This is a genomic window from Geomonas silvestris (assembly GCF_014193515.1).
In the GTDB taxonomy this organism is placed as follows: domain Bacteria; phylum Desulfobacterota; class Desulfuromonadia; order Geobacterales; family Geobacteraceae; genus Geomonas; species Geomonas silvestris.
This window is the reverse complement of the sequence record NZ_BLXX01000006.1, coordinates 115,344-230,686: the sequence shown is the minus strand read 5'-3', so window position 1 is coordinate 230,686 and position 115,343 is coordinate 115,344. Positions and strand designations below refer to the sequence as shown.

The following is a 115,343-nucleotide window of genomic DNA, read 5'->3' as shown; positions in this document are numbered from 1 at the left end:
GGTAATCGTGAAGCGGCTCGCCGCAATCCACAACCTCGGAAGCATGGATGTCTTCTGTACCGACAAGACCGGCACCCTGACCGAGGCGCGCATCCACTTGGAGCGCCACCTGACCCCTCTGGGCCAAGAGAGCCGCCGGGTCCTGGAATTGGCCTACGTTAATAGTTACTTCGAAACCGGACTGAAAAGTACCCTGGACGACGCCATTCTGGAGCACACCGAGGTTGACGTCAGCGGCTGGCTGAAGATCGACGAGGTGCAGTTCGACTTCGAGCGGCGCAGAATATCGGTACTCCTTGAAAGGGGGGAAGAACGGGTGTTGGTGGTGAAGGGCGCCCCGGAGGATATTCTGCGGCTCTCCACGAGCTTTGAGACGGACGGGACGCAAGCCCCCCTGGACGAAAAGGCACGCCTGAACATCAACGCGCAGTTCGAATCTCTTAGCCGTGCCGGCTTCCGGGTGTTGGGGATTGCCTCGCGTCAGGTGGGGAAAGAGCACCCCCATGCGGTGGTGGGGGACGAATCCGAGCTGGTCCTGGCGGGCTTTGCCGCGTTCCTGGACCCGCCCAAAAAAAGCGCGGCGGCATCCCTTGCAGGCTTTGCCGCCGACCGGGTGGCGGTCAAGATCCTCACCGGGGACAACGAACTGGTAACCCAACACATCTTTGCCGAACTGGGGCTTCCGGTCACTGGGGTCCTGACCGGCAGCCAGATCCAGGAAATGGACGACGCTGCGCTCGCCGCGCGAGTTGAGCAGGTGAACCTGTTCTGCCGGGTCACCCCAGTCCAGAAAAACCGCATCATCCTCGCGCTCAAAAAGCGCGGCCACGTGGTCGGGTACCTGGGTGACGGGATCAACGACGCCCCCTCGCTGCATTCGGCAGACGTGGGGATCTCGGTAGACAGCGCGGTAGACGTTGCCAAGGCGGCCGCCGACATGATCCTTCTGGAACAGGACCTGGGAGTGCTGCATTCAGGTGTCCTGGAGGGGCGACGCACCTTCGGAAACATCATGAAATACATCATGATGGGGACCAGTTCCAACTTCGGCAACATGTTTTCCATGGCGGGGGCCTCGCTCGTGCTCCCCTTTCTCCCCATGTTGCCGGTGCAGATCCTGCTCAACAACCTGCTCTACGATGTCTCGGAGCTTCCCATTCCCCTGGACCGGGTGGATGACGATTACCTGAGCCGGCCCAGGCGCTGGGACATGAAATTCATCCGCAACTTCATGCTGATCATCGGTACTGTCAGCTCGGCCTTCGACTTTCTCACCTTCTACCTCATGCTGGCGCTCTTCCATGCCGGCGAGGCGCTGTTCCACACCGGCTGGTTCATCGAATCCATGGCGACCCAGGTGCTGGTCATCTTCGTGATCCGTACCAGGAAGGGGCTCCTTAAAAGCCGCCCCAACCCCTGGCTCGTTGCCTGCTCGCTTACCGTGGTGGCGGTAGCCGCGCTGTTGCCGTGCACGGGCGCCGGCACGGCACTTGGCTTCGTGATGCCGCCCGCCAGGTTTTTCCTGGTCCTGGCCGTCCTCCTCGTCGCGTATCTCCTCGCTGTGGACCTAATCAAGCGCTGGTTTTTTCGCCGTTTCGCCCCCGAGTAGCGTAACCTGAGCCAGCCAAAACACACCTAGGATATCGTGTCCCCATCGCAAAAACGGTGGCAGCGCAGCAGCATCGAGACGACCGGCCGGGTGGGTTTCATCGGTGACTGCCCCCGAAGCTATCCAACTCGGCAACGGTGCCGGCGGCAGGGAAGGCTCGCCTGGGATGGCGGAAGTGATGCTGTCTATCTTGGGAGGGGAGGCTTCTCTTTTATCCCGCGTCTTTCTTAGGCTTTCTTGCGACTTTATCGAGGTACATCCGCTCGTCGCTCCGTCTTAAAGCGGCCCCCACCTGATTCTTTCCTTTCGCGCAAGCCACACCGAATGCAATGCTGAGCGCCCCCCCCCCGGTCAGTTCGGGTGAGAGCCGTATCCTTTCTACCGCCGCTTCAGTTCCTGCCAAGCCTGCTCCCGGCAGCAGGGTGGCGAATTCGTCCACGCCGATCCGCGCTACGATCTCGTCTGACCGGAAGGCCCGCTGGATGACACGGGCCGCCAGTCGAATCAGTTCGTCTCCCGCCTGGTGCCCCTGGGTGTCGTTCACCCTCCTCCTCCTAAGCCCGTTAACGTCCGCCATCACGATGCAAACCGGCAACTTCCTGCCCTGGGTCAGGTGCTCCACTTGCGCTTCGAAGAAGGCTCGGTTGTAAAGGCCGGTCAGTCTGTCGTGGGTGCTGTCATGGCGCAGGGTAACCTCGATTTCCTTGCGGGAGGTGAAATCATGAGCGATGCCGATGATGCAGATGCTGCTGCCGTCTCCGTCGAATATGGGGGTCTCGACCTTCTCGAGGTAACGGGTTTTCCCCGCCCTGTCCACCACCGTTTCCTCGAAATGGCGTCGGCTTCCTGCCGCCATGACCTCCCGGGAGTCCTTCTCGCATTGCGCAGCCCGCCCAGGGGGTAGATGTCGCGGTCGCTTTTGCCGATCATCTCCTCGGGCGTCACCTGGAAGGCGCGGGAAAACGGTTGGTTCACCGCGACATACCTGCCGTCCCGATCCTTGAGCCAGGCAATGTTGGGGATGTTGTCGAGGATTGCCTGCTGCTGCCCGATCACCTCGCTCACGCGCTCCTCAGCCAGCTTGCACTGGGATATATCCTCCGTGGCCAAGAGGATGATGTGCAAGCCTATGATGGTATCTCGCCTTTGTCTGGCCGGCTTTTGGCGACCTCCCGCGTTTATAGATAAGGAACGTACGCGCCCAAGTCGCCCAGGTCGTCCAGGCAGTGTTTCGATTAGATCCAGCAGATTGCCAGCGTTACTGAGCCACGAATCGCAGACATCCTTGCTCTGCCCGCCATATATGAAAGTTTTGTCAAACCCGGCGGCTTCCCCACTCGTCTCATCTGGCTTGGCTGTCTCGCGAACTTGATATCCCATTTAGTAACAGGTCTATAGCCGTTTAGAGGGGCGGGGCTCCGGACGGCACACAAGTTGCGTATCCGGAATGAAGGGATCACCAGGAGGAGAAAATCCATGGAGCTAGCGGCCAGAGTTTTCAAGTGTGGGAGGTTCAGCAGAGAGGAGAGGTTCCGCCACATCACATTATCTCGGTTCAGTGTAATGGAAGGACGCTGATATCAAACGTTTTTACTTGCTTTGTTGCCCCCCGTAGCGCCCCCCAGGCTCTCTCCCCTGAAACCCGACACGGCTTGGTGCAGAGCCCTTCCCTCCGGTAAGGGGCGGCACCGCTGTCGGCGTTAGCAGTAATGCAACTCCTCTCTAAAGGAACATCTACGTGAGCCTCGCCACCCTTATCGCCTATTATTCGAATAAAGAAGAAGCCCGAAGCGCTTTCCAGGCCGCAGCCAGCCCCGGCTGTCATCGAGCCGCCCTGCTGCACAAAGGGCTCGACGGAACCGTATCGAACGTCGATCCCTTGCGCTGGCGGCATACCCTGGAGATGCTCCTGGTCGCCGGCATATGCGCTGAGGGGGCAGGGCTTTCGCTGCTCATGCTTAGGTGGCTTGTGCCGTTTCCGGGGCTGTCCCTGCCGGTACCGCTCGGCCTTGCCCTCGCAGCCCCGGCCGTGGCTGCGTTGACCCTGCAACTCGTGCTGCGGCGCTTGCGCTGCCACGTCGACCCCAGGGTCCTAAGCGAGTATGCCCGCAGGCTGCTCCCCGGCGAGACCCTCCTGATGCTGCAGGCTGCGGTCGATGCACTGCCGCTTCCCATGGCCCTTTTGCGTGCACAGCGCGAGGCGCCGGCGCTCTTCGTCCTGCATCCCCAGCGCGAGCGCCGTGCCGAATCGCGGGTCCCCGAGGTGAAGCTGTCCCCCGCCCAGATTAAGGAACATGCCGAGCGCCATGCCAAGGAGCAGCGGATGGACAGCCGGATCGGGCCTCGCGTCGCACTCATCCAAAGGCTAAGGGAGTCCCGGCACTGGGTGCGCCGGATCTGCGCGGACCTGGGCGCCGCCAGCCGCCTTGAACAGAAGGCCACGCCGGCGGCTGACTGGATCCTCGATAACGAGCACGTCCTGGAAGGGAACGTCCGCGACGTCCTTTTGAACCTGCCCGGCAGTTTTTACCGGCAGCTGCCGACCCTGGCCTCGGATCCTTACCGTGGGCTTCCCTGTATCTACGGCCTGGCCAAGGACCTGATTTTTCACAGCGAGCTGCACCTGGACCGCGAGGCGATGATCTCCTTCATCGAGACCTACCAGTCGGTGCGGCCGCTTACGATCTGCGAGCTCTGGGCCATTCCCCAGATGCTGCGCATAGCGCTCGTGGAAAGTATCCAGAGCCTGGCAATCGCTGCCCTTGCCAACCTGCGTGAACGCCAGTTGGCTGATTTCTGGGCCAGTCGTCTGGTTGCTGCCAACCGCCGCGATGCCAACCTGCTCTTCGGGGTGCTGGCGGAACTTGCCGGTGCAGAACCGAGTCCTAGCCCCTACTTCGCCGCGCAACTGGTGGGGCTGCTCTATGACGAGGGTGCCGCCCTTGCGCCGGTGCAGAACTGGCTCGAGCGGACACACAAAGGCACCCTGCATGAACTCACCTCCCGCGAACAGCACCGGCAGACCAGGGAGCAGATCTCCTGCGGCAACGCCTTCACGAGCCTCAGGCAGCTGGCGCTTTTGGACTGGCGCGAGGTTTTCGAACGGCTGAGCCGGGTGGAGCAGGTGCTACGCCGCGACCCTTCCGGCAGCTACGCCGGGATGGATTTCGCAACCAGGAACCGCTGCCGCAGTGCCATAGAGGAGCTTGCCCGGGGCAGCGCCGAGCAGGAGCTGGAACTTGCCCTGCGAACCATCGCCCTGGCAAGCGACGCCCGGCGCCAGCCCGGGAGCGACGAGCAGCTGCACTACGTGGGGAGCTGGCTCGAAGGGAAGGGGCGCGCCGAGCTGGTGCGCCAGACCGGCGCCCATGAAAAGCGGCGTTACCGGATCCTTTCCTGGATCTACCGGTACCACGCACCGATCTACGGGATTGCCATCGGCACGAACTGTACCGTGCTTCTTACCCTGTTCTCCCTTTTGGCGCAGCCGTCCGGTCTGCCGGACACGCCCTGGCTGCGCCCGGGACTGCTCCTGGTGGCACTGATCCCGGTGAGCCAGCTGGCGATCGAACTGGTCAACTACCTGGTTACCCGGTTCCTGCCGCCACGCCCGCTCCCCAAGATGGATTTCGAGGTGTCCGGCATCCCCGACTCCTTCCGCACCCTGGTCGTCGTGCCGATGCTCCTGGTGAACGAGGCTACGCTCGCCGCCGAAGTGGAGCGGCTCGAGATCCGCTACCTGGCCAACAAAGACGACAACCTCCTCTTCGCCCTTTTTTCCGACTACACCGATTCGGTCTCGCTCTCCCGCGAGGACGACGCCAGCCTGGTCGGCTGCGCGGTGGCGGGCCTTACCGAGCTCAACGCCCGCTACCCGGGGGAGCGCTTCTTCCTGTTCCACCGGGAGCGCACCTGGAGCGAGTCGGAGCAGAAATTCATCGGCTGGGAACGCAAGCGCGGCAAGCTGGAGGAGTTAAACGGTCTCATCGACGGCACCCGGGGCGAGGGGGCGGCCCGACTGGTGTACCTGGGCAACCCCGATCGACTGGCGGACGTGCGCTTTGTCATCACCCTGGACAGCGACACCCAGTTGCCGCACGGCACGGCGCGCCGGATGGTGGAGACCCTGTCGCACCCCCTGAACCTGCCGCGCTTCAACCCGGCCGGCGAGCTCACGCAAGGCTACAGCATCATCCAGCCCCGGGTGAGCCCGACGCTCACCTCGACCAGCGTCTCGGTCTTCAGTCGGCTCTTCTCTGACGCGGTGGGGATCGACCCCTACACCCAGGCGGTTTCTGACGTCTACCAGGATCTAAGCGGCGAGGGGTCCTACCACGGCAAGGGGATCTACGACGTGCGCGCCTTTAACAGGCTTTTGTCGGGGCGCTTCCCGGAGGCCTGGGTGCTGAGCCACGACCTGATCGAGGGGGCCCACGTCCGGGTGGGGCTGGCCAGCGACATCGAGCTCTACGACGAGTTTCCCCAGGGCTACCAGGGCTACGCGAGTCGCGCCCACCGCTGGATCCGGGGCGACTGGCAGATAGCGGGGTGGATCCTGCCGAGCGTGCCGCAGGCCCTGGGCGGGCGCGGCAGCAACCGGCTCTCCTTCCTGAACCGCTGGAAGATTCTCGACAACCTGCGCCGCAGCCTGTTGCCCGCCACAAGCCTTGCCCTGCTGATCGCCTGCTGGTTCGCCTCCCCCCGAGCCGGGATGCTGGCTGCCCTGGTGGTCGGCATGCAGCTCCTCTTCCACCCGCTGGCCCAGCCCTTCACCATGGCGACCACCCGCAAGGGTCTTAACTACTTCTCGCTTGCCAAGCTAAGGCACGACCTGCTGCGCGCCCTGGCCGACGCGTCGCTCTTGCCCCACCAGGCTGCGGTGGCGCTCGACGCCATCGCCCGGGTCGGGTACCGTCGCTTGATCTCCGGCCGCGACCTTTTGGAGTGGACCGCCCAGGCAAGCCAGGCACACGCCGCGCGCCGTCAGCCGCTCTTCGTGGCGGGCCTCGCCTTGGGGAGCCTCTTCAGCGTCCTGGCGGGCGGCGCCCTCTGGTACTGCCGGTCGGCGAGCCTGCCCCACGCCTTTCCCTGGCTCGCGCTCTGGTTCTCTTCACCGCTTCTGGGCTGGCTTTTGAACCTGCGTCCCGACGCGGGGCCGGCGGCGGGGCCGCTGGCCCCGGCGGACCAGTGTTTTTTGCGCGAGATCGCCCGCAGGACCTGGCGCTACTTCTCGGTCTTCGTCGGCCCCGACACTTCCTGGCTGCCGCCGGACAACTACCAGCAGGCCCACCAGAAACGCGCGGCCCTGCGCACATCCCCCACCAACATCGGTCTTTGGCTGACCAGTGCCCTGGGGGCACACGATATGGGGTACCTGACCCTGGACCAGTTGCTTGACCGGCTGACCCGCTCCCTGGCTACCATCGGCAAACTGGAGCTCAACCGGGGCAACCTGCTGAACTGGTACGATATCCGGACCCTGACCCCACTGGAGCCCCGGTACGTGTCCGGCGTGGACAGCGGCAACCTGCTGGGCGCTTTGGTGGCCCTGGAGCAGGGGCTTGGCGAACTGAGAAACGTTCGGCTCCTGGACGAAAAGGCCTTCGCCGGCCTCCTGGACACCGGTCTTATCCTGAAGCAGATGATGGGGCAGGAGCGCCTTGGGGGCTTCGACCCCGGCATGCTGGACCAGCTTTTGGGCCAGTGGACCGCCCCACCGGCACGCCTTATCGACAAGCTGCGCCTTCTGGAGCAGATGCGGGTCAACTTCCGGGTCCCTCTGGTCCCCGGCGGTGCGGCCTCCTGGGCCGGCGAGATGGAGGACCAGGTGGCGGGCTGTCTGGAAAACGCGCAGCGCTACCTTGGCTGGGTCCGCGTCCTTGCCGAAAAAAACGAGCTGGAAATCACTCCGCTTGGTACTGCGGTCCTGGACGCCGTGCGCGGGGACCTGGCGCGCGCGCCCTCGCTTGCCGAACTGGCCGGGGGGCGGGTCGCCTCGATGCGCCTTCTTGAGGCCTGTCGGGAGGCGCCGCCGGCAGGCGGTCTGCCGCTCACCGACTGGATCGACCGGGTCCTGGCCGCCTTCGCCACCGCACGCTGGCTGGCTGGTGAAACCTTGGGCGTCCTGGAGCGGTTGAGCGCCGAGGTGCGCAAGCTTGCCTGCGGGATGGACCTGAACTTTCTCTACGACCCGAAGCAGAAGCTCTTCGCCATTGGCTACAATGTGACTAGCGGCCGGCTTGATCTCTCAAGCTACGATCTTTTGGCCAGCGAGGCCCGTCTGGCGAGCTTCCTCGCCATCGCCCGGGGCGAGGCGCCCATGGAGCACTGGTTTTCGCTTGGGCGCCCCTACGGCGCTGTCGGCCAGAAACGGGTGCTCTTGAGCTGGACCGGCACCATGTTCGAATACCTGATGCCGCTGCTCTTCCAAAAGAGCTACGCCAACTCGCTCCTGGACCGGGCGGCCCGGGAGGCGGTTAACGTCCAGATCGACTACGGCCGCAGGCTCGGGGTGCCCTGGGGCGTCTCGGAGTCCGCCTTCGCGGACCTGGATCTGGAAAAAACCTACCAGTACCATGCCTTCGGGGTGCCGGCACTGGGGCTTAAACGCGCGGTGGACGAGAAGCTCGTGGTGGCGCCCTATGCGACGCTTCTGGCGCTTAGCCTTGCGCCGCAGGCAACCGTGCGGAACTTGAGGCGGCTCGCGGGACTTGGCATGCTCGGGGACTTCGGCTACTACGAATCGGTTGACTTCAGCCGTCAGACCCAGCGGCAGGGGGGGCACGGTGTGATCGTCGAGGCCTACATGGCCCACCACCAGGGGATGGCGTTTCTCTCCCTGGTGAACTTCCTGAACGCCGCCCCCTTCCCGCGCCGCTTTCATGCCGACCCGCGGGTGTGCGCCTTCGAGGCGCTGCTGCAGGAACGCATCCCGACCCTGCCGCCTTTGCAGCTGACCTCCGCCCGTCCCACCGAGCCCCAACTTTTGGCGGCGGAGCAGGCGGCACCGGCGGCCAGTTCCTTCACCACCCCCCACAGCGTTACACCCCGAACCCTGCTGCTTAGTAACGGCCGCTACGGGGTGATGGTGACCAACTCCGGGGCGGGTTACAGCCAGTGGGGCGGCCTGGAGATCACCCGCTGGCGCTCGGACCCGACCCTGGACCTGGGCGGCATCTTCTGTTATCTCCACGAGGTCGGCACGGATCGCATCTGGTCCAGCACCTACCAGCCGGTCGGCGGAGGGGTCGAGGGCTACGGCGTCCATTTCAACCTGGACCGGGCCGTGTTCCGCCGCGCGGACCATGGCATAGACACCGAGACCGAGATCATCGTCTCGCCCGAGGACGACGTGGAGCTGCGCCGGGTAACCCTGGTCAACCGCTCCTCCCGCACCCGCCGTCTCGACCTCACCAGCTATGTGGAGCTCTCCATGGCACCGCACAACGCGGACCGCCAGCACCCCGCCTTCAACAAGCTCTTCATCGAGACCGAGGCGCTTTCCGGGCAGCGGGCGCTGGTGGCCCATCGACGCGTGCGCAGTGGCGCGGAGGCGCCGTTTTACGTGGCCCACGCCCTGATGCTGGAGCGCAGCGGCTCTGATCCCGCACCGTTACAGGACTGGCAGTTCGAAACGGACCGGGGGCGATTCATCGGCCGGGGGCGCACCCTGGCAAATCCCATGGGGGCCGCAGGCGAGCTGGGCAACAGCCAGGGGTTCGTGCTGGACCCGATGCTGGGGATGCGCCACGGCATCACCCTGGAACCGGGCCAGAGTGTCCGGGTCTCCCTGGTACTGTGCGCCGGGGAGACCCGTGCCGAGGTGCTGCTCCTTTTGGACAAGTATTCCGATCCCCATGCGGGCGAGCGGGCCCAGGACTTCGCCTGGAGAGCGGCCCAGCAGCAGCTGCAGGTGCTGCGCGTCCAGCCCGACGAGGCGCGCCGCTTCCAACAGCTGGCCAGCCACCTGCTCTTCCCCAACCGCGCCCTGCGCGCTCCCGCCGAACGGCTGGAGGAAAACCGCCTGGGACAGGCCGGGCTTTGGCCCTACGCCATTTCGGGGGACTTCCCCTTGACGCTGGTCACCGTGGGCGAGGTACGGGAGCTGAGCCTGGTGCGCCAGATGCTCCAGGCCCATACCTACTGGCGCCTGCACGGTCTGGCAACCGACCTGGTGATCCTCAACGAGGAGGCGGCCAGCTACCAGCGCCCGCTCAAGGAGCGCTTGGAGCAGCTGATCCAGACCCATGCCCTCTCCCGGGCCTCCGACCTGCCGGGGAGAATCTTCCTGGTCTGTGCGGCGCAGATCCCCGAACAGGACCTGAAGCTCTTCAAGGCCGCGGCCAGCATCGTCCTGGTGGCGGCCCGCGGCACGCTCCCCCAGCAGCTGGGGGCGCCAGCGGAGGCAGTAGAGGCGCCCCAGACGTTAAGCAAAAGACGCGTCCCCACCGATCCCTCGGGGCCCTTACCCTTCCTGGAGCTCGACTACTTCAACAGCCTGGGGGGCTTTACCCCGGACGGGCGCGAATACGCCATCTACCTGGGCCCTGGCACCAACACCCCGGCACCCTGGGTGAACGTGATCGCCAACCCGAACTTCGGCACCCTGGTGAGCGAAACCGGCTCCGGTTTCACCTGGTTCGGCAACTCCCAGCGCAATCGGCTCACCGGCTGGTCCAACGACCCGGTGCTGGATCCCGCGAGCGAAGCGCTCTACCTGCGCGACGAGGAAAGCGGCGCGGTCTGGTCGCCCACCGCGGCGCCGATCCGCGAGGCCAGCGCCTACCGGGCGCGGCACGGGGCGGGCTATTCGGTATTCGAGCACAACAGTGACGGGATCGACCAGGAGTTGACCATCTGCGTCCCGGTGGACGGGGAGGGGGGGCAGCCCGTCAAGCTGCAGCGCCTGCGGCTCGCCAACACCACCGCACGCAAGCGCCGGATCTCCCTCACCTATTACGTGGAACTCACCCTGGGCGAGAACCGCGAGACTAGCCAGATGCACCTGGTCACCAGCTGGGACGAGGAGGCCGGGGCGCTCTTGGCGCGCAACCGCTACCATCCCGAGTACGCCGAGCGGGTCGCCTTCGTGGCGCTGACTCCCCGCCCCGAAAGCTACGGCGGCGACCGGGCCGCCTTCGTCGGGCGCAACCGCACCCTTTCCGACCCGGCAGGCATGGAGCTGGTCTCCCTCTCCGGGCGGGTCGGGGCGGGGTTCGACCCCTGTGCGGTGCTGAGACTGACCCTGGAGCTGGACCCCGGCGAGGTGCGTGCAGTTACCTGCCTCCTGGGCCAGGCGGCGACGGCGCATGAAGCACGGCAGCTGGTGCTGTGCTATCGTGAGGAGGCCTCCTTCGAGGAGGCCTATGAGGCGACCAGGACCTGGTGGGACGAACTTTTGGGGACGGTCCAGGTGGAGACCCCGGAGCGCGCCACCGACCTTCTGGTGAACCGCTGGCTGCAGTACCAGTCCTTGAGCTGCCGCATCTGGGGGCGCTCGGCACTGTACCAGTCGGGAGGCGCCTTCGGGTTCCGCGACCAGTTGCAGGACGTCATGGCCTTCCTGCAGGCACGCCCCGAACTGGCACGCCGGCAGATCCTCCTGGCAGCCAGCCGGCAGTTCAAGGAGGGGGATGTCCAGCACTGGTGGCACGAGCCAGCCGGTGCTGGGATCCGCTCCCGCATCTCGGACGACCTGCTCTGGCTCCCCTACGTGACCGCACAGTACGTGCGAGCCACCGGGGACCGAGCGATCCTGACGGAAGAGGTCCCCTCCCTGAACGCGCCGCCCCTTGCGGACAACCAGCACGAGGTATTCTCCTCGCCCGAGGTCACTTTCGAGCGCGCCACCATCTTCGAGCACTGCCGGCGAGCGCTGACCCGCGGACTCACGACAGGCCCACATGGCCTCCCCCTGATGGGGACCGGGGACTGGAACGACGGGATGAACCAGGTGGGCGCCGAGGGAAGAGGCGAAAGCGTCTGGCTTGCCTGGTTTTTATGCGACTGCCTCAAGGGGATGGCGGAATTAGCGGAGCTTTTGGACGAACCCGAGTTGGGCCGGGCCTACCTTGAAAACCGCTATGCCCTGGTCCAGCGGGTGGAAGCGGCCGGCTGGGACGGGGATTGGTATCTGCGCGGGACCTTCGACGACGGCTCGTTGCTGGGATCGGCACAAAACCGCGAGGCGCGCATCGATTCCCTGCCGCAGTCCTGGGCCTGGCTTTCGGGGGCCGCGGACCCGCAGCGCGCCGAGCGCGCCCTGGAATCGGCCTGGCAGCACCTGGTGCGTGCGGACCAAGGGCTGGTGCTGCTTTTCGAGCCCCCCTTCGACACCTCAATCCCCTCCCCGGGATACATCAAGGGGTACCCGCCGGGGGTCAGGGAAAACGGCGGTCAGTACACCCATGCCGCCCTCTGGATGGCCATGGCCCTGGCACGCATGGGGGACGGCGACCGGTCGGCGCAGCTCCTGCGCATCCTGAACCCGATAGAGCACGCCCGCGACGCGGATGGCGCCTGGCTCTACGGTGTCGAGCCCTACGTCGTGGCGGCCGACGTGTACCGACTGCCCGGCAGGATAGGGCAGGGTGGTTGGTCCTGGTATACCGGTGCGGCGGCCTGGATGTACCGGGCCTGGGTCGAGGAAGTGCTGGGCCTTGAGGTACGGGGCGAGGAGTTCCGGGTAAACCCCGTCATCCCTGCTGCATGGCCGGGCTTCACCATGCGTTACCGGCATGGCGAGGCGCTCTACGTGATACGGGTGGAAAACCCCGACGGCTGTCAGCGCGGGATGGCATGGGTAGAACTGGATGGAAGACGGCTGACCGGCGGGACGATTCCCCTGGAACGTGGTCTGGTGCAGCATCAGGTAGTGCTCCGTATGGGAGAGTGCGGACGGCGGGCATCATGAGTCTATTGATGCTGAAGAGGCAAGAAGTGCAACCCACATCTGCGGAGTAGATCTGCTGATAATGGTATTTTTTTAAAATATCTAAACCGTGCGGGAGGTAGCCGTGAAGAAAAGGCCGCTGGGGGGGGCTAAACCGGAGGGAGGGGGCAAACGCAGATTTTGACGGAGGTGGGGTAGGGCGGGTGGGAATCGGGGCTTTAAATGGCTTTATGGGGCTACTGCTGTTTAATCGACGTACGAGACAATCGTCGACGCGGCCAGGCGGATGTCGCTGTCCGAGTACGGAAGCCAGTGCTATACATGTAGTGGCTAACCAGCGACAGTAGAGGAGACCAGACCAGCAGCCCCCCACATGAGGGTAGGGGGCTGCATCTTCGGGAAGAATGATACTCAGGTGGCATCGAACTGTGGCATTGTTTACAAGAGTTCGAGTTCCGGTTGTTACTTCACATTCTTCCTGTGAACCCGCCCCCAGACAAGATCTCCGTTTTGGGGGCTTTTTGGGGGGGCTTCGAAAGGAAACCCTCTAAAAAAACCTGCGAATATAGCATGTTGTGGCGCACACGCGGTACCGGCCTCCGGTACCACCACCAAGTTTTTAGAAGTGCTACATACGTTTGAGAAACAGAAAAGGCCCTGAGAAAATGAGGGCCTTTTCTGTTTGCCAGTCCACCGAGGTCTCAGGAGATACAATAAAAGCTGACCTGCCGGACCGGATTGCCTTTGCAACGTCGAGCATCCTTTCCATTGATTGGTCTGGCATCTCAACCCGGTGCCGGCGCCTCGGTGGTCGTTGAGCTCGGAGGTACAGGGTGGCAGGTATGACTCTGACTCAGGCTGACCTAGACGGTATTTGGACGGCGTCGCTGCCAGTTACTGGGGTGCGTTTTCTGTGACGACCGGTTTGAGATTCTGTTTTTCCAAAATGACGGCGCTGGCCATGGCTTCCTCGCGGCTTGCGAAGCTGCCTGCGGTGAGGACCAGCGTCGGCAGGGATACCTGCGCCGGTTTAAGACTGGTGTGTATCCCGCGGAGTGCCAAACGAGTCTGCTCTTGTACGGCGGACTTGCGGTCGAGGTGGGCGCCCGCGTAGACGACGTACCTTTGCTCCTTGCTCTTGAGGACAAAGCCTTTGATCTTGTTATTTTGCAACCGTTCCAGTTCCCTTGCAGCTTTTTCCCGGTCGGTAAATTCAGTCAGGTAAAGGCGAAACGAGGTGGTCGTTTTCAGTGGCCCCGGTTTGACGGCCTCCCTGAGACCTGCCCCCTTTATGGTCTTGATGGCTTCGACCATCTCCGACTTCGCGAAGTACTCCCCGATTTTAAGTGTGAAGGCGCCGCTGGCAGCAGGCGGTTTCCTGCTCCCCTCGGTCGTCGAGGCCGTGCCGGCGTGGGGCGCGATCGAACTCGATGTGGAAGCCGGTGCCTGCTTCGAGCCCGCGACTACTGGAGCCTCTCTCCGGGCCTCCGGTAGTTGCGGGGCGCCGGCGCCGGCCGGGATCGGGTCCTTTTCTTGGGCGATGGTGGTAATCGAGCTGTCGGTCAGAGGAAGTCTCGGTCCGGGTGCGTCGGGCTGCTTGCGTTGCGTGATGGTCTCCGGCACCGAGGCGTCCACATTGACACGGTTGCGGTCTAGCAGTTGGCCCGTGTCTCTCCACAGCTTGATCACTGCGCCAGCAAAGTTTTCCAGCGCTTCCAGGTGTGCGTTGTCGGCGACATTCTTGTCGTTTTCCGCATTTATGACATCCTGAACCGAGGCGGTCCCAACTGCGTTGTTCTTGCGGTAGGCATCGAGGCGCTGCTCGGAAAGACCGCGCGACTTGTCGGCCAGTTGCAACTGCAGTCGTGCCGAAATGAGAGCCCGGAAGTCCGACTCCACATCGATCCGGATCTTCCATTGGAGTGCCTTTATCTGGTCTTCCAACTGTTCTGTTTTAATTTTGCTCTTGAGGTATTCGTTCCTCAATGCGGTATTGCCTAGGGGGACGCTGAACTGTAACCCGGCAGTCCAGTAGTTTCCCGGACTGTTCCAGAGGTTGTTGTAGCTGCTGCTCATACTCGTGCCGTTGCCGGTGAACCCGCCGGTGGCGTTCAAGGAAAGATCCGGCAGTGACTGGTGCCGTGCAATTCTCTCCTGCAGTTGAGACGACTTAAGGCCGATCTGCATCTGTTTCAAATCAGGACGGATTGCCAAGGCGGCCAGCACGGCCTGTTCCTCGGTTAAGGGCGGCTCTTCAGTGGCCGGCGGGTCGATCGGGATGATCTCCGTCTTGGACTCCAGGCCGATTAGGTAGCGCAGGCTTACCTCCTGGTCCCTCACATTGCGCGAGGCTTCGACAACATCCTTGCGGCGCTGTGCCGTAGCGAATTCGGCGTTGGCGACGTCCATGCCCTGGACAGGCGCCTGCTGCGTCTTCTTGCCAACGGCATCGAGCAGCAACTGGGCCGATTTTAGACTGGCCATCCGCGTTTCCAGAATTCTTCGTAAAACGTAGAGGTGGTTATAGCTGGTGATGACATTGGCGACGGTTTCGGTGGTGCTGCTGCGGAACCGCTCCAGTGATTCCTGAAGAGCATACTCGCTTATGGTTATGTTCTGGCGGGTATTTTCCAAGCCGAAGCTCCTCAGAAGCGGCTGGGTATAGGTAAGGCCGGCGGTCGACTGCCAGTCCTGTACGGATGTCCCTGGGTTGAAGCTGAAAAAACCGGTCTGGGTCGACAGGGCGATTGAGCCCCCGAGGGGCAGATTCTGTGTCAGGCCCAGGGTGGTTGTGGCGAACCTGGTCGAGAAAAACGGATCGCCGGGGACCGCAGTGACTCCTCCATTTCCCGAGGCGTTGAGGACCGGATTATAAATCCCCCAACTCTTCTCCAGTTCCTTCCGGGCCATCTCCGAATTGTACGCCTCTACCTTCAGGTCGAGGTTTCTGTAGACCGCCATGGCAATCGCGATCTGACGGGGGAGGCGTATCTCGTTGGGCGGACCCTCGCAAAAGCCGTTATCAACCAGGGCGAGTAAGATTAGCGGCAGTATAAAGACTGTTTTTTTCATGCGTGTAGTATAACTAAAACGGTCCTGCAGGCAAGAGGCGGCCTGGTCCCTGGTTCGGAGAGAGGGATCATAGGCACAGGGTCGTCGATTCTCAGGCATAAGGCCACAGGTCCGCTTCGGTTGCCTCTTTGCAATGCAAAGGTTTTTTTCCTTGCTGAGTGTGAGCGGATCACGAGGTAGTGAGATTTTAAAAGTGTATCCTTGGCACCGACGTGCCTGTAATCTGGGCGAACACTGCTTAACTTCAAATAACAAAAAAGAGATTGTTTCCTGCGGAAGTCGCTGATACGCTTACCGGCAATCGGCGCAGGGGCAGATACACGCTGCACTTAACCATTCGCGAGGATGGAGGCGAATACTTCTTGGAAGACAGCCGGGACGCCGAATAGCGATCCAGGTGTGCGGCGCCATTTTTTGTCTCCCCGATCCCGGCGGGGAGCGGCTCGGAAAGCGACAGGGATCAAGAATACAAAAAAAGGTTGACTTTATTTTTTAAGTTTTGGTATAGTCCGCTCAGACCAGACAAAAAACACTTTGCATCAGATACACGACAATACTAAACCATCCGTGAGGGTGGGGCGGAAAGCCTAGGATCTTCTTGAAAGACAGCCGGGATGCCGAAATATCAATCGAGATATGCGGCTTCCCGGCTTTTTTGTATTGTAGTCAAGATTAGCTCAGTACCAAATCCAAATAACCAGTAGAAACGATACACGACAATACTAAACCATCCGCGAGGGTGGGGCGGAAAGCCTAGGATCTTCTTGGAAGACAGCCGGGATGCCGAAATATCATATTCCAGATATGGCGGCCCCGGCTATTTTTATGTCCACATACGCCGAGGCCCGCAAACACCCACGGGGAGGACCTGCCAAAAACCAGCGTTCAACGTCTTACAGTAGCAGCAAGATGTAACGATAACGACAATACTAAACCATTCGCGAGGATGGGGCGGAAAGCCTAGGGTCTTCTTGAAGACAGCCGGGATGCCGAATATCAGACCTGATACGAGGCCCCGGCTATTTTTGTATCCAAATTCCGGATTTACTGCCCGGAAGGCCTCGAGCCAAGCAAAGGAGGTGATCGAAACCTGCGCTATCCGGTAGGCGGCGAAACGTGATGCTGTCCTGCGGGAATCCCAGATTGCCAGGTGCACTTCACAAGATCGCGTTACCGTGTCACGAACCCGCTGTTCAACTCATCATCCAAACTAAGGAGATCCAACGTATGAAATCCAAAAAAGCTCTCATTTTCCTCGTAGCAGTCAGCATGATTTCCGCAGGCTTCGCAGCAACCGGCTATGGCGACGACTCGAGCGAGCGTTCCCACACCGGTTATAGCCGCAGGGGCGATGATGACAGGCGCACTCCCCGGCCGACTCCGACCCCCCGGCCGACTCCCCGCCCGACCCCGGCTCCGACCCCCAAGCCGACCCCCAAGCCGACCCCGGCACCGACTCCGGCACCGACTCCCAAGCCGACCCCGGCACCGACCCCGGCACCGACTCCCAAGCCGACCCCGACTCCGGCACCGACTCCGGCACCGACTCCGGCACCGACTCCGACTCCGGCCCCTGTTAAAACCTGGGCACTCTACAACTCGTACTGCTCCGGCTGCCACGGATCTTCTAAGCAGGGTGCCACGGCGTCCACTATCCAGGCAGCCATCAGTGCAAACAGGGGGGGCATGGGCTCCATAACCCTGAGTGCAGCTCAGCTCAGCGCTCTTGCCGCCGGTCAGTAATGCTCGGTAACGCCGGTTGCCCCGGTTTGCCATGAAAAGATGCGACGCATCCGGGAGAGCCACCAGGCTCTCCCGGACTTTTTCCGGGGCACACCGTGCAGTTGCCTTAGCACCCGACCGGTGCCCTGTGTCCTCCCAAGGATGCCACCTCATGTCCGTACTAAAACGAGCCGTTCTTATAGCTGTGCTACTTGTGTCCACGTCGGCGGGAGACTGCCTGGCAGCGGCCGCCAGCGTCGGGAGCGCTGCCTGGACGAAGTACGACTGGAATGCCTCCGCCGGGAAGGGCTCATCACTCTTTAAGGAACAGGGGGGCGTACTGTGCATCAGTTCGCAGGTCCCCAACGACGCCCGCTATGTGCGTCGAATGCAGGTGGAACCTGAGAAGGTGTACCGTTTATCCTGCCGGTTGCGCACGGAGCAGGTTGGCGTCCAGGAGCGGGGCGCGGGCATCTCGGTTTCAGGTATCCTGGCGGGTTCTCGCAGCGTGACAGGAACCGGTGGGTGGCAGTCCGTGGAGTTCTACGGGCAAACCGGGAAGAATCAGTCCACCCTCGAGGTCACCGTGGGACTCGGCGGGTACGGCAGTATGAACAGCGGTACGGCCTGGTTTAAGGATGTGGAGGTCCAAAAGATGGATCTCGCGCCGCCAGGGGTCGCGGTAGCAGCGCTTCGGCCCGAGTCGGTTGGGGCAGCGCCGGTCGGCGGCACCGGTCGTTCGGCGGGAGGTCTGGATCTGGTCGCCTGCGCAGCGTTCGGGCTGGTACTGCTCCTTTTAGGGGGGTATCTTCGCAGCAAAGGTCCCGGCAGGTGCAAGGAGGCACCGACCGCTTGCACTGTCGCGCCGTCGGGTGCGGGACTGGACCGGGTCGATGCCGGTATACTGTTGGCCCTGAGCGCTGTATGTCTGGCCGTGTCTCTGTTCCACCTGGGGGGGCACCATGCCCCGGAATCTGGCTGGCAAAGCGCCGTAGCCGGCAACTCGGTGACCATCGAACTGGGCCGGGAGGCCGAGTTGTCCCGGATCTATTACTTCAGCGGCATCGACAGCGGCGCCCCCGACCTGGGGCGGTTCACCGTGTCCGCTCGAGGGCCCGGAGGAGATTTTGTAGACCTGGCCAGCTTTGCCAAGGATCAGGTCGGTGCCTGGAAGTATCTGGAGGTTGCAGTGCGTACCAGCGCCGTGCGCCTCAGGGCCGATGTTCCCGGAGGTCGGCTCAACGAGATCGCCCTGGTCGAGAAGGGGAGCACCGCGCCGCTACCCGGCCTGCGCATCGGATCCAGTAACCTCTCGGCCGCCGATCGGGGCAAGCCGGAAAACCTCATCGACGAGCAGGACTGCTTCGAATATGCCCCGTCCTTTTGGACCGGGTTCTACTTCGATGAAATCTACCACGCCCGCAGCGCCTGGGAGATGCTCAACGGTGTCGAACCTTACGAAACGACCCATCCGCCCCTGGGAAAACTCCTGATCGCCTCGGGTATCGCCCTGTTCGGCATGAACCCTTTCGGCTGGCGCATCGCCGGCGTGCTCTTCGGGGTCGCGCTGGTGCCGCTTGTCTACCTCTTCGGGCTGAAACTCTTCCGGGACCGCTTCTACGCTTTCTGCGCCGCGTTTCTCATGCTGGCCGATTTCATGCGTTTCACCCAGACCCGGGTGGCAGTGATCGACGTGTTTGGCGTCTTCTTCATCCTGGTTTTGTACTACTTCGTGCTCGACCTCTTTCCCCGCGAGGGCGAACTGCCGCCCCGCAGCACCAATGCCACCCTGTTTTTGGCGGGCACGGCCTTCGGCATCGGGGCGGCATGCAAGTGGATCGTGCTCTACGCCGGCGGCGGCATGCTCCTGCTGGTGATCCTGAAGACCCTCGCCGAGTTGGTGTCAGGGGCCTTCCCGGGCGTTTGGCTTCGGTTCGTGCTGCGGCGGGTCGGTGTCTGCCTTGTCGCTTTCGGGGCAATTCCAGCGGCGATCTACCTGTTGGCCTACCTCCCTTTTCTTGCGCTGCCGGGGCCGGGGCACGGACTTGCCGATGTGGTGCGCCTTCAGGAACATATGCTCAACTATCACCGTACCCTTAAAGCGGTGCACCCCTTCTCCTCTGCCTGGTGGACCTGGCCGCTGGACCTGCGCCCCGTGTGGATGTTCACCGGTCCGGGCAATGCGGCGGGGACCGTTTCCACCATCGCCTGCTTCGGCAATCCCGCGATATTCTGGCTCTCGCTCCCGGCGGTAGCCGGTGCCGGCATCCTAGCTTTCCGTAGGCGCGACGCGCGGCTGGGTATCGTTTTGGTCGCACTTTTGTTCCAGTACCTCCCCTGGGTTGGCATCAACCGGCTCGCCTTCATCTACCACTTTTTTTCCAGCGTGCCGTTCGTGATCATGTGTCTGGTGGCGACGTTAAAGGCAGTGGAGCTCCCCGGAAGAGGAGCGCGCCTGGTTGCCTGCGGCTACCTCGCCCTTGCGACCGGGTTCTTCTTGTGCTTCTTTCCGGTCCTGTCCGGCCTGCCGGTGCAGGAACAGTACCTGGCCCAGCTCAGATGGCTGCCGAGCTGGCTTTTCTAAGCGGTACCCACGGCGCCTGGTGCGCCCCAAAGCTTGCCAACTAAGCCGCGGCGACAAAGCGCGGACACGAGGTGAAACGTATGAATAAAACGATTATTTCCGTTGTAGTTCCGGTGTATAACGAGGAAGCGGTCCTCCACGAGTCGTACCGCAGGCTGAAGGAGGTGATGGAGCGGCAGGGCGAGGGCTATGAGCTCATCTTCGTGAACGACGGCAGCCGCGACGCCACCTGCGCCATACTTAAAACTATCTGTGCAGCAGACCCTCGCGCCCGCCTCATCGACTTCTCTCGAAACTTCGGCCACCAAACGGCTATAACGGCCGGCATGAACTTCGCCGGCGGCGACGCGGTGGTGGTCATCGATGCCGACCTACAGGACCCGCCGGAGGTAATCCCCGCCATGATCGCCAAGTGGCGCGAGGGCTTCGACGTGGTCTACGGCAGGCGCGCCGCGCGCAAGGGCGAGACCCTCTTCAAGCGCTTCACGTCGGCTGCCTTTTACCGGGTGCTGCAGAAACTCACCGATGTCGACATCCCGGTGGATACCGGAGATTTCCGCCTCATCGACCGCAAGGTGTGCGACGCGCTGAAAAATGTGAAGGAGCGCAACCGCTATGTACGGGGGATCATCAGCTGGCTCGGATTCAGGCAAGCCGCCGTAGAGTTCGTGCGCGAAGAGCGCTTCGCCGGGGAGACCAAGTACCCGCTGAAAAAGATGCTCCGGTTCGCCTTCGACGCAATCACCTCGTTTTCCTACAAGCCGCTCAAGCTCGCCTCGTACTTCGGCGGGGCTGTTTCGCTGGCCGGATTCATCTACATGATGGTAGTGCTCTATCTGAAGCTCTTTACCAACGGGACGGTGACCGGCTGGGCCTCGATGATTGCGGTGAGTCTCTTCTTCAACGGCGTGGTCTTGATGATGCTGGGGATCATTGGCGAGTACATCGGCCGCATCTATGACGAGGCGAAGGGACGACCGCTCTACGTGGTGCGGGAGGCGCTGAACTTCTCCCGCCAGGGGGCGCCCGGACAGGCTCCTCTCGACGAGTGGAAACAGGCAGACCCCTATTCCATGGTGGCCTGAGGCGCGCCGGGGCCGATCGGCGTTTCATCGAACGTCAGGCGAGGTAGCGCCGGAAACCGAACCAGGCCAGCCACAGCCAGCAGAGCACGTTTGCCAGTGACACCGCCAGCAAAAGCGGGTCGTGGGGAGGAACCGCATAGATCGCGCGGTGACTCAGTGCGAGTACCTGTTGGGCGTTAAGGTACTGGGTCACGCTGAACCCGGCAAACACCAGCAGCACCCGGCGGTCCTTGCTGGCCAGGTATAATCCGAGCGCCAGTGCGAGGGCGGGAAACAGGTAGCGCTCGTGCATCTTGGCGGCCAGCACGAAGACCGAAGCGTTCAGGAAGAGCGGCAGGTACCAAAAACGGTCGCTCTCCCTGCCGCGCAACGCCACCAATGCCGTGAAAAACACGGTTAAGACGATGAACAGGTTGCTCCAGGTGGCATAGGACAGCACGAGGAACGGCTGGTCCGCGGGCGCCAGGTTGGCCCCAGTCAGAGCGAAGAGGTTGAAGGCGTTCAGGGTTGCATAGGGGTACGAGGCGAGGGTTGCACCGTACTTGCTCAGGATCCAGCCGGGAGGCTGGGTTCCCGCAAAGGGGAGGCAGGCCAGGCTGAAGAGCAGGGTCGCGGTGCCCGTGTACACCAGCAGGTCCGACCAGGCGTGCCGTTGCCGGCGCGCGATCCCGAGCGCGAAAAAGAGCATCGGCAGCGGGGCGAAAATGAGGGCCTGGGGCTTGATCAAGAGCGCCACCGCGCAGCAGGCTCCTGATACGGCTGGACTCAGTTCCAGGAAAAAGACCCCCAGAAGGATGAAAAGAGTGAGCACTCCGTCCACTTGTCCCCATATCGATGAATCAAGTATGACCGCGGGGTTGAAGGCGTAGAGCGCCGCCAGTACAAGTGGGGGGACAGCGCTTTCCTGGCGCTGCGCCAGGCGATAGAAAAGCCACACTGTGATAGTGTCCGCAAGGATCGCCGGGAACTTCAGGAGAGTCAGGAAATAAGGTCCGTCGAAGGGGAGGTCCAAGGCTGATCGCAGCTTTCCGACCAACCACAGCACATAGATGTACCCCGGGGGATAATCGGCAAAATAACCCGGCGCGTAGAACGAGGTGAGTCCGTCGGCGGCGTGCACCGCCCAGGCACTGAAGGTTACGATGTCGGTCTGGTAGCCCCTGGTAGTCGCAGCCAGCACCACCCGCACCAGAACCGCCGTTGCCATTAGAAACCACAACAGGCAGTTGGTGTCCCGACCCGCCGCAAGCCGGGGGGCGCAGTAAGCGGCGACCCAGGTTCCCAAGAGAAAGAGGCCGCAGAAAACAGCCGAGATGCCCCACTGTATTCCCGTCATCGTGCACCCCGCCTATCGAAAGACCCAGAGCTTGTTGCCCAGGAAATTTGCAGCCAGTGCGCCTGCCGTAGCCCCCCCTTTTGCTGCCGCCAGTCCCAAACCGACCTGATCGTGGAGCAGTGCAAGCAGGACAATCGATATCCCCAGTGACACCAGGTTGACCACGGCAAAGCGCAGCATCTCCCGGTAGGAGAGCCCGCAAGAGCGGAAGGTCCAGGCCTTGTTGAGTAGATAGCTGTTGGCAGCACCGCAGGTGTAGGAGACAAGCTGAGCCGCAAGGTACGCGCATCCCAGCCAGACCAACAGTGAAAACAGGGCAACGTCGACGCCCGTATTGAGCAGGCCGACCAAGGCGAACTTGAAAAATTCTCTGAGCGAATGGTGGTGCTGTCTTAAAAAATGCCTCATAGGACTGCATATTCTCAAAAGCCGGGGAGCGCACTTTCATTGAGTCCACTGGCCGCGCAGAGGACAAGTACGAGACCGCCGAGTTCAGCACCGTACGCTGGGGATTATAGGCCTGGCCGGAATTTATGTCAAAGCGTGAGAGGTGGGATCTGACAGGACTGCTACCTGTAACTCTCTGGAGCGGCCCCGCCTACTCGATAAACACCTGGAGCGAGCGATCCAGGCAGTCTCCTTTTCGCTCACCTGCGCTCTGGATGCAAACTCCGGCCACGCCTTCACCGCCTCGGCCACCGCCTTAAGAACCTTGGGCGCCGTAACGATTCCGAGCCCTTCGGCAGCGGCCTATTGAGGGAGTTTGCTGCCTACCTAAAAAAACATCTTGTCTGCCAATCCATAGGTAGAGCAGGGCCATCTTTTTTTGGGGGGGCTTTTGGGGATGGGCTATATTTGGGGGGGAAAGATCGGTAATTAGGTAGTTGCGGCTTCTTGCGGTGTTTAGATGACCCGGGCCTCCGGTACCACTTTTCGATTGAAGCGCTCAAGCCACCAGCTTGGGCCCTTTTGCTTTTTCAGAACCGGTAGCCGAGGCCACCCAACAGCACGTCGGTGTCCCGGGCGTAACTGGTCACGATCCTGCTCCAGGTCGCCCGCACCGACCAGTGCTCGGTGACCCGGTAGCTTCCGGTAAGACCTACGACCCCCGAAAGGAAATGCCTGGCCCCGGTCCCCTGGAAGGGGCTGTGATAATGCCCCAGGTTGAAGTAGAGTCCCGCCCCCGCCCCCACACTCAAGGCGTCATCCAGAAGCTCCTGCGCCACCCACAGCTGCGTCAAGAGCCCGTCCCGCCGCACCAACCGGTTATCCCCCTCGTAGAGCCCTGCTGCCGTCCACTCCAGATGCCGCGTCAGGCGGCGCCGGTATTCAAGCTCGGCTGCTATGGAACGCGGAGAATCGAAGCTGTTCACGATGGTCTGCCCGAACAACAGGGTGACCTCGTTGTCCAGGCGCTGCTCGTTTTTGCGGTCCAGCGGCTCGAGGGCGGGCTCGAAGTGGTAGCCGATACCTGCCAATGCCGACACCGTGTTGAAGCCGCTATGTCCTTTCACCCAGTTGCTGCGCACCTCGAGAAGCAGGTTGTTATCCAGGTGCCAGGTGGCGGCTCCGCTGAACATTGCCTTCCATCCGTGGTCGTCGGTGAAGCCGCTGGGCGAGGTATTGGTGGTGGTGTCGAGGAAAAAGTACGGCCCGATGCCGGCAGCCACGGTAAGCCGGTAGTCGAACAGTTCGGCCCTGGTCCAAAGCTGCGCGGTGTAGCCGTCGCGGTGATGCCCCTTGAAGTGCCCCTCGTTGAGGTACGACACCCCGGCAGCGAAGTGCCTGTGGAGGTCCTGTCGGTACTCGAGCTGCCAGGAGTAGGAGAGGTCGTCGGGGTCAACCGAGTGCACCACCCCGCCCAAGCCGTAGATTTCGCTCGCCGGTGCAGCGTGCGCGTAAAGGAGCAGGAAGGTGAGAAGGAGAAGGGCTGCCGGCCGTTTCATGGCGTCACGTCCTGGTTGGGGCGGGTGATGGGAGACCATGCATCTCCCGAAGGTGGGATAAGGAGGAACCCCGCCGGGAAGGGGGGCTCGTGGTGGGGCCTGGTTAGCGCCGGGCTTGGGCGAGGCGCCCTTGCGCCATTTCCCAGTTGATGTTCTGGAAGTAGGCGCTGATATAGTCGGCACGCTTCAAGCCGTAGTCGGTTAAAAAGGCGTGCTCGAAGACGTCGAGAACCAGTATCGGCTGGCAGCCGGCGGGATGCCCGACATCGTGCTCGTTGATCCAGACGTTGAGGAGTTTGCCCGCCGCCACGTCCAGGTACAAGATGGCCCATCCGATCCCCCGCATGGCGCCAGTCGCTTTGAAATCCTGCATCCACTCGTCGTAGCTGCCGAACTGCTCGTTGATCCGGGCGGCCAACTCGCCGCCGCTTGCGAGCTGTCCGGTCCCGCCCAGGTTCTCGAAATAGTGCTCGTGCAGTCTCATTCCGTTGAACTCCCAGCCGAACCGGCGCTTGAGCTCGGAGAATTCTGGGGTCGCGCCTTTACCCTCCTTGCGCATCCGGGCCAGGGTGTCACACAGGGTGTTGGTGTTGTTCACATATCCCTGGTAGAGGGTGAAGTGGTTGCGCAGCAGCGTTTCACTGAATCCGCTCATGCCGATCAGCTTCGAGTAGTCCTTGGTCTCGTAGGCCATGATGATCTCCTTACGTGTCGAGTTTTGAGGAGTTTTTCGGTGACTCGGCAATTTTACCCGGAGCGAGGTTGGTGTCAATTAATAAAGCTGCGGGCGCTCGGTGTCTTAGCGATACCCGGTCAAGGCGCTACGCCTGCTCAACCCGCCTGGGGCGTGGCTTTACGCACTCGGCGCTTTGACTGGTTTTCGCGTTGGTACACATGAGGAGCAGATGTGCGGCTTGAGGATGTGGTGGGGGAAGGTGGGGGTGGCGCCGCTCCCGGGGAGGAAGCGGCGCGGGGCAGGGCGGGTTAAAAATCGTACTTGACGCGGACCCCGGTCATTTCCTTGCTGACCGCAGGGAGAATCATCAGGTGGGTGGCAGTTTTCTCGTCATCCTTACGAAGTTTCAGGATAGCCTTGCTCATGAAATAGCCTATAGCACCGCCGAAAAAGACGTCAGAGCTCCAGTGGGCGTTCGAGTAAATGCGCGACAGGCCGGTCAAGGTGGCCAGGCTGTAGGCTACCGGGGGGACCCAGGCATGGTCTTTGTACTGCTCTGCGAATACCGTTGCGATGGAGAATGCCGATGCGGTGTGCCCTGAGCTGAACGACAGGTTTTTCATGCTGACCCGGGGACCATCCCAGGCGGTAGGGAGGTCGCCGGTACTGGGGCGGTGGCGCTCCGCCAACACCTTGAGCCCGGAGGTGAGAAGGCCGGATAGGGCGAAGCTCTCCAGGGCGAGCAGGGAGGTCTTCCTCGCCTTGTTGTCGTCGGCCAGGTAGCCGTAGAGGTAAAATGAGCCGACAGCGGGGAGGGTATACGCCCCGTTACCAAGGTCGTTACCCAAGACCGCAAACTTGGACGCCACCGGGCTTTTGTTGTTCTGGGAGAAGGTCTTGATCTTCTGGTCCAAGAGCATCAGGCTTCCGGTGGCACCCACCACCATCCCCAGTTTGAGCCAGTCCTTTTTGTCCCAATGAAAGGGCATGGTGACGATCTTGGCGGAATCTGTCAGATAGCTCTTAACGTAATTAAGGTCAAGATTGCTCGAATTGTCTGTAACGTTCAAGTCGGGATTTACTTCATGGTTGTCGGAAGCGGGAAGCGCTGCTGTACTAGCTAAAGGTGCAGGATCTTCCAGGGACGCTGCGTTTGCTGATAGACATGATACGGTGCTACTGAGTAAGACGAGTCCGGCTATGAGCTTCCTTACCATGCAGAGCTTTTCCAATGATTAAGATTCTTTTTCCTACCTGGTTGCAACTCCACCGTCTCTTGTTTTAATGTTGGCGCATACTACTTCACAAAAACGAAGAAAACAACACAAATACAGTTATTTGCACCTAATCATTTATGTGATGCATGAACATTTTTGTAGAAGAGATGGCTTCTTCACGAGAGACGCGTAGGCCGCCGACCAACTACGGGGGGGAAGCGTTTGGAATGGGAGTGGATCCGGAGGGGCCGTTGCAGTCGGTGCTATTTGGAATTAAGGGAGAGCGCGGGACTGCGTGGAGAGGAGGGGTGCGATCAAGAAGAAAACAGCCTTTATAATCCAACCCCGCTGTGCTAGTATCCGCGGGCTGCGGGGTGTCTTTCTGCCTCGTGGCCCGCGGATACCGTCGGGGGCAATCGACCTCGACGGTGCCGTTGCTATTTTCATCTTCTTGCGAGCCAGTGCGCATACCGTTTACTGGCTTTGCCGAGGTCGCACGTGAAAAAAATCATTGGCATCGCGGTGGCGCTGGTGGCCCTCATCGGTGTCGGTTACCAGTTCCTGAAAAAGCCCCCTGCACCGCAGTTCAAGACCCTCAAGGTCGAGCGGGGGAGCATCCTTTCAGCCGTCTCGGCGACCGGCACCCTCAACGCCGTGGTCACCGTCCAGGTCGGTACCCAGGTCTCGGGAACCCTCGCCAAGCTCTACGTCGACTACAACTCGCCGGTAAAAAAGGGACAGCCTATCGCGCAGATCGACCCTGCACTGCTGGGTGCTGCCGTACAGCAGGCCACCGGCAATGTCTTAAGCGCCGAGGCAAACCTCGCCAAGGCGCGGGTCACCCTGGCTGACACCAAGCGGACCCTGTCCCGCAACAGGCAACTGCTCGAACAGGGGATCATCGCCCAAAGCGACCTGGACAGCGCCCAGACCGCCTACGATTCCGCCCAGGCCGGAGTGAGCGCGGCCGAGGCAAGCCTCGTCCAGTCCAAGGGTGCCCTGAAGCAGGCACAGACCAACCTCACCTATTCAACCATCCGGTCCCCGGTAGACGGCATCGTCGTCTCCCGCAGCGTCGACGTCGGGCAGACCGTGGCGGCATCCTTTCAGACGCCGACCCTCTTCACCATCGCCCAAGACCTCACCAAGATGCAGATCGATACCAGCGTCGACGAGTCGGACATTAGCCGGGTGAAGCTCGGCCAAACAGCCACCTTTACGGTAGACGCCTATCCCGACCAGCAGTTCACCGGCACCGTGGTACAGATCAGAAACGCACCGGTCGTGAACCAGAACGTGGTGACCTACGTGACGGTGATCGCCGTGGACAACCGCGACCTTAGGCTCAAACCGGGGATGACCGCGAACGTCTCGGTGCAGACCCAGAAAAAAGATACGGTCCTCAAGCTTCCCAGTGCGGCGCTGCGCTTCAAGCCGAAACCGGGCAAGGACGAGAAGCCGGGCGCCCCGAAGACCGCACCCCAAGACGGCGCAGGCGCTGCCGGAAAACCTCCCGTTGCTACGGACCGGGTCAAAAAAGGACCCTCGCAGAAGGTTTACCTCCTCAAGGGGCAACAACCGGTGCCGGTCAGCGTCACTACCGGGATCTCGGACGCAAGCTTCGTGGAGGTGGTCGCGGGATCTCTCAAAGAGGGGGACGAGGTGATCGTCGAGCAGGTGGCACCGTCCAAGAAGCAAGGCATGGGGCCGCCCATGGGACCGAGGTTTTAGATGGCCGAAGTGGTGCGTCTCGAGGAGGTCGCCAAGGTCTACACCATGGGCGAGGAAAAGGTCGAAGCGCTCAAGGATGTGTCGTTCAGCGTAGTCCCCGGCGAGTTCGTCTCGATCATGGGAGCGTCGGGGAGCGGCAAGTCGACCTGCATGAACATCCTGGGGTGTCTCGATGTGCCGACCCGCGGGGCCTACCTCCTTGACGGGGTGAACGTGGGGGAACTCACGGGAAACCAGCTTGCCGAGGTGCGCAACAAGAAACTCGGCTTCGTGTTCCAGGGGTTCAACCTGCTGGCGCGCACCACCGCGCGCGAGAACGTCGAACTGCCGCTGGTCTACGCCCAACTGCCGGCTGGCCGGCGCCGCTCCCTCGCTCTCGATGCCCTGGCGCGGGTGGGGCTTGCCGGGCGCGAGGCGCATTTCCCGAACCAGCTTTCGGGAGGCCAGCAGCAGCGCGTGGCCATCGCCCGGGCCCTGGTGAACCGGCCGTCCATCATCCTGGCCGACGAGCCGACCGGGAACCTCGACTCCAAGACCACCGTCGAGATCATGGGGATCTTCCAGGAGCTCAACCGCCAGGGGATTACCATCGTCATGGTGACGCACGAGCCGGAAGTGGCCGCCTTCACCGGGCGGCAGATCGTCTTTCGGGACGGCCGGATCGTGTCCGACACCCGAAACGAGGCCGCACTCGAGAACGCCGCGGCTGAGGGGGGGAACCCGTGAGCACCTTCCTGCAAAGTCTGCTCATTGCGCTTCGGGCGCTGCGGGTCAACAAGATGCGTGCCCTGCTCACCATGCTGGGGATCATCATCGGTATCGCGGCGGTCATCATCATGGTCGCCATCGGCTCGGGTGCCAGCAAGATGATCTCGGACCAGATCTCCAGCATCGGCAGCAACCTGTTGCTGGTGCTCCCGGGCTCCTTGACCAGCGGCGGCATGCGCAGCGGCACGGGCGGCGCCCAGAACCTGACCTACGACGACGCGAAGGCGATCCGGGCCGAGTGCCCGTCGGTGGCCGAGGTGGCGCCGACGGTGCGCGGCTCCGCCCAGGTGGTCTACGGGAACCAGAACTGGTCCACGGTGGTTAACGGGGTAACCCCTGAGGTGATCGCGGTCCGGGACTGGACCATCGTGGCCGGGCGCAACATCTCACAATCCGACGTCGACGGCGCTTCGAAGAACTGCCTGATCGGGCAGACCGTTGCGGACAACCTGTTCGGTTCCTCCGACCCGATCGGCAAGATCATCCGGGTCAAGAAGATCCCCTTCACGGTGATCGGCCTCTTGGGGCGCAAGGGGCAATCCCCCCAGGGGCAGGATCAGGATGACGTCATCTACGTCCCGTTACGCACCGCGCAGCGCAAACTCCTGGGGAGCCAGTTCCCCAATGCGGTGGGGGCCATGATGATCCAGGCGCAAAGTGCCGGGGTGCTCAAAAAGGCCGAGGAGGAAGTCGTCGCCCTGTTGAACCAGCGCCACCGGGTAGGGCCCGGCCGGGAGGCCGACTACAGCATCCGGAACCTGTCGGAGATCCTCGCAATTTCCGAACAATCCACCCGCGTCATGTCCCTATTGCTAGGTGCGGTGGCCTCGATATCGCTCGTCGTTGGGGGGATCGGCATCATGAACATCATGCTGGTCTCGGTCACCGAGCGGACCCGGGAGATCGGCATCAGGATCGCGATCGGGGCCAAGACGCGGGACATCATGCTGCAGTTTCTCACCGAGGCGGTGCTTCTGACCACCTGTGGCGGGATCATCGGCATGCTCCTGGGGGTAGGCGGCGCCCGGCTGGTCGCCTCCGTCGTCGGCTGGCCGACCCTCATCTCGGTGCAGACCATCGCCATCGCCTTCGCGTTTTCCGCCGGTGTCGGGGTCTTTTTCGGTTTTTACCCGGCACGCAAGGCAGCTTCGCTCAACCCCATCGAGGCCTTGCGCTACGAGTAGGGGAGGGGGCTTTTGAGGAAAGGATCCATGATGACCATGACACGCATCGCGGCGGTTACCCTCGCCGGCTCACTTATGATGGGAGTGGGACTCGTTCATGCGGAGCCCGCCCCGCTCAGGCTTACCCTGAACGACGCCGTGCGCCTGAGCTTCGAACGCAACCTCGACCTCAAGGTGGAGCTCTACAACCCGGCCCAGGCCCAGGCCGACATCTACCGCGCGCTGGGGATCTACGACCCCGTGCTGAACGCCTCGGTGAACTACAGCCGCTCCTCCACCACCGAGACCTTTTTCTTCACGCCGATCAACATCGATACCTTCAGCGCCACGGCCGGCGTTACCCAGCAGCTCCCTACCGGCGGCACGCTTGGGGTAAGCGGCAGCTCCGGGTGGATCAGCAACTCGAACAGCTACTACAATAACGGTTTCTCTGTCAGCGCGAGCCAGCCGCTTTTGCGCAACTTCGGCCGCGAGACCACCGAGCTTACCATAGAGGTCGCCCGCTTCGGCAAGGAGGGGTCGCTGGCGCGCTACCGGACCAAGCTTGCCGACACCGTGGCGCAGGTCCGCAACGACTACTTCAAGCTCTACAACCTGCGCGAGCTGCTGCAGGTCAAACGGACCTCGCTTGCCCTGGCGCAAAAGATACTCGAGGAGACCCGCGGCAGGGTGAAGGCGGGGGTGCTGCCGGCCATGGAGATACTCAACGCCGAGTTTTCTGCGGCGTCCCGGGAAAAAGAGGTGATCGATGCCGAGCGCGCGGTGCGGGACCAGGTCGACGTGCTGCGCCTGATTCTGCAGCTGGAAAATGCTGCCGACATCTTGACCGCCGAGCCCCCCATGCGCGAGCTGGTAACCCTGGCCGAACCGGAGGCGCTTACCCGGGCCTTGTCCAACCGACCCGAGCTCGCCGCGCAACGGGCGAACCTGCGGATCGACGAACTGCAGCGCCGGGTCGCCAAAAACCGCACCCTGCCTGACCTTTCCGTTACCGCCAACTTCGGCTTTCAGGGGTACGATCCCCGCTTCGGCGGGGCCTACGAAAGGACGCTGAAGGCCGACTTTCCCACCTGGGGAATCGGGCTGCAGTTCAGCTACCCGATCGGCAACCGTGCGGCGGAGAACGACTACATCAAGAGCAAGCTGGTGCTCGAACAGGCCCAGACGCAGTTGCGCAGCCTCGAGTCGGGGGTGGCGAACGAGGTAAGAGCCGCCTTGCGGCTGGTCGACACCAGCTTCCGGCAGATCGAGGTCACCTCGCGCGGCACCGCCTACGCCGAAGAGCGGCTCAGGGCCTTCCGTACCAAGAATGCGGTGGGGCTTGCCACCACCAAGGACGTCTTCGATGTGGAGAACGACCTGGTTTCCGCCAAGGCCACCCAGATCCAGGCGCTGGTCGACTACAACAACGCCCTCACTACGCTTTGGCGGGTTACCGGCGAACTGCTGGAGCGCCAGGGCATCAAGGTGAGCGCCGCGCAGGCGGACGAGCTGTACCAGCGGGCAAAATAGCGATTTTCCCCCGGGCGGCGCCGTGGCGGCCGGTGACAGACGGTTTCTGGTTCTTTGCCCAGCCCACTCTGAAAATAGCGGACAGACCTTTGCCTCCTTCCAGAACCACGCTACAATTAGCGCGGCGTAATGTCGTATTTGGGAGGGGGTATGTCAGTCATTCGCTACGAGCATGTGCACCAGTACAAGATCGATGTGAGCCAAGCCAAGTCCATCGGCGACTTCATCAAGATCTTTGAGGATACCGTCTCGCTCTTCAAACGGTGGGAGGCAAAGGGTGTCCAGTTGGACCCCCACGGCATCGGCAGCAGCTACGCGATCTTTTACACCTACGATGAGCAGGTTGCCCGCGAAGAAGGGTTCGAGAGGATCCGCACCGAGTCCGGCAACCCGCTCCCGCGCCGCTAAATGCAGGGCTGGGCTCCGTTCTGTCTCTCCAGGTATCTCCCTGACGTGCCACGGTAACTGGGGGGCTTCTTTGGGTGATCAGGGGCTGAGGCGAGGGGGGCAGGAGAAGGGAGTGCGTCTAGGGTGCAACGGGGTTTTCCTGGCGGGGGGCGATGGGGAAGGTGAGGGTGAACAAGGTTCCGGTCTGCGGAGTGGAAACGAGTTCCACCTTTCCTTGCAAGTATTTTTCGCTCAAAAGCTTGATGCTGTAGGTGCCGATACCGCGGCCGGAGCCCTTGGTGGAAAAGGAGCGCCGGAAGATCTGCATCTGAACCTCGCGCGTCAGGACACCTTCGTTGTGACACCAGAGCACGATGTCGGTTTCTTCGCGTCGGCACCCCAGGGTGACCACCTCGCCTGGGTGCGAGGCCTCCAGGGCGTTCTTTAGGAGATTCCCCAGCACCCGGGTCAGCAGGGCATTGTCGCTTAAAAGCAGTAACCCCGCAGTCTCTTCCTTGATGACAACCCGTTTTCCCAGTCCCGCCTCGTTGTTGCGAAACAGCGCAGCCACTGATTCCAGTAACTCCCGCACCAGCACCAGGCCGAACTCGACGCGCAATTCCTCGTTCTCCGCCGCAAAGAGTTGGCTCTGGCCCCGTATCTCCCGCACGAGCATCTGGGAAGCCTGCCAAAGGTCCTGTTTGGCCGCCTCGAAATCGAGAATGCCGTGCATGAGCATTTCCGCGATCTGGTTGATGGTGCCAGCCGTATTCAAGGTGTCGTGGAAGAAGAGGCGCTCCAGCACCTGGCGGCGCTTTACGTGGCTTATATCCGAGGCAACCAGGAGAACTGCCGGCCCTGATTTCCAGTGCAGCGGGGTGCCCGAGACCCTCAGGTCGAGAGCGTCGGGACCCCGGCGGGAGTTGCGCAGGATCTGGCACTCGAAGGAGCTCGGCTGGCCGCGCAGCGCGATCAGCGACGCATCCAGTGCGCCACAGAGGTTGCAGGGCTCAGCGTTTCCGCACCCCTCGACGGCACAGTTCGCGTTCTGGCAGGAGAAAGCCTCCCCGATCCTCAGCCCGATCAATCCGAAGACCCCATGCGCCGCGCAGAACTGTTCGAGGGTCTTGTTGGCGTAGAGTATCTGGCGGTTTTCGTTGAGCAGCATCACGTTGTCCGGGATGGCATCGAGCAGCTCGCACAGGTGCCGCTCCGTACTAAGCACGGCACGCTGCAGGGAGAGGTCTTCTGCACTGCTGCGAATTGTCGTGGTCTGGTTCGGCATTGATCGAGTCCCCGGCGTCACGTGTAGCAGAGGCTGCTGCTGTACCCCGCCCAGAAAACAGCTGCAAGCACTCAGGCCTGTACGAGTGTACCGTTTATTTCCTACAGGACCAGCGACCGTGCGCCGGCCGGGAGGAGGGCGGGGAAAACTTTTACTTTTAATGTGAGGGGGCGCTGTGCCATACTTTCGGCTGCCGTGCGCCTTTTCTTCCCTGTCCGCTGCCGGCGCGGCCCGCACAACGCCACTTGCACAAAGGATCGCTATGTCACAGTTGCACCGTTTTTCACGAACCGAACTTCTCGTCGGCACCGCCGGCCTCAATCAGTTAAACAAGGCCAGCGTCGCCATCTTCGGCCTGGGGGGAGTCGGCAGCTATGCCGCGGAAGCCCTCTGTAGGGCCGGGGTCGGGCGTCTCGTCCTCGTCGATTTCGACGACATCTGTCTTACGAACGTGAACCGGCAGCTACACGCCATGGACGGTACCGTCGGCAAGGCAAAGGTGCAGGTGATGGCCCAGCGGCTGCGTCTGATCAACCCGCAGGCCGAGATCGTTCCCTACCAGGACTTTTACGCGGCCGAAAACAGCGAACTCCTCCTGGGGGATGGCTACGACTACGTGGTGGACGCCATCGACCACATCACCAGCAAGCTGCACCTGATCCGGACCTGTCGCGATAGGAGTATTCCGATCATCTCGAGCATGGGGGCGGCCGCCAAACTGGACCCTACCCAGATCAAGGTCGCCGACATATCGCAGACCACCAAGTGCCGGATGGCCCGCTCGGTCCGCAAGCTCTTGAAAAAACAGGGGATCTCCCAGGATGTGAAAGTGGTCTACTCGACAGAGGAGTATCGGGAACAGCAGATCAAAGACGGCGGGTGCAAGGGGAACTGCATCTGTCCCAACAAGGACGACCAGCGTTTCTCCTGCGAGCACCGCCGGGTGATTTTGGGGAGCGTTTCCTTCATCCCTTCCATCTTCGGCTTGACCATGGCGGGGGTGGTGGTCAACGACCTTCTGGCTTCAGGGGCGGACGCTGCCCGGTAGGAGAGCGGCGCTCTGCTGCGCCTCGGGGTGTGGGGTCAAAAGAAAAGGGGATCTCCTGGCGGGGATCCCCTTTTCTTTTCGTGGTTCAGCAGGAGCTACATCACCAACGGCCGCAGCAGCTTGAGCTTCACGCTTGCGCTGGTGAGTTCCTCGCGCATGCTGCCGGGAATGGCAGATTTGAACTCGCGGATCGCCTGCTTGTACTCCTGGTCGATCTTGGCGCTGTTGTCGTTGAATGCCTGCAGTGAGTTGCCAGGGGTCTGCACCAGGCCATGCCACCTGTTATAGACCGCGCGGAGCTTGCCGAGGGCCGGGGTGCAGTCGCCGAACTTCTCGGGCGGCTTGGTCAGCTTGGCCATGGTCGGGTCGAGTTTGGCTTCCACCAAGCCAAAGCCGCGTTCGTCCTCGGGGCTCAGGCGCGGGGTATACCCCTGTCCGGCATCCTGGCGCTGTTTCCAGTCGGTCGACATCTTTGCGCTGGCCTTTTGAGCGCGCTCGATACCGGCCTGGAGGCAGAAGGCCGCCAGGGCGTAATTCTTGGCGAACTGCTTCTCCGCCTCCATCTTGAAGTAGTAGAAGGTGCCGCCGGCAGCCAGGGCAACCACGACCAGCAAGGCGACGGCGATCTGGATCGCTTTCGAGTTCCCCGCGGCGATTCCTTTGCGGGAGGGGCTCTTTACCGATTCGGGCTGCAGCGCGGCGTCGAGACTCGGCAGCGCCATGGCACGCGTTTGCCGAGCGGGGAGCGGACTGAAGGAGAGGGCGACCTTCTTGCTTTGCCGCCGCGCCTTGCGCCGCCCGAGTTGAGCGACCAGGAAGTCGGGGAAGCATGCCCCGCAGGACTGGCAATGCAGTTGGGGGCCGAGCTCCGCACCGCAGACCGCGCAGGAAACCTGGCCGGTCCGGTGCAGGGCCCTGCTGCCGAAGGACTCCCGGTAGATGTTCAGCTTTACGTTACAGGCCGGACATGGCGCGGTGGTCCCGGATTCCGGAGTCTCCTCGGGAACGATGAGCTCGATATCAGCTTGGCATTTGGGGCAAGTGCACTTCATATTAGATACCTTTTGTCGAAAGGAGCGGTCTCAACGTTTAGGCCACGAGCGGCATCAGGGAAGAAAATCGCTTGCCTGCCCGACCCAGCCACCATCGCTGGTGCGCACGATGTTGTCGGTACTTACAGTGTCGTCGATGCCGGAAGTCGTCTGTCCATCAGGACCTTTACTGAAGAGGTCATAGTCCTCGTTGAGGCTGCGACCTGCAAGGTTGAGCGGTTCGGTGACGTTGGCATCGGTGGCGTCGGGGTACGCAACAAAGAAAGGGTGGTAGATGTACGGATTGGCCCAGGGGTCCCTCATGCCGTCCATCCTGATTGCCGCCAGATTGGGGGGGAGGCTCGCGTTGTTATCCACCGTAAAGGCGCTGATGTTTTTCTCGATGCCGCGAATCTCCTCCATTGCCCTTACCGTCTGCACCCTGGTTCTGATCTTGGTGTAGGCGGGAAACGTCATGAAGGCGAGGATTGCCAGGATGGCGCAGGTTACCAGCAACTCGACGAACGTGAAGCCGTGTTGATTGGCAATCCACTGCCTGGTTTCCCCAACTGCCTCTTCCGGTGCTGAGGTCTTGTAACTGATGCCTGGTGTCATAGTAGAGATCTCTTGTACATCGTGAAGTTCAATTGCTACACGGAGGGGAAAACGGTCTGAAGAAGGACTCACGGGTGCCGGCGCAATGCCAGCGTTTGCATACTAAGTCCAATCCCGACCGCACTATATATCAGCTTTCAATATGTTGCAATATGTAACATGAAGTTTTATGAAGGAGGATGCCGGCATTATCGCTGAACCGCTGGCGGATTTTCCAAAAGAAGTTTTTCAAGGTCCCGCGCATTGACAATCGAGTGCCCCTGGTGGCAATTGTTGAACATGGCGAAAACGATGCGGCATCCCCGCCGCAGCTCGGTCACCACCTGAGCGAGCGATGCCAATTCACTGGCGTTGTAACGATACTCATAGCGCGGCGTCGAGTGATCCAGCCAATTCTCGGCATTGCGCCCGTGCAGGCGCAGGTAGGCTATCGACGTGGTAGCCGCCGGGATAAAGGGGGCGGTAGCCAGGGTCCCGAACTGCGGTTCGTCGCAGGTTATGTAGGTGATGTTGTGTTCCCTGAGAAAGGCGAAGAGGTAGTCGGCGTGGTGGCGGGTAAGCCAGCTGCCGTGCCTGAATTCCACCGCAATGGGGAGTTCGCCGAAGAGTTCCTTGCAGCGTTGCAGGTAGCCGAGGTTGCTTTTTTGGTATCCGAACCAGGGTGGGAACTGAAAGACGATGAAGCCGAGCCGGTGCAGCCTGCGCAGCGGCGCCACGGCCTCTTTGAGATGCTCAGCGAGTGCCTTGACGAGCGCCGGATCGGCAACGCGGACCGTTTCGCGGTCGCGCTCCTCAGCCGGTAGTAGCGCCAGCAGTTCGCCGGGGAGCAGGTGCGGGTCGACTTGGTGCCCGGTCAAGACACCGTGCGCTTTCAGGTGGAACAGAAAGCCCGGCGGGGTGCGGTTGCACCAGGCGTGCACCATGCCCTGGGTCGGGAGCGCGTAGAAGGTGCTTTCGACTTCGACGGTATCGAAGAGGCTTGAGTAATAGCGAAGTCGTGCCTCCGCCGTGGCCGTTTCCGGGGGGTAGAAAACGCCGCTTTCGATCAGGCTTTTCTCGGCCCAGGAACAGGTGCCGATGCGGATTCCGTCCAGATGCTCCATGGGGCCTCCCGTAAGCAACAAAGCACAAGTGTAACTGAAGCAATCGGCCTTAAAAGGTCGAGCCGGCGCCGACCGGGAAAAGAACGGGAAACGAAAAAGGAGGCAGTAGATGGAGGGGGAAGGGGAGGCGACGCTGATGGGAGCGGGGAAGCTGCAGGAGAGTGAGTCGGGAAAAGGTGCCGCCAGCGGGCTCAACCGTGCCTCCCGCAATAGATTGAACGACCGGATGCTGGCGCACTTCAGCGGTTCGACCCTCTTCGATGCTATTGCACGCGCGGTCTGCAAGGCCGGTTGCCTGCCACGCAAGGAACTCTACGAGGCGTGGGAAGTTGCCAGGAGGGTGCATCGCCGTTTCCGAGGGGGCCGCGTGGTCGATCTCGCCTGCGGACACGGCCTGGTGGGGCAGATCCTCTTGCTGATGGATCCCTCGCTTAGTGAGGTCCTCGCGGTGGACCGCCGCATCCCGCCGAGCGCGCAGCGCCTTGCGTTCGAGATGCAGACGGCGTGGCCGGGCCTTAAAGACAGGCTGATCATGCGGGAGGGAGACGTCGAACAGGTGACGCTACGAGAGAGCGATCTGGTGGTCTCGGTCCACGCCTGTGGTGGGCTTACGGACCTTGTTTTGGAGAGGGCGATAGAGGCGCGGGCGCGGGTGGCGGTGCTTCCCTGCTGCCACGATCTGGCTCGCTGTGCAAGCGGCGGGTTGCGCGGTTGGCTCGACGGCGCGCTGGCGATCGACGTGCAGCGCGCCGTGCGTTTGGAGGCGGCCGGGTACACCGTGGTTACCCAGACCATCCCCTCGGACATAACGCCTAAGAACCGGCTCCTGATCGGTGTTCCGTCTGACTAAAAAATGACCCCGAGCAGGTAGTTGATCACCGAAAGCACCAGGCTGAAGATGAGCGCCCAGAAGAACCCCGTGACCACGAAACCGGGAACCAGCGCGCTGGTCAGCAGGATCATCAGGGCGTTTAGCACGAAGGTGAACAGCCCGAGGGTCAGGATGTTGAGCGGCAAGGTCAAAAGCAGCAGTACCGGCTTGATTATGGTGTTCACGATACCGAGCACCAAGGCGGCGATCAGTGCTGCACCGGGGCCGGCAAGACGCACTCCCGGCAGCAGGTACGCGGTGATGATGATGGCGATGGCGTACAGCAGCCAATGAATCAGATAGCTCATTAATTCCTCCAATGGGTGACGATCTCTCACGGCCTCTGCTCTTTCTGTGCAGCGGCTGATACACCCAAAATAAAGCCAGGAGGAAAATATAGCAAGTAGCCCTGCCAAGTATCATCGGCATCTGATCCCACCACACTCCCTTATGGCAGTCCCACCCTGTTTCTCAATTCTCCGCCACTCTATGTTTGATATGGCTAAAACAATGTTAGGTCGAAAAGGAAACAGCTTCGTTGTTGTCCGACAGTTTCTGGCCACAAACAGCATGTTTGGAAACACTTTGAGGAGGGCTCCAAGCCGCATCGGTACTGAGTTTATAGCCGTAAACGGCTTGCTATAAAGCAGTTGACAGCCCACCCGATACTCTAGTATATTTCGCCGACTTATTAATTGAGATTATGAGGACCTGCGCCTATGAAGGAAATACTCTCCGGCAACGAAGCCATCGCCCGCGGTGCCTATGAAGCGGGTGTCAAAGTCGCCTGTGCCTACCCGGGAACCCCCTCCACCGAAATCCTGGAAAACATCGTGAAATTCCCCGAGGTGAACTCCTCCTGGGCGACCAACGAAAAGGTTGCCCTGGAAGTGGGTATCGGCGCTTCATTCGGCGGCGCCCGTTCCATCGTCACCATGAAGCACGTCGGCGTGAACGTCGCGGCGGATCCGCTCTTCACCCTGTCCTATACCGGCGTCGGCGCCAACGGCGGACTGGTGCTGGTGACTGCCGACGACCCCGAGCTGCACTCTTCCCAAAACGAGCAGGACAACCGCAACTACGCCAAGTTCGCCAAGGTCCCGATGCTCGAGCCCTCGGACTCCCAGGAGTGCCTCGACTTCACCAAGCTCGCCTTCGAGATTTCCGAGCGCTACGACACACCGGTATTTCTGCGCACCACCACCCGCATCTCGCACTCCAAATCGGTCGTCGAGTTGGGCGAGCGGGTGACCGGGCTTCCCGAGCCCAAGCTGGTCAAGGATCCGGCCAAGTACGTGATGCTGCCGGGTAACGCCCGCGGCCGCCACTACGTGGTCGAGGAGCGCACCGTGCAGCTTTCCCAGGACGGCTGCAGCATGCCCATCAACCGCACCGAGCTGCGCGACCGCAAGATCGGGGTGATCACCGCCGGGGTGAGCTACCAGTACGTGCGCGAGGTGCTGCCCGAGGCAAGCGTCCTCAAACTCGGGATGGTCCACCCGCTTCCGCACCAGCTGATCCGCGACTTCGCGGCCCAGGTCGAAACGCTCTACGTCGTCGAGGAGCTCGACCCCTTCATCGAGGAACAGGTGAAGGCGATGGGTATCCAGGTAACCGGCAAGGAGATCCTCCCCATCTGCGGCGAGTTGACGCCGGGGCGCCTGAGGCGCAGCTTCGGCCTTCCGGAAGAGGAGGAGACCCAGATCGAGAAGCTCCCGGGGCGCCCGCCCAACATGTGCCCGGGCTGTCCGCACCGCGGCGTCTTCTTCACCCTCAACAAGCTGCGTGCCTACGTCTCCGGCGATATCGGCTGCTACACCCTGGGCTTCATGCCTCCCTTGTCCGCCATGGACACCTGCATCTGCATGGGTGCCTCCATCGGCATGGCCACCGGCGCCGTTAAGGTGTTGCCCCCCGAGGAGCGTAAGAAGGTCGTTGCCGTCATCGGCGACTCGACCTTCCTGCACACCGGGGTGAACGGGCTCATGGACATGGTCTACAACCAGGGGGCGGCCACCGTCATCATCCTGGACAACCGGATCACCGCCATGACCGGGCGCCAGGACAACCCCGCTTCCGGCCACACCCTGATGAACCAGCCCGCCGAGGCGATCGACCTGCCACTTCTGTGCAAGGCGATCGGCGTGAAAAACGTACGCACCATCAACCCGCTGGACCTGGCAGAGTGCGAAAAGGTGATCCGCGAGGAGATGGAGCGCCCCGAAACCTCTGTGATCATCACCGACAAGCCGTGCGTCCTGATCAAGCGCGAAGGGGTCTTCGAGGCGGGTGCCGTCCTCGAGGTCAACTGCGAAAACTGCACCGGGTGCCGGGCCTGCCTGAAGATCGGCTGCCCCGCCATCGAGTGGGTTCCCTCCAGCGGCAAGCGCGGCCAGGCCCACATCGACCCGCTTTTGTGCAACGGCTGCGACGTCTGCAGCCAGCTCTGCAAATTCTCTGCGATCCAGGAGGCCAAGAAATGAGTGACAAGGTAACCAACATCCTCCTGGTAGGGGTGGGCGGGCAGGGGATCCTGCTGGCTGCCGAGGTACTTTCCGAGACCTTCCTGCTGGCCGGCTACGACGTCAAGAAGAGCGAGATCCACGGCATGTCGCAGCGCGGCGGTTCGGTAGTTTCCCACGTGCGCTATGGCAAAGAGGTATTTTCCCCCATCGTCCCGGAAGGGGAGGGGGACCTCCTCTTCGGCTTCGAGCTGATGGAGAGCTACCGCTGCCTGGGGCTTTTGCGTCCCGGCGCCACCGTGGTGGTGAACGACCTCTGCATCGCTCCTCCTGCGGTGCTCATGGGGCGCGAGGCCTACCCGGAAAACCTCGCGGCGAAGATCGCCGAGCGATTCCCGGACCAGATCCTCGTCGACGGCCAGAAGGTGGCTATCGAAGCCGGTAACGCGCGGACCGCAAATACGGTGCTTCTTGGTGCTGTTTCCAAAAGACTCAACATCGAGGAGAAGTACTGGTTGGAAGCTATCGAGCGTATGGTTCCCAAGAAGGCCCTCGAAGTGAACCTGAAGGCGTTCGCGGCGGGGAGAGCGCTGGCGTAAAGGCGAGGTTCTACGTTGTGTTTTTAGGTTTCTAAGTTTGTGTTGCTATCGTGTGAATCAATGTCTTCAACGTAGAACATAGGGCCTAGAACGTAGCACTGAAGTTAAGAGGAGTACGTATGTTCTTCAACGAGGATTTCGAGACGCTGCCCCGCGAGGCCTTGCGGGCCCTGCAACTGAAGAGACTCAAGGCGATGGTGGCACGGGTGCAGGAATCCGTGCCGTTCTACCAGGAAGCCCTGAAAAAGGCCGACGTCAACGCCGATTCCATCACCTCGCTCGAGGACCTGTCCCGGCTTCCCTTCACCTACAAGCAGGACATGCGCGACTCCTACCCCTACCGGATGTTCGCGGTCCCCATGGAGGAGATCGTGCGCATCCACGCCTCCTCGGGTACCACCGGGAAACCGACGGTAGTCGGCTATACCAAGAAGGACATCGAGAACTGGAGCGAGCTCATGGCGCGCTCCTTCGTGGCTGCCGGCGTAAACCGCGGCGACATCATCCACAACGCCTACGGTTACGGGCTCTTTACCGGCGGATTGGGCGCACACTACGGCGCCGAGCGCCTGGGGGCCTCGGTTATCCCGATGTCCGGCGGGAACACCAAGAAGCAGATCATGATCATGCAGGACTTCGGCTCCACGGTGCTTACCTGCACCCCGTCGTACTCGCTGTTCATGGCCGAAGCCGCCAAGGAAGAGGGGATCGACTTCCGCGAGCTGAAGCTGAAGGTGGGGATCTTCGGTGCCGAGCCCTGGTCCGAGGAGATGCGCGCCGATATCGAGGCGAAGCTGAACCTCACCGCCGTCGACATCTACGGCCTGTCCGAGATCATGGGTCCGGGCGTCGCCATCGAGTGCCACCAGGCGAAGAAGGGGCTGCACATCTGGGAGGATCACTTCATCCCCGAGATCATCAACCCGGAGACCGGCGAGGTCCTGGGCGAAGGGGAAGAGGGCGAGCTGGTCATCACCACCATCACCAAGGAAGGAATCCCGCTGATCCGCTACCGGACCCGCGACATCACCTCGCTCACCTACGAGCCGTGCGTCTGCGGCCGCACCCATGCCCGGATCACCCGGATGAGCGGGCGCAGCGACGACATGCTCATCATCCGCGGCGTCAACGTCTTCCCGTCCCAGATCGAATCGATCCTCATGAGCGTGGAAGGGGTCGAGCCGCACTACCTGCTCATCGTGGACCGCAAGGAGAACCTCGACACCCTGGAGGTCCAGGTCGAGGTGGGCGAGCACCTCTTCTCCGACGAGATCAAGCACCTCCAGGCGCTCTCGCAGCGCATCGAAAAGCAGATCAAGGAGATGCTCGGCGTTACGAGCCGAGTCCGCCTGGTGGAGCCGAAAAGCATCGCCCGCAGCGAAGGAAAGGCCAAGCGGGTCATCGACAACAGGAAAAAAGCCTAAGGGGGACAATCAGATGCATGTTGAGCAGATCTCCATATTCATCGAAAACAAGTTCGGCAGGCTGGCAGAGGTCACCCGCATCCTCGGCGATGCCGGCATCAACATCCGCACCCTGTCCCTGGCCGACACCTCGGACTTCGGGATCCTGCGCCTCATCGTGAACGACACCGAAAAGGCCAAGAGCGTCCTCAAGGAGCGCGGCTTCACCGTCAGCAAGACCGAGGTGGTCGCCGTCGAGATCCCGGACCGTCCCGGCGGGCTTGCCGACATCCTGCAGGCGCTCGACGCCGACGGCATCAACGTCGAGTACATGTACGCCTTCGTGGAGCGCTGCGGCGAAAATGCGGTCATGATCTTCCGCTTCGACGAAACCGCGAAGGCCATCTCCACCCTGACCGGCAAGGGGTTCCAGATCCTTCCGGGCGAGCGGCTCTACAACATCTAGCGACACCACCTGTGCCGCAGTTTTGTCGCCTCGGTTCTCTGCGAACCCTGGCACTGATCTTTGAATCGCCGTAATTGCCATGTCTGCTGGCACCTGCGAGGTACCGCTAGTCAAGCTCCACTTTTTTCTTCCAGCTCCGGCTTGCTCATTTAACTGGCTGTAACAGGGGGTATTTTGAAAAAGTGTCTTTGGCTTTGCTGTGTCATCTTGCTGTGCGTAGCCGGTCCTGCTTGTGCCGCAGGCCCCATAAAAATCGGCGCCCTTTTCGCCGTCACCGGTCCTGCCGCCTTCCTCGGTGAGCCTGAGAAAAACACCCTGGAACTGCTGGTGAAAGAGGTGAACGCCAAGGGTGGGATCAAGGGATCTAAGATTGAACTGGTCTCCTACGATACCGGCGGCGACGTTACCAAGGCCGTTCAGCTCGCCAACAAGCTGATCAAGAACGACCGGGTGGTCGCCATCATCGGCCCCAGCACCACCGGAGAGACCATGGCGGTTATTCCGATAGCCGAGAAGGAGCAGGTGCCGCTCATCTCCTGTGCGGCCGGCATCAAGATCACCGAGCCGGTGAAACGATGGGTCTTCAAGACCCCCGCCAACGACCACGTGGCAGCGGAAAAGATCCTGATCCAGGCGCAGAAGCGGAAACAGAAAAACATCGCGCTTTTGACCGTTTCCGATTCTTTCGGCGCGTCGGGTCGCGAGCAGCTGAAGCAGATGGCCGGCAAGCGCGGCTTCAAGATCGTCGCCGACGAGGTGTATTCCCCGAAGGACAACGACATGACGCCGCAGCTCTACAAGATCAAGGCTGCCAAACCCGACGCCATCATCTGCTGGGGCACCAATCCCGGTCCGGCGCTGATCACCCGGAACGCGCAGCAGCTTGGCCTCAAGATCCCGGTGTACCAGAGCCACGGCGTCGCCTCGAAGAAGTTCATCGAGCTTGCCGGGGCAGAAGCCTCCGAGGGGACCACGCTGCCGGCAGGAAAACTGGCCGTCCACCACCTGCTGAAGAAGACGGATCCTCAGGCGAAACTTCTCAGGGAGTACGCCGACGCCTACAAGAAAGCCTACGGCGTGGAGGCCTCCACCTTCGGGGGGTATGCCTATGACGGATTCCAGCTGGTGGCCGGCGCCCTTAAAAAAGGGGCGACGACCCCCGCGCAGATCCGGGACGGTATCGAAAAAAACGGGAAAATGGTCGGTATCTCCGGCGTTTTCACTATCACCCAGGCAGATCACAACGGCCTGGATCTCTCCGCCTTCGAGATGGTACGGATCCAGAAGGGCGATTGGGCACTGTTACCTTAATTTGTTGGTCTTTTTAGGAGGAACCGATGAAACGTCTGATATCTGCCGCACTGGCCGTGGTCTCCCTGCTGAGCTTCGCCTCGGCGGCCCTGGCAGCCGCTCCGATCAAGATCGGCGCACTGTTTGCCGTCACCGGTCCTGCCTCGTTCCTCGGCGAGCCGGAGCGTAACGCCGCCCAGATGGTTGTCGACGAGATCAACAAGGCCGGCGGCATCAAGGGGCGCAAGCTCGAGCTGGTCGTCTACGATACCGGCGGGGACGCCACCAAGGCGGTGCAGCTCGCCAACAAGCTCATCAAGAACGACCACGTGGTCGCCATCGTCGGCCCCAGCACGACGGGCGACACCATGGCTGTCATCCCGGTCGTAGAGAAGGCGCACATCCCCATGATCTCCTGCTCCGCCGGGATCAAGATCACCGAGCCGGTCAAGAAGTACGTGTTCAAGACGGCGCAAAACGACACCCTGGCGGTCGCACGCATCTACGAGCAGCTCAAGAAGGAGCGCAAGAGCAAGGTCGCCATCCTGACCGTGTCCGATTCCTTCGGGTCTTCCGGCCGCGAGCAGCTGAAGAGCCAGGCGTCGCGCTACGGGATCGAGATCGTCGCCGACGACACCTACGGGCCGAAAGACCCGGACATGACCGCGCAGCTCACCAAGATCCGCGGTTCTAAGGCCCAGGCGCTGATCTGCTGGGGCACCAATCCGGGCCCGGCAGTCATCGCGCGCAACGCGCAGCAGCTCGGCCTTAAACTGCCGCTCTACATGAGCCACGGCGTTTCCTCGAAGAAGTTCATCGACCTGGCCGGGGATGCAGCCGAAGGGATCAGGCTCCCCTCCGGGAAGGTCCTGGTCGCAGACCTGCTCCCCAAAACCGACAAGCAGAAGGGCTCGCTGCTCGCCTTCGTAAAGGACTATCAGCGCCACTTCAGTGCCGCGGGCGACCACTTCGGCGGCCACGCCTGGGACGCCGTGATGCTCTTGAAAGGTGCCATCGAAAGGGGAGGGGACACCCCCGACGGGATCCGCAACCAGCTGGAGGCCACCCGCGGGTTTGCCGGCATCGGCGGTGTCTTCAGCTACTCGCCCCGCGACCACGCCGGCCTCACCAAGGACGCCTTCGTGCTGGTCGAGGTGAAGAAAAAAGATTGGGCGCTGGTGAAGTAGCGTCCCTATGGATCTTCTCAACCAGATAACGCAGTTCGTCATTTCGGGGCTGGCAACCGGAGCAATCTACGCCCTGATCGGCCTCAGCTTCGCCATCATCTTCAACTCCACCGGCATCATCAACTTCGCCCAAGGTGAGTTCGTCATGCTGGGCGGTGTGATGACCATCTTCGCGTTGAACGTGCTGAAACTCCCTCTCCTGGCCGCCGTCGTAGCCGCAGTTCTGGGCACGACGGCAGTCGGTCTGGCCTTCGAGCGGCTTGCCATCCGCCCCCTGAAAAACGCCACCCCCTTGAGCCTCATCATCATCACTATCGGTGCGAGCATCCTGATCCGCGGCGTAGTGATGCTCCTTTGGGGCAAGGACACCCAGGTGCTTCCGCCGTTCTCCGGCAACACCCCTCTGGAAATCGCCGGCGCTACCTTGCTGCCGCAGCATCTTTGGATTTTCGGCGTCACCATCCTGGTGATCGTGGCAAGCCGTCTCTTTTTCCACCACACCATAAGCGGCAAAGCGATGCGGGCCTGTTCCTTCAACCGCAAGGCTGCGAACCTCGTTGGGATCAGCGTCGGGCGCATGGTCCTCTTATCCTTCGTCATCAGTTCCGCCTTGGGCTCCCTGGCGGGGGTCATCATCGCGCCGCTCACCATGACCGCCTACGACGTCGGTGTCATGCTGGGGCTCAAGGGATTCTGTGCTGCCATCATGGGCGGCATGGGGAGCGGTTTGGGAACCGTCCTCGGGGGGATCATCCTGGGTACCCTCGAATCGCTGGGCGCCGGTCTGATTTCTTCCGGATACAAGGACGCCATCGCGTTTTTGATCCTGCTGCTCATCCTGTTCTTACGTCCCCAGGGGCTTTTCAAGAAGGGTGAGACGGAGCGGGTTTAAAGACTTAGAAGCTGTTCTACGTTCTATGTTCTAGGTTCTATGTTGGAACCTGCCCGTAGTCGCTGCGTCAGTTGGGGATTTGCAGGAGCGATGCATTTGGGGTTTTAGGAAAGTCGGGAAGGTGAATACTCGACCGTTTGTTTGCCATTAACGTAAAAGCTAGGCATAGAACTGATTCTTTTGCCTTTAACCTAGAACGTAGAACTTAGAACATAGAACCGTTTCTCGCCTTGAGGTTGCATGAAATCGGACAAACTCAAATTCCTGGTTTTCTGCCTGGTGGTTTTCGCGCTGCCCTTGCCGCTGTCCACGGGGTACCTCACCAACGTGCTCATTTTCGTGGGGATCAACAGCATGCTCGCGCTCGGGCTCAACCTGCTATTGGGCTACGCCGGACAGATCTCCCTCGGTCAGGCGGCATTCTTCGGCCTGGGCGCCTACGGCTCCGGCGTCCTGACCACCCAGTACGCTTTCGATCCCTGGCTCTCGATGGTCCTGGTCGCACTCGTGGTTGCCGGGTTTGCCTTCGCCATCGGGTTTCCGGTGCTGCGCCTTAAGGGTCATTACCTCGCCATGGCGACCCTAGGCGTCGGGGTCATTGCACACATCGCCTTCAACGAGACCGTCGATCTAACCGGCGGCCCCTCGGGTCTTTCCGGGATTCCGAACCTTTCCATCGGCAGTTTCAGCTTCGATTCCGACCTCAAGAACTACTACCTGGTCTGGAGCTTTGCCCTGGCGGTCATCCTGCTCAGCCTCAACCTGGTCAACTCGCGTTACGGCCGCGCCCTGCGCGCCATCCATGACTCTGAAGTTGCCGCGCGGGTCATGGGGGTCAACGCACGGCTCATGAAGGTGCAGGTCTTCACCCTGTCTGCCCTTATCTCCGCCATCGCCGGCAGCCTTTACTGCCACGTGATGACCTTCATCTCTCCAACTTCGTTCGGTTTCAACATCTCCGTCGAGCTGCTCACCATGGTGGTCATCGGCGGGCTGGGGAGCGTCTACGGCTCGATCCTGGGGGCGCTTCTTTTGACCCTGCTCCCTGAATTGCTGCGCACCTTCCAGGACTACGACATCGTGGTGTACGGCCTTTTGCTGGTCTGCATGACCATCTACCTTCCCGGAGGAATGGTGCGAGGCATACCGGCGCTGCTGCGGCGCCTGGTTCCGGCAAGGAGCGGCAATGCTTAGACTCGAGGGGATCGGCAAACGTTTCGGCGGACTGACCGCGCTGCAGGGGATCGGCTTCACGGTGGCCAAGGGCTCCATCACCGGGATCATCGGCCCCAACGGCGCCGGCAAGACCACGCTCTTCAACATCGCCACCGGGATTTATCCCCCCTCGGAGGGGAAGGTGCTCTTCGAGGAAACGGACATATCCCAGTTCCCCCCCGAGCGCCGCGCGCAGTTGGGGGTGGTGCGCACCTTCCAGAACATCGAACTTTTCGGGAAGATGACCGTGCTGGAAAACGTCATGGTGGGGCTGCACACCCAAAGCTCCAGCGGGCTTTTCGCCTGTTCGCTCCGGATGCCCTGGCAGATGAAGGAAGAACGCCGGATCCGCGAGAAGGCAAAAGAATGGCTTGAATTTGCCGGCATCACCGACCTGGCTGACGTCGAGGCGGGAACGCTTCCCTTCGGCAAAGGGAGGCTCTTGGAGATTGCCCGCGCCATGGCGCTGGAGCCCAAACTCCTGCTCATGGACGAGCCTGCCGCGGGCCTGAACAGCCGGGAGACTGCAGAGCTCGCGGAACTGATCAAGCGGATCCGCGACCACGGGGTGACCGTCGCCTTGGTGGAGCACGACATGGACCTGGTGATGGATATCTGCGACGCGCTGGTGGTCCTGAACCTGGGAACCATGCTCGCCGAAGGTACGCCGCGCGAGATCCAGGAAAACCAGGCGGTGATCACTGCCTATCTGGGCGAGGAGTAGCGGGATAGATCAGCCGCAGGGACAGACGAAATTATGCTGAAGATCAAGAACATAAACGCCTACTACGGCAAGGTCCACGCCTTGAAAAACGTCTCGCTGCACCTCAATCGCGGCGAGATCGTGACCCTCATCGGTGCCAACGGTGCCGGCAAGACGACATTATTGAACACCCTTTCCGGGATCATTCCCGCCGCCGGCGGCGAGATCTTGCTGGAAGGGAAGGGGATCAGCGGGCTTGCCGCCGACCGCGTCGTTTCGCTCGGCTTGTCGCAGGTCCCCGAGGGGCGCCAGGTCTTCAACCCGCTCACCGTAGAGGAGAACCTGGAACTGGGGGCCTATCTGCGCTACCGAAGCGGCGGCCAAAAAGACGAGATCGCCGGCGACCTGGAGCGGATGTTCCAGGTGTTTCCCCGGCTCAAGGAACGCCGGCGCCAGGCGGCGGGTACCCTTTCCGGAGGGGAACAGCAGATGCTGGCGATCGGCCGGGCCCTCATGGCGCGTCCCAAGTTGCTGCTTTTGGATGAGCCTTCCATGGGACTCGCCCCGCTCGTCGTGCAGGACATCTTCAAGGTCATCCAGCGGCTGCGCAGCGAGGAGGGGACCACCATCCTCCTTGTCGAGCAGAACGCCCGGGCCGCGCTCAAAATCGCCGACCGCGGCTATGTCCTTGAGACAGGAAAATTGATTCTTGAAGGAAAGGCAGCTGAACTATTGGAGAATAAGGACGTACAACGTGCTTATCTGGGACGTGACAAGAAAGAGATCTGGGAACGTTGAGAAGCAATTGACAATTGATAATTGACAATTGACAACGAACGCAGGACCGACTGGCTGGCACACGTCGGCTGCGGTATCAACGCCCGTTTTGAGCGTGTGATCAGGTTCTGGGTTTAATTGTCCATTGTCCATTGTCAATCGTACATTGATTCATGGGAGAATCTATGCAGATTTTTGATCCTGAATATGAATGCATGCCGCGCGAGGAGATCGAGCAGCTTCAGTTGGAGCGACTCCAGGCGACCTTGAATCGCGTCTACAAGAACGTCACCTGCTACCGGAACAAGTTCAAGGAGCTGGGGATCGTGCCGGAAGACGTTCAGTCGCTTGCCGACCTTTCGAAACTCCCGTTCACCACCAAAGAGGACCTGCGCCTCAACTACCCCTACGGCATGTTCGCGGTGCCGCTGCGCGAGGTCGTGCGCATTCACTCCTCGAGCGGCACCACCGGAAAACCGACCGTGGTCGGCTACACCAAGCACGACATTAAGGTCTGGTCCAACCTGGTGGCGCGTTTCATGACCGGGGCCGGGGTCAACAGCGACGACGTGGTCCAGATCGCCTTCGGCTACGGCCTTTTCACCGGCGCCTTCGGCCTGCACTACGGTTCGGAGCAGATCGGGGCCTCGGTTATCCCGATGGGGGCAGGCAACACCGAAAAACAGATCATGATCATGCAGGACTATAAGACCACGGCGCTGGTCTCGACTCCGAGCTACGCGGTGACCATCGCCGAGCGCATGGAGAAGATGGGGATCGACCCGAAGAGCCTCTCGCTCAAGGTCGGCCTGTTCGGCGGCGAGCCCTGGTCGGAGTCGATGCGCCGCGAGATCGAGAACCGGCTGGGCATTTCTGCCACCGACAACTACGGGCTTTCCGAGGTGATCGGACCAGGCGTGGCGGGGGAGTGCGGCAACAAGTGCGGCATGCACATCTCCGAGGATGCCTTTATCGCCGAGATTATCGATCCCGACACGGGAGTGACCCTCCCGCCGGGGAGCATCGGGGAGTTGGTGCTGACCTCGCTCACAAAAGAGGCCTTCCCGATGGTGCGCTACCGCACCCGCGACATCACCTCGCTCGATTTCGCCCCCTGTGCCTGTGGCAGGACCACGGTCCGGATGAAGAAGACCATGGGGCGCTCCGACGACATGCTCATCATCAAGGGGGTCAACGTCTACCCTTCGCAGATCGAGGACGTGCTGTTCGCGGTTGAGGGGTGCGAGCCGCACTACCAGTTGGTGGTCGACCGCCAGGGGGCCCTGGATACCCTGGAGGTGAGAATCGAGGTCACCGAGAACATCTTCTTCGACGAAATGAAGATGCAGAAGGCGTTTCTGGACAAGGTCGAAAAGAAGATCGATTCGGTGCTTGGGGTGGGTGCCGTGGTGAAGCTGGTTGAGCCGAACAGCCTGCCGCGTGCAGAAGGAAAAGCATCTCGCGTGATTGACAAACGAAAAATCTAGTCTAACATTTCTCCGCCGTGCTTTGTCATAACTGATAGGTACGTACTACTTACCTGACTACAAGGAGGATTAGCATGAAAAAGGTTCTTATCGCCACCGCAGCTATGTTGTCGCTTACTGTTTTTGCCGCACCCGGTTTCGCCAAGGAAGATGCAAAGGCAGAATTCGATAAGCACTGTGGTGCTTGCCATCCCAAGGGCGGCAACATCATGAAAGCCGACAAGACCCTGAGCAAGAAGTCCCTGGCGGCGCACGGGATCAAAGCCGACAAGGATATCATTGCCAAGATGCGCAACCCCGGCCCGGGGATGACCAAGTTCGACGAGAAGACCCTGCCGCAGAAAGAAGCGAAAGCTATCGCGGATTACATCCTGAAAACCTTCAAGTAGGGCAGGGGGGTAACTGCAGGGAAAAGAATAGGGGACTAGGGACTGGAAGTAGCAACGCTTCCAAGCCCTTAGTCCCCTTAGTCTTTTTTCGATTATCTTGTGCGGTCGAACCCCGCAAAATGTCACTAGTCCCCGCCTTACTTCCACTGTCTCAGTTCGATCGACAATCCATCGATATCCCTGATCTCGGCCCGGATGGAGTCGCCGAGGTCGATGGGACCCCAGGTCACCGGAACGCCCTGCACCTCCAGGTGTTCCAACGCCTCTGCCATGTTCTCCACCTGAAGTGCCATCATGCGGTACCCTACGCTCCAGGGTTCGGTGGTGGCACAGGCGGCCGTCGGCACCCGCATCAGCTCCAACACCGTATCTCCCAGCTTCAGATAGGCAATTTCCTCCATTGGCGCATGGTTCACCGGGATGCGCTGTTTGACGACAAAGCCGAGGACGTCGGTGTAGAAGGCGAGGGATTTGTCGAAATCACTGGGGATAATCTCTATGTGGTCGATCCTTTTGAACATGGGAGCCTCCTGTCAGTCGGGTTCTGGAGCTAGGTCAAGTTCTGCAACATCTTCCTGGGTGATGTTTTTCTGAGGAACGCGCATCCACTGAGCTGTAATCAAGGATACGACACCGAGGAGACTTCCGGCAACAAAGGGGATGCGGTAGTCGATCATCCAGAAGTAGCCGCCCAGGGCCGGAAGAAACACAGCCGCGATGTGATTTATGGTGAATCCGACGGACATGGACGAGGCGATATCGGCAGGATCGGCAACTTTCTGGAAATAAGTCCGGATGGAAACGTCGAAGTTATAGAGGATATTGTCCAGAATGTACATGAACATCACCATGTTTTTCGAGGTGCTGAAGGCGTAGACCAGGAAAATAACGATGACGCCGGTGTACTCGATGGAGGAGATGAAACGCTCTCCGAAGCGGTTGATGGCTTTGCCTATCATCGAGTTGAGGATGTACCCCACGATGTTGTTTACCACAAAAAGCAGCGTCATGTCGCGGACCGAGAAGTGGAAAACTTGCACCAGAAGGAGAATGGAGAAGACGACAAATATCTGCCGGCGGGCACCCGACAAAAAGGTGAGCAGGTAGAAAAGGGTATATTTCCTGCGTAGGATCATCTTTTTGCGTTGCGGGATGACGCTGGCGTGGGTGGGATTCTGGAAGAGTCCCCATAATCCGGCAGCAAGTACAAGGCATCCTATGACCAGGTACATCTCTCGATATTGTGCAAACGCACCAAGTACATAGACCAGCAAACCTGCCGCAACGCTTGAAATTGCCCCAAGCGCCCGCAATCTGCCAAAGATGAGAGGGGAGACCGCCGTAGAGAAATACTGCAGGGTAAGGGACTGGTTGGTGCTTTCATAGTAGTGAAAGCCAAAGCTCATCAAGATTGTGGTAAAGATAAGCCATCCGTAACTGGGAAACAGGCCGGTGATGCCGGTTCCCAGACCCAGGAGCGCCACGGAAAGAGCAGCCAGCTTGTGCTCGCGCACCAGGAGCAGGACAAATACCAGAAGCAGGGTGAGAAGTCCTGGAACTTCCCGTATCGACTGGATAATGCCGACTTTGCTGCCATCGAGATGCACCATTTCTGCGGCAAAGTTGTTAAAGAGGATGGTGTACCCCTGGAGGCCGATAGTGGAGGCCGCGGTAAGGATCACCAGGAAGCGGAGCATGGGGCGCTGCTCCGAGCTGATTGCGCCAGGATCGAGTCTGCCGAGAAGTCTTTTCATCATTGCACCGGAAGTTGGATTGAATTACCAAGTAGGGGATCTCGAATAGCGCGCGCAACAACCACAACGCAGGTTTCGTGATGTCTATCTGGAGTATGAACAACCTGAACCTGAACGGCTCGAGAGTTAATTTCAAGTGAATGCACTGTGACACGTTGGCAACTGCACCAGAAGAGCTGCGGACTCTGCTGAATGTTCCAAGGTCTCCTGAGGTGAGTGCCGGACCTTCGATAATGGCACGGCCCGGGTCACAGTGTAAAGGAGATATCCGCACCCTTCAGTAATTCCTGCACGCCCCTTCCTCTGTCAACCTTTACGTCCCATAAGATATAGTTTATGTAATTAAACCGGATGCTTAGCATAATCCATCCCCATCCCCCTAGCGTCACAGGTGGTCTGTCTGACAAAGGTTCAGTTTGTCGGACGTGTAACACAGGTTTTCCAGGTAGTCACCCCCTTTCAGTGGAATCGTGCCAAGACCGAGGCAGAGCCCCGGCCCTGGCCCATTACTTGCGATGCTTCCGGAACCGGCCAGCCTTGCGTATGGCGTCCTTTACCCACTGGTAGTAGGCGAGAGATTCGCCCTCGCTCTTAAGCGCAGCGTTGGTCAGCCTGACAGCTTCCGCCGAGTCACACCCCTTGGCGATGAAGCGATCATAGTGAGCTACAGCCTTGGCCTCGAAGTCGGCAACGCGCTGTATGTTTCGCTCCTGTACCGAGAGGTCGCAGACCTTTGACTGTGCGGCAGCAGAACGCGCTTTAACGTCAACGCTACGCAGCATGAGGGTCATGGACTCAAGCAGGGCGATATAGGCCCTTGTAAGACCCTCAGGGAGCGCCACGGACAGGAAAACGTAACCCTCCCGGACTGCTGACACCTGAAAACTGACCTCGCAGCCAGGGTGGAGCGGGTTGAACACGCTGTTGAGGTCATACAGCAGCCGGTTAACGTCCGGTGCCGCAAAGCTCGACGGAATAGGGGAGACAGCTTGGCTTCTGGTGCCCATGCCGCTACCCCCTTACCGCGCTGTAGCGCTGTTTCTCGGCGATGAAGCGATAGACCAGGTGACGGACGATCACCGAGGCGTTGAAGCCCTCAGTCTGAGCGATCCGCTCAAGAGCGGCGAACCGATCACCATCAAGACGCACCGTAAGCCGGCGATCCAGACACCGGGCGGATGAAGGAAGTTCAGAATTAATTGCTTTCATTGGTTTTTCTCCTAGTGAGCCGCCATGCCCACAGGCAAAGGGCCAAAGCCGTCGCAAACCCGGGCCAACGTGCGCGCCCCGAGGCGCTTGGCCCTGCGACAATGGCCTTGCCTATGGACTAGGCTCTAGTTGTCTTACAAATTCCTCAATATCTTCGCGGCGATAGCGTACAAGACCGCCAAGACTGACAGCGGGGGGAACAGAACCCGCTTTTTTGAGACGGAAGAAGTGAGCACGCGAGACGCCGAGCNCAGAGGGAGCCGCTACCGGTACAGACGCCTTTGTTTCCTGAGGGGAAACCAGCCCATCAAGGTAGCCGTCCTCTTCAGCAGCAGTACGAGCCTGCGACTTCTCATACTGAGCTTGCATCAACTCGTCAGGGGTCCGGTTCACTCGCTTGGTTTTCTTCTTGGTAGTCCTTACCATGTTTTTCTTCTCCAGTCTCAGCCAGTATCAATCGGTCTCATTGACCGTTGGAGCTAGGGGTATCAGGTTCAAGGTTCAGTATCAATCAGTATCACAGAGTCTCAGGGAGTATCATTACGGGGAATTGCCCCCGTGTTACAGAACGGGGGCTACCCGATTCGCAGAACGCAGAAAGGGGATCCCGTGCCGATCAAGGCGCACAGGTTCCCCTAGCGGTAAATTGCCCCTCCCCTTGGAGAGACTATTTACGTCCCATAAGATATAGTTTATGTAATTAAACCGGATGCTTAGCATAATCCATCCCCATCCCCCTAGCGTCACAGGTGGTCCGTCTGACAAAGGTTCAGTTTGTCGGACGTGTAACACAGGTTTTCCAGGTAGTCACCCCCCTTTCAGTGGAATCGTGCCAAGACCGAGGCAGAGCCCCGGCCCTGGCCCATTACCTGCGATGCTTCCGGAACCGGCCAGCCTTGCGTATGGCGTCCTTTACCCACTGGTAGTAGGCGAGAGATTCGCCCTCGCTCTTAAGCGCAGCGTTGGTCAGCCTGACAGCTTCCGCCGAGTCACACCCCTTGGCGATGAAGCGATCATAGTGAGCTACAGCCTTGGCCTCGAAATCGGCAACGCGTTGTATGTTGCGCTCCTGTACCGAGAGGTCGCAGACCTTTGACTGTGCGGCAGCAGAACGCGCTTTAACGTCAACGCTACGCAGCATGAGGGTCATGGACTCAAGCAGGGCGATATAGGCCCTTGTAAGACCCTCAGGGAGCGCCACGGACAGGAAAACGTAACCCTCCCGGACTGCTGACACCTGAAAACTGACCTCGCAGCCAGGGTGAAGCGGGTTGAACACGCTGTTGAGGTCATACAGCAGCCGGTTAACGTCCGGTGCCGCAAAGCTCGACGGAATAGGGGAGACTGCTTGGCTTCTAGTGCCCATGCCGCTACCCCCTTACCGCGCTGTAGCGCTGTTTCTCGGCGATGAAGCGATAGACAAGGTGACGGACTATCACCGAGGCGTTAAAGCCCTCAGTCTGAGCGATCCGCTCGAGAGCGGCGAACCGATCACCGTCAAGGCGCACCGTAAGCCGGCGATCCAGACACCGGGCGGATGAAGGAAGTTCAGAATTCATTGCTTTCATTGGTTTTTCTCCTAGTGAGCCGCCATGCCCACAGGCAAAGGGCCAAAGCCGTCGCAAACCCGGGCCGACGTGCGCGCCCAGAGGCGCTCGGCCCTGCGACAATGGCCTTGCCTATGGACTAGGCTCTAGTTGTCTTACAAATTCCTCAATATCTTCGCGGCGATAGCGTACAAGACCGCCAAGACTGACAGCGGGGGGAACAGAACCCGCTTTTTTGAGACGGAAGAAGTGAGCACGCGAGACGCCGAGCATTTGACAGACTTGCTCAGCGGTCAGCAGAAGGGGAACCAGACCAGCAGGGGCAGAGGGAGCCGCTACCGGTACAGACGCCTTTGTTTCCTGAGGGGAAACCAGCCCATCAAGGTAGCCGTCCTCTTCAGCAGCAGTACGAGCCTGCGACTTCTCATACTGAGCTTGCATCAACTCGTCAGGGGTCCGGTTCACTCGCTTGGTTTTCTTCTTGATAGTCCTTGCCATGTTTTTCTTCTCCAGTCTCAGCCAGTATCAATCGGTCTCATTGACCGTTGGAGCTAGGGGTATCAGGTTCAAGGTTCAGTGTCAATCAGTATCACAGAGTCTCAGGGAGTATCATTGACGTAAATTGCCCCCGTGTTACAGAACGGGGGCTACCCGATTCGCAGAACGCAGAAAGGGGATCCCGTGCCGATCAAGGCGCACAGGTTCCCCTAGCGGTAAATTGCCCCTCCCCTTGGAGAGACTATTTACGTCCCATAAGATATATTATGTCAAGTATAAGGTCTGGGGCATTCCAGATACGGCAGTTACCAAGAAGCATGGGGACGGCAGACCAAATAAAAACTATAGCGACGCCCAAAGGAAAGATTTCGATCGTTGAGTGGTTTGCCCTCTCCCTGCACTAGGCCAGCACTGTGAGCGCCTGAAAAAAACATGGCCACGGCCAGGCGGATCACTGCCCCTCCATCCCGCGTGGGAAATATCACGATCGCTTGGACAGGCCGAGGAAGTTCTCATCATAGAAACAGGCAACGATGACGTCGTCCCCCTCCTTCACCATGGTCTTTGACTTGAGCAGCCGTCGGCGCAGTCGAATCGCCAAAAAATCCAGAATGATTCAAGAAAAGCCACGGGCGGGAAAAATGGCCCATACCTACCCCTGGCCCGCGGCAAAAAGTCCCATTTAAAGGGCAAATTTGGAAGCCGCTTTTTTAGGCAATCCGACCCTAAATTACCAACGCCGGCTTTCCAGTGCCTTTACCAGCTCAACAACGCGATCGGCCACCAGGCTTTCCAGTTTTTCGCCTTTTTCCGCGCTGGCCTTGGCCGGGTTGCCCCAGACACCTCCGGGCCAGAAACTTCTCTTGTCACGGACCAGGATTCCGGTCGGGAAGCGAGGGTACTCCTCGGGAGCCGTCCCTTTCACCAGGTGCGGATGGGAGTGCATGATGCGCGAAGTCTCGATCTCGCCGGCATGGGCGTCGCCGCGGGTTTCTATCAGGTGAGCTCCGAGGTCCTTGGCCAGATCGAACTCAGTGACGACAGCGATGTTGATTCCCGAAAGTTCCAGAAGCAGTTCTTCGCCGGCGTCCTGGAGGGCCATACGGTGCGAGCCGCCGGCATGGCCGGTCAAGACCACGAAGTTCTCGAGGCCGTGCGAGTGCAGCGAACGTACGATGTCCTTGAGCAACGCCTTAAGTGTTCCGGTACTGATGCTGATAGTTCCCGGATGACACGCCGTGGACCGGCAGGAACCGTAATGAATTGGAGGCGCGACGAAGAGCGGAATCTGCCGTGCTGCGCGTTTGCCAACCTCGTAGGCCTCGATGGTATCGGTCGACAGCGGCAGATGGCTACCGTGCTCTTCGACCGAGCCGAACGGGATATAGGCTGTCGCGCAGCTCTTGAGACCGGCTTCGAACTCGGGCATGGTCATCTCTTCGATGATCATCGGAGAACCTCCAATTTTAATGAGATTCGGGCGTGCTGGCGGGGCCTGGACCTACGGCGGGGATGGGATGCGGGGCGTCACTGCCAGGGTGCGTCCTGGCCTCAGCGGGCATCCAGCATGTCGCGGATCTTCTTGGCCAGCACGTCAGATTGGGCGGGTTTAGGTATCAGGTCGATCCCGTCTACCAATATGCCCCTGTCCTTAATAACATCTGCCGTGTAGCCTGTCAAAAAGAGAACTTTCAGCTGTGGCGCCAAAGCTCTTAGCGCTTCACAAACCTGTCTTCCATTCATCCCGGGCATCACGACATCCAGAAGCGCCAGGGAGATCTCCTGCCACCTGGTTTCGAAGATGCTCAGCGCCTCCTCACCGTTCTCGGCCAGAACCACGCTATATCCATAACTGCGCAACACCGAGTCCACCATGTTGCGCACCATGGCATCGTCTTCGACCACAAGAATAGTCTCTTTGCCACCTCGAGGCGCGTCAGCAGCGCTCTGGCCGGCCCTCTCCCCTGCCCCGGATCCGGTCAGCGGCAGGTAGATCCTGAAGGTGGTGCCGATGCCGCAGGTGCTTTCGATGGTGATGTAGCCGCCGTGCTGCTTGATGATCCCGTAGACGATGGATAACCCGAGACCCGTGCCGCGCCCGGACGGCTTCGTGGTATAAAACGGCTCGAAGATCTTCTGCTGCATCTCGGCGTCCATGCCGGTGCCGGTGTCGCTGATACTGAGGAGGGCGTAGCGCCCGACCACGCCGTAGCCGTGCTGGCGGCAGAATTCCTGGTCCAGGTACACCGCCTCGGTCGCGATGCGCAGGCTGCCGCCGTTGGGCATGGCATCCCTGGCATTGGTCGCCAGGTTCATCAATACCTGCTCGATCTGGCCGGCATCGGCGTTGATGCCCAGGTTTTCGGGGCTCAACACGGTCTCGAGTTTGACATCCTCCCCGATGATCCGCGACAAGAACCTGGTGTGGTTGCGGGTAAGGTCGTTCAGTTCCACCAACTGGAGCAGCATGACCTGCTTCCGGCTGAAGGCGAGCAGGCTGCTGGTCAGGTGGGAAGCACGGTTGGCGGCATCCAGAATCTGTTTCAGGTTCGCGGTGTTGGCTGGGTCGCCGCTTAAGGAGTGCTGCAGCAGCTGGCCAAATCCCATGATGACGGTGAGGATGTTGTTGAAATCGTGGGCCACGCCACCTGCCAGCTGGCCGATCGCCTCCATTTTCTGGGCCTGGCGCAACTGCTCTTCGAGTTGCTTGCGCTCGGTCATGCTCTCCATGAAGGCCATGTAGTGCGTGATGGCTCCGGCGCGATCCCGGATCGGAGAGATCGTGCAGTGCACCCAGTAAAGGTCCCCATCCTTGTGCCTGTTCTGCAGATCGCCGGCCCACACGCTCCCTGCGGTAATGGTGCTCCAAAGGCTCTGGTACACCTCAAGTCGCGTCTTGCCAGAGCGCAACCTGGTCGTATATCCCCCGAGAATCTCCTCCGGCAGGTAACCGCTCAGCTTACTGAACATGGGGTTGACGAATTCAACGTTTCCGGAGGTATCGGTGATGACGATCGGCACCGGACTCTGCATCACCGCCTGCGACAGTCTGGTCAACTGCGCCTCGGTTTGCTTGCGCTCGGTCGTGTCCTTGAAAATGACCACGGCGCCGACCAGAGTCCCGTTCTCCAGGATCGGGGTGCTGACGTATTCCACGGGGAAGCTGGTGCCGTCCTGGTGCCAGAAGGAGTAGTCGGTCACCTGGCGGGTGAGGCCGTCGTTGAGTGCCTGGTGCATCGGACAACCGGAGGCGACGCAAAAGGGCTCAGAGCCCGAGGCGTGATGCAGCACCGAGTGGTGCTTGCCGAGGAGATCCTCCTGCTGCCATCCCACCATCTTCAGGGCGGCAGGATTGGCAAAGGTTACGTAGCCGGCCAGGTCGATGCCGTAGATCCCCTCGCCTGCGGCGTCCAGGATCAACTGCAACTTGCGCATCGCCTGGCCGTGAGCGTCCTGGGCCACCTTAAGCTCGGTGATGTCCAGCAAGGCGGCGATAACGCCCCCTTGGCTGCCGTCTGCAGCGGGGAAGGCCGTTTGGTACATGATGACGCTGCGGCGCCGGCCGTCTGCATAGAGCGTTTCGGTTTCCCTGATTTCGGTGCGGTCGATCGCACTATCCACGGTTTCCGCAAAAACCTGCAGTTGCGGGAGCGCGGGATCGATCATGCTCCTGCCGACCAGTTCGCGTTTCGTTACCCCGACCACCTCCTCGAAGGCCTTGTTGCACCCCAGGTAGCGCCCTGCCACATCCTGATAGAAAACCGGGATCGGGATGCAGTCGATGAGCATCTGGGAGAAGTCGAGCTGCTTTTTGATGGCCGTATTCTGCGCATCCAGTTCACTGAGCAGTTGATTGAAGGCATCCGCCAGGACCCCGATCTCATCACCGGTCTGGATCTGGACCCGGGAGCGCCCCTCCTTGCCGCCGCTCATCTCCCGGACCTGCCGGATAAAACAGAGCAGCGGCGCGGTGAGATGCTTCATCGACACCCACACCACGAGGAAGGTGATCAAAAAGATAACCAGCAAGGCCCAGAGAAGGTAGCGTCGCGCACCCTGGGCAATGGCGCCTGATTCGGACCAGGGGACATGGCTAGCCAGGACCCAGTCGGTGGTCTTGAGGCGTTTGAAGCCGCTGATAACCTTCTCGTTGCGGGAGGTCACCGTCGTTCCGGTCCCCTCGAATCCGTTGAGGGCGCGGTCGAAGAGGTGGTTTGCGCCGGGGCGCACGTCCCTGCTGAGAACCCGCTCCTTGTTGGGATGCACGATCATGGTGCGTTGCTGGTTGAAGAGGTAGAGGTAGCCGTGCTGTCCCAAACGGATCGAGGCCAAGGTGGTGAGAAAGTTGTTTCTGGTAAGATCGAGGCTCCCTGCGAGCACGCCAAGGAGTGCCCCGTGCGAGTCAAGGACGGGCGCTGTTACCATGATGATCGGGTGACGGTGGCGCTGTGCGGAGAAAAACGGCTCGGAAATAAGCGGTTTGCGCGCGGAGCTGGCCTGTCTGAAAAACTCGTCCTGCGAGAAGTCCCGGCCGGAGAGCTCGGCTTCTGGTGACGAGGCGTAGATGAGGCGGCCCGCCGGGGAGAACAGGAACAGGCCGTTGTTGAACATGGCGAGGGTATCCGGACGCTCGGCGAAGAACGCGACAAGGCCCTCTGAGTGCTGGGCGAGCAGCGGACCGAGGTGGCTCGCAGCGCCGCGCACCTCTGTTTTCGTGGCGTTGAGTTTATCGTCGATCTGGTCCGCCAGCGCCGTCAGCAAGGTGTTCTGCTGATTTGAGATGAGCGCTGTGACCTGGTTCCCGAAATATACCTGTGCCGAGAGCGCCAGCAGTGACAACAGCACGGCCGCCAGGACCGACACGGCCACTGTTATTTTTGTTTTAAGACTGACAAAAGCCAATGTTGGCTCCCGGCACAACCTTTATGATTAGTACATGCTCACTCTTAAAAAGGGCGAGTGAGGTTGCAAAAGCTGGAATAACGGCTACTGTACCACAAATAGGATTTGTAAAAGGGGATAATAATCGGTAAGATAAATCCGATTTTCTTATTGCTTTTCGCCAAAATAGTATCTGAACTGAAGTAGGATGTATCTTACCAACCCTCGGTGACACCAGGGGTAACTGGAGAAAAACCGCGCATGCTTGAAGTAGGAAAAGTGAACCACATGGTAGTGAAGAAGTTGAGCTCGATCGGCATCTACCTCGCCTCGGAATACGGCGAGATCCTGATGCCGGCGAAGTACGTACCCGACGGGGTTTACCCTGGAGCCGAGATCCAGGCGTTCGTCTACCTCGACTCCGAAGATCGCCTGATTGCCACGACGCTGAAGCCGAAAGCGCAAGTCGGCGATTTTGCGCTGTTGAGCGTTAAGGACACCAACGCCGTGGGGGCGTTTCTGGATTGGGGGCTGGAAAAGGATCTGCTGGTCCCCTACAGCGAGCAGACACGCCCGATGCAGGTCGGCGAGACGCACCTGGTCCGGGTCTACCTGGATGGTTCCGAGCGCATCGCCGCTTCGGCAAAGATCTCCAAGTTTCTCGAACCCCGGGCCAAGGGGCTCAAGTCCGGAGACGAGGTCGAGGTGCAGATCTACGAGTTCAGCGACCTCGGTGCGAAGGTTATCATCAACGGGCGCTACCCCGGGCTGCTCTTCAAGAGCGAACTGTTCGGCCGTTACCGGGTGGGTGACAAAACCAAGGGATACGTGGCCAAGGTCCGGGAAGACGGCAAGATCGACCTGACCCTGCGCAAGGGTGGTACCCAGGAATTGGCCGCTGGTAAAGATGTGGTGCTGAGCACCTTGCGGGAAAACGGCGGCTTCCTGGCGGTCGGCGACAAGAGTTCGCCCGAGCGGATCGCCGAGCTTTTCCGCATGAGCAAAAAGACCTTCAAGACCGCCATCGGCAACCTCTACAAAGAAGGGGTGATCGAGATCCTTCCCGACGGAATCAAGCTCCGTTAAAGTTTTTGCCCGTAACAAAAAAGGCCGACTGGAAATCTCCAGCCGGCCTTTTTTTATCCTGGTACTGCTGCCGCCTACCTGCGGTCTCCGAAGAGGCGCAGAAGGCTCAGGAACATGTTGATGAAATCGAGGTAGAGGGTCAGCGCTCCCAGGATGGCGCCCTTGGGGCCGGTGTAGCCCTGGCTCTTGATGCGCTGGGTGTCGTAGGCGGTGAGCCCGGTGAACACGATGACACCGCACACGCTGAGCACCCAGGAGATCATCGGGCTGTGCAGGAAGATGTTCACCAGCGACGCGATGACCACGCCTATCAACCCCATGAACAGGAAGCTTCCCCACGAGGAGAGATCGCTTTTGGTGAGCGCGCCGTAGAGGCTCATGGCGCCGAACATCCCCGCAGTCACCAGAAACGTCGAGGCGATCGAGGTGGAGGTGTAGACCACGAAGATGGTCGACATGGTGACGCCGTTGAGCGCGGCGTACAGCAAGAAGAGGAAACTCGCGGTGGCGGTGCTCATCCGGTTGATGGCGGCACTGACGGCAACCACCAGCCCCAACTCACCGAAAAGAAGCGCGTACAAGAGGATCCTGTTCCCAAGGATCGCCTGCAACAGGGCCGGCGACGAGGCGACATACATCGCGGCAAAGGCCGTCAATGCCAGCCCGCCCCCCATCCAGCCGTAGACGCCGCGCATGACGCCACTTTGCACGTTGACGACCGTGCCATATCTCGTTTGATACCTTTCCATACTCACTCCTTTGATAATTCTTTATGAAGGTTTACTCGCAAATAAACACTGCTATACTCGTACGGCGCCCAGCAGCAGTACCTCATCGATTTAACTCATTTCACCGCTTACTCGCAATCTACACTCAAACTGTCACGAGGAGGGAACCCCATGTTCAAGAGATTCATAGTCCTGCTCTGTCTCATGTCCTTCTGGCCCGCTGCCGTAGGTGCCCAGGAACTGGCGGCGCTGAAAGAGCCGTCGCCTGTCGCTGTCGCTCAGACTAGCACGGATCAGCCGGCACGGGAAGTGGATCTCTCGATCCCGGTAGCGCTCCAGAAGGCGACGGTGCTGGCTGCCAACGAGCCCCGCGCCGCGCCGGTGGGAGAATCGGAGCGTCCCCGCAAGACCCACAACGGCCTCACCTTCCAGGAGTTCGTCGATGTCCACTTCGGCGATTACCGGTGGATCTGGTGGGCTGGCGCCGCGGCAGTTCTGGTGGCGATCCACGTGGCCGCCGCAGACTAGCCCCCCTACCCTTTTTTCGCCCGGTCGTACTGTACCGGCCAAGGCAGGTCTGCGTTGAGCGCCTTGGCCGCGTGCAGCGGCCAGTACGGGTCCCGCAACAGCTGGCGCGCCAGAAAAACGGCGTCCGCCAAACCGGTAGCAACGATCTGCTCAGCCTGGGCCGGATCGGTGATAAGCCCCACGGCGCCTGTCGCGATCCCGGTTTTCTTGCGGATCGCGCTGGCAAACGGCGTCTGGAAGCCCGGTCCGACCGGAAGCTTGGCATCGGGCACCAGCCCCGCGCTGGAGCAATCGATCAAGTCGATGCCGAGTTTCTTTAACTGCCGGGCCAGTTCCAGCGAATCTTCCAGCCCCCACCCCCCTTCCACCCAATCAGAGGCGGAAATCCTGACGAAGACAGGTAGGTGCTCCGGCCAGGTATCCCGCACCACCTTGGCGACCCGCAAAGGAAAGCGCATCCGGTTCTCCAGGCTGCCGCCCAGTTCATCGCTGCGCAGGTTGGTGAGCGGCGAGAGGAATTCGTGCAGCAGGTAGCCGTGCGCCATGTGGATTTCCGCCACCTCGAAGCCCGCCTCGGCGCTGCGCCGCGCCGCCAGCGCGAACTGCCCCAGGATGTTCTCCAGGTCCTGCGCCGTGGCCTCCTGGGGGACCGGGTGCCCCGGCGCGAAGGGGATGGGGCTCGGCGCTATGGGCTGCCAGCCGCGGTGTTTGGCATCCAGCGGCCCGCCCCCATTCCAGGGGAGATCCGTCGACGCCTTGCGCCCAGCATGGGCCAACTGGATCGCCGGGACCGCACCCTGCTCCTTGATGAAGGCCGCGATCGGCGCAAAGGCTGCGGCATGCTCGCTGCTCCAGATCCCGCTGTCGTCCGGGCTGATCCGCCCCTGCGGGGTGACGGCACTCGCTTCGACCATCACCAGGGCCGCCCCGCCCACCGCGCGGCTTCCCAGGTGAACCAGGTGCCAGTTCCCGGGCATGCCGTTTTTGCTGGAGTATTGGCACATCGGCGAGACGAAGATGCGGTTTTTAAAGGTTACTTCGCGCAGCGTGAGCGGACTGAACAAGCGACTCATAAATCCTCCTGAAGCGGCAGGCTGGGTCTCCCCGGTAACCGCCGCGCCATCGTTTCCAGAACATAAAGACCACAGGTGCGCCCGAAACCCGTCCGGTGCGGACCGGCGGCGGTAGAGCCGTTTAGCGCTGGCAGACGGGACAGAAAAAGGTGGAACGTGTGCCCAGCCGTCCCCGCTCGATAGTGTTGCCGCAGCGCCGGCAGGGCTTGCCGGCGCGGTCGTAGACGTACAGCTGCTGCGGGAAGTAGGCAAGCTTCTTCTCTTCCCGGGCGAAATCCATGGAGCGCCCCGTGGCAATGGAGGTCGCGAGGGTCTCCTTGATGCACCGGACCAGGAGCTCGCAGTCGGCCTCGCTAAGCTCTCGGGCCAGGGTTGTCGGGAGCAGACCGCAGCGAAACAGGGATTCAGCCGCGTAGATGTTGCCAACCCCGGCTACCACCGAGGCATCCATGATGAACCGCTGGACGGCAACGCGGCGCCCCCGGGTCCTCTCGAAGAGATAGCGTCCCGTGAAAGCCTCGGTGAGCGGTTCCGGACCGATGCCGGAGAGGAGCTCGTGCTGCAGGGGATTGGCAGTCGTCCAGTGGATGGAGCCGAAGCGGCGCACGTCGTTCAGGCGCAGGATGACGCCGGAGCTCAGCAGGATGTCGAGATGGTCGTGAGGGCCCGGGGTGCGTTCTCCGGGGAGGATGCGCAGGTGGCCGGTCATGCCGAGGTGCAGCAGCAGCGACCCGACCCGGCAGGTGAAGATGAGATACTTGCCGCGGCGCTGCACGGAATCGATGTGCTGCCCGGTGAGCAGGCCTGCGAGTTCAGGCGGAACCATGGCGCGGAGTTTGGGGCTGTGTACCAGGACACCGGCAACCGACGTGCCGACGACATGCGGGGTAATGCCGAGGCGGGTTACTTCTACCTCCGGTAATTCGGGCATCAACTACTCCTTCGAACCTCACAGGTGCTGCTGGATGAATCGGAACAGGGAACCACGGTCAGCAGGAACCTAACCATCACGACCAGGTTAGTCAAGGGGAACCGGCATACAAACATTGTCCGACGAGTTGGCCTCGACGCCACAGGTGAAGCAGGCAACGGTCGGATGTTCTGTCAGATGCGCCACTTCCTCGTTAAGGCCCTTGCTCTTCAACATACAGATGTGCCCGGTGTGCTTCGCTCCGCAGCTGCAGACATCATTCGAACTCATAGGTCACCTCCGGTAAATTTCCGCCACAAAGGGCCGCTACGAGACAAGCCGTTCGGCAACGATCTCGGCGAGGTCGCGCGAGGTCATCTCGCCTTCCATCCCGCCGGTCTTGATGCCGTCTTCGAACATGGTGAGGCAGAACGGGCAGTTGGAAACGAGCAGTGGCGCGCCCGCCTCTTGAGCCATTTTGACCCGCGTCACGTTGATGCGGGTACCGATCTTTTCCTCCGCGAGAATTCTGCCGCCGCCGGCACCGCAGCAGAAGCTGTCCTTGCGGGCCGCCTCCATCTCGGCGATGCTCCCCCCACACGACTCCAAAACGCTGCGCGGCTGATCGAAGATGTCCATGTAGCGCCCGATATAGCAGGAGTCGTGATAGGTGAAGAGGAAGGGCTCCGGCTTGAGAGCTATCCGTTTTTGGGCCAGGAGCTCCTGAATCAGCGTGGAGTGGTGTTCCACGCTGAACTCGTCCTCGAGCCCCAGGTCGCGGTAGTCGCGCATCAGGGTGTTGTAGCAGTGCGGACAGGTGGTGACGATCCGCTTGACGCCGTAGTGCCGGATCCGCTCCAGGTTCTCGTTGGCCGTGCTCTGGTAGAGGTATTCGTTACCGAGCTTACGCGGCGGTTCGCCGCAGCACTTCTCCTCTTTACCCAAGATGCCGACCTTGATCCCGGCGGCGTTCAGGATGGAGACGAAGTTGCGGGCCACGTTGCGGTTTCTCTTGTCGAAGGAGGCGTAGCAGCCGACGAAGTAGAGCACGTCCACGTCGCGGTCCTCGGCCATGATCTTGACGTCGAGGCCGGCGGTCCAGTCGCCGCGGGTGGCGAAGGCGGATCCGAAGGGGTTGCCGTTCACCTCGATGTGGTTGATGGCGGTGCGCACCTCGTCGCCCGGGAAGGCACCGTCCATGAGGCTCAGGCTGCGCCGCATGTCCAGGATCTTGTTGACGTGCTCGATATCGGCCGGGCAGATGTCCTGGCAGGCGCGGCAGGTGGTGCAGTCCCACAGCACCTCCTCGGTCACCTCCTGGACCAGGCTTCCGGAGGGGTCGGTCTGGGCCATGTGCCCGATCTGCTGGATGACCTTCATGGGCGAGAGCGGCTTTCCGGTGGCGTATGCGGGGCAGCGGTCCTGGCAGCGCTTGCAGGTGGTGCAGGCATCGGCATCGAAAACGTCCTTCCAGGCGAGATCGGTCACCTTGGCGACCCCGAACTGCTCGGCGTTCTCGTCCTCCAGGTCGAGGGTGGCGATGCTCCCCTTGGTCCTCATATCGACCAGCAGATAGTTGGTTGAGGTGGTGAAGATGTGGCGCAACTTGGTGAAGGGAATGGCAGCGATGAAGCCGATGGCCAGGAAAAAATGCACCCACCAAAGGATCCGGTGCGTCTGCTCCACGGTCGCCGCCGACTGACCGGCGAAGAGGCCGGTCAAGGACAGACCAATGGGCGAGAACCGGGCAAGGTGGGGGGTCACCTGTACCTCGGTGACCGCCATGCGCGCAGCCTCGATGAAGAAACCGGTCACCAGGATAGCAAAGAGCAGCACGTGGATCAGGTAGTCGTCGACGATGGTCTCAAGCCCTTCCGGCGGGTTGACAAAACGCCGCACGGCAAGTCCCGCCAGCATGATGATCGCGACGATCCCGGCGATATCGAGGACCAGTGAGTACCCCTTGTAGAAGATCCCCTTGAGAAACCGGAGCCCCAGGAGCGGATCGCTGAAATCGGCCTGGACCATGATCAGCAGCGTGCCTATAAAGAGAAGCAGAAAACCCCAGAAAAAGAGGCCGTGGTACGTGCCGGGCTCGGGAATGCGCAGCACCTTTGACTGAGTGAAGACGCCGCGCAGGTAGAGATAGATTCTTGCAGGGAGTTTATCGAGACGGTTGAGCGGCTTTCCCAGTCGGTACATGGGGAGACGCTTGTAAAAGCCGTAGCCGAAGATGGCAAAACAGATTGCAGTGAAGAGATACATAGGAAGGACAACACCGTGGCCGACATTCCAGTATATTTCTCGGGTTGCTTCCATTACATCACCTCATTGTTTTTCACGTGTATAGGTATGTTTAACCTGCACGTCAAGCATTAAGTCAACGCCGGACCAATTCTACCAGACATTTTGCTGTTTGTCCGACAGGTTAAGACAGTGAGACGGCTGCACGCCCTTCCAGCGCCAGAGGGGTCGTTTTCGAACGCTCGGCACTCGCTCGCAAATAAAACCTTGTTAACAGGAGGCTGTGACCGAGGTGCGGCCTGCACCGGAGAACCGGAAGCAGAAGCACGGCAGTGCCGCTACCCTACCCCGGGAAAAGTTGTCTTTCGGGGCGCAACCGTACTGGGTATGCGGGTGCTGGCAATAAGGAAATAGCATCACTCTGCGGATTCCAAGCAAAAAAAGATTTACACTTTTGCAGAACTATGTTTTATAATTTAGCACAACACGCCGCCAGCAACCTTCTGAAGCGCGTGCAGCGGTACACCTTCCGGCTCGTGCACCACATTTTGATGAGGATCCCGATGAAAAAGTCTTATGAGGTCGTGGAGAAGGCTCTGGTGGACGCGCTTTTGAAAGGGGAACCCCAGCCCGGCAGCCATCTGGCCAGTGAGCGCGACCTGGCAGCCCAGTTTTCGGTGAGCCGGGCCACGGTCCGCGAGGCACTGCTGAAGCTACAGAAATCCGGCTGGATTTCGGTACAGCAGCGCCATGCCACCATCGTCAACAACTTCTGGTCACAGGGGGACCTGGAGCTCCTCTCTTCTATCATCAGGAATAGCGAGCATTTCCCCCCCGATCTCGCCTCACACCTTCTCGAGTTGCGCCTGCAGTTCGCCCCCGACTACGCCCGTCGCGCCGTGCAAAATGCGCCGGAACAGCTTCAGGAACATCTGCTGCGCTCGAAGAGACTCAGTAACGGCGCGGGCGCCATTTCGCGCTACGACTGGGAGCTGCACCTCAATATGGCAATCTGGTCGGGCAACAAGATCTACCCCCTCATCATGAACAGCTTCGCGGATCTCTATTTCAAACTCAGGGGGGAGTTCTTCGCCAGGGAGGAGTATCGCCGCGAGGCGCGCGAGTTTTACCGGGCGCTGCTTCAGGCGACCACCGTGCGGGACGCAGACGCCGCTGAAGCAATAACCCGTACCGGCATGCAGCAGAGACTGGAAACCTTCAAGCGTCATGCTGCCGAATCTGGAAATCCCGCAGTATCGTTTTGACTTCAGGCTTCGCGCTCCCTGGCCACACTCCACGCAGTCAGCGCCCTCTTTACGCTGATCATGTTCCGATGACAGCTGCACCCCTTCCCTCATCCCTGTTCTTCTTACCGCACCGAAACTCCTGCATCCACAGTCACAGCGCTACTCATAGTCAGGGCTCAATGCAAGTCTTGACAGTGGTGACGCCGGCGCGTATATCAGTAGTTAACGCAGAGGTGAAGTATGAGACTGAATGCTCAGGATTGCCTGCAGATCAGTGATCTGGCGAAGAAGCTGGGGATTACCGCCCGTACCATCAGGCTGTATGAACAGATGGGGTTGGTGGATCCGCCGCGGCGCACGGATGGCGGGATCAGGGTCTACGACCAGGACGACGTGCTGAGGTTCAAGTTCATTCTGAAGGTCAAGGAACTCGGGCTTTCGCTGGCGGAAATGCAGGAACTGGCCCAGATCTACAAAGAGCACCGCGAGCCCGACAAGATCATGCCGCGTCTCGTCGAACTACTCGAGTTCCATCTGGCGGGCATCCGGCACAAGGTCGCGCAGCTTCAATCACTGGAAAAGGACATCGTTGCCTACCGGCAGCGCATCCTCGACGCCTACCCGAACGGCTTCCCCCCTGGAAATCAGCCGGATGTCGGCAGCGTGAAGTAGAACGTCGCGCCGCCGTCGACTGCAGCCTCGGCCCAGATTGCGCCGCCGTGCCGGTGCAGGATCCTCTGGACCGTGGCCAGCCCGATGCCGATCCCCTCGAATTCCCCCTCCTTGTGCATCCTTTGGAAAACCCCGAAGAGCCGTTCAGCAAACCGCATGTCGAAACCCGCACCGTTGTCCCGCACGAAAATAACGTCCCTTCCCTGGTACACCCCCCTGCCGAACTCGATCTTCGCCTGGGAGAGTTTTCCGGTGAATTTATGGGCGTTACCCAGCAGGTGCTCGAGCACAACTTTCAGGAGGTTTCCGTCGCCCTCCCCTTCAACGCCTTCCTCGATACTCCACTCCACCTGGCGACCGGGTGAGCGCTCGGCAAGCCCCGCTGCAATCTCGCGAACCGCGCGACTCAGATCGACGGTAACCGGATTGAGGGGCTGGCGTGCGATGCGGGAAAGGAGGGTCAGAGCCTCTACCTGCTGTTCGAGCCGATGACCGGCCTTGGTGATGCAGCCAAGGTAGCTTTGAGCGGTGGCGTCCAGCTGCGGGCCGTAATCTTCGACGAGCGCGCTGCTGAACCCCAGCAGGTGCCGAAGCGGTGCTCTCAAATCGTGCGAAATGGAGTAGCTGAAGCTCTCCAGCTCTCGTTGCACCAGGCCCAGATCCCTCGTGCGGCGTTCGCAAAGCCGGCCCAACTCTTCCAGTTGACGCAGGTCCTCATCGTGCTGCCTGGCCAGGTGGTCCCGTTCGGTGCGCGCGGCACTCAGTAACGCTTCCAGCTCGAGGTTCAGCGCAGCGCTCTCCTCGTCGAGGCGTCTGCGCTCGGCCAGCTCGAGCTGGATGGTGGTGTGCGGTAGGACCTTGCCACCCGGAACCGGCTCGTGGAGCGCCCGGAAACGCTTGATTTCCAGCTGGTAGCGGATCCGCGTCCTAACCAGCCTCGAGTTGAAGGGGCGGGTGATGAAATCGGCGCCGCCCAGTTCGAGACCCTTGTGTTCCTCGTTCTTGTCGGTGAGGGCCGTGACGAAAATGATGGGAATGGCGCTGGTCTTGGGCTCGGCTTTCAGGCGGGTGCAGACCTCGTACCCGTTCATCCCCGGCATCATTATGTCCAGTAAGATGACGTCGGGCGCCGGGTCGTCGTTTGCCAGTTTGATGGCCTGCAGCCCGTTGGATGCCGAGACGGTTTGACAGTCGTCATGCAGCATCTCGGTGAGCAACTGGACATTCTCAGGTGCGTCATCGACGATCAGTACTCTTGGCCTGCCAGGCAAAGCTTCCATGTTGAGTTCCCCTCTCGAGGGCGCGGGCCCCGCTCAAAAAGCTCGGACCATTGTGCCACAAACCGTTCTCCGGCTCCAGAACTTATCGGAAAAAATCTTACAGGCTTAAACCTGTTACAGCTCCCGAGCACCTGTCATTCATCTACCACGCCATGAAAGAGATCGGCGACCGGGCCAAAGAGGTCAGCTGTCTCAAGCGCCTGTTGCAGAAGGTGAGGCGCAGCCAGGAAATCCCGCATGAAGTAGATCTCCGAGGCCTTCAGGTAGATCACGAAGGGGTTCGTCAAGGAAGGGCCGAAGATTTGCCGCACCACCTCACTTACCAGGTCGACCCCGGCATAGCGCTTTACCTGCCCTGCCCTGTCGATGAGTTTCCTGACGTAGAAGAGCAACGCCGCATTGACGCTGGGGAGATACTGACGATGGGACGGCAGGATCTTTTCCCCTTCCAGCGCAGCAAGCTTGACGAGACTCGCGCAATAGGCCTCGTAGTTACGAAAGCGGCCGTCGAAGGTCTCCACGTCGAGGTCGAGGGAGGGCGACTGAAATATCTCGCGCAGCAGGACGTCCCCGGTCACCGCTTCGCCCTGGTAGCGGTAAACGAGGTCGCTCTGCGAGTGCCCGGGACAAGCGATCACCTCAATTCCCAGCCGGGCCGGCACCTCCGACTCCTCCACCACACGGTAGCGTCGCGGAGTGGGCGCCAGCATGTCCTGGGACAAAAAGAGATGCTTGAGCCTGACGCAGTACTCCTCGGGGAAGCCGGCCGCGCGCAGCAACCGGTGCACCCCGGCGATCCACTCCTTGAGCCTCTCCAGACGAAGGACATCCTGGCGCGGGAAGTAGATCTCGGCGTCGCTGTGCTCTGCCAGATAGGCAGCCTGGCCGTAGTGATCGACATGACAGTGCGTGACGAAGATATGGCGCAACCGCTTCAGGTCTACCGCGCTCTCCAGGACGGCGCGCCCTTCCGGGGTCGGAGGGCCGGTGTCGAAGAGCACCAGTTCTCCGTCAATCTCGGTGGAATAGAAGTGGACCTCGCCGACCATGTACGGCGTCATTACGGTGTGTTGTCTCATAACGAAAAAAGCGGACCAGGCCGGCAGGCGCGGCACTCCTTTGTACGGTGCTGCTAGAAGAGGTATTTCTCGGCGGCGATGGCTGCCACGGCGACCTCGCGTTTTGCCTGCAGCAGACCGGCCGCGTCGTACTTGGTGAAGCGCCGGATTCCTGCAAGCAGCATGGTGAGGGTATCTCCCTCCGCGGTGTAGAAGGCGGCCTTGCGCGCCGCGCTGGCGGTTTTCTCGGCCGCGGTGAAGGCGAAGGTCTTGACGGTACCGTCGAGAGCCGCCCGGCGTGCCGCACTGAGGTTCGGCAGCATCTTCTCGGCCCTAAGCACGGCGCTTTCCAGGGCGAAGATGTTGATCGCTACGTCGGCGACCGCCAGAAGGACTTCCTGTTCGTCCTTGACCTTCGCCTGGAATTTCTGCACGGCGGCACCGGAGAGGACCAGGAAGGCCTGTTTGAGGTTCGCCACCAGCGCCTTTTCGGCGGCGTAGGGAACGCTGTCGTCCAGCTCCTCGAAGCTCGGCGTCATGAGAGACTCGAACGCCTTCATCGCCTCGCGCTGCAGGGGGATCTCACCCTTCATGGCCCGGGCCAACAGGATGCCGGGGATGAGCAAACGGTTGATCTCGTTGGTCCCCTCGAAGATCCGGTTGATCCTTTCGTCCCGGTAGAAACCCTCGGCAGGATACTCCTGGATGAAGCCGTACCCGCCGTGGATCTGGACCACCTCGTCGGCCACGTGGGCCAGCACTTCCGAGCAGAAGACCTTGGCGATGGCGCATTCGATCGCGTACTCCTCGATGCCGCGCTGGTAGGCGTCGTAGTAGTTGGGGGTCTCCTTGGGGATGGTGGCGAGGCGGTCGTCGATGAGGCCGGCCAGGCGGTACACCAGGGATTCCGCGGCGAAGATCTCGGCCGTGAGGTCGGCGATCTTCTCGCGGATCGCCCCGAAGGAGCTGATCGGCTGGGAGAACTGCTTGCGCAGGTTGGCGTACTTGATCCCTACCTCGAGGGCGCGCTTGGCGGCGCCGGTCACCGCGGCCCCCAGCTTGAAGCGCCCCACGTTGAGGACGTTGAAGGCGATCTTGTGCCCCTTGCCGATCTCGCCCAGGACGTTTTCCACCGGCACCTTCGCGTCGTCGAGGATGATCTGGGTGGTGGAAGAGCCCTTGATGCCGAGCTTCTTCTCCTCCGGGCCGACGCTCAGCCCCTCGGTGGTCCGCTCCACCAGGAACGCCGTGAAGTGCTCCTTGTTGATCTTCGCGAAGATGGTGTAGAGGTTCGCTATGGCGCCGTTGGTGGTGAACTGCTTGGTGCCGTTCAGGAGGTAGTATTTGCCGTCCTCGGAAAGGGTCGCGGTCGCCTTGGCCCCCAGGGCGTCACTGCCGGAATCCGGCTCGGTAAGGCAGTAGGCGGCGATCCATTCCCCGCTGATGATCTTTTCCAGGTATTTCTCTTTCTGAGCGGCGGTTCCGTAGTAGACCAGCGGCAAGGTCCCGATGCCGGTATGGGCCGAATAGGCGACCGAAAACGATCCGGCACTCGCTATCTTTTCTGCGGCGAGCATGCTGGTCGCCTTGTCCAGCTCGAGCCCGCCGTACTCCTCCGGGGCGTCGATCATCAAAAGCCCCAGTTCGCCGCATTTTTTCATCAACTGCACCACGTGATCGAACTGCTGATGTTCGATCTCCTCGCGTAGCGGGGTTACCTCGTTGTTCACGAACATCTCGGTGGTGCGCCCTATTTCGCGCTGTTCGTCGCTGAAGTCCTCCGGGATGAAGACGTCGTCCTTGGAAGTCTCGCCAATAAGGAATTCCGCACCTTTAAATATCCTGCTCGCCATGACACACCTCGCGAATTTTCATTGTCAACTGCATGAGCCCCTTCGGGCGGCAATCCCCACTTTCATGGCATGAACCGATACAACCGCTACAGCTTTTCGAAGATGCCGGCAGCGCCCATGCCGCCGCCGATGCACATGGTCACGCAGCCGTAACGGACCTGGGAGCGCTGCATCTGGTGCAAGAGCGTCGCGGTGAGCTTAGCGCCGGTGCAACCCAGCGGGTGCCCGAGCGCAATGGCGCCGCCGTTCACGTTCACGAGCTCGGGGTCGAGTCCCAGTTCCCGGATGCAGGCGAGCGACTGGCAGGCGAAGGCCTCGTTCAGCTCGATGAGCCCCAGGTCCTGCTGGTTAAGTCCAGCTAGCTTAAGCGCCGCTGGCACCGCCTCGATGGGACCGATACCCATGATTTCCGGCGGCACCCCGCGTACCGCAAAGCCCAAAAAGCGCGCCAGCGGCGCGGCTCCGGTCCGTTTCAGGAACGCCTCGGAGACCACCAGCACCGCGGCGGCGCCGTCGGTCATCTGCGAGGAATTGCCGGCCGTTACCGTGCCGTCGGCCTTGAAGGCCGGTTTGAGCTGGGCGAGGACCTCGGCAGTAGTGTCGGCGCGCAGGCCGTCGTCACGCACCACCTGCTCGCGGGTGCAGACCGGCTTTCCCTTGACGATCTGGCAGGACTCCGCCTCAACCGGCACGATCTCCGGCTCGAAGCGCCCTTCCGCCCAGGCCCGCGCCGCCTTCTGGTGGCTTGCGGCGGCGAAGGCGTCCTGGTCCTCGCGGGAGATACCGTACTTGGCAGCGACCAGCTCTGCGGTGATCCCCATCGACGCGTAGGACTCGGGCCAGGAGGAGACCAGTCCGGGGTTGGCGCTGTACTTGTTGCCACCCATGGGGATCATGGTCATGCTCTCGGCGCCTCCTGCCACGATGCAGTCGGCAAACCCCGCCATGATGCGATCGGCCGCCGAGGCGATCGACTGCAACCCCGAGGAGCAGAAGCGGTTGATGGTCTGGGCGGGGACCTGGTAGGGGATACCGGCCTTGAGCGCGGCCAGCCTGGCGACGTTCATCCCCTGTTCCGCTTCCGGAAAGGCGCACCCCATGATGACGTCGTCGATGCCGGCCGGGTCGATGCCGCTGCGCTCCAAGAGACCGCGGATGGCCGCAGTGGCCAGATCGTCCGGCCGTACATCCTTGAGTTTTCCCTTTTTGGCCTTAGTACCGGCGGTACGGAATGCGGCCAGAATATAAGCTGCCTGTGACATGACTTCCTCCGGTAGTACAGCGTGGGACACGCAGCGTCGCTCTTTGCGGTGCAGCGAGTCCAGTGGCGCGGGGATTGATCATACCGAGATCACGTACAGATCAAGTACCCCTTCAGCCGACACATCATTGTCAATTCTCCACTGTCAATTGTCCATCGGTTAATTGCGCAGCGCCCTCCCCTTCTTCAGCATGTGCTGGATCCTCTCGGCAGTTTTCTTCTGGCCGCAGAACTTGAGGAACATCTCGCGTTCCAGGTCAAGCAGGTACTCTTCGCTGATCAGGGTGCCGCCAGGGACGTCGCCGCCGGTGATCACATCGGCAATCCCCGAAGCGAGGTACTTGTCGTATTCGGAGATGAAGCCGCCTTCTTTCAGGTTCCAAAGCTGGGTCTTGATGCTGGCGGCGATACTGCGCCCCGGCGCCTTGACTCCGGTGACCGGGCGGCTCGGGCGGTAGGTGGCGGCGAGCGCCAGCACCTTCAACTTCGCGTCGTGGATCCGCTTGTCGGGGTCGAGGGTGATGCCGTCACCGTGGCGCAGGAACCCCATACCGTAGAGTTCGGCGGCTGATGCGCTCACCTTCCCCATGGCGATGTTGCGGTAGTTTTTCAAAAGAAACGGCGTCACGTCGGTCTCGTACTCGTCAGCGAGCTTGATGGCGCGCAGGGCCATCTCCTTGGTCCCTCCACCGGCGGGGAGGATCCCCACCCCGATCTCCACGAGCCCCATGTAGGTCTCGGCCTGCGCGACGATGGCGTCGGAATGCAGGCAGGTTTCGCACCCCCCTCCCATGACCAGGTTGTGCGGGGCGGCGACCACGGGGATCCGGGCGTACTTGATGGCCATCATCGCCTTCTGGAAGCTCTTCACCAGGAGGGCGATCTCGTCGAAGGCAGCTTCGGCGATCCCCATGGAGAGGAGCATCAGGTTCGCGCCTGCGGAGAACATCCCCCCCTGGTTGGCGATCACCAGCCCCACCCCGTCCTGTTCGGTGCGCCGGATGCTCTTCTGGATCAGGGAGAGCGTGTCGCCGCCGATGGTGTTCATCTTCGAGTGGAACTCGAGGCAGAAGACCCCGTCTTCAAGGTCGATGAGCGAGGCTGCGCTGTTTTTCTCTATGACGCGGCCGGCGTCCTTCAAGAGGGTGAGCGAGACGCTGGAAGCCGGGCGCTCGATCTCGCGGAACGTTTTGCTCGCCACGTCGTAGAAGTACTCTTTGCCAGCCTCGCGCCGGTAGAAGCGCTCAACCCCCTGCAACAGTTCGGGAACCGCCACCCCGTCGGCTGCGGCGCGTGCCACGAAGACCGCCACACCGATGGCATCCAGGATCTCGAACGGACCGAGCTCCCAGTTGTAGCCCCACTTCATGGCGTTGTCGACGTTGACCACGTCGTCGGCGATCTCGGGGATCCGCTTGGCCGTGTAGATCAGGGTGTCGCGCAGGGTCTTCCAGGCGAACTGGGCCGCCTGGTCGCCCCCCTCGAGCAGGGTCCGGATGCGCTGCGCCGGGTCGTCGATCTGCTTGGTTGCCTGTACCGAGGCGAACTTGGGCGAGGTCGCCTGCTGGTAGCTTGCGCTGCGGTAGTCGTAGTAGAACTTGACGCTCTCGCCGTTCACGGTCTCCCGCTTGTAGAAACCCCGCTTGGCCTTCTTCCCGGTAAGCCCGGCGGCGACCATCTTCTCGATGCTCTCCGGCGCCCGGAACACCTCGCGTTCGTCGTCGTCCGGAAGCGCCTCGTAGCTGTTATCGAGCACCCGGGCCACGGTGTCGATCCCCACCAGGTCCCAAAGGGCAAAGGTCGCGGTCTTGGGGCGCCCCAGGGCGGGACCGGTGATGGCGTCCACCTCCTCGACGGTGAGCCCCATCTCCTCCATATGCTTCCCGGTGATGGCGCCCGCGTAGGTGCCGATCCGGTTGGCGATGAAGTTCGGGGTGTCCTTCGCGTAGACCACACCCTTCCCCAGCTTCTTGGCCAGGAACCCTGCCATGAACGCGGTCACCGCGGGATCGGTCTCCCGGCAGGGGACCATCTCCATGAGCCGCATGTAGCGCGGAGGGTTGAAGAAATGGGTCACCAGGAAGTTGCGGCGCACCGCGTCGGGAAGCACCTCGGCCAGGGCGTTCACGGAAAGGCCGCTCGTGTTGCTGCTGAGGATGCTCCCTTCCTTGAGGTTCGGGACCACCTTCTCGGCGAAGAGGCGCTTTTTCACCTCCAGGTTCTCCAGCACCACCTCGATCACCCAGTCGCACTCCCCAAGCCGCGTCAGGTCGTCCTCGAGGTTGCCCGCTTCGAGGTTGGCGGCATAGTCGGGAAGGTAGAGCGGGGCCGGCTTGAGCGAACCCAAACCCGCGATCGCCTGGACCGCCAGCCGGTCGCGCACCGCCCGGTCGGAAAGCCCGAGCCCCCTGGCCTGCTCCGCGTCGTTCGGCTGACCGGGGACGATATCGAGCAACAGCACCCCTATACCGGCATTGGCCAGATGGGCGGCGATGGTCGCCCCCATGACGCCGGCCCCCAACACTGCTACCTTGTTGATCTGTCTCATGTAATCCCCCAAGCGGCACGGGCCGCGGTTTCAATGCTCCGCGTACATCTCCTCGATCTTGTCGTGGTAGGCCTCGGCGATCACCTTGCGTTTCAGCTTCAAGGTGGGGGTCAGTTCTCCGGCCTCGACGCTGAAATCGCGCGGCAGCAACTGGAATTTCTTGATGGTTTCGTAGTGGGCCAGGCTCTCGTTCGCCGCAGCGACCCGCTGTTCGTAGAGTTTGCGCACCGGTTCGTGCACCACCAGGTCGGCCACGTCGTTGTAGTTGATCTTGTTTTCCAGGGCGAACTCGATCAGGCGCTCGAGCGTCGGGACCAAAAGCGCGGTAAGGTACGGCTTGCGGTCCCCGAAGACGATGGCCTGGGAGATGTACTTGTCGCGCTTCAGCAGGTTCTCGATGGGCTGGGGCGCGATGTTCTTCCCGCCGGCGGTGATGATCAGCTCTTTCTTTCGGTCCGTGATGAACAGGAAACCGTTCTCGAGGTAGCCTATGTCACCGGTCTTGAACCAGCCGTCCTCGAAAGCCTCGCGGGATGCTTCCGGGTCCTTGTAGTACTCCTGCATCACCTGGGGGCCGCGCACCAGCACCTCGCCGTCCAGGGCGATCCCAATCTCGGTCTGTTCCAAGGCAGTCCCCACGGAGCCAAAGCGCAGCTGCTGGAAGGTGTTGATGCAGATGACCGGGCTGGTCTCGGTGAGCCCATACCCCTCTATGATCGGGATCCCGATAATCCAGAAGAACTCGTTGATCTCCTTGTCCAAAGGTGCCCCGCCGCAGCAGCAGAGCTTCAGGTTGCCGCCGAAGCGCTGGCGCAGCTTGGTGAAGATGATCCGGTCCGCGAGCAGGTACTGGGCCTGAAGCAAAAGCCCGACCCGGTGCTCGATGTAGCGCGCGTAGATGTAGCGCCTGCCGATGCTGAGGGCGCGCCGGAACATGGTCCGCTTGAACAGGGAAAGCTGGTGCACGCTCTCGAAGATACGCGAATAGATCTTCTCGAAGAGGCGCGGCACGCTGACGATGAGGGAGGGTTTCACCTCCACCATGTTTTCGGCGATCTTCTCGAAGCTCTCGGCGAAGGCGATGAGCCCCCCCTTAAGGACCGGCAGGTAGTAGCCCACGGTACGCTCCAGCACGTGGCTTAAGGGGAGAAAGCTCAGGAGCACCTCGCGGTCCCCCAGCACCCCGGCCTTTTTGATGGTGTACCAGGCGTCGAAAAGGAGGTTGCCGTGGCTGAGCATCGCCCCCTTGGGGATGCCGGTGGTCCCCGAGGTGTAGATGATGGTGGCCAGCTTATCGGGGTTGATGCCGTCGATGACCCCCTCGATCTCGCGGCGCTCGTCGTCGAGGATGGGGTCGTCTATCTCGGAGAGCTGGTAGAAGGTGGTGACCGGAAGCCCCGGCTCGCCGAGGAAGCGCTCGAAGGAGACCACCAGCTTCAGCTGGGGCAAGGCGTCGTGGTACTTCAAAAGCTTGCGGTACTGGGAGCGGTTCGAGACGAAGACGATGCGCGCCTCCGAGTGGGTGAGCGCGTAGGTTACCTGCTCGGGGGTGTTGGTGGGGTAGATCGGGACGGTGACGGCGCCGGCACTCAGGATCCCCATGTCGGCGATGATCCAGCCGGCACGGTTCTCGGAGAGGATCGCGACCCGGTCGCCGGGCTCGATCCCCAGCTTGCGAAGACCGCGGGTGACCATGAGGGCACGGTCGTAGTACTGGGCGTAGTTCAGGACGACGAAGCTTCCCTGCTTGCGGAACTTGATCGCGGGTCGGGTCCCCAGCTCGGCTGCATGCCTGCGCAGCACATCGGGAAGTGATTGGTAGGGAATCTGGTCCATACGAGCACCCATGGTGAAACCGGCACGAGGACACGTCTGTGTCCAGAATAGGTATCCTTAACGTGCATGTCAAGGTCAATGTTTAATGAACATCCCCCCCGCGCACCGGGCAGGGAGGGTGGAGTATCCATGGGTTGTATCGGGTAGAGCGAGGCGTTCCTTGAAGCGCAGCTGCTCTTTGTATCGGAACCGTGCTGCCGCGGATCAGGGGCGCGCGGTCCCCCGCTCCGCCGCCTTGAGAAGTTCCGCCTCGGCCCGTTCGGACCAGGGCGGGATTTCCGCCTCGCGACGCTGGCGCGCCTCCCGGATGAGCCTCAGGTTTCTGGCGGTGGTCTTCGGCTCCCACGCCGCGCGCACCCAGGCAAGGGTCCGCCCCAGGGCGTCGATCCCCTTCGCCTCGTCGCGCCCCAGCACTGCCAGTTCCAGCAGCGTCGAGTAGTCCCAGTAGTCGGCGGCGCCGGAGCGGATGCGCTGTTCGACCGCATAGAAGACCACGGGGAGGATCTCGCGGCGCCGAGGATCGGGCGGCTCCTTCAACTCCATCAGAGTGACCGCGTTCACCCCGGGATAGGCGTCGCGCCAGTCGGCCTCGAACCCCTTCAGGTAGGCGTCGATGGCGCGGTCCAGGAGGTCCTTGGTCCCCTTTTTCTCTCCATCGTTTAAGGCCGCCTCCCAGCGGTCCTTGAGGACCCGCCCCAGGATCCCGTAGGTTTCGCTGCAGGCGCCGCGCCGGTAGATGAGGTCGCGCAGCACGTTCTCCGCCTCCTCCCCACGGCCGGAGCGGCTTAAGGCAAGCCCCAGCTGTTCTTGCACCAGCACGGTCGCCGCGAGGTCCGGCGGCATCCGCTTGGAGAGATCGATCATCTCGTTCCACCAATTGACCGCCCGGTAGGAGAGAAAAAGCTCCATCACCACCCCTGACTCGCAACGTGCCAGATCCCCGAGCTGCCGCTCCACCTCGCGAACCGCCTCACCCCCCTGGCAGCGGGCCTGCGCCAGCCGCTGCCTCAATTCCACACTACGCTGCAGGTTGTCCCTCAGGTCTGCAGGAGGGGTACCGGCCAGCGCCGGGTGGTCAGGGACGGTCTGGAAGAGCGGGCTGTCCGGCGGCCCCTGGCGCGAGGCCACCAGTCTCTCGGTCAAAAGGGCCCGGTAGCGCGCCTCGTGTTCCGGGAGCCCCTGGGCGGAGACCCGGTAGCGCACCCCCTGGAGCCGGTCCGGGTCGAAGGGGATCTGGGCGCTCTTCGCGGCGAGGATCAGCACCGTCGCGTGAGGACGCACCGCGTGGCGCACCCCGACCTGGTAGTAGACCGAGGCGTTGGCGGTGGTGAGGTCGGCGACCAGGTAGTCGCAGTGCATGATCCGCTGGTAGCTGTGTCCCTGCAAGACCCCGCCCGAGCGGGCATCTTCGGCGCGCACCGGCTCGAGACCTGCGGCACGTACCGCCGGGACGACCAGGCGCTCGTACACCGCGTCGAAGTCGACGGAGCGCCCGGTGGCGTCCTTTCTCCTGCCAAACGGCATCACTATGAGGCACAAGGGCTGATCCATGGAACCCCCTGGTGTATCCCTGCCGGAAACCCCGGCGTTACTCGGTGCTGCTGGGCATCATGGCGAACTTCTCGGGGACGATCTTCACGAACCGGCTGCGCAACCGGGCGACCACCTGGGCCAGCCAGTCGGCCTCTTCCTCCTGGTGCGAGTGGTAGAGCTCGCGCTCGTAACGGGCCAGGAGTTCCTCGACCTGGTCCAGGTCCTCCTCCTCGAGGTCGCGGATCTCCACTCCGGCCCCACGGGCCAGGCGCCGCCGCAAGGCATCGCGGTCGAACCCCATCTCCTGGTCAAGGTGGCAGTAGACCACCCCTCCGGTCATACCGGAGCAAAGCCACGGGCCGGGGTCCCCAAGCACCACCACCCGGCCGGCGGTCATGTACTCGCAGGCGAACCCCTTCAGGTTGGCGCGCCCGGCCAGGTTCCCGAGGCTGTCGTCGACGCGGGCGCGGATCCGGCCGCCGAAGATGACGTCGGCTCCCGAGAGACGCACGCAGGCACGGCTGTCGGCGTCCCCCTGGATGATGAAGGTCCCGCCGGTCGCCCCGTAGGCGAGCCCTTTCCCCACCGAGCCGCCTACCCGGTTCCCGAAGCGGTTTTCTCCCTTGAGGATCACGATCATCCCGCCGCGTGCGGATTTCCCCACGCCGTCCTGGGCGCCCCCCTCGACCCGGATGTCGATCTGCGGGACCGTGAAGGCGGCGAGACCGTTGCCGGGAATGGAGTCGTGGTGGAAGTGGAGCAGCGCCTGGCTGTGGGCCGGCATGCGCCCCTCGCGCCAGCCGCGCACCATGGTCCCGGCCAGGTGGGTCCCGATGGCGCGGTCCGAGCTGCTAGCGGAGTCGTCGTCGTAGCGCACCCGTTCCTCGCCCGAGGCAAAGGCGTCGGCGACCAGGCCGGAAATGAGCGAGGTTAAGTAGTTGAGCGGCTTGCGGATGATGCGCACCTCGCTGTCGAACTGGTGCGGGTCGCCGGGAAGCGCCGGGGCGAGGAGGTCGGAGAGGTCCATGCGGTCCGCCCCGCGGGTCTGCTCCAAAAGGTCGGCCCGACCGACCAGTTCCTGGGTGCGCCTGAAGCCGAGCTTCGCGGAGAGTATCCGGATCTCGCGTGCCATGGCCCGGAAGAAGGTGGTCTGGTAGATGACGCCGTTTTCCAGCACCCGGGGGACGAACCGCTTCAGGCCGCGCAGTTCGGCTTCCTCGGGGGTCTCGATCTGGGTGGCGATCCCGACGTGGCAGGTCCCCAGGTGGCAGCCGCGGCAGGTGGTGCAGCCGATGACCACCATGGCGAGCGTCCCGAAGCCGACCCGGTTGGCACCCAGGAGCATGAGCTTTATCACGTCGCGCCCGGTCCGCGCCCCGCCGTCCGCCCAGATCTCCACCCGGTGCCGCATGCCGGCCTCGACGAGGGCCCGGTGCGCCTCGCGCACCCCGATCTCGGCGGGGAGCCCGACGAACTTAACGGCGTGCTTGCGCGCGGCCCCGGTGCCGCCGTCATAGCCGCTTATGGTGATGATGTCCGCGCCGGCCTTCACGATCCCCAGCGCGATGGTGGCAAGCCCCGCCACCGCCGGAACCTTCACGGAGATACGGGCCGTGGGGTTCGCGGTACGCAGCTCCTCGACGATCTGGGCCAGATCCTCGATCGAGTAGATGTCGTGGTTGTTGGAGGGGGAGATGAGCGAGACCCCTGGCGTCGCGTTGCGGGCCTGGGCGATCTTGGCGGTCACCTTGAAACCGGGGAGATGCCCCCCCTCGCCGGGTTTCGCCCCCTGCCCCACCTTGATCTCCAGGACGTCGGCGGAATTCAGGAACTCCATGCTGACCCCGAACCGCCCCGAGGCGATCTGCTGGCCGCGGTTGGCGCGGTATTTCCCCAGGAGATCCGCGATCTCGCCCCCTTCGCCGTTCATGCAGATGATGTTCAGGCGGCGCGCCGCCTCGGCGTAGATCCTAAACGGGGTCTCCCCCTGGGAGCCGAAGCTCATGGCGGAGAAGAGGATCGGGAGGTCGTGGTTCCCAACCCGGGTGTCCACCTCGTCGGGGTCGACGCTCAGCTCCACCTGGTAGCGCAGGTCCACCAGGTGGCGGATGGCGAGCGGGTGTTCCGACTCGAGCCGCTGGATCAACCGGGAGAGGTCGGCGTAGCTCTCCTCCATCTTGGCCACCTGCCCTACCATCTTCCAGATGCGCGGGTAGAGGCGGAACTGCACCGGCACCGCAACGGCCTCCCGGCTGCGTGCCTGGACGCTGCGGCTCAGATTCTCAGCCTCCAGCCGCTCGAGGTTGAGCCCCCCGCGGCCGGAACCGCAGAAGTTCGGGGTCTCGAAGATCTCGGCCAGATCCGGGGAGAGCCCCAGCGAGGCGAAGTACTTGCCATAGCCGCCGATCTCGTGGGTCCCCATGGTGGAGATCACCTTTTCCAGCCCACTTTTCAGGACGCCGAGGAGGTTGCGCTTGCCGTGCTCCTCGAAGGAGCCCTGCTCCCAGATCAAGTAGGGGCAGAGGGCGTCGGCCCCCATCCCCAGGGCGAAGATCAAATCGTGCAGGTTTCTGAGGGCGCCGGAGCGCAACACGATGGAGGCCTGGCGGCGCAGGCTCGCTCCGCCGGCGGCACTGGTTTCCTTGAGGGCCTTGTGCAGCACCGCGACCACCAGGTAGGGGTCGAGAAAGCTGTTGCCGCGCGCGAAGGCCTGGGCGTCATCCAGGACCAGCAGGGTCACCCCGCGGCAGACGGCGACGGTGGCGTGCTCGTTGATCCGCTCCAAGGCGGCGGAGAGGCTCTCGCCCCGGGCGATGTGGCAGCCGATGTTGCGCGTCTTGCCCCGGCCGAACCCCTCGACGAGTGCCTCCAGGGTGCAGGTGCCGAAGGCGGCGGCAAGCTGCCTCTCGGAGGAGGCAAGGCCCTTTCGGGCACCACCCAAAAGAAGCGGCAGGGCAAGCTCCACGGCACGCTGCTGGGTGCCGCGCAGCGTCGGGCGGGGCCCCAGGTAGACCCGGGTGGAGAAGTGCTCGGCCTCGCGCTCCTGGTCGATGGCAGGGTTGGTGACCACGGCCACCTGTTCCTTGAAGTAATCCGAGAGGTTTTGCCGGGAAAGCGACAGCGAGGCGAGCGGCCCGTCGTAGCCCAACGAGGTGATGGGGTCCTGGCCGTTGCGGGCCATCTCGGCGAGGTTTTGCAGGTCGGTCGATTTCCAGGCAAGGGCGGAGAGGAGGCTCTCCCGGACCAGTTCCGGCCCGGCGGGGCGCCGCGTTTCCTCCGTGGCGCTGCGGGCCAGGTCGGCACCGTGAACCAGGCTTTTCGCCTGGGCGGTGAGGCTGGCGCGGCGCCGAAACCGGGAGAGGATCTCGCGCCTGAGTTCCTGGTGCTGGAAGACCTCGGGCGCCTCGCCCGCTACCAGGCGCACGCCGATCTTCTCACCCGGGGCGAGCGGCTTGGGGTCTTCCAGGATATCCTCGTGGGGCACCACCCCCAGTTCAGAGGAGGCGAAGAGCTCCTTCTCGGTCTCCCCGACCCAAAGCGGTCGAAGCCCCATGGCGTCCACGCTGAAGACGCACTGGTCGCCGTGCCGGGCGATAATGGCTGCCGGCCCTTGGGCGCTCGCGCTCAAAAAGCGCCTGAACCAGCGGTACATCCCCGCCAGCTCCGCTTCCATCCGGTCCATGGCGCTGAAGACCGGCGGGAACACGAGTTCCATCGCCTCGAAGAGGGTGAAACCGTAGCTTGCGATGAGCCCCTCGAGGGTGCGGTTTAGGTCCTGCGAATCCGAGCCTCCCAGGGGGAGCCGGATCCCGAGCATACGCGCCTCCTCGCGCAGCCTCGCGATGGTGTTGATCTCCCCGTTGTGGCCCAAAAGTGCGAACGGCTGGGCGCGCAGCACAGTGGGGAGCGTGTTGGTCGAGTAGCGGCTGTGCCCGATGGTAACCGAGGACTGGAACTCGCGACGTTTGAGCTCCGGGTAGTAGCGCGGCAGCAGCTCCGGGGCGCCGTGCACCTTGTAGGCGGTCACGTCCCCGGAGAGTGAGGCGACCTGGACCGGGAAACGGGCCTCGAGTTCGAGCTGCAGAGCGAAAAGGTCCCGCCCGGCCTGCTGCGCCTGCGGGACGTTGAGGGCTACCTGCCAGACCACGGGCTCCGCGCATCGGGCCCGCGCCGCCAGGACCTCGCTGCGCACCGGTGCCGGGCGGTCGACCAGCGGCGTCAGGCCGCCTTCCGCCACCGCCGCCAGGATGCGCGCCGGCAGTCCGGGGTCCTCACCAAGCGCCTGGCGCTCCACCAGGAGATGCCCGACCGCGAAGCCCGGGTCTTGCGCCAGTTCAGGCGCGAGCCCCGCCCCGGCCAGCACCTCGCCCCACAATTCGCGCGGCAGATCGGTCAGGATGCCGCAGCCGTCCCCTTCGCCGTTGATCTCCCCGGCGCGGTGCCCCATCTTGACCAGGGCATCGATGGTGCGCTGTACGTTGCCGTGGGAGGGACGGCCAGCCTTGTTGATGTGGCAGATGATCGCGCAGGCATCGCGCTCGGCAGGGATGAGACCGGAGGGATCTGGATCAACTCGCAGCATGAAAACTCCAGGGTTTTATGGCATAGCAGTGCGGCAACAGCGAAGTTATAACAGAGGAATCTGGGAGAGGCAAGGAAGGTCCCCGAAAATACGGGGGAAACGGTGCGCGGCAACGGGCCTGCCGCGGCGTGGCCGGGACCGCGCGTGGCGGGACGCTCACCGGAGCAGAAAAGCTCGCGGTGAGCGCGGCTAGAGGTTTGCCACCAGCACCTCGAACTGTTCGGGAGGGAGGGGCTTGCTGATCACGTCCCCCTGCACCTCGTCGCACCCCTTGGAACGGATCAGCTCCAGCTGTTCCTGGGACTCGACCCCGACGGCGTTCACCTTCATCCCGAGGTTGTGGGACATGGAGATCACGGCGTTCACCACGGCGAGGTCGTCGGACTGGGTGAGGATGTCGCGGATGAAGCTGCGGTCGATCTTGACCCGCTCGATGGGGAGCTGGCGGATACACTGCAGCGAGGAGGACCCGGTTCCGAAATCGTCTACCGTGAAGTGGACCCCAAGGTCGGTGAGCTTGCGCATGTGCCGCATGGAGGAGTCGAGGTCGTCCATGATGGCATACTCGGTGAGGTCGAGTTCCAGGGCGCTCGGGTCGAGGCCGGTCTCCGCCAGAAGCTCCTGGGTGCTCTCCACGAAGTTGGGGCGGTGGAACTGGCGGTTGGAGAGGTTCACCGCGATGGTGAAGGCGTGGCCGCGCTCCTGCCAGCGCTTCATCTGGGCGCAGGCGCTGCGCAGCGCCCACTCGCCGAGCGGGACGATGATGCCGGTCTCCTCGGCGACGCTCAAAAACTGGGAAGGGAACAAAAGCCCCTCCTCGGGGTGCTGCCAGCGCAACAGCGCCTCGGCGCCGACCACCTTGCCGGTGTCGATGCGCACCAGCGGCTGGAACTCGAGGAGCAGCTGGTTTTCCTTGATCGCCTGGTACAGCTGGCGCTCGAGTTTCTGGCGTTTGGCCGTGCGCGTGTTGATCTCGTCGTTGTAGAACTGGTAGGTGTTGCCGCTGCGCTGCTTGGCGACGTACATCGCCGAATCCGCCTTCTGGACCAGTTCCGCACTGCTGTCTCCGTCGTTGGGGAACATGCTCACCCCGATGCTGGTGCTGGCTGCCACCTCCACGTTGTCGAGCAGAAACGGGGTCTCGAAGACGCCGATGATCTTGCCGACCACGGTCCCGACGTCGTCGGTCTGGTGCAGGTCGGGCATTAAGACGTTGAACTCGTCCCCGCCGATGCGGGCTACCGTGTCGGATTCCCGGACGCACCCCTTGAGCCGCTGCCCCACCGCCTGCAAAAGGAGATCCCCGGCGGCGTGCCCGAGGGTGTCGTTGATCTGCTTGAAGTGGTCGAGGTCCAGGAAGAGGACCGCGAGGGAGCGCCGGTTGCGGCGGGCCTGGGCCAGCTCCAGTGCCAGGAAATCCATGAAGAGCTTCCGGTTGGGGAGGTCGGTGAGCGGGTCGTGCAGCGCCAGGTGCCGTATGGTCTCCTCCCGCTCCGAGCGCCGGGTCACGTCGCGGGCGATACCGGAGAGCCCCAGGAGCGCCCCGTAGGCGTCGCGCAGCGGCGACAGGGTGATCGACACCTGGATCTGGCGGGCGTCCCTGCGCTGGTAGGGGAGATCGAGGTGGCCGACCTCCCCGTCCCGGCAGCAGAGGCGGCACTGCTGGCTCAGGTAATCCTTGCGCTCGGTGGGGGCGAGGGCGGTAAGGTGGCGCCCCTTGATCTCATCGGCCTTAAGCCCGAAGATCCGCTCGGCCCCCTGGTTCCAGATGGTGATGAGACCTTCTGCGTCGGTCGCCATGATGGCGTCGTCGGAAGACTCCACGATGCTGGCCAGACGGGCCAGTTCTTCCTCGATCCGCTTGCGCTCGCTTATGTCCTTGAACAGGGTGAGGATGCAGCGCCTGCCGTTGATGTCCAGGTACTGGGCCGAGATGATCCCGGAGAGCACCCTCCCCTGCCTGTTGCGCAGATGCACCTCCAGATCGCGCAGTTCCCCGAGTTCCTCGAGCGCCCGCAGCACCCCCCGCAACTCCCGCTCCCTGGCCCAGATCCCAAGCTCCGCCTCGCTGCGCCCGAGCACCTCGTCACGCCGGTACCCCAGGTCGTTCAGGAAGGCGTCGTTCACCTCGAGGTAGACCCCCTCCTGCGCTTCGGTGATGCTCAGGAGGTCAGGGGTCGCCTGGAAGATCTTCTGGAAACGCTGCTCGGAGGCACGCAGGGCGGCCTGCGCGGTCTCCGAATCGGTGACGTCGTGGCAGGTGCCGATCAGGGAGCGGGGGCGCCCTCCCTCGTCGCAGATCAGCTCGGAATGGGCGCTGATCACCCGGATAGAGCCGTCGGGCCTGACCAGGCGGAAATACTGGGAAACCTGAGGCTCGCGCAGCTCGAAGGCCCGGGCCAGGGCGCGCTCCACCGTGGCCCGGTCCTCCTGGTACACCAGGGCCAGAAAGGCGCGCCAGGAGGCGGGGGCCTGCCCGGGCTCCATGCCGCAGATCCGGTACAGCTCGTCCGACCAGGCCGCGGCGCCGGTTGCGGCATCCCACTCCCAGCTTCCCAGGTGGGCTACCTTCTGCGCCAGGCTCAGCTGCTGCTCGCGCCTGCGGATCCGCTCGTCCTGCTCGTCCACCAAACGCTGCAGCATCAGCTTTTCCAGGATGGTGTCGAGCACCCGGAACAGGTCGGCGTAGTTTACCGGCTTCAGCACGTAGTTGTGGATGCCGATCTCGATCGCGCTCAAAAGATAGGAGGTGTCGCTGTAGGCGGTCACCGCCACCGTAACCACCTCGGGCTCCAGCGCCTTGATCTCACGCGCCATCTGGATGCCGCTCATAACCGGCATGTTGAGATCGGTCAATACGATATGGGGACGGAACTCCCGGAAGATCTCCAGACCGGTGATGCCGTTTTCGGCGACGTGGATCCTAAGCCCCGGGTAGTTGAGGGCCAGCATGCGGCTCAGCATGCCGCGGGCCTCGGGTTCGTCCTCAACGTAGAGCAGCGAAATGTCGGTTATGGTGTAGGGAAAAGGTGCCATATCAAACCTCGATGCGGAATTCCGCGCCTGCCCCGGTGTTGGACGCCGTGAGCGTTCCGTGCATGTTTTTTTCCACGATGGTCTTCGACATGAAGAGTCCGATCCCGGTGCCGCGGTCCGGCCCCTTGGTGGTGAAGTAGGGGTCGAAGATCCGGTCCATGACCTCCGGCGCAATGCCGCCGGCGTTGTCGGTTATCGTTACCACCGCCCTCCCCTGCTCGGTGAAGAGCCGGATCACCACCCGGGGCTCGGGTGGCCTGCGTTCCAGGAAGGCGTCCTTCGCGTTCATCAGGATGTTGAGAATGACCTGGGAAAATTCGTTGGGGGAGCCACGCAACACGAGGTCTTCCCCGGCGTGCATTTCGATGGCCACCTTGAGCTCGCTAAAGGCCGCCTCCACCATGGCGACCGCCTGGGCCAGCACCGCCGCGACCTGGAAGTCGCTTACCTCCTTGTCCGGCTCGAAAAAGTTGCGGAAACCGTCGATGGTCTTCGACATGTGGTTGATGACCTGCATGGCGCGGGTCACGCAGGAGCCCAGGTACTCGCGGCTGAACTGGTCATGGTCGTAGTACCAGGGGAGCTCCTGGACCAGCAGCGCGAGGGTGTTGAGCGGTTGGCGCCACTGGTGCGCGATGTTGCCGATCATCTCGCCCAGGGCGGCAAAGCGTGCCTGGCGGATCATCATCTGCTGCTGCCGGTGCAACTCCTCGACCGCGCGCTGCTTCTCTGCCACCTGTTCCTTGAGTGCCAGCTCGGCCCTTTTCAGGTCGGTGAGGTCGATAACCAGGCCGATGCCGTCGCTTTCCTGGCCGGTGGCCCAGGCACCGGTGCACAGTACCGGCACCCGCCGGCCGTCTTTGCGGTTGATGAACTCCTTCTCGTAGGGTCGGCAAAACCCGCGGGTCCTGATCTCTTCGAGTGCGGCGAAGTCGCGGGGGAGCATCTCCTCCGGGGTGACTTCGAGCCAGTTGAGCAGCCCCTCATGGCACTCCCGCGCGGAATAGCCGAGCAGCTCGCAGTAGGCGTCGTTCGCGTCGGTTACCGTGCCGTCGGACTTCCAGAAGAAGATGGCAATGAGGTTTGAATCAAAAAGCCATCGGAACTTGGCCTCGCTCGCCCTGAGCGCCGCCTCGGCCTCCTTGTTGGAGGTGATGTCCTCGACGGTGGCGTAAACCTGGTAGGGGCGCGGCTCGCCGGGGTGAAAAAGGGGGACCGCGTTGATACTGAACCAGCGGTAATCGTCTGATTCCTTTCGGTACATCCTCAGCACCACCTGGCTTACCTCCTTCAAGGTACGCAGGGCGATGCTGCAGGGGATTGCCGATTCGGGAAACGGGGTGCCGTCGCCGTACTCGAGCTGCAGCCCGAACTCTCCTACCGTCTTGCCGACGAGCTCCGCCTCGCTCTTGCCGATCATGCGCTGCAGGGCCGGATTCACCATGAGCACCCGGTTGTCCGCATCGTGATAGATGATCCCCTGGGTGCTGGTCTCGAAGAGAAGCCGGTGCCTCAGTTCCGATTCCCGCAGTTTCTCATCGGCGTTTCTGCGTTCGGTGACATCGAAAATGACCCCGATGAAGCGGGTCGCCTCTCCGGCCTGGTCGTAGTTGTAGCGACCCAAGACGCAGACCCAGATGGTTTCACCGGAATCAAATCGCCTGATGCGGTGCTCGGAGCGGAACAGGGAGTGCTCTTTGCGTGCGGTTTGGATAGCCTGAGCTACCTGGTCTTGATCCTGCGGGTCGATGAGATCCTGCCACTGGCCAACGCAAGCAGGGGCGCTCGCGATGCCCGGGTCGGGGTAGCCCAGCAGCGTGAAGTGCTGTCGGCTCCAAACGCCGCGCCCCGACGGGAGGTCCAGGGAGCACCACCCCATATCCGCACCGCTGAGGGCGAGATCGAGGCGTTCCTCGCTTTCGCGCAGGGCCTCTGCCGCCTTGAGCTGCTCGGTGATGTCGGTGTACACCACGACTGCGGAGTTCACCTCTCCGGCCGCATCGGAAATCGGCGCGGCATTGATGCTAACCACCCCGTGGCTGCCGTCGCCCCTGACAAACTTCAGTTCCTCGCCGATGACCCGTTCGCCGCGCAGCAGGGCGCGCACCATCGGGTACTCCTCCGCGGCGAGCTTCTTGCCGTCCAGGGTCGACGCCTCCCACTGCAGGTAATCCCGGATGGTCTCGACCCTGGGGAAACTGCTGCGGAAGATGAGCTCGGAGGCCTCATTGTGGTAGACGATCCTGCCGGTGGGCCCTTCGGCTATCACCACCGCGACCGGCATCTGGCGCAGCACCGCCTCGAACCGGGCGCGCTGGGCCGCCAGCTCTCGAACCAGCTCTTCTCGCTCAGCCTCGGCCCTCTTTCGCAGCGAGATGTCGCGGGCGATCACCTGGATGCTCGTTTTTCCCTCGTAGGTGATCACCGCAGAAGAGGTCTCAACCGGCACCACCTGCCCGTCCAGCCGCAACAACCGACACTCGCGCAAGGGGTTCGCCACCCCGTCGATCAGGTGCCAGTAGCGCTCGCGCACCTCGGCACGCTCCTCGGGATGCACCAGGTCGAGCAGGGTCACCTGTTGCAACTGCTCGAGGGAATCTGCGCCGTAAAGCCCCAAAGCCGCACAGTTCGCATAGACGAACCGTCCCTGCTGCAAGACCACGATGGCGTCGGCTGCCAGCTCTATCTGGCTTCGGTAGCGGCGCTCGGTATCCCTGAGCCGATTTTCGAGGCGTTCCTTTTCCGTAAGCGGCCTGACCAGCAGGGCCAGCCTGCCGGAGCCGTCCTCGAGCGGTGCCAGGGTCAATGCCGCGGGAAATGCCGCGCCGTCCCTCCCCAGCAACTCCACCTCGATAGTCTGCGCCGATCCGGTCTCCCTAAGCCGTTGCAATCCTCCTTGCAACAGCTCCCGTCCGCCCGGGGCGGCGAACGTCAAGAGGTCGCGCCCCGCCGCCTGGGCCGCCGGCTCGCCGAACAGTTCCTCGGCCCGCCGGTTCCAGAAGCGGATCCCCCCTACCCCGGTGGCGGTCAGCACCGCATCCGGGGTGTAGGCAAGAAGCGCCGCCAGGAGGGCGCCCTGCTCTTCGGGGGTCTCAAAGGCTATCGCATCGCTCATGATCAACCCTTCCCATGGGGTGCGGAGGTTGCGACCGCGGGTCCGGTCTAATGGGTGCGCTCGTAGTAACTGCCGGGTTCGGGCTCGTCTGCCAGGGTGAAGAAGAAGGTCGCGCCCCGGTCGACCTCCCCCTCGGCCCAGATGGTCCCGCCGTGGCGCAGCACGATGCTGTGCACCGTGGCGAGGCCGATGGCGGTACCGCTCCAGGTGAAATCGCCGGGGCTGTGGATGGTTTGGAACGGTTTGAAGAGCTTGTCCACGTAGCGCATGTCGAAGCCGGCACCGTTGTCGCGCACGAAGTAGACCCGGGTGCCTTCCTGCGCCTGGGCTGCGAACTCGATGGAGGCCCGATCCTTCTTCGCGGTGAACTTCCAGGCGTTACCGATGAGGTGCTCGAGGGCGATCCTCAAAAGGCGCTGGTCACCCTGCACCACCAGACCGTCGGCAATGTGGAACCGCACGCTGCGTTCGGGCTCGGTGCGCTGGAAGTCCGAGCCGATGCTGCGCGCCAGGGCCGAGAGGTCGACCTCGCCTATCACCATGCCGCAACGGGTGTAGTGGCTCAGCTCGTTGAAGGCGCCGATGATGCTCTTTATCTGGCGCACCACCCGCTCGGCACGCTCGGCATAGGTGCGGCAGTTGTCATTGCGGCACTCGCCGCAGTCCTCCACCAGCGCTCGACAGAAACCTTCCAGACGGGCAACCGGAGCACGCAAATCGTGGGAGACCAGGTAGCTGAAGTGCTCCAGTTCGCGCAGACTCGCCTGCAACAGCGAGGTCCGCTGCAGGACTCGGCGCTCCAGGGCCCCGGTCAGGGAACGGACCTCCTCTTCTGCCCGCTTCAGTTCGGTAACATCCAGGGCGGTGCCGACCAGGGTGACAGGGGCGCCCTTCCGGGTGCTCATCACGGTCGCCTCGACCTTGAGGATCCGTTCGCTGGCGTCGGCACGCCGGATCCGGCAGTACAGGGGAACCACGGGTTGCCGCGTGGCGGCCGAGGCGGCGAGCCTCTCCTGCAGCAGATCGCGGTCCTCGGGATGCACCCGTTCCAGGAACCGGTCCAAGGTTGCGGCCTGGGAACCTTGGATGTGGTCCAGGAGACGGTACATCTCTTCGGACCAGGTCATGGATCCACCGGGGAGTTCGCACTGCCAGCTCCCCAGATGGGCGATGCGCTGGGCAAGGGCCAGTTGCCGCTCGCTTTCGCTGATGCGCCGGTTCTGGAGCTCGACCAGCTGCTTCAAGGCGAGCTGCCCGAGCACCTTGTCCAGAGCTGAGAACAGCTCGTCGTAATTTATGGGCTTCAGGACGTAGTAGTGTATGCCAATCTGGATCGCGTTCAGGAGATAGGAGGTGTCACTGTGAGCGGTAACGGCGATGATCAGGGCATCAGGCCTGATCTCCTTGATGGCCCGCGACATCTGGATGCCGTCCATGACCGGCATGTTGATGTCGGTTACCACGATATCGGGGAGGTGTTCCTGGAAGGCGGCAAGGCCGGCAGCACCGTTCTCGGCCGAGTAGACGGTCAGGTTCGGATAGTTGAGCACCAGCATCTTGCTCACCATCACCCGCGGTTCGGCCTCGTCCTCGACGTAGAGGAGCGACAGCCCCGTGAGGTCCGCCGGCGCACCGGCATGCTGGCTCTGGGCCGGTTTCAAGGTTCCTTGTCCTGGGACAGGACCCGCTGCAGGCGGTCGATGGTCATCGGTTTGTAAATGTAATCGAGGACCCCCAAGGCGCGGCAGTGCTCCTGGTCGAGGTCATTGTCCGAGGAGGTAAGCACGGCCACGGGGAGGCCGCACAAGAGCTCGCTGGAGCGGATTTCCTGGAGCACCTCGATGCCGCTGAGCTTCGGGAGCTTGAGGTCGAGGAGCACCAGGCGCACCCGGCTGTGCAAGCCGTCGGCCGCCAGGTTTTTCAGCAGCTGGCTCGCCTCCTCACCGTCCCGTGCGACGATGACGCGGTCGGCGCAGACCTTTCCGATCACCCGCATCGCCAGGTAGGCGTCGTCGGCATTGTCCTCGATGAGCACTATCAGACGGTCCCTCATCACCCACTCCGTTGACTGTTGCCGTCCGTCTCCAGACAGCAAACCGGCCGAGACAGCCGAAGATACTTCCTCCGGCAGCTCGGCCGTCTCACTGCTGGCGGCGTTGACGGAAGCAGTTATAGATTAACGGTTTCTTATTTTATCGGTGACCGTTTCGTTGTCAAACTTTCCAGACAGAAACCGTTGCCGGTTCAGTCCCCGCAGAATGCCAGGGCGGCAAGGGGCCGTACGACTGCGCACATCAGCTAGGGGACGGCTCGTCAATGACAGCCATCAGCGTTTTGAAGTGAAACGGCTTCGCGATGAAGTGGTCGAAGATGCCGGCCGCTTCACCGGAACTCTCCTGAAGGGCACGCTCGAGGTCCGCACTGAGAGCGATCAGCCGGGTACCGGGGCGCAGAGAGCGTATCATCCTGGCCAGTTGTAAGCCGTCCATCTCCGGCATGCTGAGGTCGGTGATGACGATCTGGGGCACGTGTCGCCTGAAAAGCTCCCACCCCGTCTTGCCGTCGCCCGCACAGTAGGTGACCAGCGCCGGGTAGAGTCTCCTGACGATAAGCACCAGCATCTCGCAGGAATCTCTGTCATCCTCGACGATGAGCAGCGGTCCGCGCGGTTGTTGCTGGGATCTGAACTGATCGTGGCGTTCACTCATGACTCTCCTCCGTGGACTGCCGATAGCTGCACTGCGGCGGGTCCGCTTGCTACCAGGGACGACGTCCCTAAATAGGGTATCCGGCATCAGCACTGTTGCAACACTCTAATAAGCAATTTACAATATACCCTTGATTTCGCCTTGGCGCCGGGAGCTGTCCGAAACCGGCGGATCGGGCACCGGGAGGTACCATGGCACCCAAGAGAGCAGATAAAACACCCGCGGCGGCCCCGGTCGAGAAGTGCCCCACCGGCATCAAGGGGCTCGACGAAGTCACCGGTGGCGGAATACCGAGGGGGCGCCCCACCTTGATCTGCGGGGAGACCGGTTGCGGCAAGACACTGCTTGCCATGGAATTCCTGGTGCGCGGGGCGACCGAGCTTGGCGAACCAGGGGTGTATGTGTCGTTTGAGGAAAAGTCTGAGGAGCTGGTCCAGGACTTCGCCTCTCTGGGTTTTGACCTCCTGGACATGGTGAGCCGCAACGTGCTGGCCCTGGACTACATCCACATAGAAAGAAGCGAGATAGAAGAGACCGGCGGTTTCGACCTCGAGGGGCTCTTTGTACGGCTGGCACATGCCATCGACAGCACCGGCGCGCGGCGCGTGGTGCTGGACACCATCGAATCGCTTTTCTCCGGTTTTTCCCACGACGCTGTGCTGCGTGCCGAGTTGCGCAGGCTGTTCCGCTTTCTCAAAGACAAAAAGGTGACCACGGTAATAACCGGGGAACAGGGGTCCAACACCCTGACCCGCTATGGGCTCGAGGAGTACGTGGCGGATTGCGTGATCCTGCTGAACCACAAGGTGACCGAACAGATCGCGACCAGGCGCCTGCGCATCGTTAAGTACCGCGGCAGCTCGCACGGCACCAACGAGTACCCTTTCCTCATCGACGCCCAGGGGATCTCCGTCCTCCCCATCTCCTCCATCGGCCTCGAGCATCCGGCCCCGACGGACCGCATCTCCTCCGGAGTTTCCCGCCTGGACGCCATGCTGGGGGGGCAAGGGTTCTTCAAGGGGAGCAGCGTCCTCGTGACCGGAACAGCGGGAACCGGAAAATCGAGCCTGGCAGCACACTTCGTCGACGCCGCCTGCCGGCGGGGCGAGCGCTGCCTGTACTTCTCCTTCGAGGAGTCGCGCAACCAAATCATCCGCAACATGCTCTCCATCGGCATCGACCTGAAGCAGTGGCTTGATGGGGACCTTCTGCAGTTTTACAACGTCCGCCCGACCCTGTACGGACTGGAGATGCACCTGGTCTCCATACACAAGGCCGTCGAGGCGTTCTGCCCCGATGTCGTGGTGGTCGATCCCATCTCCAACTTGGTGACGGCCTCCAACCCGTTCGAGGCCAAATCGATGCTGTCGCGGCTCATCGACTACCTGAAGCTGCGGCAGATCACCGCATTTTGCACCGACTTAACCGTCGCGGGGAGGAGTCTGGAGCAAACCGAAATCGGCATCTCCTCGGTGATGGATACCTGGCTTTTGCTCCAGGTCATCGAGGGGAGCGGGGAGCGCAACCGCGGGCTGTTCATCCTCAAATCGCGGGGCATGGAGCACTCAAACCAGGTGCGGGAGTTCTGCCTGACCTCTCATGGCGTCCAGCTTTGCGACGTCTATCTCGGCCCCGGCGGGGTCCTGACCGGTTCTGGACGGATCGCCCAGGAGGCCCGGGAGCGAGCCGAGGCCCTGGAGCGCTGCCAGGATATCGAGCGCAAAAAACGGGAAATCGAGCGCAAGAAGGCACTGCTCGAGGCGCAGATCGCCGCCCTCACCCTCGAAATCCAAACCGAGAGGGAGGACCTCGAGCGCGCCATCGAGCGTGAAAACCTGCGCCGCGAGCAGCTCGCGGAAACGGCACGGTCGGTGGCCAGGAACCGGCAGTCCGATGCGCTTCCCGACCTTCCCTTCGAGGCGGTTTCGGCCAGCTAACCGCCCAGTACCGCACATACGGGGGACCACATGATGGTACATCGCGCAGGCAGTGCGAAAGGGGGCTCTAAAGCCGCCAGACAGGGTAACGAGCAGCAGCACCCGGAAATGACGACCTACGCCTTCCGGCTCTTCGTAAGCGGCATGACCCCCAATTCGCTGCGCGCCATCGAGAACATCCGTGCCTTTTGCCAGCAGCACCTGGAAGGTCGCTACCGTCTGGAGATCATCGATATCTACCAGCAGCCGCAGTGCGCCAAGGAGCACCAGATCGTCGCCGTCCCCACCCTGGTGAAACAGACCCCGCCCCCGGCTCGGCGCTTCATCGGGGATCTCTCCCACACAGACCGACTGCTGCGCGGGCTCGGCATGCCCTATCTGAGGTAAGCCATGGTCGGCGAGCTCCCAAACGACGCACTGCTCCAGGAAATAGCCGAGCTGAAAAGCCGGCTGGAAGAGGCGGAAGAAACGCTTCGGGCGATTGGCCGCGGCCAGGTGGACGCCTTCGTGGTGTCGGGGGCCGACGGCGACCAGGTCTTCACCCTCAAAGGCGCCGACCACCCTTACCGCGTCCTGGTGGAAACCATGAACGAGGGGGCGGCCACCCTCTCCGAGGACGGCACCATCCTCTATGGGAACCAACGCCTGGCCGACCTGCTCGGGGTCCAGTTGAAGCAGTTGATCGGGACCAAGCTCGCCTGGTACGTCACGCCGATGCAGCGCCCGCTGCTCAATGCGCTTCTCGCGCTCCCGCTGCCGGGATGCGCCACCGAAGAGATCGCCCTGATCACTGAACAAGGCAGAAGCGTCCCGGTCATCCTCTGCTGCTGCCCCTTCGAAGTCCCCGGCGGTCACGGAGTTAGTGTCGTGGTGACCGACCTTACCCTGCAAAAGCGCACCGGTGAGATCGTAGCGTCCGAGCGCCTGGCAAGCTCGATCATTGAGCAGGCCGGCGAAGCCATCGTGGTCTGCGACGAGCGCGGTATGGTGATCCGGGCCAGCCGGGTGGCCCACGCGTTGTGCGGTGAGAACCCGCTTTTGCGCCCCTTCAACGAGCTGTTTCCGCTCCGGTTCCTGGTCTCCGGGCAGCCGTTTTCCATCTTTTCCCCCCTGCAGGGCGACTCAACCCGAGGATCCGAGGTCGAGTTCTCCCCGCCGGCGCGCAAGCCCCTGCAGCTCCTGCTTAACGCGACCAGCCTGAAGGACAGCCAGGGGGCGGCGATCGGCTGTGTGGTCAGCATGACCGACTTCACCCAGCGCAAACAGATGGAAGAGGCGATCCGCAGGAAAAACGCGGTCCTCGAAGGGGTTAGCGCCGTTTTGAGGGCAGCCTTGACGGCACCTACCGAGCACGATCTGGCCAGGGCCTGCCTGGCGATCGCCCAGCAGCTCACCCAGAGCGAATTCGGGTTTATCGGGGAGGTTCGAGAGGACGGCTTCCAGGAACTGGCGATCAGCAATCCCGGGTGGGATGCCTGCAGCACCCTCGATTGCCAGGGGCACCGGGCGGGCAGCTGCGACTTCGCGCTGCACGGCATCTACGGCAAGGTCATCAGGGAAGGAAGGTCCCACGTAACCAACGACCCGCTCAACGATCCGAGCCGGATCGGCCTCCCCGGCGGGCATCCGCCCCTGGAGTCCTTCCTGGGGGTGCCACTTTTTAGGAACTCGCGGGTGATCGGCATGATCGCCGTGGCCAATCGGCAGGGGGGGTACACCCGGTCCCAGCAGGAGTCGCTCGAATTGCTGGCGCCGGCGGTGGTCGAGGCGTTTTTGCGCAAGAGGGCCGAGGAGGATCTGAAAAAGCTCAACGCCGACCTGGAAAACCGCGTCAACCAGAGGACCGCGGAGTTGCGGGAGAAGGACCAGCTGCTGCTTTTGCAGAGCAGGCAGGCCGCCATGGGGGAGATGATAGGCAATATCGCGCACCAGTGGCGCCACCCGCTGAACCTGTTGGGACTCACCGTGCAGCAGTTCCTGCTTTTTTACGACCTGGGGCATTTCGACCGGGGGTTCGTGTCCCAGAGCGTCAGCAAGGCGATGGAACTCATCGAGCACATGTCGCGCACCATCGACGACTTCCGGAACTACTTCAAGCCTGACAAGGTAAAGGTCGACTTCAACGTCAGGGAGACCGTGGCCGGCGCCCTGTCGCTCATCCGCGGCAGCCTCCAGACGCCGCGCATCGAAATCGAATTAAACGCCGACAAGGACCTGGTCATCCACGGCTATCCCAACGAGTTCGCCCAGGTACTCATCAACATCCTGATCAACGCCCGCGACGCGCTCGCCGAGCGGCAGTGCCCCGCCCCCAAGGTGACCATCAACATATCCCGCGACTGCGAGACCACCGTCGTCACCGTCGCCGACAATGCGGGCGGTGTTCCCGGCGAGATCATCGACAAGATTTTCGACCCCTACTTCAGCACCAAGAGCCCCCAGCTGGGGACCGGGGTGGGACTTTTCATGTCGAAATCGATCATCGAACGCAACATGGGGGGGCGGCTTGCCGTGCGCAACACAGAGCTTGGCGCCGAGTTCCGGATCGAAATCTAGCCCCATTTCCCCTTTCCCCATCGCCCGAAACCAGCAACCAGCACCCAACGAAGGGACCGTGTTTATGGGCCAGCCTCAGTACCTGATGGAGCATGCAGAAGAGGCCCGCCGCTTGGAACTGAAGACGGAGGGGGGACCGGTATTCCGGCAGGCCCTCTGGGCCGGGATCAAACCGGGAATGCGGGTGGCGGACATGGGGTGCGGCTCGGGAAAAACCAGTTACTTCCTGCACCATCTGGTGCAACCGGCCGGGGAGGTGGTAGGGGTCGATGCGTCGCGCAGCAGGATAAAGCACGCCCAGGAAAGCTACGGCGCCCCGGGGCTCAACTTCGCCTGTCGCGACCTTGCTGCCTCGTTGGGGGAGCTGGGGACCTTCGACTTCATCTGGGTCCGCTTCGTACTCGAGTACCATCGGAAGAAAAGCCCGGAGATCGTCGGGCGCCTGACGAAGTTGCTGAACGACGACGGCATCCTCTTTCTCGCCGACCTGGACAACAACTGCCTGAACCACCACCCTCTTCCCGACCGGCTCGACAAGGCCCTGAAGAAGCTCATGCTCGTCATGGAAAAAGAGCGCGACTTCGATCCCTATGCCGGAAGGAAGCTCTACGGCTACCTCTACGACCTCGGCTTCCAGGACATCAAGGTGGAGATGGAGGCGCACCACTTGATCTACGGCCCACTCAACGAAACCGACCGCTACAACTGGTCCCAGAAACTGACCGTCGCAGCCCAGCGCTCCGGATACCGGTTCCCCGAGTACCCCTCAGGTTACCGGGAGTTCCAGCAGGAATTCCTCTCCTTTTTCTCAGACCCCCGCCGTTTCACCTACACCCCTATCATCTGCTGCCGGGGGCGCAAACCGGCTCGCCAGCTCAAACCTCGATCCTGAATTCGGCCCCTTCCCCCGTATTGCGCACCGAAAGCCGTCCCGGGATGTTCTTCTCGATGATGATCTTCGACATGTAGAGACCGATGCCGGTACCCTGCTCGGGGCCGCGGGTGGTGAAGTACGGATCGAAGATCTTGTCGATGATCTCCTCGGAGATACCTCCGGCGTTGTCCGCGATGGTAAGCACGGCCTTGCCGGCCTCCTCGCAGATCCGGATCGCGATCTCCCGGGGCCCGTTTTCTCTTCGCGCCAAAAAGGCGTCGCGGGCGTTGAAGAGGATGTTGAGGATGACCTGGGAGAATTCGTTGGGGTGCCCGTACACCGTGGCTTGGCCGCTCGCCTGAACCTCGATGTGGATGTCGAGCTGTCGGAAGCTTTCCTGGATCAGCCCGAGGGTGTTTTCCAGCACCTGCTGCACCGGGAAGGTGGTCTTTTCCTTGTCGGGGCGGAAAAAGTTCCGGAAGTCGTCGATGGTCTTGGAGAGGTGCGCCAGCACCTTCATGAACTTCTGGACGTTACCCTTCAGGTAGTCGGCATCGAAACTCCCCTTGTCGTACATCATGGGAAGCTCCTGGACGATGAGCCCCAGTTCGTTGAGCGGCTGGCGCCACTGGTGGGCGATGTTGCTGAGCATCTCCCCCAGCGCGGCGAGCCTCCCCTGTTGCAAGAGCATCCGCTCCTTGTCCCGCAGCTCCTCCAGTGCCGCCACACGCTGGGCGGTCTCCTCCTCGAGGTCGAAATAGGTCCGTTCCAGTTCCTCGTGCTGCAACGCCAAGGTGGCGCGGCTTTGCTCCAGGTCCTCGGTCCGCTTGGCGACCCGCAGCTCCAGTTCCGAGTTGGCGGTCTCCAGGGCGCTTATCAGCTCGCAGTTGCGGATGCTGATGCCGATGAAGGAGGCAAGCCCGGTCAAAAGGCTCATGTCCCGTTCCAGAAGCGGCCTGCGGGTCTGCACGCTCTCCACGGCAAGCACCCCTAGCGGCACCTCCTCGCTGAGGATCGGACAGCAGATGAAGGCCCGCGTACCGGTAGCCTTGGCGCAGGCCAGGCTCGGGGAGGCCGCGTATTCCACCGCCGCTTCGAGGTCGTTTACCAGGAACGGGCGCTGGTCGAGGAAGCAGGCGAGATAGACGTCGCGAGCCCCCCCTCTCCCCTCCAAGGTCCATTCCATCCCCAGCAGGCACCCCAGCTCGTTTTCCGTGTAGCCGTAGCTCGCCCCGACCTCGAGACGGGTCCGGTCGCGGTCGGCAAGCAGGATAAGCCCGCGGTCGTAGTCGAGCCGGTGCTGCATGATCTCGGCCACCGCGGGAAGCATATCCTCGAGCCGCCGGTAGCTGGCCAACCGGTTGCCGATCTCGTGGGTGAGCATGGCGTTGTTGAAGTTGAGCTCGATCTGGTCCAGAAGGTGATCCAGCGAGTCCTTGGTGCCGTTGAGGCTCGCCTTGAGCGACTCCTTCTCGCTGGTGCTGGCCGCCAGGGCAAGCACCAGAAAAAGCGAGACCGAGGTCGGTACGGAAACGGCGAGGAGGTCCCAGCCACCGGCCAGGCCCAAAACGAGGTTCACCCCTCCGAGAAGGAGCAGGAAGAGGTTGCGCATCCGCTTCAGGAAGTGGTAGAGCGCCTTGTCCCAGGTAACCACGTAACGGCACACGGAGTCGCCCTGGAAGAGGCATTCCGGGTGCTGGATGGTGGGGAGGTGCTGGTTTTCCGGGAGGTACTGGAGGTCGTTTATCTTGTGGTTAAAGATGAGTACGATCGCCTCGAAAAAGCCGATCCGGTTCTCGCACTGGTAGGGCTTTTCCAGCCCGGGAACGAGCGGGGTGACCACGATCTCCACCGCGTTGGAGGCGATGGGGCGCGATTCGTAGCGGGAGGACCTGGTGAAGCCTGCCGTGGTTTTGCTGATGATGTCGAAGGTGTTCGCGGCGTCCACCATGCCGAGGATGTACTGGCGCATCGGCCCCAAGACGTCCGGTGAGGCGGCGTAGCGTCCTGCCTCCCGGGCGATTCTCGGGTTGCCGGTCATCTGTACCAGCTTCTCGTAGAAGCGGTCCACCTGCTGCTGGCTGAACCAGTGCCCCTGGTCGGCCACCTCGTATTCCTGCATCCCCGCGTACGCGAGCAGCTCGGGGATGTCGATGTAGCTGTAGTTGCGTTTTATGAGCAGGATGAAGGAGTTGATGATCCTGCTGTTATAAAGCGGCTCGTCCGCCAGGTTCTCCGCACTCATGTCGCCGCTCCTGTTGTCGGGGCCGCGCTGCGCCGCGTGCTGCTCATCAACGCGTCGCAAAAAACGAAGTACCGGTCGCTGAAGGCGAGGTCCAGGATCCAGAGGTCGTAGACCTTGTCGAAGTCCCCCCCCTGCCCCTCTTGAGACACCGCCGGGTAGGTCAATACCGGCATCTCGCCCCCCTCAAAATGCTCGCTCACCAGCTCGTAGCAGGCGCTCAGGACCTCCCCGGGCAGCTTCGGATCGAGCAGGAAGGTCGAGACGCAGTTGGTGAGATCCGCCATGTTGAGCCCGGCGTCCGTGCAGCAGACCAGCAAAAACGCCTGGAGCGCCCCGTCTTTTCTGAGCGAGTAGCAGAAGGTCTCCTTGCGGAACCCGAGCTCCCGGTACTCCTGGGCGAGCAGGTCGGGGCCGGTTTGGCAGCGGCCGAGTTCGAAGGCGTCGACCAGCAGCCCTCCCGAGCTGTACTCGTAAAAGCTCGCAAGCTCCGCCTGGTCGAACCCGCTGCTAAGGACCAGTTCCCAGCCCTCCGGGAGCTCGGGACGGGGATCCTTCCCGCGGAACCTGGCGTAGCCGAAACGGTCCAGCGAACACTGCCGTGGGTTGCCGTTGCGGCGGGCAAACTCGCCGAACATCCGGTTCGGGAACTTGTTGTCGGGGCGGAAGTAACAAAAGACATATTTCAGGTGGGCGAAGTAGAAGTTGTCCAGCTCGTTTATGTAGTGGCGCACCTGGTCGAGGACGGCAAGGCCCGCCTTGACCGAGGCGGTGCGGCGGGCGGCGTGGTGGTGGATGAGCCAAGAGTCCGGGTAAACGCGGACCATCGCCATGTGGCCGAGTATGGCCACGTGGTCCTGGTAGATGAAGTGCCGGGCGATCTGCGGGTTCTCCTCGTAGAGCTTTGCGTAAGTTCTCTTGATCTGCTCCTTGTTGGCCTGGAAGTAGGCGTACTTCTCCGGGTAGATGAAGCCGGTTTCGAAGAAAAAACCCCACAGCTCATCGAGGTCCACCTCGGTTCCCACCGACGAGCGCTGGTTTGCCACCTGGTGCAACAGGGAGAGGAGCTTTACGTGATCCCTGATGTCCATGTCGAGGATGGCCAGGCCGCAGCGGACCCTCCCTCCCTCCGTGCCGGATGCTACCGGGTTGCGAAAGACCACCTGGGCCTTCAGACGCAGGCTCAGCACCATAGCGAAATGGAGCTTGAGCTCGGGGATGATCATCCCCGGCATGAGCACCGAATCCTCCTCGGCCTCCTCGACGGAGAACCCCGAACCGGAGAGATCGACCACCTTGAGGTTCACCCGGCGGGCGATAAGCGGGTGTTCGAAGCTGACGCTGGGCGAAGGAACCAGGATCTGCCGGGAGTTGCGGTAGCACTTGGCCTTGAAGCGCTGCAGGTTGTGATTGATCTGCTTCAGGACGAAGCTGCTCCCCAGACGCAACCGGCTGCGCCAAAGGACCTCGCAGGCCCCCGAATAGACCACCGTCTCCCCCACGGCCAGCCGCAGGTTGACCGGTGTCTCCGGGTTGATCCAGTACAAGGTCTGCGGGGCGCCCGCCTGGGCCTCCACCTTCACGGATATGGGAGTGAAATCAACCATCTCGCCAGTCAAAAGAGCGCCGTGCTGGCTGATCTGCGCCACCACCCCGGTACTTGGGTGACGCCTGATCTTGCGCAACTGGAACTCGCGGCAGGTCAAAGGGAGGTTGCAGCTGAGCCCCGCCTCGTCCAGGGAGAGGATTTCGGGGTTCACCAAAAGGTACTTTTTTCCGTCGGGTATGAGCAGGTGGTCGAAGCGGTAGTTGCTGAGCAGTTGGCGCAGACCGGCGGGTTCGGCCCAGGTACAGTCGAGCCGCTCCCCGGCACAGGGTTGGGGGCGGGCCCTGAGGGTGATGGCGTTGTCGTAGCAGACGTGGCGCAGCCCGATCAGAACGCCCTGATCCTGGAAGTTCAGGAAGTTGAGCCGGTTGACCAGGTGAGCGCGCGAGATGTTGCGCACGGATGCGCCGGCCTCGGACCCGGTGCTGTCCGAAGAGTGGGCTGCCGGCGTGGAGACCTCGGGAGACGTTGCCATTACAGGTGGCTCCGGTTGGCGTCAGTGTCCATCCAGGACCTCGCGGATGGTCTTTAAAAGGTGGGTGGGCAGGATAGGCTTGGCGATCAGGCGGAACTCTCTTCCTTGCAGCCCACCCAGTGCGTCGGCTGGATAACCGCTGGTAAAAAGGACCTTGAGCCCCGGTTTTAACCTGTTCAGTTCTTCGTAGACCTCCCTGCCGTTTCTGCGCGGCATGATGGAGTCCAGGAACAGCAGGTCGATCTCGTCCTGGTGCTCGCGGAACCTGGCGATGGCCTCCTCGCCGTCCGCGGCCTCGAGGACCCGGTAGCCGTAGGCCTCGAGGATCTTGCGGTCGAGGTTCCTGGTGGCCACGTCGTCCTCGGCGACCAGGATGGTCTCGTGTCCCCCTTTGGGCGGGGCCTCCGGGCCTTTGACCCGCTGCACCGACTCGCGCGTCGTAACCGGGAGGTAGATCTGAAAGGTGGTCCCCAGTCCAGGCTCGCTGTAGCAGGTGATGAAGCCGTTGTGCTGCTTCACGATGCCGTACACGATGGAGAGGCCGAGCCCGGTCCCGCGTCCCGATTCCTTCGTGGTGAAAAAAGGCTCGAAGATCCGGGTGCGGATCCGCTCGTCCATCCCCACCCCGTTGTCGCTGAACCTGAGGCTCGCGTAGCGCCCTGGGAGACCGTAGCCGTGCAGCTTGACGAACTGCTCGTCCAGATCGACCACCGCGGTACTGATACGGATGGCGCCTCCCGAGGGGATGGCGTCGCGCGCGTTGGTGGCGAGGTTGATGAGGACCTGCTCGATCTGTCCGGAGTCCGCCAGGATGGTGGGATCCTCCGGGGTCAAGTTCACCTGGTAGGCGACGTTTTCCTTAAGGAGCATCACGATGAGGCGCTCCACCTTCTTGATGATGCCGTTGAGGCTCACCGGCTTGGTTTCGATGGGTGCCTTCCGGCTGAAGCCGAGCAGGGCCTGGGTGAGGTTCGCCGCGCGGCTCGCCGCCTCCAGAATCTGGTGCACGTTTTCCGCGAGCGGGTCGTGCTTCTCCAGCTTGAGGTCCAAAAGGCTCGCGTGCCCGATGATCGCGGTCAGGATGTTGTTGAAGTCGTGGGCGATGGCGCCGGCCAGGGTCCCCAGCGCCTCCATCTTCTGGGCCTGGCGCAGTTGCTGTTCCAGGCTCACCCGGTGCGTGATGTCAGAACCTATGGTGGAGGCGCCGGCCACGTTGCCGTCGGCGTCGACGATGGGGGAGATGGTGAGGGAGAGGTTGATGATCTTGCCGTCTTTTCTGCGGTGCAGTGTCTCGAAGTGTTCAACGTGCTCGCCCTGGCGCGTGCTCTCCAGGATCTGCTGCAGTTCGTTGTCGGCCCCTTCCGGGAGTACCTGCCCGTACCAGTGCCCTTTCATCTCGTCGCGGCTGTAGCCGTAGATCCTCTCGGCGCCGCGGTTCCAGTTCAGCACCACCCCTTCCAGGTCCATCCCGATGATGGCGTCGTCGGAGGACTCGACGATGGCCCCCAGCTGCAGGAGCTGCTCGTCGGCATAGCGCTGCTGGGTGATGTCGTTGAGGATGATCAGGTGCTTGTTCCCGATGATGGAGCCGAGCATCTCCACGACCCGCTGGGTGCCGTCCTTGCACGTCACCCGGTAGCGGTGCGGCTCGATGTCGTTGCCGGTGCGCTGCGCCTTTTCCTGGGCGTGCTGCCAGGTAAGACGCACCTGCTGCCAGTAGGCGGGATCGGTAAAGGCGCGCTCCCACCAGTCGTCGAGGTCCCGAAGGTCGTCGTGGGTGTAGCCGAAAACCCTCAGGAATTTCTCGTTTAAGAAGGTGAAGCGCTCCTCGTCGTCGTAGATGGCCATGGGGACCGGCGAGCAGCGGATCACCCGGCGGAACTCCTCTTCGCTGGAGACCAGGGCCAAACGCTGGCGTTTCTTTTCCAGCGCTGCACTAACCGCTGCGGGGAGTCGTTTGAAGTGCTTGGGATGCTTGACCACGTAGTCGTCCAGCCCGCATTTCATCGCCTCGACCGCGATCTCCTCGTTTCCCGTGCCGGTGAACATGATGACCGGACAGTCCGGCAGGATGGCACGCACCCGGCGCAGTACCTCGAGCCCGTCACTCCAGTTGAGCCGGTAATCGGTGATGACCAGATCGAACCGGCGCGCCAGCAGGGCTCGTTCCAGGGCGTCCGCCTGGTAGATCTGCTCGACAGCCAACCCTGCGAACTCCTTTTGCAGCTCATGGATCACCAGGGTGCGGTCGTCCGGGTTATCGTCGACGAGCAGCAGGTTCAAGCGATCCATGGTCAGCTCCTGAAGCCTGTGCTGCGCTCAGGTGTCTGGTTCATCCCGAGCCAGTACTGGGTGAGGGTCTGCATCATGACCAAAAGGGTGTTGAACGAGGGGGGCTTCACCAAATACGAGTTGCAGCCATGCTCGTAGGCCCGGTTGATCTCGGCGATGTCGTTGCAGGAGCTGAGCACCACGGCCGGGAGGCGCCGCAGCGCGGGCTGGCTGCGCAGCCAGCTCAAGAATTCCAGACCGGAACTGCAGTGCATCATGTCGAGCATGACCAGTACCGGCGGGGGATACTGCTCGCCGTCGGCGTAGCACCCTTCAGCGCAGAGGTACTGCTGGGCCTCCTCCAGGCGTCCGACCGCCTGGATCGGGGTGATGACCCCGACGCGCTGCAGTGCCAACCGGGTAAAACGGGAATCGTCGAGGTTGTCGTCCAAAAGCAGGATGGTGTGGTGTACGTAGCTCATAGACCGTCTCCGGTAGTTCTCGCTCCAGCAAAATCCTTCGTTTCAAGCCTATCGTCTCCCGTTTGCGCATTCCCGGCTGAGGCACAGCAGGCCGGCAGCCGCGCGCGACGTGGCAGGTTCGGTCAGCGGTCGGGGGTTGCCGGAAGGTCAATCCAGAACCGGCTTCCCTCGCCAGGGCACGAGATGACCCCGATGCGCCCGCCCAACCGCTGCACCGCCTTGCGCGCAATGGCGAGCCCGATTCCGGTGCCCGGATAGCTTTCCACGCCGTGCAGACGCTCGAAGACCTGGAAGATCCGCTCCTGGTTTTCCGGGGCAATGCCGATGCCGTTATCCTGCACCCAAAGCCGCACTACATCCTGCGCCGGTTCCGTCCATACCCGCACCTTGGGATAGCACCCGGATGCCACGTACTTAAGTGCGTTGGAGAGCAGGTTCCAGACAACCTGGACCAGTACCGTAAAGTTGCCGCGCACAGAAGGCCAGCTTTGGGCACCTTCCAGGACGATATCCCCGGTTTGCCCGGCGTGACGCAGTTGCAGCACAGCCTCCTGCAGCACAGCAGCCAACTGCACCGTTTGCAGCGCGATCTCGTCGCTGCTGAGCCGGCTGTAGGCGAGCAGGTCCTGGATCAGCTGGTCCATGTCCTGCCCGACGGCGATGATTCTCGCTAGGAATGCGTCCCGTTCGGGGTCCCCTCCCCCCTCCCCTTGGTCCTGGAGGATCCCGGCAAAACTCACGATGGCGCGCAGCGGAGCCCGCAAACCGTGGGAGACCGAAAAGGCGAAGGCATCGAGTTCCTCGTTCACCTCTTGCAGCTGTGCGGTGCGCTCGGCCACCCGCTCCTCAAGTTGTGAGGCGTTCTGGGCGATCTTCTGGAAGTCCTGGGCATTCTTCACGGCCTGGGCGGCCATCTGGGCCACCGAGCTTAACTGCTCCAGGTCGAACTCGGAGAATACGCCGCCGTCCAGCCTGTTCTGGAGTTCGAGGTAACCGATCATGCTGCCGTCCCCTGCCCAAAGCGGTGTGCTGATCACGTTGCGCACCCGGTGTCGTGCCGCCAGACCGGGATCGATGTGCGGGTCGTGCAGAGCATCGGAGCTTAGGTACGGCACGGGGCTGAAGACCACGCGCCCCGGCAACTCCTGCCCCGGCTGCCATGCAGCGTCGGCAGGGGCTACAGTTCCCAGCCGCAGGAAGCGGTAGCTGGAAAAGCCGTCCGGACTGCACAGGGCGATGAGACTGTTCTCAGCGCTTAACAACTTAAGAGTCTCCCACGCCACCTTGTCCATGATGAGCTCCAGGTCTGCGGTCGCGTGCAGCGCAGCGCTCAGCGTCCTCAGCGTGGCCAGCGTCTCTTCCGTACGTTTTTGCGCGGTGGCATCGCTCAGCAGTACCCCGATAACCCCATCGCCCAACGCCTGGATGCGCACCTGGTGCCACAGCGAGGCTGACTGTAGCAGAAACGCAGCGGGGCGCCCCGTCTCAAGCACAGCCCCGGCGTGTTCCAGAATGGGAACCTCGAGAGACTGGGGAAGCAGGGAACCCCTCGCAGTCTCATCAAGCGCGGCAGTAACCCGGCCAGTCAGGTGTTTGGCCGCATCATTCATATCGAGCGGCACGACGCGCGGCTCCTTCTCGCCGGGTGTGAGCCTTAAAATCAGGGCGGGCTCCTGCATCTGGCTGAAGAAGAGTCGATACAGTTCGGCAACTGCAGCGCAGCTATCGCTTTGATTTGCTTCAAGCATCCGGAGCCATCCTTTATCGAGCCGTGAGCGCTTCCAGATTATAACGGAGCATTGTTAATTTGCACTAACACAGTTGAGACTCTTCCGCCTTGCAGCAACAAGGCGGAAGGAGACGGGCGGGAGTGGTGCGGGGAGAGACGAGCGAGGTGGAAAACGATTGACGGGGGAGCTGCAGGAACTGGAGCATGCCGCGAGGACTGTCACCGAAAGGTGCCCGCTCACGCGGTTATCTACTGGGCATCGGTAGCCGGTTATCAATACCAGGACTTGTCGGAGGGCGGAAGAAAAGGCCCATCCCCGGCGCGGCAACCTGAAGCACCGCTTGAACCTGCTTTACGCAGGCAGGTTTCTCGAGAACCTCCTCGATGCCGGAGCGTGCCGCCAGGCGGCGGACCTCCTGGGTGGCATCGGAGGTCACCATGATGATACGCAGGTCGGGGAGCAGCAGTTTCGCCTCTTCCGAGAGCAGGAAGCCATTCATTCCCGGCATGTTGAGGTCGGTAACCATGGATTCAAAGTGGTGCTTCTGCATGAGCTCGAGGGCCTGTTCGCCGCAGGTTGCATAGTGGGCGTAGATGCCCCGTTGCCGGACAATGCTCTCCACCAACCGGAGGTAGAGTTCATCGTCGTCAACAAAAAGGATCGGATCTATTCGCATGGATACTCCGTCTTTGTCAGTACCCTGCCGACCGGTTCTGGTACCTGCAGGGATACTGGTAATCGTGATGTTGTGAGTCCCGACATAGTTTTTACAGTGGAACGTGAGCACCGCGTGCACTATCGAGCAGGCGCCGTCTCGGCCGGCAACAACGGCAAGTTCGTTGCTGAAGCAGCCTCGAAGTCCACACACTCGGTGGCATTCAGCCCGATGTGAGCATCCTTTATGAAAGATAACGCGCTAGGTATAGCGGCGGATTGAGGTTCGATTTTCGGTAAACAACGACAGCGCCACTGCCGACACGGCTCCTTAAAAGAGCGGCCTTTCCCCCGGGCCATCTTCTCGGCCCGGACCTCTGTCACGGCAGTGCCGCGGAACCGGCAGGTCACCAGGGCGCGGCAGCATCCGCTCCGCCAAGGTGCGCTGTGCTGGTGTCAGCACCGCGGAGATTCGAAAGTGCGTCTTGATCCGCGCAACGAGGCGCTCGGCATCGAGTCCGGCCAAGGCGTTGGCAATTCCACGGACGGCTGTTTCGTCGAAACTCGCGGCTCGCTCTGCCTGGCGCAGTTTTTCGTGCAGGTCCTCGGCCTCCCCACGCCGTGCATGTTCCTTGTCCCGCGCTTCCTTCATAATCGCTTCAATCTGTCCTTTCTGTGCATCGCTCAGGTCAAGGGCACGGCCGACAAAGGGCGGAAAAGGGCCCGGTGGCATCCGGTCCTCCCTCTCCTGAGCCAAGAAATCCCCACCAGGGTGCGCCTGACAGAGCAGGGCTCCTCCCAAAAGCAGCGCTGAACCGACGACAACAGCCAATCTACCTTTCATGCTCAACCCTCCTTTGTATGAACTCTCCCCTCGGCTTCAGTCTCTTCAAGTTCGGACCTGCTGAGTCATTCAAGCTCATACGATGCTCGAAGCCTACGCCACTTCGGGGTAAATTTGGGTCAAGAGATATGGATATTTGTGTCATACTGGCCCGACGTTCTTTACAATTCTTAACAGATACCGAAGAGGGTTTCTGGTTATACTGCGGGCATTCTTAACGGTAGGAGCCAACTGGATGCAGAAGAAGATCTTAATCATTGATGACGACACGGGACTCTGTGAGCTGCTCGGCAGCTACCTGGCGACCGAGGGGTTCGGGGTCGACTCGGTCAATGACGGAGCCGAAGGGGCAGAACGCGCTTTGAGCGGCGACTATGCCATGGCCGTCTTGGACGTCATGCTTCCGTCGCTCAACGGTTTCGAGGTGCTGCGGCGCATCCGCCAGGGATCGGAGATGCCTGTCCTGATGCTCACCGCCCGGGGAGACGAGGTGGACCGCATCGTCGGCCTCGAGATGGGGGCCGACGACTACCTTCCCAAACCGTTCAACCCCCGTGAACTGGTGGCGCGCCTGCGTGCCATCCAACGCCGCAGCCAGGCGCAGGCTGCGGCCGGCGAGCCGAGGCCCAACATCCTCGAGGTAGGCGACGTGACCTTGGACTTGGGGATGCGCACCGTCGTGTGTTCCGGGAAACCGGTGGAACTGACTTCGATCGAATTTTCGGTGTGCGAAGCCCTGCTGCGCCAGGCGGGGACCGTGTTGAGCCGGGAAGACCTGACCCGGCAGGCGCTGGGGCGGGAGTTCGGCAATTTCGACCGCAGCATCGACGTTCACGTCAGCAGCCTGCGCCGCAAACTGGGGCCCGGGGTCGGCGGCAACGACCGCATCAAATCGATCCGCGGCATCGGCTACCTGTACGGCTTTTCTGCGGCCGAGCGCCGCGCCCAGTAGGGATCTTCATGCACAGCATTTTCAGCAAGCTCTTCTTCTCCTTCTGGCTCGCCACCATCCTCTCGGGGGTGGTGTTTTTCCTGCTGGCCTTCAACCTGCGCCTGGCGCCACTGCACGAGGAACACCGCCGGCGCTGGGACGCCGAACGTGCCGGTTTTATGAGCGAGGTTCTCACCATCTACGGTACGGCGAGCGTTGCAAGCTACGAAAAAAATGGAAAACTCCCGCCGCCGCCCACCATCCCGCCCAAAGCAACCGGAGCGCCGGGGCCGGCGCATCACCTCCAGGCCTTTTTCTTCAAAGCCGACGGCAGCGCTCTCAGTAGCGAAGTCCCTCCGCAGATCCGGGATGCGGTCCAGCGGCAGTTAGGTGCTCCCGGAGCGGCAACGGCGCCGGGACGCGGGGCACTGGTGTTGCCGATCACCGGCCCCTCGGGAGCCCGCTACCTGGTGGCCAGCGAGAGCGGGACCGGCCCTGGCCCCGGCAATGCGCCACCTCCCCATTTCCCCAGGCCCTTCCCGCCCGAGTTCTGGCTGCAGATGCTGATCACCTTCGTGGTGAGCGGGGCGGTCTGCTACGGGCTCTCCTGGCGGCTTACCGCGCCGGTGCGCCGGCTCAGGTCCGCGACCCAGGAGTTGGCCAACGGGAACCTGGCGACCCGGGTCGCCGTCAAAAGCAAGGGAAGAGGTGACGAGATCGTTGATCTGGGTAACGATTTCAACCAGATGGCGAGCCGGCTGGAGAAACTGGTCAACGCGCACCGGCAGCTTTTGCGCGACGTAAGTCACGAGCTGCGCTCCCCGCTGGCCCGGATGAACGTGGCACTGGAGATCGCGCGTCAGAAGTCGCCGGAGTCTGCTGAACCGCCCCTGCAGCGCATCCAGCAAGAGGGAGAGCGCCTGGACCAGCTGATCGGCGAGTTGCTGGCACTCAGCCGCCTGGACGGGGATGCTGGAACCGAGCGCAGCGAAGTCGATCTGGCCGAATTGGCCGCAGAGGTGGTCCAGGACGCGGATTTTGAAGCGTGCGCGAGTAACCGGCACGTCGAGTACCTGCCAACCGAAGGAATCATGGTACTGGGGAATCGAGAATTATTGCGGCGGGCATTGGAGAACGTGGTGCGCAACGCGGTCCGCTACACCGCTGTGGGAAGCTCGGTCCAGGTGGCCCTGCAACGGACCCCGGGACAGCAGGCGCTGGTACGGGTGAAGGATTTCGGGCCCGGTGTGCCCGAGGAGCAGCTAAGCGACATCTTCCGCCCCTTCTACCGCGTCGCCGAGGCGCGCGACCGGCAAAGCGGCGGGACAGGGATCGGGCTCGCCATTACCGAACGGACCGTGGCACTGCACGGCGGCAGTGTCGCGGCGCGGAACCTGCCGGAGGCCGGGCTCGAGGTGGAGATCCGCCTGCCGCTGGTATCCAGAAACTAAGGCTTAACCTTTCTCGCGTCAACTCCGTGAGACGTACGGGTTCCCTGCCAGGTAGAACCTGAGCGGGAGCCGGGCCCACTCCTTCGCGTACTCGACACCGATGCGTGATTTGGCCACGATCAACGCTGGATCGGCGAGCGGCGCATCGACCTGGTGCAGCTCTTCGCTGGTCAGGTCCTGACCGTTCAGCTCCCCGTCGATCCCCAGCGCCCTGCACAGCAGCCCCGGCCCCTGGGTCCTTGCCCCGATTCCCCGCACCGGCTCAAGCGCACGCAAAAGCACCGCGGTGCCGCTCCCTTCCGCCTCGGTCACCACGTTGAGGCACCAGTACATCCCGTAGACCAGGTAAACGTAGGCGTGCCCGGCCGGCCCGAACAACACCCGGGTGCGCTTGGTGAGTCCTTTGGAAGAATGCGCCGCCAGGTCCTGCGGCCCAAGGTAAGCCTCCACCTCGACGATCCGGCCCACCCGCAGCTCATCTCCCACCCTACGTACCAGTAGTTTCCCCAACAGTTCGCGTGCCACCAGTTGAGTATCGCGCTGGTAAAAAGAGAGCTGCAGCCGCTTGGAGAGATCCACCGGCTCCACCGGTCAATCCAGGCCGTGACGCGGCGAGTCGCTCAGCTTGAGCCAGGTTTCGGTTCTCTGCACGGTGGAGTTATCGGCAAGCGGATACGAATCGTAGTTCAAGGAGAGATAGAAATCAGGCTGGGCAAAATAGCTTCCGGAGAAAAGCGAGGGGGTTCGGTTCGTGGAGAGGGAAAAGGTGCCGCGCCGGCTGTTAAGAACGGTGTTGGCTGAGGCCCCGAGATGATAGGTACCTGCGGCTGCGAAACCGCCGTTGTCGGCAAGGTTCATGTTGTAGTCGGATTCTTGAAGACGCAACGTGCCGCTGCTGAAGGAGGCGAAACGCGTGGCGCCGGATGCCCCGGTGATCACCAGGCGGGAGGCCACCAGCCGGTAGGTGCCCCGGGTATCCGCCATCACCGAAGTCACGGCGACCGCGTTCTCCCCAGACCCGCAGCCGGCGGCCACCACTAAAAGCAGCAGACCGGAGAAACGGAGCATCAGGCCTCCTTGGCAGCGAAACTTCGCGAAACCGGATCCCGCACTAGAGAAGTTGCTCCTTGGCGAGGGCCTCGTAGACCATGTTGCCAACGTCCTTGGCGACGCTGATCACGTTCCCCGGCTCGGAACTGGTGACGGTGGCGGCCCAGATCAGTTTCCCGGTCACGGTGTCGAAGATGTTGACCTGCATGGTCGCGATATCGAAGGTCGAGATGTAGGTCGGTCCCGGCATGGAGCCGTAATAGCCGTAGAGATCCCAGGCCGGGAAGGCCTCGGGATACCAGTATCCCGGGTAGGGGTTGACCAGCCCCGGCTCTACCGTAGTCTGGCGCTCGACCTTGATAGTCTGGAGGGTCAGCACCGAATCGGCGCCGGACTTTTTCACCGCCCGGTCCAATGCATCGCGGCCAGACCTCTCGCCGCTCGGGATCAGGGTATGGCTCGGGACGGCGGCGATGCCGTGCTTCGCCAGTTCCCCGGCCAGGACATCCTCGTACACCGGCCGGTTCACATCCTTCTTGGTGATGCTGACCACCAGGATCTTGTGCAAACGTGGCGGATGCAGCGTCGGATTGCGCCAGGTCTGGACTACGGAGATGGAGGAGCAGGAGCAAAGGGTCAGGGCAGCGAGGAACAGGAGTCCGGCGATTTTGAGAGAGCGATGCATGTGAACCTCCTCTGTGCCGAGCCCCTTTCCGAAGCAGGCAACGGCTAGCGGTCACTGGCAACTGCACCAGATCGATCTTGCGCCCGTATGGCCATCAGGACCAAAATAGTTATATCAAGTTGCTGCAGGTTGGCAATGAACTATACTTGGAGGGTCTTAATAATTAAAAGATCGAAATAAGTTGCCGGACACCACCTAGGGGGGCGATATCACCCCGCTTTCCGGTCCGCACTTCTCATGTGGACGCGAGAGTTTCGATGGCAGCCGGTACAGGAGGATGTCATGGAACAGATCAAGCACATACTGGTAGTCAGCAGACTCAGTCAGTACTGCCGCGATGCAGTCGGGATCGGTATTTCTTTGGCCAAAAAGTACGGGTCCCAGATAACCGTGCTGCACCTGGTATCCAACCCGGTGACCATGGAGGCCCTGAACGCCCCCCTCCCCTTCCCGGACAGCCGGCACAAAACCTATGCGAGCGTGCAGGACGAGGCGCGCGAGGAATTGGATCAGCTCCTCAAAAGGGAGATGAACGCAGGGCTCCCCCTGAAGGTACTGGTTAAGGACGGGCGGCCCATCGACGAGATCGTGAAGGTGGTAAACGACGAGAAGATAGACCTGATGGTGCTGCTGGCACACGAGGAAGGTCGGCTGGAGCACCTGCTGTTCGGCCGGGACAACGACGCGGTGATCCGCCGCATGCCGTGTTCCATACTGCTGGTGAAGCGCGAACCGGGTCGCGTTGACTGGTAAGTGGCGCCGGAGTGAGGTCCTGGCTCCACAAGAGGCCGGGACCTCAGCCCGCCATAAAACGGCCACGGCACCGAAAGGAGAGTCCGATGGAACGATGGATCTGTACCGTTTGCCAATACGTCTACAACCCTGCAGTTGGTGACCCCGTCAACGAAATCCCGCCTGAAACTCCTTTCGACGACCTGCTCGACGCCTGGACCTGCCCGGTCTGCAAAACCGACAAGAGCTTCTTCATACCGTTTAGCCCGGAGTAAGGATCTGCTTCCCGCAAACCAGGAGACATTACTCCAGAAGCACCGCAGCTGACACACGTCCCCCCCCCCTTTTGCGAAGGGGAGACAGAGGGGATTTGCCACAGGCAGCTTCCCACTCCACCTTGCTACAGAGACGAATCCCCCCTGTCCCCCTTTTCCAAAGTGGGGAACGTAGGGGCGCTGGTATCGACTTAAGATTCACCCTTTCAAAAGTGCCAAGTATCATACGACCAACGATCCACGCTTCACCGACGTTCCCGGTGACCTTCCCAAAGCGCTGAGTCATGCCTTCCCCTTCTGCTACTTAATCTGAACCTCGGAAAGCCTAACCTTAGCCAATACCTGGTGTCTGTGCTACAGTAGTGCACTGCGGCTTTGCCGTGGGGAATTTGCGAGATTCAACCAGCACCGGGAAGATCAGCATGCACAGCATCGAAACCAAAGCGCTCACCAAGAACTACCGGATCGGAGAACGGAGTATCAGTGTCCTGGACTCGGTCTCCTTGACCGTGGCACCCGGCGAATTCGTCGTGGTCACCGGCGAAAGCGGCAGCGGCAAATCGACCCTGCTCACCCTGCTCTCCGGCCTGGACCGGCCCGACGCCGGCCGCGTCTTCATCGAGAACCGCGACATAACCGACCTCGACGAGGACACGCTCGCCCCCTTAAGAAACAGCACCTTCGGCTTCGTCTTCCAGTCCTTTCACCTGGTTCCCTCGCTCAACGTCCTGGAAAATGTGATGTTCCCAGCCGAGCTGCGCGGCGATCCCCAGGCGCGCCAGGGGGCGCAGGCACTCCTGTCACGCGTGGGACTTGCC

The 115,343-nt window shown here is 61.9% G+C and carries 85 protein-coding genes, 1 pseudogene and 3 riboswitches (2 of these 89 cut by a window edge); of the genes and pseudogenes, 37 read left to right on the top strand and 49 right to left on the bottom strand.

Annotated elements, in window-relative coordinates; all coding sequences use genetic code 11:
• Positions 1–1,609, top strand: the 3' portion of a protein-coding gene (mgtA, locus tag GMST_RS11885; protein WP_198424553.1) for a magnesium-translocating P-type ATPase. 932 nt of this gene lie to the left of the window's left edge; the window shows 1,609 of its 2,541 coding nt (coding positions 933–2,541); its start codon lies beyond the left edge, outside the window; it ends in the stop codon at positions 1,607–1,609.
• 211 nt (positions 1,610–1,820) lie between these two features.
• Here the strand turns inward: mgtA and GMST_RS22590 are convergent, their stop codons facing one another.
• Together GMST_RS22590 and GMST_RS22585 are read right to left on the bottom strand one after the other, a co-directional pair.
• A complete protein-coding gene (locus GMST_RS22590) occupies positions 1,821–2,618 on the bottom strand; it encodes a GGDEF domain-containing protein (protein ID WP_371873121.1) in 798 nt (265 codons plus the stop codon).
• Positions 2,537–2,989, bottom strand: a pseudogene (locus GMST_RS22585) (hypothetical protein); the annotation flags it as partial. The pseudogene GMST_RS22585 and the gene GMST_RS22590, both read right to left, overlap by 82 nt.
• Before the next feature lie 358 nt (positions 2,990–3,347).
• Between GMST_RS22585 and GMST_RS11875 the strand changes: the two are divergent.
• Complete coding sequence (locus GMST_RS11875) at positions 3,348–12,521, top strand: glycoside hydrolase family 94 protein (protein WP_183354872.1); 9,174 nt, start codon at positions 3,348–3,350, stop codon at positions 12,519–12,521.
• Positions 12,522–13,394: 873 nt separating this feature from the next.
• Here GMST_RS11875 and GMST_RS11870 read toward each other — a convergent pair.
• The gene (locus tag GMST_RS11870; RefSeq protein ID WP_183354871.1) at positions 13,395–15,572 is read right to left on the bottom strand and encodes a TolC family protein; all 2,178 of its coding nucleotides are present in this window, start codon (positions 15,570–15,572) and stop codon (positions 13,395–13,397) included.
• 545 nt (positions 15,573–16,117) lie between these two features.
• Positions 16,118–16,194, top strand: a riboswitch (cyclic di-GMP riboswitch).
• A gap of 89 nt (positions 16,195–16,283) precedes the next feature.
• Positions 16,284–16,360: riboswitch (cyclic di-GMP riboswitch) on the top strand.
• Positions 16,361–16,490: 130 nt separating this feature from the next.
• Positions 16,491–16,566, top strand: a riboswitch (cyclic di-GMP riboswitch).
• 233 nt (positions 16,567–16,799) lie between these two features.
• On the opposite strand from GMST_RS11870, the gene GMST_RS11865 reads away from it, so the two are divergent.
• The 3 genes from GMST_RS11865 (at position 16,800) to GMST_RS11855 (ending at position 20,963) form a co-directional block, all read left to right on the top strand.
• Positions 16,800–17,315: a cytochrome c gene (locus GMST_RS11865; RefSeq protein WP_183354870.1), complete on the top strand. Its 516-nt coding sequence runs from the start codon at positions 16,800–16,802 to the stop codon at positions 17,313–17,315.
• A gap of 487 nt (positions 17,316–17,802) precedes the next feature.
• Entirely contained in the window at positions 17,803–19,878 is a 2,076-nt protein-coding gene (locus GMST_RS11860; RefSeq protein WP_183354869.1) for a phospholipid carrier-dependent glycosyltransferase, read from the top strand.
• 80 nt (positions 19,879–19,958) lie between these two features.
• Positions 19,959–20,963: a glycosyltransferase family 2 protein gene (locus GMST_RS11855; protein WP_183354868.1), complete on the top strand. Its 1,005-nt coding sequence runs from the start codon at positions 19,959–19,961 to the stop codon at positions 20,961–20,963.
• A 34-nt stretch (positions 20,964–20,997) separates the two neighbouring features.
• Here GMST_RS11855 and GMST_RS11850 read toward each other — a convergent pair whose 3' ends face one another.
• From GMST_RS11850 to GMST_RS11830, 5 genes are all read right to left on the bottom strand, one after another.
• Positions 20,998–22,299, bottom strand: coding sequence for a putative hexosyltransferase (locus GMST_RS11850; RefSeq protein ID WP_183354867.1), 1,302 nt, complete (start codon positions 22,297–22,299; stop codon positions 20,998–21,000).
• A gap of 12 nt (positions 22,300–22,311) precedes the next feature.
• Complete coding sequence (locus GMST_RS11845; protein ID WP_183354866.1) at positions 22,312–22,707, bottom strand: GtrA family protein; 396 nt, start codon at positions 22,705–22,707, stop codon at positions 22,312–22,314.
• Positions 22,708–23,276: 569 nt separating this feature from the next.
• Complete coding sequence (locus tag GMST_RS11840; protein ID WP_183354865.1) at positions 23,277–24,245, bottom strand: hypothetical protein; 969 nt, start codon at positions 24,243–24,245, stop codon at positions 23,277–23,279.
• A gap of 103 nt (positions 24,246–24,348) precedes the next feature.
• On the bottom strand, positions 24,349–24,939 hold the full coding sequence (locus tag GMST_RS11835) for a superoxide dismutase (RefSeq protein WP_183354864.1): 591 nt from the start codon (positions 24,937–24,939) through the stop codon (positions 24,349–24,351).
• 290 nt (positions 24,940–25,229) lie between these two features.
• Positions 25,230–25,910, bottom strand: coding sequence for a phosphatase PAP2 family protein (locus GMST_RS11830; protein ID WP_183354863.1), 681 nt, complete (start codon positions 25,908–25,910; stop codon positions 25,230–25,232).
• Between the two features lie 726 nt (positions 25,911–26,636).
• Between GMST_RS11830 and GMST_RS11825 the strand changes: the two genes are divergently transcribed.
• The 5 genes from GMST_RS11825 to GMST_RS11805 all read left to right on the top strand — a co-directional run bounded on the left by GMST_RS11825 (position 26,637) and on the right by GMST_RS11805 (position 31,741).
• On the top strand, positions 26,637–27,869 hold the full coding sequence (locus GMST_RS11825; protein WP_183354862.1) for an efflux RND transporter periplasmic adaptor subunit: 1,233 nt from the start codon (positions 26,637–26,639) through the stop codon (positions 27,867–27,869).
• A complete protein-coding gene (locus tag GMST_RS11820) occupies positions 27,870–28,595 on the top strand; it encodes an ABC transporter ATP-binding protein (RefSeq protein ID WP_281380032.1) in 726 nt (241 codons plus the stop codon). It begins immediately after the preceding gene.
• Positions 28,592–29,821 carry an ABC transporter permease gene (locus tag GMST_RS11815; protein ID WP_183354861.1) on the top strand — a complete coding sequence of 410 codons (1,230 nt, stop codon included), beginning with the start codon at positions 28,592–28,594 and terminating at the stop codon, positions 29,819–29,821. The genes GMST_RS11820 and GMST_RS11815 overlap by 4 nt, the downstream gene beginning before the upstream one ends.
• Positions 29,822–29,848: 27 nt before the next feature.
• Positions 29,849–31,333, top strand: coding sequence for a TolC family protein (locus GMST_RS11810; RefSeq protein ID WP_246399449.1), 1,485 nt, complete (start codon positions 29,849–29,851; stop codon positions 31,331–31,333).
• A gap of 150 nt (positions 31,334–31,483) precedes the next feature.
• Entirely contained in the window at positions 31,484–31,741 is a 258-nt protein-coding gene (locus tag GMST_RS11805; RefSeq protein ID WP_183354860.1) for a hypothetical protein, read from the top strand.
• Positions 31,742–31,859: 118 nt separating this feature from the next.
• On the opposite strand, the gene GMST_RS11800 is transcribed toward GMST_RS11805, so the two are convergent.
• Complete coding sequence (locus GMST_RS11800) at positions 31,860–33,005, bottom strand: ATP-binding protein (RefSeq protein WP_183354859.1); 1,146 nt, start codon at positions 33,003–33,005, stop codon at positions 31,860–31,862.
• A 262-nt stretch (positions 33,006–33,267) separates the two neighbouring features.
• On the opposite strand from GMST_RS11800, the gene GMST_RS11795 reads away from it, so the two are divergent.
• Complete coding sequence (locus tag GMST_RS11795; protein WP_183354858.1) at positions 33,268–34,053, top strand: tRNA threonylcarbamoyladenosine dehydratase; 786 nt, start codon at positions 33,268–33,270, stop codon at positions 34,051–34,053.
• A 95-nt stretch (positions 34,054–34,148) separates the two neighbouring features.
• On the opposite strand, the gene GMST_RS11790 is transcribed toward GMST_RS11795, so the two are convergent.
• The 3 genes from GMST_RS11790 to GMST_RS11780 all read right to left on the bottom strand — a co-directional run bounded on the left by GMST_RS11790 (position 34,149) and on the right by GMST_RS11780 (position 36,802).
• Positions 34,149–35,105: a hypothetical protein gene (locus GMST_RS11790; protein WP_183354857.1), complete on the bottom strand. Its 957-nt coding sequence runs from the start codon at positions 35,103–35,105 to the stop codon at positions 34,149–34,151.
• Positions 35,106–35,159: 54 nt separating this feature from the next.
• Positions 35,160–35,699, bottom strand: coding sequence for a prepilin-type N-terminal cleavage/methylation domain-containing protein (locus GMST_RS11785; RefSeq protein ID WP_183354856.1), 540 nt, complete (start codon positions 35,697–35,699; stop codon positions 35,160–35,162).
• A 188-nt stretch (positions 35,700–35,887) separates the two neighbouring features.
• Complete coding sequence (locus tag GMST_RS11780) at positions 35,888–36,802, bottom strand: DUF72 domain-containing protein (protein WP_183354855.1); 915 nt, start codon at positions 36,800–36,802, stop codon at positions 35,888–35,890.
• Positions 36,803–36,911: 109 nt separating this feature from the next.
• Between GMST_RS11780 and GMST_RS11775 the strand changes: the two genes are divergently transcribed.
• Positions 36,912–37,652 (top strand): methyltransferase, encoded by a 741-nt coding sequence (locus GMST_RS11775; protein ID WP_281380031.1) that lies wholly within the window; start codon positions 36,912–36,914, stop codon positions 37,650–37,652.
• Here GMST_RS11775 and GMST_RS11770 read toward each other — a convergent pair.
• Positions 37,649–37,981 (bottom strand): phage holin family protein, encoded by a 333-nt coding sequence (locus tag GMST_RS11770; RefSeq protein ID WP_183354854.1) that lies wholly within the window; start codon positions 37,979–37,981, stop codon positions 37,649–37,651. The genes GMST_RS11775 and GMST_RS11770 overlap by 4 nt on opposite strands.
• Before the next feature lie 411 nt (positions 37,982–38,392).
• Between GMST_RS11770 and iorA the strand changes: the two genes are divergently transcribed.
• The 12 genes from iorA (at position 38,393) to GMST_RS11710 (ending at position 50,543) form a co-directional block, all read left to right on the top strand.
• Positions 38,393–40,156, top strand: a complete 1,764-nt coding sequence (gene iorA, locus GMST_RS11765) for an indolepyruvate ferredoxin oxidoreductase subunit alpha (protein ID WP_183354853.1) — start codon at positions 38,393–38,395, stop codon at positions 40,154–40,156.
• A complete protein-coding gene (locus GMST_RS11760) occupies positions 40,153–40,734 on the top strand; it encodes an indolepyruvate oxidoreductase subunit beta (RefSeq protein ID WP_183354852.1) in 582 nt (193 codons plus the stop codon). The genes iorA and GMST_RS11760 overlap by 4 nt, the downstream gene beginning before the upstream one ends.
• 119 nt (positions 40,735–40,853) lie before the next feature.
• Positions 40,854–42,158 (top strand): phenylacetate--CoA ligase family protein, encoded by a 1,305-nt coding sequence (locus GMST_RS11755; protein WP_183354851.1) that lies wholly within the window; start codon positions 40,854–40,856, stop codon positions 42,156–42,158.
• A gap of 13 nt (positions 42,159–42,171) precedes the next feature.
• Positions 42,172–42,603, top strand: a complete 432-nt coding sequence (locus tag GMST_RS11750; protein WP_183354850.1) for an ACT domain-containing protein — start codon at positions 42,172–42,174, stop codon at positions 42,601–42,603.
• A 174-nt stretch (positions 42,604–42,777) separates the two neighbouring features.
• Positions 42,778–43,914, top strand: a complete 1,137-nt coding sequence (locus GMST_RS11745) for an ABC transporter substrate-binding protein (protein ID WP_183354849.1) — start codon at positions 42,778–42,780, stop codon at positions 43,912–43,914.
• A 26-nt stretch (positions 43,915–43,940) separates the two neighbouring features.
• Positions 43,941–45,080: an ABC transporter substrate-binding protein gene (locus GMST_RS11740; RefSeq protein ID WP_183354848.1), complete on the top strand. Its 1,140-nt coding sequence runs from the start codon at positions 43,941–43,943 to the stop codon at positions 45,078–45,080.
• A 7-nt stretch (positions 45,081–45,087) separates the two neighbouring features.
• On the top strand, positions 45,088–45,972 hold the full coding sequence (locus GMST_RS11735) for a branched-chain amino acid ABC transporter permease (RefSeq protein ID WP_183354847.1): 885 nt from the start codon (positions 45,088–45,090) through the stop codon (positions 45,970–45,972).
• Positions 45,973–46,212: 240 nt separating this feature from the next.
• Complete coding sequence (locus GMST_RS11730) at positions 46,213–47,166, top strand: branched-chain amino acid ABC transporter permease (RefSeq protein ID WP_183354846.1); 954 nt, start codon at positions 46,213–46,215, stop codon at positions 47,164–47,166.
• Positions 47,159–47,911: an ABC transporter ATP-binding protein gene (locus tag GMST_RS11725; protein WP_183354845.1), complete on the top strand. Its 753-nt coding sequence runs from the start codon at positions 47,159–47,161 to the stop codon at positions 47,909–47,911. Before GMST_RS11730 ends, GMST_RS11725 begins: the two co-directional genes overlap by 8 nt.
• A 33-nt stretch (positions 47,912–47,944) precedes the next feature.
• A complete protein-coding gene (locus GMST_RS11720) occupies positions 47,945–48,688 on the top strand; it encodes an ABC transporter ATP-binding protein (protein ID WP_183354844.1) in 744 nt (247 codons plus the stop codon).
• 164 nt (positions 48,689–48,852) lie between these two features.
• Positions 48,853–50,154, top strand: coding sequence for a phenylacetate--CoA ligase family protein (locus GMST_RS11715; protein ID WP_183354843.1), 1,302 nt, complete (start codon positions 48,853–48,855; stop codon positions 50,152–50,154).
• A 74-nt stretch (positions 50,155–50,228) separates the two neighbouring features.
• On the top strand, positions 50,229–50,543 hold the full coding sequence (locus tag GMST_RS11710; protein WP_183354842.1) for a c-type cytochrome: 315 nt from the start codon (positions 50,229–50,231) through the stop codon (positions 50,541–50,543).
• Positions 50,544–50,680: 137 nt separating this feature from the next.
• Here GMST_RS11710 and GMST_RS11705 read toward each other — a convergent pair whose 3' ends face one another.
• The 9 genes from GMST_RS11705 to GMST_RS11660 form a co-directional block, all read right to left on the bottom strand.
• Positions 50,681–51,064, bottom strand: a complete 384-nt coding sequence (locus GMST_RS11705; RefSeq protein WP_183354841.1) for a VOC family protein — start codon at positions 51,062–51,064, stop codon at positions 50,681–50,683.
• A gap of 12 nt (positions 51,065–51,076) precedes the next feature.
• Positions 51,077–52,297, bottom strand: coding sequence for an MFS transporter (locus GMST_RS11700; RefSeq protein WP_183354840.1), 1,221 nt, complete (start codon positions 52,295–52,297; stop codon positions 51,077–51,079).
• Between the two features lie 506 nt (positions 52,298–52,803).
• Complete coding sequence (locus GMST_RS11695) at positions 52,804–53,304, bottom strand: hypothetical protein (protein WP_183354839.1); 501 nt, start codon at positions 53,302–53,304, stop codon at positions 52,804–52,806.
• Positions 53,305–53,308: 4 nt separating this feature from the next.
• Positions 53,309–53,506, bottom strand: coding sequence for a hypothetical protein (locus tag GMST_RS11690; RefSeq protein WP_183354838.1), 198 nt, complete (start codon positions 53,504–53,506; stop codon positions 53,309–53,311).
• A gap of 865 nt (positions 53,507–54,371) precedes the next feature.
• Positions 54,372–54,872 (bottom strand): hypothetical protein, encoded by a 501-nt coding sequence (locus GMST_RS11680; RefSeq protein ID WP_183354836.1) that lies wholly within the window; start codon positions 54,870–54,872, stop codon positions 54,372–54,374.
• A 4-nt stretch (positions 54,873–54,876) separates the two neighbouring features.
• Positions 54,877–55,074, bottom strand: a complete 198-nt coding sequence (locus tag GMST_RS11675; protein ID WP_183354835.1) for a hypothetical protein — start codon at positions 55,072–55,074, stop codon at positions 54,877–54,879.
• Positions 55,075–55,185: 111 nt separating this feature from the next.
• Positions 55,186–55,551 (bottom strand): helix-turn-helix transcriptional regulator, encoded by a 366-nt coding sequence (locus tag GMST_RS11670; RefSeq protein ID WP_183354834.1) that lies wholly within the window; start codon positions 55,549–55,551, stop codon positions 55,186–55,188.
• Positions 55,552–56,281: 730 nt separating this feature from the next.
• The gene (locus GMST_RS11665; RefSeq protein WP_183354833.1) at positions 56,282–57,001 is read right to left on the bottom strand and encodes a creatininase family protein; all 720 of its coding nucleotides are present in this window, start codon (positions 56,999–57,001) and stop codon (positions 56,282–56,284) included.
• A 101-nt stretch (positions 57,002–57,102) separates the two neighbouring features.
• On the bottom strand, positions 57,103–60,414 hold the full coding sequence (locus GMST_RS11660; RefSeq protein WP_246399447.1) for a PAS domain S-box protein: 3,312 nt from the start codon (positions 60,412–60,414) through the stop codon (positions 57,103–57,105).
• Positions 60,415–60,693: 279 nt separating this feature from the next.
• Here GMST_RS11660 and GMST_RS11655 point away from each other — a divergent pair, with 279 nt between their 5' ends.
• Positions 60,694–61,518 carry a CvfB family protein gene (locus tag GMST_RS11655; RefSeq protein WP_183354831.1) on the top strand — a complete coding sequence of 275 codons (825 nt, stop codon included), beginning with the start codon at positions 60,694–60,696 and terminating at the stop codon, positions 61,516–61,518.
• Positions 61,519–61,592: 74 nt separating this feature from the next.
• On the opposite strand, the gene GMST_RS11650 is transcribed toward GMST_RS11655, so the two are convergent.
• Positions 61,593–62,267: a Bax inhibitor-1/YccA family protein gene (locus tag GMST_RS11650; protein ID WP_183354830.1), complete on the bottom strand. Its 675-nt coding sequence runs from the start codon at positions 62,265–62,267 to the stop codon at positions 61,593–61,595.
• Between the two features lie 150 nt (positions 62,268–62,417).
• Between GMST_RS11650 and GMST_RS11645 the strand changes: the two genes are divergently transcribed.
• Positions 62,418–62,774 carry a hypothetical protein gene (locus GMST_RS11645; RefSeq protein WP_183354829.1) on the top strand — a complete coding sequence of 119 codons (357 nt, stop codon included), beginning with the start codon at positions 62,418–62,420 and terminating at the stop codon, positions 62,772–62,774.
• A gap of 5 nt (positions 62,775–62,779) precedes the next feature.
• Here the strand turns inward: GMST_RS11645 and GMST_RS11640 are convergent, their stop codons facing one another.
• The 3 genes from GMST_RS11640 to GMST_RS11630 form a co-directional block, all read right to left on the bottom strand.
• Positions 62,780–63,847: an NADH:flavin oxidoreductase/NADH oxidase gene (locus GMST_RS11640; RefSeq protein ID WP_183354828.1), complete on the bottom strand. Its 1,068-nt coding sequence runs from the start codon at positions 63,845–63,847 to the stop codon at positions 62,780–62,782.
• A 121-nt stretch (positions 63,848–63,968) separates the two neighbouring features.
• Positions 63,969–64,778 carry a bifunctional DNA-formamidopyrimidine glycosylase/DNA-(apurinic or apyrimidinic site) lyase gene (gene mutM, locus GMST_RS11635; protein WP_183354827.1) on the bottom strand — a complete coding sequence of 270 codons (810 nt, stop codon included), beginning with the start codon at positions 64,776–64,778 and terminating at the stop codon, positions 63,969–63,971.
• Positions 64,779–65,084: 306 nt separating this feature from the next.
• Complete coding sequence (locus tag GMST_RS11630; protein WP_183354826.1) at positions 65,085–67,076, bottom strand: heterodisulfide reductase-related iron-sulfur binding cluster; 1,992 nt, start codon at positions 67,074–67,076, stop codon at positions 65,085–65,087.
• A 488-nt stretch (positions 67,077–67,564) separates the two neighbouring features.
• Here GMST_RS11630 and GMST_RS11625 point away from each other — a divergent pair, with 488 nt between their 5' ends.
• Both GMST_RS11625 and GMST_RS11620 read left to right on the top strand, forming a co-directional pair.
• Positions 67,565–68,266 carry a GntR family transcriptional regulator gene (locus tag GMST_RS11625; protein WP_183354825.1) on the top strand — a complete coding sequence of 234 codons (702 nt, stop codon included), beginning with the start codon at positions 67,565–67,567 and terminating at the stop codon, positions 68,264–68,266.
• A 222-nt stretch (positions 68,267–68,488) separates the two neighbouring features.
• Positions 68,489–68,920 carry a MerR family transcriptional regulator gene (locus GMST_RS11620; RefSeq protein ID WP_183354824.1) on the top strand — a complete coding sequence of 144 codons (432 nt, stop codon included), beginning with the start codon at positions 68,489–68,491 and terminating at the stop codon, positions 68,918–68,920.
• Here the strand turns inward: GMST_RS11620 and GMST_RS11615 are convergent.
• The 13 genes from GMST_RS11615 to GMST_RS11555 all read right to left on the bottom strand — a co-directional run bounded on the left by GMST_RS11615 (position 68,893) and on the right by GMST_RS11555 (position 93,730).
• Positions 68,893–70,200: a response regulator gene (locus GMST_RS11615; protein ID WP_183354823.1), complete on the bottom strand. Its 1,308-nt coding sequence runs from the start codon at positions 70,198–70,200 to the stop codon at positions 68,893–68,895. The two genes, GMST_RS11620 and GMST_RS11615, sit on opposite strands and share 28 nt — an antisense overlap.
• Before the next feature lie 134 nt (positions 70,201–70,334).
• Complete coding sequence (locus tag GMST_RS11610; protein ID WP_246399443.1) at positions 70,335–71,261, bottom strand: MBL fold metallo-hydrolase; 927 nt, start codon at positions 71,259–71,261, stop codon at positions 70,335–70,337.
• 71 nt (positions 71,262–71,332) lie between these two features.
• Positions 71,333–73,111, bottom strand: coding sequence for an acyl-CoA dehydrogenase FadE (locus GMST_RS11605; protein ID WP_183354821.1), 1,779 nt, complete (start codon positions 73,109–73,111; stop codon positions 71,333–71,335).
• Positions 73,112–73,197: 86 nt separating this feature from the next.
• On the bottom strand, positions 73,198–74,373 hold the full coding sequence (locus GMST_RS11600) for a thiolase family protein (RefSeq protein WP_183354820.1): 1,176 nt from the start codon (positions 74,371–74,373) through the stop codon (positions 73,198–73,200).
• Positions 74,374–74,532: 159 nt separating this feature from the next.
• The gene (locus tag GMST_RS11595) at positions 74,533–76,920 is read right to left on the bottom strand and encodes a 3-hydroxyacyl-CoA dehydrogenase/enoyl-CoA hydratase family protein (RefSeq protein WP_183354819.1); all 2,388 of its coding nucleotides are present in this window, start codon (positions 76,918–76,920) and stop codon (positions 74,533–74,535) included.
• A 30-nt stretch (positions 76,921–76,950) separates the two neighbouring features.
• A complete protein-coding gene (locus tag GMST_RS11590) occupies positions 76,951–78,756 on the bottom strand; it encodes an AMP-dependent synthetase/ligase (protein ID WP_183354818.1) in 1,806 nt (601 codons plus the stop codon).
• Between the two features lie 204 nt (positions 78,757–78,960).
• On the bottom strand, positions 78,961–80,307 hold the full coding sequence (locus tag GMST_RS11585) for a TRAFs-binding domain-containing protein (RefSeq protein WP_183354817.1): 1,347 nt from the start codon (positions 80,305–80,307) through the stop codon (positions 78,961–78,963).
• A gap of 37 nt (positions 80,308–80,344) precedes the next feature.
• On the bottom strand, positions 80,345–84,871 hold the full coding sequence (locus GMST_RS11580) for a glutamate synthase-related protein (protein WP_183354816.1): 4,527 nt from the start codon (positions 84,869–84,871) through the stop codon (positions 80,345–80,347).
• A gap of 189 nt (positions 84,872–85,060) precedes the next feature.
• Entirely contained in the window at positions 85,061–87,907 is a 2,847-nt protein-coding gene (locus GMST_RS11575; protein WP_183354815.1) for an EAL domain-containing protein, read from the bottom strand.
• A gap of 1 nt (position 87,908) precedes the next feature.
• Positions 87,909–91,022: a PAS domain S-box protein gene (locus tag GMST_RS11570; RefSeq protein WP_183354814.1), complete on the bottom strand. Its 3,114-nt coding sequence runs from the start codon at positions 91,020–91,022 to the stop codon at positions 87,909–87,911.
• A gap of 47 nt (positions 91,023–91,069) precedes the next feature.
• The gene (locus GMST_RS11565) at positions 91,070–92,683 is read right to left on the bottom strand and encodes a sensor histidine kinase (RefSeq protein WP_246399439.1); all 1,614 of its coding nucleotides are present in this window, start codon (positions 92,681–92,683) and stop codon (positions 91,070–91,072) included.
• Positions 92,680–93,075 carry a response regulator gene (locus tag GMST_RS11560; RefSeq protein WP_183354813.1) on the bottom strand — a complete coding sequence of 132 codons (396 nt, stop codon included), beginning with the start codon at positions 93,073–93,075 and terminating at the stop codon, positions 92,680–92,682. Before GMST_RS11560 ends, GMST_RS11565 begins: the two co-directional genes overlap by 4 nt.
• Before the next feature lie 241 nt (positions 93,076–93,316).
• Positions 93,317–93,730, bottom strand: a complete 414-nt coding sequence (locus tag GMST_RS11555; protein ID WP_183354812.1) for a response regulator — start codon at positions 93,728–93,730, stop codon at positions 93,317–93,319.
• Positions 93,731–93,921: 191 nt separating this feature from the next.
• Between GMST_RS11555 and kaiC the strand changes: the two genes are divergently transcribed.
• From kaiC to GMST_RS11535, 4 genes are all read left to right on the top strand, one after another.
• The gene (gene kaiC, locus GMST_RS11550; RefSeq protein WP_183354811.1) at positions 93,922–95,667 is read left to right on the top strand and encodes a circadian clock protein KaiC; all 1,746 of its coding nucleotides are present in this window, start codon (positions 93,922–93,924) and stop codon (positions 95,665–95,667) included.
• A 30-nt stretch (positions 95,668–95,697) separates the two neighbouring features.
• Entirely contained in the window at positions 95,698–96,054 is a 357-nt protein-coding gene (locus GMST_RS11545) for a circadian clock KaiB family protein (protein WP_198424552.1), read from the top strand.
• A 3-nt stretch (positions 96,055–96,057) separates the two neighbouring features.
• The gene (locus tag GMST_RS11540; protein WP_183354810.1) at positions 96,058–98,223 is read left to right on the top strand and encodes a sensor histidine kinase; all 2,166 of its coding nucleotides are present in this window, start codon (positions 96,058–96,060) and stop codon (positions 98,221–98,223) included.
• 112 nt (positions 98,224–98,335) lie between these two features.
• Positions 98,336–99,115 (top strand): class I SAM-dependent methyltransferase, encoded by a 780-nt coding sequence (locus tag GMST_RS11535; protein WP_246399436.1) that lies wholly within the window; start codon positions 98,336–98,338, stop codon positions 99,113–99,115.
• Here GMST_RS11535 and GMST_RS11530 read toward each other — a convergent pair.
• The 7 genes from GMST_RS11530 to GMST_RS11500 form a co-directional block, all read right to left on the bottom strand.
• Positions 99,099–101,342 carry a sensor histidine kinase gene (locus tag GMST_RS11530; protein WP_183354808.1) on the bottom strand — a complete coding sequence of 748 codons (2,244 nt, stop codon included), beginning with the start codon at positions 101,340–101,342 and terminating at the stop codon, positions 99,099–99,101. The genes GMST_RS11535 and GMST_RS11530 overlap by 17 nt on opposite strands.
• Complete coding sequence (locus GMST_RS11525) at positions 101,339–103,420, bottom strand: PilZ domain-containing protein (RefSeq protein WP_183354807.1); 2,082 nt, start codon at positions 103,418–103,420, stop codon at positions 101,339–101,341. Before GMST_RS11525 ends, GMST_RS11530 begins: the two co-directional genes overlap by 4 nt.
• Positions 103,421–103,441: 21 nt before the next feature.
• Positions 103,442–105,712, bottom strand: a complete 2,271-nt coding sequence (locus GMST_RS11520; protein WP_183354806.1) for a PAS domain-containing hybrid sensor histidine kinase/response regulator — start codon at positions 105,710–105,712, stop codon at positions 103,442–103,444.
• 2 nt (positions 105,713–105,714) lie between these two features.
• Positions 105,715–106,173, bottom strand: a complete 459-nt coding sequence (locus GMST_RS11515; RefSeq protein WP_183354805.1) for a response regulator — start codon at positions 106,171–106,173, stop codon at positions 105,715–105,717.
• A 122-nt stretch (positions 106,174–106,295) separates the two neighbouring features.
• Positions 106,296–107,921, bottom strand: a complete 1,626-nt coding sequence (locus GMST_RS22225; protein WP_246399434.1) for a sensor histidine kinase — start codon at positions 107,919–107,921, stop codon at positions 106,296–106,298.
• 226 nt (positions 107,922–108,147) lie between these two features.
• On the bottom strand, positions 108,148–108,579 hold the full coding sequence (locus tag GMST_RS11505) for a response regulator (protein WP_183354804.1): 432 nt from the start codon (positions 108,577–108,579) through the stop codon (positions 108,148–108,150).
• Positions 108,580–108,888: 309 nt separating this feature from the next.
• Positions 108,889–109,401, bottom strand: coding sequence for a Spy/CpxP family protein refolding chaperone (locus GMST_RS11500; protein ID WP_183354803.1), 513 nt, complete (start codon positions 109,399–109,401; stop codon positions 108,889–108,891).
• A gap of 235 nt (positions 109,402–109,636) precedes the next feature.
• On the opposite strand from GMST_RS11500, the gene GMST_RS11495 reads away from it, so the two are divergent.
• Together GMST_RS11495 and GMST_RS11490 are read left to right on the top strand one after the other, a co-directional pair.
• A complete protein-coding gene (locus tag GMST_RS11495; protein WP_183354802.1) occupies positions 109,637–110,353 on the top strand; it encodes a response regulator transcription factor in 717 nt (238 codons plus the stop codon).
• 8 nt (positions 110,354–110,361) lie between these two features.
• The gene (locus GMST_RS11490; RefSeq protein ID WP_183354801.1) at positions 110,362–111,783 is read left to right on the top strand and encodes an ATP-binding protein; all 1,422 of its coding nucleotides are present in this window, start codon (positions 110,362–110,364) and stop codon (positions 111,781–111,783) included.
• Between the two features lie 18 nt (positions 111,784–111,801).
• Here the strand turns inward: GMST_RS11490 and GMST_RS11485 are convergent, their stop codons facing one another.
• From GMST_RS11485 to GMST_RS11475, 3 genes are read right to left on the bottom strand one after another with little or no spacing between them, the layout of a single operon-like run.
• Positions 111,802–112,362, bottom strand: coding sequence for a DNA-3-methyladenine glycosylase (locus GMST_RS11485; RefSeq protein WP_183354800.1), 561 nt, complete (start codon positions 112,360–112,362; stop codon positions 111,802–111,804).
• Positions 112,363–112,374: 12 nt separating this feature from the next.
• Positions 112,375–112,851: a hypothetical protein gene (locus GMST_RS11480; RefSeq protein ID WP_183354799.1), complete on the bottom strand. Its 477-nt coding sequence runs from the start codon at positions 112,849–112,851 to the stop codon at positions 112,375–112,377.
• A 43-nt stretch (positions 112,852–112,894) separates the two neighbouring features.
• Positions 112,895–113,518 (bottom strand): DUF4136 domain-containing protein, encoded by a 624-nt coding sequence (locus GMST_RS11475; protein WP_183354798.1) that lies wholly within the window; start codon positions 113,516–113,518, stop codon positions 112,895–112,897.
• 282 nt (positions 113,519–113,800) lie between these two features.
• Between GMST_RS11475 and GMST_RS11470 the strand changes: the two genes are divergently transcribed.
• The 3 genes from GMST_RS11470 to GMST_RS11460 form a co-directional block, all read left to right on the top strand.
• Positions 113,801–114,271, top strand: coding sequence for a universal stress protein (locus tag GMST_RS11470; RefSeq protein ID WP_183354797.1), 471 nt, complete (start codon positions 113,801–113,803; stop codon positions 114,269–114,271).
• Positions 114,272–114,357: 86 nt separating this feature from the next.
• Positions 114,358–114,525 carry a rubredoxin gene (locus GMST_RS11465; protein WP_183354796.1) on the top strand — a complete coding sequence of 56 codons (168 nt, stop codon included), beginning with the start codon at positions 114,358–114,360 and terminating at the stop codon, positions 114,523–114,525.
• 422 nt (positions 114,526–114,947) lie between these two features.
• Positions 114,948–115,343: the 5' portion of an ABC transporter ATP-binding protein gene (locus GMST_RS11460; protein WP_183354795.1), read on the top strand. It continues 285 nt past the right edge of the window; only the first 396 of its 681 coding nucleotides appear in the window; it begins with the start codon at positions 114,948–114,950; its stop codon lies beyond the right edge, outside the window.

Coding starts and splice junctions, on each gene's coding strand:
- GMST_RS11870 (WP_183354871.1), bottom strand. CDS start 15,572: ATGAAAAAAACAGTCTTTATACTGCCGCTAATCTTACTCGCCCTGGTT.
- GMST_RS11865 (WP_183354870.1), top strand. CDS start 16,800: ATGAAATCCAAAAAAGCTCTCATTTTCCTCGTAGCAGTCAGCATGATT.
- GMST_RS11855 (WP_183354868.1), top strand. CDS start 19,959: ATGAATAAAACGATTATTTCCGTTGTAGTTCCGGTGTATAACGAGGAA.
- GMST_RS11850 (WP_183354867.1), bottom strand. CDS start 22,299: ATGACGGGAATACAGTGGGGCATCTCGGCTGTTTTCTGCGGCCTCTTT.
- GMST_RS11845 (WP_183354866.1), bottom strand. CDS start 22,707: ATGAGGCATTTTTTAAGACAGCACCACCATTCGCTCAGAGAATTTTTC.
- GMST_RS11840 (WP_183354865.1), bottom strand. CDS start 24,245: ATGAAACGGCCGGCAGCCCTTCTCCTTCTCACCTTCCTGCTCCTTTAC.
- GMST_RS11835 (WP_183354864.1), bottom strand. CDS start 24,939: ATGGCCTACGAGACCAAGGACTACTCGAAGCTGATCGGCATGAGCGGA.
- GMST_RS11830 (WP_183354863.1), bottom strand. CDS start 25,910: ATGCCCTTTCATTGGGACAAAAAGGACTGGCTCAAACTGGGGATGGTG.
- GMST_RS11820 (WP_281380032.1), top strand. CDS start 27,870: ATGGCCGAAGTGGTGCGTCTCGAGGAGGTCGCCAAGGTCTACACCATG.
- GMST_RS11810 (WP_246399449.1), top strand. CDS start 29,849: ATGATGACCATGACACGCATCGCGGCGGTTACCCTCGCCGGCTCACTT.
- GMST_RS11805 (WP_183354860.1), top strand. CDS start 31,484: ATGTCAGTCATTCGCTACGAGCATGTGCACCAGTACAAGATCGATGTG.
- GMST_RS11800 (WP_183354859.1), bottom strand. CDS start 33,005: ATGCCGAACCAGACCACGACAATTCGCAGCAGTGCAGAAGACCTCTCC.
- GMST_RS11795 (WP_183354858.1), top strand. CDS start 33,268: ATGTCACAGTTGCACCGTTTTTCACGAACCGAACTTCTCGTCGGCACC.
- GMST_RS11790 (WP_183354857.1), bottom strand. CDS start 35,105: ATGAAGTGCACTTGCCCCAAATGCCAAGCTGATATCGAGCTCATCGTT.
- GMST_RS11785 (WP_183354856.1), bottom strand. CDS start 35,699: ATGACACCAGGCATCAGTTACAAGACCTCAGCACCGGAAGAGGCAGTT.
- GMST_RS11780 (WP_183354855.1), bottom strand. CDS start 36,802: ATGGAGCATCTGGACGGAATCCGCATCGGCACCTGTTCCTGGGCCGAG.
- GMST_RS11775 (WP_281380031.1), top strand. CDS start 36,912: ATGGAGGGGGAAGGGGAGGCGACGCTGATGGGAGCGGGGAAGCTGCAG.
- GMST_RS11770 (WP_183354854.1), bottom strand. CDS start 37,981: ATGAGCTATCTGATTCATTGGCTGCTGTACGCCATCGCCATCATCATC.
- iorA (WP_183354853.1), top strand. CDS start 38,393: ATGAAGGAAATACTCTCCGGCAACGAAGCCATCGCCCGCGGTGCCTAT.
- GMST_RS11760 (WP_183354852.1), top strand. CDS start 40,153: ATGAGTGACAAGGTAACCAACATCCTCCTGGTAGGGGTGGGCGGGCAG.
- GMST_RS11755 (WP_183354851.1), top strand. CDS start 40,854: ATGTTCTTCAACGAGGATTTCGAGACGCTGCCCCGCGAGGCCTTGCGG.
- GMST_RS11750 (WP_183354850.1), top strand. CDS start 42,172: ATGCATGTTGAGCAGATCTCCATATTCATCGAAAACAAGTTCGGCAGG.
- GMST_RS11740 (WP_183354848.1), top strand. CDS start 43,941: ATGAAACGTCTGATATCTGCCGCACTGGCCGTGGTCTCCCTGCTGAGC.
- GMST_RS11735 (WP_183354847.1), top strand. CDS start 45,088: ATGGATCTTCTCAACCAGATAACGCAGTTCGTCATTTCGGGGCTGGCA.
- GMST_RS11730 (WP_183354846.1), top strand. CDS start 46,213: ATGAAATCGGACAAACTCAAATTCCTGGTTTTCTGCCTGGTGGTTTTC.
- GMST_RS11725 (WP_183354845.1), top strand. CDS start 47,159: ATGCTTAGACTCGAGGGGATCGGCAAACGTTTCGGCGGACTGACCGCG.
- GMST_RS11720 (WP_183354844.1), top strand. CDS start 47,945: ATGCTGAAGATCAAGAACATAAACGCCTACTACGGCAAGGTCCACGCC.
- GMST_RS11715 (WP_183354843.1), top strand. CDS start 48,853: ATGCAGATTTTTGATCCTGAATATGAATGCATGCCGCGCGAGGAGATC.
- GMST_RS11710 (WP_183354842.1), top strand. CDS start 50,229: ATGAAAAAGGTTCTTATCGCCACCGCAGCTATGTTGTCGCTTACTGTT.
- GMST_RS11705 (WP_183354841.1), bottom strand. CDS start 51,064: ATGTTCAAAAGGATCGACCACATAGAGATTATCCCCAGTGATTTCGAC.
- GMST_RS11700 (WP_183354840.1), bottom strand. CDS start 52,297: ATGAAAAGACTTCTCGGCAGACTCGATCCTGGCGCAATCAGCTCGGAG.
- GMST_RS11695 (WP_183354839.1), bottom strand. CDS start 53,304: ATGGGCACCAGAAGCCAAGCTGTCTCCCCTATTCCGTCGAGCTTTGCG.
- GMST_RS11690 (WP_183354838.1), bottom strand. CDS start 53,506: ATGAAAGCAATTAATTCTGAACTTCCTTCATCCGCCCGGTGTCTGGAT.
- GMST_RS11680 (WP_183354836.1), bottom strand. CDS start 54,872: ATGGGCACTAGAAGCCAAGCAGTCTCCCCTATTCCGTCGAGCTTTGCG.
- GMST_RS11675 (WP_183354835.1), bottom strand. CDS start 55,074: ATGAAAGCAATGAATTCTGAACTTCCTTCATCCGCCCGGTGTCTGGAT.
- GMST_RS11670 (WP_183354834.1), bottom strand. CDS start 55,551: ATGGCAAGGACTATCAAGAAGAAAACCAAGCGAGTGAACCGGACCCCT.
- GMST_RS11665 (WP_183354833.1), bottom strand. CDS start 57,001: ATGATCATCGAAGAGATGACCATGCCCGAGTTCGAAGCCGGTCTCAAG.
- GMST_RS11655 (WP_183354831.1), top strand. CDS start 60,694: ATGCTTGAAGTAGGAAAAGTGAACCACATGGTAGTGAAGAAGTTGAGC.
- GMST_RS11650 (WP_183354830.1), bottom strand. CDS start 62,267: ATGGAAAGGTATCAAACGAGATATGGCACGGTCGTCAACGTGCAAAGT.
- GMST_RS11645 (WP_183354829.1), top strand. CDS start 62,418: ATGTTCAAGAGATTCATAGTCCTGCTCTGTCTCATGTCCTTCTGGCCC.
- GMST_RS11640 (WP_183354828.1), bottom strand. CDS start 63,847: ATGAGTCGCTTGTTCAGTCCGCTCACGCTGCGCGAAGTAACCTTTAAA.
- mutM (WP_183354827.1), bottom strand. CDS start 64,778: ATGCCCGAATTACCGGAGGTAGAAGTAACCCGCCTCGGCATTACCCCG.
- GMST_RS11630 (WP_183354826.1), bottom strand. CDS start 67,076: ATGGAAGCAACCCGAGAAATATACTGGAATGTCGGCCACGGTGTTGTC.
- GMST_RS11625 (WP_183354825.1), top strand. CDS start 67,565: ATGAAAAAGTCTTATGAGGTCGTGGAGAAGGCTCTGGTGGACGCGCTT.
- GMST_RS11620 (WP_183354824.1), top strand. CDS start 68,489: ATGAGACTGAATGCTCAGGATTGCCTGCAGATCAGTGATCTGGCGAAG.
- GMST_RS11615 (WP_183354823.1), bottom strand. CDS start 70,200: ATGGAAGCTTTGCCTGGCAGGCCAAGAGTACTGATCGTCGATGACGCA.
- GMST_RS11610 (WP_246399443.1), bottom strand. CDS start 71,261: ATGACGCCGTACATGGTCGGCGAGGTCCACTTCTATTCCACCGAGATT.
- GMST_RS11605 (WP_183354821.1), bottom strand. CDS start 73,111: ATGGCGAGCAGGATATTTAAAGGTGCGGAATTCCTTATTGGCGAGACT.
- GMST_RS11600 (WP_183354820.1), bottom strand. CDS start 74,373: ATGTCACAGGCAGCTTATATTCTGGCCGCATTCCGTACCGCCGGTACT.
- GMST_RS11595 (WP_183354819.1), bottom strand. CDS start 76,920: ATGAGACAGATCAACAAGGTAGCAGTGTTGGGGGCCGGCGTCATGGGG.
- GMST_RS11590 (WP_183354818.1), bottom strand. CDS start 78,756: ATGGACCAGATTCCCTACCAATCACTTCCCGATGTGCTGCGCAGGCAT.
- GMST_RS11585 (WP_183354817.1), bottom strand. CDS start 80,307: ATGGATCAGCCCTTGTGCCTCATAGTGATGCCGTTTGGCAGGAGAAAG.
- GMST_RS11580 (WP_183354816.1), bottom strand. CDS start 84,871: ATGCTGCGAGTTGATCCAGATCCCTCCGGTCTCATCCCTGCCGAGCGC.
- GMST_RS11575 (WP_183354815.1), bottom strand. CDS start 87,907: ATGGCACCTTTTCCCTACACCATAACCGACATTTCGCTGCTCTACGTT.
- GMST_RS11570 (WP_183354814.1), bottom strand. CDS start 91,022: ATGAGCGATGCGATAGCCTTTGAGACCCCCGAAGAGCAGGGCGCCCTC.
- GMST_RS11560 (WP_183354813.1), bottom strand. CDS start 93,075: ATGAGGGACCGTCTGATAGTGCTCATCGAGGACAATGCCGACGACGCC.
- GMST_RS11555 (WP_183354812.1), bottom strand. CDS start 93,730: ATGAGTGAACGCCACGATCAGTTCAGATCCCAGCAACAACCGCGCGGA.
- kaiC (WP_183354811.1), top strand. CDS start 93,922: ATGGCACCCAAGAGAGCAGATAAAACACCCGCGGCGGCCCCGGTCGAG.
- GMST_RS11545 (WP_198424552.1), top strand. CDS start 95,698: ATGATGGTACATCGCGCAGGCAGTGCGAAAGGGGGCTCTAAAGCCGCC.
- GMST_RS11540 (WP_183354810.1), top strand. CDS start 96,058: ATGGTCGGCGAGCTCCCAAACGACGCACTGCTCCAGGAAATAGCCGAG.
- GMST_RS11530 (WP_183354808.1), bottom strand. CDS start 101,342: ATGAGTGCGGAGAACCTGGCGGACGAGCCGCTTTATAACAGCAGGATC.
- GMST_RS11525 (WP_183354807.1), bottom strand. CDS start 103,420: ATGGCAACGTCTCCCGAGGTCTCCACGCCGGCAGCCCACTCTTCGGAC.
- GMST_RS11520 (WP_183354806.1), bottom strand. CDS start 105,712: ATGGATCGCTTGAACCTGCTGCTCGTCGACGATAACCCGGACGACCGC.
- GMST_RS11515 (WP_183354805.1), bottom strand. CDS start 106,173: ATGAGCTACGTACACCACACCATCCTGCTTTTGGACGACAACCTCGAC.
- GMST_RS22225 (WP_246399434.1), bottom strand. CDS start 107,921: ATGCTTGAAGCAAATCAAAGCGATAGCTGCGCTGCAGTTGCCGAACTG.
- GMST_RS11505 (WP_183354804.1), bottom strand. CDS start 108,579: ATGCGAATAGATCCGATCCTTTTTGTTGACGACGATGAACTCTACCTC.
- GMST_RS11500 (WP_183354803.1), bottom strand. CDS start 109,401: ATGAAAGGTAGATTGGCTGTTGTCGTCGGTTCAGCGCTGCTTTTGGGA.
- GMST_RS11495 (WP_183354802.1), top strand. CDS start 109,637: ATGCAGAAGAAGATCTTAATCATTGATGACGACACGGGACTCTGTGAG.
- GMST_RS11490 (WP_183354801.1), top strand. CDS start 110,362: ATGCACAGCATTTTCAGCAAGCTCTTCTTCTCCTTCTGGCTCGCCACC.
- GMST_RS11480 (WP_183354799.1), bottom strand. CDS start 112,851: ATGCTCCGTTTCTCCGGTCTGCTGCTTTTAGTGGTGGCCGCCGGCTGC.
- GMST_RS11475 (WP_183354798.1), bottom strand. CDS start 113,518: ATGCATCGCTCTCTCAAAATCGCCGGACTCCTGTTCCTCGCTGCCCTG.
- GMST_RS11470 (WP_183354797.1), top strand. CDS start 113,801: ATGGAACAGATCAAGCACATACTGGTAGTCAGCAGACTCAGTCAGTAC.
- GMST_RS11465 (WP_183354796.1), top strand. CDS start 114,358: ATGGAACGATGGATCTGTACCGTTTGCCAATACGTCTACAACCCTGCA.